We start from the raw sequence: 114469 nt of genomic DNA on the forward strand, positions 1-114469 counted from the left end.
AAGCCATGGAGGGCAGCCAGCATGAAAACCATCCCTGCCCCACCCGCGCAGTCCCAGAGTCGCGAACTCACGGGACGCACTCAAGAAGGTAGGGCGGCATGAAGTCACAACCCCTTGTCGGCGCTGCCGTGTTCACCGCGGTCATGGGGTCGGCCGGTTACCGCTGCCAGTGCGAGGGCGAGTGCGGCAACCCGCACGCCAAGGGCGAGGGCCGGTGCCCGCACGAGCACGACCAGTACACCAGCAAGCACGGGCGCCGGGTGCGGCTGATGGCCGCCCCCGGCGACCCGCTCGCCAGCAACGTGACGGCCGCTCGCCTCCCGGCGAGCGCGCTGCGCGCATGGTGCCCCGACTGCCACGAAGCCGCCGCACGCCAGGCCAGGAAGCAACTCCCCGCGGCCCCTGCGGATCAGTGCGCACTGTTCGACCTGAGCGCCGGAGAGGACCACGCATGACGACCACAACCGAGCCGGTGAAGGCGTTCAGCTTCGGCGGTGGGGTGCAGTCGACAACCGCCCTGGCGCTGGCCGCGCGCGGGGAGCTGGACTACCGCACGTTCATCTTCGCCAACGTCGGTGACGACTCCGAGAAACCCGCCACCCTGCGCTACGTCGAGCAGTACGCGCGCCCCTTCGCCGAAGCCCACGGCCTGGAGCTGGTCACCGTCGGCCGAGTGCGCCGCGACGGCACCTCCGAGACCCTCTACGGGCGGATCACCCGGGAGGGCTCGCGCTCCCTGCCCATCCCCGTGCGGCTCTCGCCGTCCGGGGCGCCGGGCACCCGCGCCTGCACCGGTGACTTCAAAATCAAGGTGATCGGCAAGGAGCTGAAGAGGCGCGGCGCGTCCCGGGACAACCCGGCCACGGTCGGCATCGGCATCAGCCTGGACGAGATCGGCCGGGCCAACACCCGGCGCTGCGAGCCGCACGAGCGGATCGAATACCCGCTGCTCGATTTGGGTCTTCGGCGGGCGGACTGCCCGCGCATCATCCGCAGCGTAGGGCTTCCGGTGCCGCCGAAGTCGGCGTGCTGGTTCTGCCCGTTCCACCGGCCGGAGAACTGGCACGACATGCGCCGGGATGAGCCGGAGCTGTTCACCAAGGCGTGCGACCTCGAAGCGCTGCTCAACCGGCGCCGGGACGCGCTCGGCAAGGACCACGTGTACCTCACCCGCCTGCTCCGGCCGCTGGCCGACGCGATCCCGGACGGGGTCGACACGCTGCCGTTCGACGACACCGACACCGGCTGTGACTCCGGCTGGTGCATGACCTGAGCACACCCCGCACGAGCCCGGCCGCCCACCTTCCACAGCACGCGGCCGGGCCCGGCATCCCTCCCAGAGAGAAGGAACCCTCAGTGAACCACCCCGACGACAACGAACTCTTCAACCGACTCGAAGCCGAGATAGCCGCCGACTCCGGCGCCGAAGTAGTCGACCTCAACAGGGCCCGATCGGCGCGCAGCGAATCGGCCGACTCCGCCCCCGACCCGGCGGCCGACTCCCGGCCGACCGAGTCGGCCGACCCGAACGCCGACCGGTCGCCCGACTCGATCGACGACCCCGACGACCGGTCGACCGTGATGGTCGACGGACCGGCCCCGGCCGGTCCGGGACTGATGGACCGACTCCGGTCGGGTCAGCGGCGGGAGGTGATCCCGGCGTGGGCGAAGTCCAAGCCGGAGTTCGTCACCGCGCTGGGCTGGCTCGGGGGCTACGCCTGGCACACCACCGCCTTCCACGCGGTGCGCCTGCCCTGGTACTCGCTGCGGCTCGCCTTCCAGGCCCCGGCCGGGGCCGCGAAGTTCATCGGCGGCGCGATGCGCTGGGTCGCCGACACCGAGGGCGAGCCGCTGCGGCAGGTCGCCGCGCGGCGCGAGAACGTCGACGAGTACCTGAAGCTGTCCCGGCAGCGCGACAACCGCGTCAAGCTGCGCAGCATCCTCATGCTGCTCGCCCTGGTCGTCGGCCTACCGCTCGCCCTGGTGCTGTTCGTGCTCGCCCCCACCTGGCTGGAAGTGCTGACGCTGGCGCTGCTGACGGCCGGGTTCGGCTTCCTCGGGGCGCCGTCCGACAAGCCCGTCATCTCCCGCGCGGTCGTCACGACCGAAGTCGAGCGGCTCACCTCCGGCATCGTCGAACGGGCCCTGGGAGCGCTCGGCATTGCCGAGATCAACAAGGCGCTCGCCAAGGGCGGGGAGGGCATCAAGTTCCCCGCCCCGATCACTCGCGACGGTCCCGGCTGGCGCGCGGATGTCGACCTGCCCTATGGCGTGACCGTGCCGGACATCCTCGACCGGCGCGAAAAGCTGGCCTCCGGCCTGCGCCGCCCGCTGGGCTGCGTGTGGCCGGAGCCGGTCGCCGACGAACACGCCGGCCGCATGATGCTGTGGGTCGGCGACCGGGCGCTGAACAAGGTGCCCGCCCCGCCGTGGCCGCTGGCCAAGTCGGGTGCGGCGTCGCTGTTCAAGCCGCTGCCGTTCGGCACCGACCAGCGCGGCCGGAACGTCGACCTGACGCTGATGTACGACAACGTCCTGATCGGCGCCATGCCCGGCATGGGCAAGACGTTCAGCCTGCGCACGCCGCTGCTCGCCGCGGCGCTGGATGTGACGGCTGAGCTGCTGATCTGGGAGCTGAAGGGCACCGGTGACCTGGACCCGCTGAAGAAGGTGGCGGCCGACTACGGCTCCGGCCCGGACGATGAGACGTGCGCGGCCACGCTGGATTCGATCCGCTACGTCTACAAGGACTTGGAGCGCCGGGCCAAGGTCATCAGCTCCCTGCCCAAGGACAAGTGCCCGGAGAACAAGGTCATCCCGTCCCTGGCCGCGAACCGCTCCCTGGGCCTGCACCCGCTCATTCTCGCGATTGACGAGTGCCAGGAGCTGTTCAGCCATGACAAGTACGGCAAGGAAGCCGGGGCGCTGTGCACGGCCATCATCAAGCGCGGCCGGGCGCTCGGGGTGATCCTGCTGCTGGCCACGCAGCGCCCGGACAAGGACTCGCTCCCGCCCGCGATCAGCGCGAACGTGGGCACGCGGTTCTGCCTGCGGGTCATGGGCCAGATTGAGAACGACATGATCCTGGGCACGTCGATGTACCGCAACGGCATCCGGGCCACGTCGTTCACCAAGTCCGACAAGGGCATCGGCTACCTGGTCGGCGCCGCCGACGACCCGCAGATCGTGCGCGGCTACTACCTCGACAACCCGGCCGCGGACGCCATCTGCGAGCGGGCCCGCAAGGCGCGCATCGACGCGGGCACGCTGCGCGGCATCGCCGCAGGCCAGACCCCCGAGCGGCGCGAGGCGGTCGATCCCCTGCTTGAGGACATCCTCGCCGTCGTCCCGGCGGATGAGGCCAAGCCGTGGAATGACGTCACCGTCGACCGGCTCGCCGAGCTGCGGCCGGAGAAGTACGGGCCGTGGGGCGAGATGGCCCCGGCGGACAAGGCGCGCCAGCTCACCACCGTGCTCAAGCCGTACGGCGTGAGCACGGGCCAGGTGGCCCGGCGGATCAACGGCAAGACCGTCAACCGGACCGGGTTCGAGCGCGCCCACATCGTCACGGCGATTGCGGAGCGTGACCGAAACCGGGATGCGGGCTGACGCCGAGGGGCCTCTAGCGCTAGGGGTTCAACCCTCTAGCGCTAGAGGTCCCGCTAGCGCCCCATGTGTGCCCTGATCAGCGCGCTAGCCGATAGGGCCCCACCTGCGGAAACCCCTGAAAACCGCCCCGGGAGGGCTGTTGTGACCCCGATCCTGCTCGCTATCGCACTCCTGCTGTCCGTCACGTTCGGTTACGCCTCGGTGTGTGCGGCGAGCCCGTTCGGCAACTGCCGCAAGTGCCGCGGCTTCGGCTTCCAGATGAAGACCGACCGCAAGGGACGACCCAAGCGCGGCAAGAACTGCCGCCGCTGCAAGGGCCACGGCAAGCGGATACGCGTCGGCCGCTGGCTCTACAACCGTGCCACCCGCACCTACCGCGCGGGCACCCGCTGACCCCAACCCCACCCCACGGAAAGGAGGTTGCGGCATGGCCGTGACCATCTCCCTCGCCCTGCTCTTCGGGTTCGTGCTCTTCATGCTGCTGCGCTCCAAGACCCTCGGACCCGGCAGCGCGTTCGTGGCCGTGATGTTCGGCTTCTACCTCGCCTCCACCGGAGCCGCCGACACCGTCAACCAGCTCATGACCGCCGTCGTCAACGCGCTCCCGAACCTGTGAGGAGTACGGCCGTGAATGACCCCATCGTTGCCCGGCACTGGCTCGCCATCACCGCGCCCAAGGCCGCGCCCGCCCTCGCCACCACGACCGTGCTCGCGCTGGCCCGGATCTGGAACGCCAACGGCGCCGAACACTCCGTCGGCAACGCCGTCCTCATGACCGCCCTGTCTCTGGCCGCCGCGGCGGCCGGCGCGTGCGCGAGCATCGGCCGTGCCGGAGACCCCGTGCTCGCCGGGACCGCGTTCGCCGCCTCCGGCGGGCTCGCCCTCGCCGGGGTCGCCGGATACGCCGACGGATGGTCCCTGCCGCTGCTGCTGTGGGCGCTGGCAACCGCCGTCGCCTACGGGCTCGCCGCGCGCTACTGGCGCACCGACCGGCGCGAGCGCGTCGCCTACGAGCGGCACGTGAGCAACCGGCGCGAGGAACGCGCCCACATCGAGCGTGTCGAGACCATCCGCGGCACGACACAGATCGAGGTGGCCCGTACCGGCGCCGCCTACGCCGAACAGCTCGCGCAGGCACTCGTCACCCGCGCCGCGCTGCCCGGCTTCGACCCCGCCGCCCTGGAACGCGCGGGCCTGCCCGAACTCCCCACCGCCGAGAGGAAGTCCGCATGAGCGCGGTCCTGTGGCCCGTCACGGCCAGCATCGCCGACGCCCTGAACGCCGCGAACGGCACCGGCGAGCACGAGAGGGCGATGCGGCTGATGAAGATGACCGAGGAAGCGGGCGAAGCCGCCGCCGCGTACATCGGCGTGACCGGCCAGAACCCCCGTAAGGGCATCACCCACACTCCAGCGGACGTGGCTGACGAACTGTGTGACGTCATCATCGCCGCTGCCGTCGCCCTGCACGCCTTCACCACCGTCCCGCCCGCCGTCCTGGACGCCAAGCTGCATGCCGCCGCCCGGCGGCTCAACGCCCACACCAACACCGAAAGCGAGTGATCCACATGTCCGTGGGAGAGACTCCCATCACCATCGTCGGCAACCTCGCCGCAGACCCCGAGTTGCGGTTCACCCCGAGCGGCGCCGCACTGGTCAAGTTCTCCATAGCGTCCACTCCGCGCCGCTACGACAAGACCTCCGGCCAGTGGCAGGACGGCACCGCGATGTTCCTGCGCTGCAGCGCATGGCGCGACCTCGCCCAGCACATCGCCGAGAGCCTGACCAAGGGCATGCGCGTGGTCGTCACCGGTCGTCTGCGTCAGCACAACTGGCAGAACGACCAGGGTGAAAACCGCTCGATGCTCGGCCTGGAAGTCGACGACATCGGCCCCTCGCTTCAGTTCGCCACGGCCAAGGTCGAACGTGTCCAGCGCAACGGCGCTGCCTCCGGCCCGGCCAACGACGCGTGGAACACCGCCGCCCCGGCCGGAACGGCTCCGGCCTCCGGCGGATGGGGCTCGCCTGCTCCGGCCAGTGACGAGCCGCCATTCTAGATACGCCCGAGGCGGGCGCCGTCTCACCACAAGCCTGCGCCCGCCCCGGTTCTCCTGTCCCTCCAACAGAACAAGGAGACCTTCAGCATGACCCAACACGCGGCATTCGGCGAGGGCCAACCGGCCCCTCCCACCCAAACGAGCCGCGACTACCTGCGCACCGCCCTGGCGCTGGCCGCATCCGGCGTGCCGGTGTTGCCCCTGCGAGAAGGCAAGGTGCCGTTCGGGAACTGCCACGCGTGCGCCCGCGGTGCGTGCGGCGGCCGTCCCCACATGAAGAGGGCGGGCGCTTGCCAATGCCCCGCCCCGTGCCATGCCTGGGCTGCCGCGACCACCGACCCCCGCGTGATCACTTCGCCCGCGTGGGCTGCGGCCTGGCGTGCGGCCGGGGCCGTCGGCTACCACCCGGGGGGATGCGGGCTCACCGTCGTTGACCTGGACAACGCGCGAGCCGTGGCCTGGGCGCGCGAGACCCTGCCGACCACTCGGACCGTGCCCACTACCCGAGGTGAGCACTGGATCTACCTCGGGATCATGCAGTCTGCCAACGGTGTGCGGCCCGGCGTGGACATCAAATCGCGCATGGTCTACGCCCGGTGGCTTGGCTGCGGCACCGGCACCATGACGGCCCTGCCGTCCGCCGTCCGCGCCCTGGTGGTGAAGGAAGAGGCCACCCGCCCGCGCGCGGGGGTGGCCTCTTCCCTTCCGATGCGCGCCACGTGGGAACGGGCCGTGGCCACGGGATGCCGCCACACCGAGCGCTACATCCGTACCGGCCTGGAACGCGGCCTGGCCATGGTGGGCGCCCGGACCGAATCCGGTGCCGGATCACAGGCGTTCGGGGTGGCCCGCTTCCTGGCAGCCCAGCACGCGCACTGTCCCGGACCGTGCGGCTTGGACGCCATCGGAGAACAGATCGTCGCTGCGGCCGTCGCCGTCGGCGTCCCCGAGCCGTACGCGCAACGCGCGGTCGCCAACGGTCTCAGCACCGGCAAGGAGCAAGCAGCATGAGCACCAATCCGCCGGCACCCGCCATCGACGGCGCCGCACTGCTGAACGAGGTGGAAGCCTTCCACCGCCGCTTCAACATCTTCCCCACCGAAGCCGCCTATGTCGCTGTCGCGCTGTGGGACGCGCACGCCCACCTCATCGACTGCTTCGACTCCACACCCCGGATTGCGTTCCTGTCCCCGGAGCCGGGATCGGGCAAGTCCCGAGCGCTGGAAGTGATCGAAACTCTGGTGCCGCGCCCCATGGTTGCCGTGAACGCTTCCGCAGCAGCTTTGTTCCGGTCGGTGTCCAGCCCGGACGGACGGCCCACGATCCTGTTCGACGAGATCGATACCGTCTTCGGCCCCAAGGCAGGTGAGAACGAGGAACTGCGCGGGTTCCTCAACGCCGGACACCGCCGCAAGGGCGTCACCTACCGGTGCGTCGGCGACAGCCAGACCGTGACGCCGTTCCCGTCCTACACCGCAGTGGCGGTCGCCGGACTCGGCTCGCTGCCCGACACGATCCTGACGCGCTCGGTCATCATCCGCATGCGCCGCAGGGCCAGGAACGAGAAGGTCGAACCCTTCCGTGCTCGCCTCCATGAGCATGAGGGCAACGTGCTGCGCGACCGGCTCGCCGACTGGGCCGAACAGGTCCGGGAACGGGTCATCGAGGCGTGGCCGGAGCTGCCGGAGGGTGTGACCGACCGCCCCGGCGACGTGTGGGAACCCCTGCTCGCCGTCGCGGACGCGGTCGGCGGAGACTGGCCCCGGCGGGCCCGCGAAGCTTGCCTGACCCTGGTCAAGGCTTCCCAGGTCAATGACAAGGCCAGTCTGGGTATCCGGCTGCTGACCGATCTGCGCGACCACGTGCTGATCGGCGTAGACCGACTGCCCACCGTAGCCATCCTGGACCGGCTCAATGCCCTCGACGACGCCCCATGGGCTGACCTGAACGGCAGGCCGCTCGACTCCCGTCGGCTGTCGCGGATGCTCAGCGAGTACGTCACTGCCGACGGCGAGCCCATTGCCTCGCGCAATATCCGCACCGCCGGGGGAGTCCTCAAGGGCTACCACAGCGAGGATCTGGCGGACGCCTGGCAGCGCTACTGCCCGCCCCCTCCTGAGAATGCGCTACAGCCGCTTCTGCCGCTACAGCCCAGCTCAGAGGGCACGGCCGCGTAGCGCACCTCACGCGATGTAGCGGCTACGGAGCCATACCTTCCGGGCGCGACCGACCCTGCGTCGGTAGGCCCGGAAGCGTGCCGTAGCCGCTACATCGCATTCCTCCGCTACACGAAAGCCACCGCTGACCTGCGCTGTAGCGCTGAAGCGGATGTAGCGGACTTCAGAGAGCACCCCGAGATGCCCTCCGAGGAGGCACCGCCGCATGACCACGGTTGCTGAACCCGCCGAACAGCTCCTCTACCGCCCCGAAGAGGCGGCCAAGGCTCTCAGGATCGGACGCTCAATGGTCTACGAGGAGATACGCCTCGGACGCCTTCAGACCGTCCGCATCGGCCGTCGCCGACTCGTGCCGCCGGAGTACATCGCGCAGTACGTCGAACTCCTCAAGCGCGAGGCAGAGGCCACCGCCTGAACTCCCCATCACCCCACTTCCACAGGGCCGCGCCCTTCAGGCGCGGCCCTGTCCTATGGAGGCACAACAGAAGATGAGCGAGACCCCGAAGCGCACCCAAAGGGCTGGCCACGGTGCGGACACCATCTATTGGGACCCCGTCAAGAAGAGTTACGTCGGAGCCGTCTCCCTCGGGTACGCCCCGAACGGCAAGCGCCGTCGGCCGAAGGTGTACGGGAAGACGAAGACCGAAGTTCGTAACAAGATCCGGGACTTGAAGAAGGAGATGCAGACCGGCGTCAAAGCGCCGGCCAACTACACCGTGGCCGATGCGGTGAACGACTGGTTGGAGCGCGGCCTGAAGGGACGCGACGAGAAGGGCACCATCGGCAAGAACCGCTCGATGGCGAACAAACACCTGATCCCGTTCATTGGCAAGGCCAAGCTGAAGGAACTCAGCGCGGACGACGTCGACGACTGGTTGGACGACAGGGCCGAGTTCCTCGCGACGCGAAGCCTGCGTGACCTGCTCGCCATCCTGCGCCGCTCCATCGCGCACGCTCAGCGCAGGGACAAGGCCGCGCGGAACGTCGCCCTACTCGTCACCGCACCGGAAGGGCGTCCCGGCCGTCCGAGCAAGGCACTCAACCTTGAGCAGGCAAAGGCCGTGCTCACCGCCGCGCGCCCGTCACGCCTGTACGCCTACCTCGTGCTCTCGCTCCTGAGCGGCGTCCGCACCGAAGAGGCACGACCCCTCACCTGGGATCACGTCTTCCTGGAGACGACGGACGGCATTCCGCCGCACGTCGCCGTGTGGCGCTCGGTGCGAAAGCACGGCGAGACGAAGACCAGGAAGAGCCGCCGGACCATCGCTCTGCCGAAGCAAGTGGTCGAAGTCCTCGAAGAGCACATGCGATGGCAGAAGCAGGAGCGAGCATCGAGAGGGAAGGAGTGGAGCCCCACCGGCCGCGTCTTCACCACCCGGAGCGGCGAGCCGCTTGACGCGGCCAACGTCCGGCGAGACTTCAAGGCCATCGTGAAGAAGGCCGGACTGAAGCCTGAGTGGACGCCGCGGGAGCTCCGGCACAGCTTCGTGTCCCTGCTCTCTGACCACGGCATCCCCTTGGAGCGGATCGCGCTCTTGGTCGGTCACAGCAGTCAGGCGACCACGGAGGCGGTCTACCGCAAGCAGCTCCGGCCCGTGATCACACAGGGTGCCGAAGCGATGGATGACATCTTCGCTGAAGATCAGGAAGGGGAGGAAACGGAGGGCCAGGAAGAGGGCGACGCGGTGGCTTGATCGAATTCGTTTGGCCCCCTGTTTGGCCCCCCGAGCATGACAGAGGGCCAATCGCGATCATGCGATTGGCCCTCTGACCAGCGTCGGGGTGGCGGGATTTGAACCCACGACCTCTTCGTCCCGAACGAAGCGCGCTGCCAAGCTGCGCTACACCCCGGTGTCGCTGCAGTCCTGCTCATCGCGGCGACGTCGTTTACTTTAGCCCACCGGTGGCTAGAGACGAAATCCGGTTTTCGTGCGGTGGCGGACGGGGTTCGGGCGGGCGTGGTCGAGGGCGACGAGGAGGGCGGCGAGGGCGTAGAAGGCGAGGCCGAGGAGAAAGGCGTTGCCGAGGACGCTCTTGTAGCCGTGCAGGTCGACGTCCAGGACGGGGTAGAGGTACCGGCCCCGCGTTCCGGGCAGGATCAGCTCGCCGCGGACGAAGGAGAAGGCCAGGTAGGCCAGGGGGTACAGGAGCCATGACGCCGCCTGGCGCAGGTGCAGGCGGGCCGGGGGAGTGAGGAGCAGCCAGTCCAGGACGGCGGCTGCCGGGATCGCCGTGTGCAGGAGCTGGCCGGTCAGCCACAGCCGGCCGGTCGGCGCCGTCGTACCGCCCGTGATCGTGAACGGGGGTGAGGCGTGGGCCAGGAGCAGGTGGTACACCAGGGCCGTGATCACGACGTAGAGCAGTGCCGCGCCCGTGACGGCGGACGGGAGCGGGCGGCGGGCCGTCCAGGCGCGGCGGGCCGAGAGGGCGAGGACGGCGGCCAGGAACAGGTTGCTCTGGACCGCGAAGTGGCTCAGCACCCGGATGGGGCTGCCGAGCAGCAGGTCGACGGTGACGGCCGTAGCCGCGGTCAGGGCCACCAGCAGGCGGTACACGGCCGCGAGCGGTCGGCGGACCGGGGTGACCACCGCGGTGGCCGGCACGGAGGAGGTCAGCGGCGCGGGTACGCCCGGGATCGCGGGGAGGTCCGGGAGGTCCCTGGGTATGGGGGCGGTCATGCCCCCAAGGTAAGGAGTGTGCACAAAGGGGGCGATTCGGGCGGGCCGTACGGGCTACCGGCCCCAGGCCGTCTGGTCCCGTCCCACCAGCGTCAGCAGTGTCGCCTCCGGCGGGCAGGCGAACCGTACCGGCGTGTAGCGGTTCGTGCCGCAGCCCGCCGAGACGTGCAGGTAGGAGGTACGGCCCTCGGCGCGGTGGGTGGACAGGCCCTTGACCCGGTCGGTGTCCAGGTCGCAGTTGGTGACCAGGGCGCCGTAGAACGGGATGCACAGCTGGCCGCCATGGGTGTGGCCGGCCAGGATCAGGGGGTACGAGTCCGCCGTGAAGGAGTCGAGGACACGCAGGTACGGCGCGTGGACGACGCCCACCGAGAAGTCCGCCGAGGCGGAGGGGCCGCCGGCCACCTGGGCGTAGCGGTCGCGCTTGATGTGCGGGTCGTCCAGGCCCGTCAGCTCGACGGTGACGCCCTCGAGCTTCAGCTGCCCGCGGGTGTTGGTGAGGTTCTGCCAGCCCGCCGCGTCGAACCCGTCCCGCAGGTCCTCCCACGGGTTGTGGATCGCGCCGGTCACCGGCGGGTTGCCGTTCAGGCCGTGCCGGCCCTGGACCTTCTCCAGCAGGTAGCGGGCGGGGTTGCGGGGGCGCGGGCCGTAGTAGTCGTTGGAGCCGAAGACGTAGGCGCCGGGGAACTCCATCAGCGGGCCGAGCGCGTCCAGGACCTCGGGCACGCCCTCCGGGTCGGACAGGTTGTCGCCCGTGTTGATCACGAAGTCGGGGCGCAGGCCCGCGAGGGAGCGCAGCCAGCGCTGCTTCTTGCGCTGGCCGGAGACCATGTGGATGTCGGACACCTGCAGGACGCGCAGGGGACGCATGCCGGAGGGGAGGACGGGGACGGTCACCCGTCGCAGCCGGAAGGAACGGGTCTCGAAACCCGCCGCGTACACCACACCGGCGGCGCCGGCCGCCGCGATCCCCAGAGGTACTCCGTATCGAGCGCGCATACCTCCATCGTGTCAGACCCGGCAGGTCGGGGCGGGCCACGGTGTCCGGAGGCCGTCGGATCCTCACCAGCCGTTAAATGAGCGGGCGTCGGGTCCGGCGCACCTGCGACAATCAGAGGCATGAACAGGCTCAAGTCGAAGCTGCAGGAAGACCTCACGGCCGCGATCAAGGGGCATGACGAGCTCCGCTCCTCGACGCTCCGGCTGACGCTCGCCGCGATCACCAAGGAGGAGGTCGCGGGCAAGGAGAAGCGCGAGCTCTCCGACGACGAGGTGCAGAAGGTGATCAGCCGTGAGGCGAAGAAGCGCCGCGAGGCGGCCGAGGCCTTCGCCCAGGGTGGTCGCGCCGAGTCCGCGGAGCGGGAGAAGGCGGAGGGCGAGGTGCTCGCCGTGTACCTGCCCAAGCAGCTCAGCGACGAGGAGCTGAACAGCATCGTCGCCCAGGCCGTCGAGGAGGCGAAGGCGGCCGGCGCCGAGGGGCCGCGGGCCATGGGCGCCGTGATGAAGATCGTCAACCCGAAGGTCGCGGGCCTGGCGGAGGGCGGCCGGGTCGCCGGTGTGGTGAAGAAGCTGCTCGCCGGCTGAGCGGCAACGGGACAGGACGAGAACGGCCCCTGACCGTCGTCACCGGAGCAGTCCGGTGACGACGGTCAGGGGCCGTCGGTGTTTCTCCTCGGTGACTCGGTGACTCGGTGACTCGGTGACTCGGTCACGGCGTCAGCCGCGTCGGCCGCCGTTCGCGTTGCCGTTGGTCTGGCCCTGGAAGAGGTTGCTCGGGAAGGAGAACGTCGGCGACGGGAAGGTGGTGCCGCCGTTGCCGCCGCCCGTGCCGTTGCCGCCGGTGGTCAGGCCGCCGATGAGGCCGCCGGTGTTGTTGCCGGGACCGTTGTTCCCCTTGCCGTTCCCCTTGCCATTGCCGTTGTCGTTGCCCTTGTTGGGGTCGGGGATGTCGACGAGGTGGAACTCCTCCACCGGCTTGCCGTTCAGCGCGTTGTCCATCATGTCGCGCCAGATCGGTCCGGGGACCTGGCCGCCGTAGACCTTGTCGTTCCAGACGCCGCCGATGCTGATGTTCTTCATCTGGCGCTCGTGGGCCGGGTCGCCGACCCAGACCGCGCCCGCCATGTTCGGCGTGAACCCGACGAACCAGGCCGCGTAGCGGTTGTCCGTGGTACCGGTCTTGCCGGCGCTCGGGCGGCTGTCGAGGCCCGCCGCCTTGCCGGTGCCGTCCTCGACCACGCCCTTCAGCAGCGTGGTCACGGTGTCGGCCGTCTTCTCCGACATCGCGCGCGAGCAGGTCGACTTGGGCACCTCGAGCGACTTCTTCTGGCTGCCCACGGTCTGCGTGATGGACTCGATGGCGACGGGCGTGCAGTACATGCCGCGCGCCGCGAAGGTCGCGTACGCGTTCGCCATCGTCAGCGGCGACATCTCCTGCGTGCCGAGCGCGATGGACGGCGCCTGCTGGATCTTCTTGCCGTCAGCCCGCTCGACGCCCATCTTCTGCGCCATCGTCGTCACCGGGCAGATGCCGATGTCGCTGATCAGCTGCACGTAGTAGGTGTTGACCGACTTGGCGGTCGCTTCCTTCATCGAGTACGGACCGTGTTCGTCCGGGTTCTCGTTGGTGAGGTGGACGCCCTTCTCGTCCCAGGTCCTGCCGTCACAGGCGGAGACCGGAGCCGGGTAGTCCATCTCGTACGGCGAGGAGTACGTCTGCGTCGCCGGCGTGCCGCCCTCGATGGCGGCCGCGGCCACGATCGGCTTGAACGTCGAACCAGGCTGGTAGCCCGCGCCGCCGCCCATGGACTTGTTGACCGACAGGTTGATCGAGGTCTCGTGGTCCTTGGTGTTGATGCCGTACGGCCGCGACTGGCCCATCGCCAGGATCTTGCCGGTGCCGGGCTCCACGATGGTGGCGGCGGTGGCGACCTCGTCGCTCTTGTAGACGTGCTTCTTGATGGAGTCCTGGACGGATTCCTGGGACTGCGGGTCCAGCGTGGTCCGGATCGTCAGACCGCCCTGGTTCCAGACCTTCGCCCGGGCCTCCTGGGTCTTGCCGAAGATCGGGTCGGTCAGGAACACCTGGCGCACGTAGTCGCAGAAGAAGCCGGCGCCCTTGACGGCGGTGATGCAGCCGTTCTTCGGCTTGCTGGGGTTCAGACCCAGCGGGGTCCGCCCGGCCTTCGTGGCCTCCGCCTGCGAGATGTCCCCCATGTCGGCCATGCGCTGCAGCACGACGTTACGGCGTTTGGTGGCCTCCGTGGAGTCGTTGACCGGGTCGTACCGGCTCGGCGACTGGACGATGCCGGCGAGCAGCGCCGCCTGCTGCAGGCTGAGGTCCTTGGCGTGCTTGGAGAAGTAGCGCTGGGAGGCGGCCTCGACGCCGTAGGCCTGCTCGCCGAAGAACGTGATGTTCAGGTAGTTCTCGAGGATCTTCTTCTTGCCGAGCTGCTCCTCGAGCTGGATCGCGTACTTCAGCTCCTTGATCTTGCGGCCGAGGGTCTGCTGGGTGGCCTGCGCGACCTTCGTCGGGTCGTCACCGGCCTCCTCGATGGCGACGTTCTTCACGAGCTGCTGGGTGAGCGTCGAGGCGCCCTGGGCAACCCCGCCGCTCTGCGCGTTCTTGTTGACGGCACGCAGGACGCCCTTCAGGTCGATCGCGCCGTGCTGGTAGAAGCGCGAGTCCTCGATCGCGACGATCGCCTTCTGCATGTACGGCGAGATGTCCTTGAGGGGGACCACCGTGCGGTCGCGCGAGTACACCGTGGCGATCTGGCCGCCGTCGGCGTCGAGGATGGTGGTGCGCTGGCTGAGCGGGGGCGTCTTCAGGTTGGCCGGGAGCTCGTCGAAGCTCTGCACCGACCCCTTGGCGGCCAGACCCAGCGCGCCGACGGCGGGCAGCGCGATGCCGGCCAGGACCGCTCCCGCGAGCACACTGACACCGAGGAACTTGGCGGCCTGCTGCGTTGGGGACAGGCCACCGCCCGAGCGCTTCTTTGGCATGAGGGCAGCCTACGTTCTCAATCGCCGGACACGCGTATATGCCTTGGCCTAAGCTGCTCTCAACTGTCACAGCAGTAGGGCCACGTATCAATACGTCCGGCGACCCCGAATCGTTCCGGAAGTTCCCCGACTTTTTTGGTGGGGGCGTGTCCGAATCCGCCTTGTGTGTCGGGCGGTGTCCGTTGTGACTCCATGGAACCGTCCCGGTTTGCCGGGAAAGTCACGTATGTCACCAGCTCACTCCCCCGGGTGATCTGCCGCTTACCCATAGTCCGTTCGGGCCATTCAAGATTGGGCCCGAAGGGGGTGTTGCGCTGTGCCCACCTTCCGTAACGTCCTCAACTGGCAGCGGTGAATATGCCGCTGCCGCCGTGGGGGAGCCTCGATTCGGGAGAGGACGGCGCCGGTATGGGCTGGGTAACCGACTGGAGTGCGCAGGCCGCCTGCCGCACTACCGATCCGGATGAACTGTTCGTTCAGGGAGCAGCGCAGAACAGGGCCAAGGCGGTGTGCACCGGATGCCCGGTACGCACCGAATGCCTGGCCGACGCGCTGGACAACCGCGTCGAGTTCGGCGTGTGGGGAGGCATGACGGAGCGTGAGCGCCGCGCACTGCTGCGCCGGCGGCCCACCGTGACCTCCTGGCGCCGGCTGCTCGAGACGGCACGGGTGGAGTACGAGCGCGGGGTGGGTATCCTGCCGCTCGACGACGACGAGGTGTACGAGAACTACGCCGCGGTCAGCTGAGGGGACCCCTCGGCTCAGTCCGCGGCCGCCTCGGGCAGCTCCGGCCGGTTGGCCGCGAGCCGGTCACCGATGTCCCTGAGGCCCGCGAGGTCGTGCACATCGCCGGGCAGTGCGGCCACTTCGGCCACCGCCACCTCCGGGTGGCGCGCCGTGAAGCGGTCACGCGTGCGCTGCTCGCGGGCGAGCAGCCGCATGCGCTCGGCGTGCAGCCTCAACAGGCCTGCGGTGAGCCGCTCGACACTGCCCTGGGTGCCCTCGGCGCCCTCGTCCTCCTGATCCGGACCGGGGGAGTTGGTCCTGGACGCGGGAGGCTCGGCCGGCCGGGACGCCTCGGACGCGGCGGGCTCGGATGCGGGAGATTCTGAACTGCCGTACGGGTCGGGAGAGTTACGAAGTCCAGCTTTCCCACCGTCCTGATCGACAATGCGGGACTCCACAAGATTTTCCGCGGCGGCGAGCGCCCGCTCGGCCGACAGCCGGTCGGCGCCGCTGCCGTGGACCCGGTTGAGCACCAGTCCGGCCAGCGGCATCTCCTCGGCCGCCAGCCGCTCCACGAAGTACGCGGCCTCGCGCAGCGCGTCCCGCTCCGGGGCCGCCACCACCAGGAACGCCGTCCCCGGCGCCTGCAGCAGCTTGTACGTGGCGTCCGCGCGCGTGCGGAACCCGCCGAAGGTCGTGTCCATCGCGGCCACGAACGTCTGGACGTCCTTGAGCAGCTGACCGCCCAGCAGCTTGCCCAAGGTGCCGGTCATCATCGACATACCGACGTTCAGGAACTTCATCCCCGCGCGCCCGCCGAGCTTCGCCGGTGCGGTCAGCAGCCGGATCAGCCGGCCGTCCAGGAACGAGCCGAGCCGCTTCGGCGCGTCCAGGAAGTCCAGTGCCGAACGGGAGGGCGGGGTGTCGACGACGATGAGGTCCCACTCGTCCCGGGCCCGCAACTGGCCCAGCTTCTCCATCGCCATGTACTCCTGCGTGCCGGCGAAGCCCGCGGACAGCGACTGGTAGAAGGGGTTCGACAGGATCGCGGCCGCCCGCTCTTGATCCGCGTGCGCCTCCACGATCTCGTCGAAGGTGCGCTTCATGTCGAGCATCATCGCGTGCAGTTCGCCGTCGCCCTCGGAGCCCTTCACGCGGCGTGGCGTGTTGTCGAGCGAGTCGATACCCATGGACTGGGCGAGTCGGCGCGCCGGGTCGATGGTCAGCACGACCACCTTGCGCCCACGCTCGGCGGCCCTGAGGCCGAGCGCCGCCGCGGTCGTGGTCTTGCCGACCCCGCCCGAACCGCAGCACACCACGATCCGCGTCGCCGGGTCGTCGAGCAGCGGGTCGATGTCGAGCACGCGCGCGGGGGTGAGACGGTGCTGGCGGACGCTCTCCTGGTCGCTTGCCGGGTCCGGACTCATGACATCCCCTGCTTCCGATGCTCGCGACTCGTGCTCCGACTCGTGCTCCGGCTCATGACAGGCCCTGCTTCCGCAGCTCCCTGGCGAGCTCGTACAGCCCGGCCAGGTCCATGCCCTCGGCGAGCAGGGGCAGTTCATGCAGCGGCAGGTCCAGTTCGCCCAGGACCGAACGCTGCTCGTGCTCCAGTGCGTAGCGCTCGGCGTACTCCTCGGCCTGCCCGAGCAGCGGGTCGACCAGCTTCTCGGCGTTCCCGCCGCGCCGCGCGCCGCCGAGGCCCGCCGCCGACAGAGCCTTCGCGACGGCGGAACGCGGCACACCGCGGACGAGTTCCAGGTCCCCCCCGTCCAACACCTCGGGGCGCACCATGTTGACGATGATCCGGCCCACCGGCAGGTTCGCCGCGCGCAGTTCGGCGATCCCGTCCGCGGTCTCCTGGACGGGCATCTCCTCCAGCAGCGTCACCAGGTGCACGGCCGTCTCCGGCGACTTCAGCACCCGCATCACGGCCTGCGCCTGATTGTGTATGGGGCCGATCTTCGCCAGCCCCGCCACCTCGTCGTTGACGTTCAGAAAGCGGGTGATGCGGCCGGTGGGCGGCGCGTCCATGACGACGTAGTCGTAGGCGAAGCGGCCGCTCTTCTCCTTGCGCCGCACCGCCTCGCACGCCTTGCCGGTCAGCAGGACGTCCCTGAGGCCGGGCGCGATGGTGGTGGCGAAGTCGATGGCGCCGAGCTTCTTCAGCGCTCTTCCGGCACTCCCGAGCTTGTAGAACATCTGGAGGTAGTCCAGAAGGGCCAGTTCGGGATCGATGGCGAGGGCGTACACCTCCCCGCCCCCTGGAGCGACGGCGATCTTCCGCTCCTCGTAGGGCAGCGCTTCGGTCTCGAAGAGCTGCGCGATGCCCTGGCGGCCCTCGACCTCGACGAGAAGCGTCCGCTTCCCCTCGGTGGCGAGGGCCAGCGCGAGGGCGGCGGCGACCGTGGTCTTTCCGGTCCCGCCCTTGCCGCTGACGACCTGGAGCCTGCTCACGTCTTCGAGCCTAACCAGTCCGTGCGCCAACCACGCCACAGCCTGTGGACAACTCGAGGGCGGACGGCGGGCGACCAGCGGCTAAAGTCGGCCGCATGACCAAGTGGGAATACGCAACTGTGCCGCTGCTCGTCCACGCCACGAAGCAGATTCTGGACACCTGGGGCGAGGACGGCTGGGAGCTCGTCCAGGTCGTTCCCGGGCCGAACAACCCCGAGCAGCTGGTGGCCTACCTGAAGCGGGAGAAGGCGTGATGGGCGCCGTCGAGGCGAGGCTCGCGGAACTGGGCCTGACCCTGCCGGAGGTCGTCCCGCCGCTGGCCGCGTACCAGCCGGCCGTCCAGTCGGGCACGTACGTCCACACGTCCGGCCAGCTGCCGATGGTGGAGGGCAAGCTGCCCGTCACCGGGAAGGTCGGCGCGGAGGTCACCGCCGAGGAGGCCAAGGACCTGGCCCGTGTCTGCGCGCTGAACGCGCTTGCCGCCGTCAAGTCCGTCACCGGCGACCTGGACCGCATCGCGCGCGTGGTGAAGGTCGTGGGCTTCGTCGCCTCGGCGGCGGACTTCACCGGCCAGCCCGGCGTGGTCAACGGCGCGAGCGAACTACTCGGCGAGGTCCTCGGCGACAAGGGCGTGCACGCGCGCAGCGCGGTGGGCGTGGCGGTGCTGCCGCTGGACGCGCCGGTCGAGGTCGAGATCCAGGTCGAGCTGGTCCCGTAGCGAGCCGGCCCGTAGGAGGCGCTGACCTCGGGGACCTCTCGAACATTCGAGCACCACGGGATAGCCTCCGCCCATGGCGAATGGGCAGTGGTTTCCGCAGGACTGGCCGGAGCGCATCCGTGCGCTCGCCGAGGGCACCCTCACTCCGGTCGTCCCCAAGCGCGCGGCCACGGTCATGCTCCTGAAGGACACCGCCGACGGCCCCGCCGTCCACATGCTGCGCAGACGCGCCTCCATGGCCTTCGCCGGAGGCGCGTACGCGTATCCGGGCGGTGGCGTCGACCCCCGTGACGACGAACGCCAGATCCGCTGGGCGGGCCCCACGCGCGCGTGGTGGGCGAAACGTCTCGGCGTCGACGAGGCGGCCGCCCAGGCCATCGTCTGCGCGGCCGTACGGGAGACCTACGAGGAGGCGGGCGTCCTGCTCGCCGGGCCCGCAGCCGACTCGGTCGTCGGCGACACCACGGGCGAGGACTGGGAGGCGGACCGGGCGGCGCTGGTGGCCCGCGACTTCTCCTTCGCCGAGTTCCTGGACCGCCGCGGTCTCGTCCTGCGCTCGGACCTGCTGGGCGCCTGGACCCGCTGGATCACCCCCGAGTTCGAGAACCGCCGCTACGACACCTGGTTCTTCGTCGCCGCCCTCCCGGACGGCCAGCGCACCCGCAACGCCTCCACGGAGGCCGACCGCACGGTGTGGATCCGGCCCGGCGAGGCCGCCGGCGGCTACGACAAGGGTGAGCTGCTGATGATGCCGCCCACCATCGCGACCCTGCGCCAGCTGCTCCCGTACGCAGCGGTCGCCGACGCGCTCGCCGCGGCGCCCGACCGTGACCTGACGCCCGTCCTCGCGCGGGCCCGGCTCGCGGACGGCGAGATCGTGCTGTCCTGGCCGGGACACGACGAGTTCACCAAGCACATCCCCACCCACCTTCCGACCGACCTCCCGACCGGTGGAGCCTGAGCATGACCGACGCGACAGTCCTCCCCGGCCAGCCCCGCGGCGGGGTCCTCTCCGGCCCCGCCACCCCGCGGGCCGTCAACGTCCTGGCGCCCAACGCCTCGGCGATGACCCTGGACGGCACGAACACCTGGATCCTCGCGGAGCCGGACTCCCGGCTCGCGGTGGTCGTCGACCCCGGTCCGCTCGACGAGGCCCATCTGCGCGCCGTCGTGGACACGGCAGAGAAGGCCGGCAAGCGCGTCGCGCTCTCGCTGCTGACCCACGGCCACCCCGACCACGCGGAGGGCGCCGCCCGCTTCGCCGAGCTGACCGGCACGAACGTACGGGCCCTGGATCCCGCGCTAAGGCTCGGCGACGAGGGACTGGGCGCCGGGGACGTGGTCACCGTCGGCGGCCTGGAGCTGAGGGTCGTCCCGACCCCCGGGCACACCTCGGACTCCCTGTGCTTCCATCTGCCGGCCGATCAGGCGGTCCTGACCGGCGACACCGTCCTGGGGCGCGGCACGACGGTCGTGGCGCATCCCGACGGCCGCCTGGGCGACTACCTGGACTCGCTGCGCCGGCTGCGGTCACTGACGGTCGACGACGGCGTCCACACCGTCCTGCCCGGGCACGGTCCCGTCCTGGAGGACGCCCAGGGCGCGGTCGAGTTCTACCTCGCCCACCGCGCCCACCGGCTCGCCCAGGTCGAGACCGCCGTGGAGGACGGCTACCGCACCCCGTCCCAGGTCGTCGCCCACGTCTACGCGGACGTGGACCGCTCCCTGTGGCCGGCGGCGGAACTGTCGGTCCGGGCGCAGCTGGACTACCTGGAGGAGCACGGTCTGATCCAGGCACAGGGGTTCTGAGGCTTTGACTGACCTACGGCCGGGGAGCCTTCACGCCGTGCACGCGCGCGTACTCCTCGGCGAGCCACGGCCCGAGGTCGTCGACGTACGACCGCAGCACGGCCGGGTCCCCGTTCGGCTCGTGGCCGAGGAGGGCCGCCGCGCGCATCTGGTCGGCCCGCTGCGGGTAGTACGCGGCGAACGCCTCCGCCATCTCCGTCAGATCGCTGGTCCAGCCGTTCCAGCGGGGCATGACGAGGGTGAACCCCGTGCGCACCAGATGCCGTGACATGAACCGCACGAGCGGCTGCCTGGCGGCCTCGCTGTCATCGGCCTCGGAGATCCGCCGGCGCCAACGGAGCAGCAGCTCGGCGAGGTCGCCGTTGGTCTCGCGGGCGAGCAGCGAGTCGGGCCGGTAGCGCGGCAGGTACTCGGCGAGGTCCTCGCCGAGCAGCGGAGTGCACAGACAGGCGACGAACCATCCGAGGTCGTACGTCTCGGCAGCGCTCAGCAGCCGTGCCCGCCCGTACAACAGCGCACCGACCCCGTCGATCTGCGGGAACTCCTCGTCGAGCGCCTCACTGAGGGCCCGTACGGCACCGCGGTCCCGGTCGGTCGGCTCCTCCTGCAACGCGACCAGCAGGTCCAGGTCACTGCGCCCCACGCGCGCGGTGCCGCGCGGAATCGACCCGTAGAGGTACGCGCTGTGCAGCCGGGCCCCGAAGGCGACCAGCAGCCGGTCACGGGCCGCGGCGACGACGGGGCGGAAGACGTGCGGCACGCGCGCGAGGGAGCCCTCGCGCTCGATGTAGCCCTGCGGGTCGAGGCCTTTGGGGAGCACGTTCTCGGACATGGCTCAACTACAGCAGCCGGGCTCCCGCAACGACGTCAGCGGGACCGCTTGGCGAGCCGTTCGACGTCCAGGAGGATCACCGCACGCGCCTCCAGGCGCAGCCAGCCGCGCTGGGCGAAGTCCGCCAGCGCCTTGTTGACCGTCTCGCGGGAGGCGCCGACCAGCTGCGCCAGCTCCTCCTGCGTGAGGTCGTGGACGACGTGGATGCCCTCCTCGGACTGCACGCCGAAGCGGCGCGAGAGGTCCAGCAGGGCGCGCGCCACACGGCCGGGGACGTCCGAGAAGACCAGGTCGGACATCTGGTCGTTGGTCTTGCGCAGGCGCCGGGCGACGGCGCGCAGCAGGGCGCCGGCCACCTCGGGCCGTACGTTCAGCCAGGGCTGCAGGTCGCCATGGCCGAGGCCGAGCAGCTTGACCTCGGTCAGCGCGGTGGCCGTGGCGGTGCGCGGGCCCGGGTCGAACAGCGAGAGTTCGCCGATCAGCTCGCCGGGTCCGACGACGGCGAGCATGTTCTCGCGGCCGTCAGGGGAGGTGCGGTGCAGTTTGACCTTGCCCTCGGTGACGACGTACAGCCGGTCGCCGGGGTCGCCCTCGTGGAAGAGCGAGTCACCGCGTGCGAGGGTCACCTCACTCATGGAGGCGCGAAGCTCCGCGGCCTGCTCGTCGTCGAGCGCCGCGAAGAGCGGGTTCCGCCGCAGAACGTCGTCCACGAGTACTCTCCTTGTCGACCTGCTCAGGGGATCTTGCTCCCCCTTGGTACCAGGGGACCGTGTTCCCCATCTTGCCGGACGGTCCAAACAGTGTGATCTGTCACAAGGATGCCGCACAGGTGTCCCGGGGTAAGCGGCAGGGGTCCAATTGGTGGCCGATCTCCGGGGTCCGGGGCAGATGTCGGTGGCGGGCTCTAGGCTGGCCGGGTGTCCAAATCGCCGGTGAGAGCACAGGCCAAGGGGGCTGGGCGGGTGGTTGTACGTCGTGATTCCGCTATGGGCGAACAGAACTCCGGTGGCCGAAAGAAACCGGCAAAAGCGACGAAAAAGGCCGCGGTGAAAGAGCCGGTGGTGAAACAGGTGGCGCCGAAGAAGGCCGTGAAGAAGTCGGCGCCGGTGAAGAAAGCCACCGCAGCCCCCAAGAAGGCCGCGGCCGCCGTCAAGGACGTTCCGGCCGCGAAGACCGTCGCGGCGCCGCCGAAGGGCGAGTCGCGCACCGCTCTCGTGCGCCGTGCCCGACGGATCAACCGCGAACTCGCCGAGGTGTATCCGTACGCCCACCCGGAGCTGGACTTCGAGAACCCCTTCCAGCTGATCGTCGCGACGGTCCTGTCGGCCCAGACCACGGACCTGCGCGTCAACCAGACGACGCCCGGTCTCTTCGCCAAGTACCCCACCCCCGAGGACCTAGCCGCGGCCAACCCGGAGGAGGTCGAGGAGATCCTGCGTCCGACCGGCTTCTTCCGGGCGAAGACCAAGTCGGTGATAGGGCTCTCCAAGGCGCTCGTGGAGCAGTTCGGCGGCGAGGTGCCCGGCCGCCTGGAGGACCTGGTAAAGCTGCCGGGCGTCGGTCGTAAGACCGCGTTCGTCGTGCTCGGCAACGCCTTCGGGCGCCCCGGCATCACCGTCGACACCCACTTCCAGCGGCTGGTGAGGCGCTGGCAGTGGACGGCGGAGAGCGACCCGGACAAGATCGAGGCCGCCGTGGGGGCGCTCTTCCCGAAGAGCGATTGGACCGACCTCTCGCACCACGTCATCTGGCACGGCCGCCGCATCTGCCACGCCCGCAAGCCCGCCTGCGGCGCCTGCCCCATCGCCCCGCTCTGCCCGGCCTATGGCGAGGGCGAGACGGACCCCGACAAGGCGAGGAAACTCCTCAAGTACGAGAAGGGCGGCTTCCCGGGCCAACGCCTGAACCCCCCGCAGTCCTACCTGGACGCCGGCGGCAAGGCGGCACCGCCGCTGGGGGCCGGGTGACGGCCGGGTTGCTGTTCCTGGGCGAGTCGTCGTCGGGGGCCGGGTCGGGGTACTCGTGTGACCCAACGGCGGCCGGGGCGGTTGTGCCGGGTGGGGCGGGCAGGGCTTGGCCGGCGTTTTGGGGCGGGTCGTGTGGTCCTCGCCGCTGGGCCCGCCCCGCGATGCCAGCCGGCTCTCCGGCGACCGCCCCCGGAAGGGATCCGGCAACGCCCTCGGGGCCCCAGGCGACCGACCCGAGCTGCCGACCGGAGCCCTCGTCGCGCCGCCGGACCCGGAGGTCCTGTCAGGGGCGGTCTCGGGGGCGATCTCAGGGGTGGCGGCAGGAACGATCAGCGGGCTGCGGGGCGTTGGAACGGGCAGGACGACGGGGGTGGCGATGACGCGCACGAGCGATACACAGGGCGGGCCGGTGACACTCAGCAAGGAGGGCCTGCCGGACTGGCTGGACCCGGTGGTGCGAGTCGTGGAGACGGTCCAGCCGCTGCAGCTGAGCCGCTTCCTGCCGCCGAAGGACGGGGCCGGCCGGCAGTCGGCGGTGCTGGTTCTGTTCGGCGAGGGGGAGCGCGGCCCCGAGCTGCTGCTCATGGAGCGGGCGAGTTCGCTGCGCTCGCATGCGGGCCAGCCGTCGTTCCCCGGTGGCGCCCTCGACCCCGAGGACGGCGACCCGAAGGCCGACGGGCCGCTGCGGGCCGCCCTCCGCGAGGCCGAGGAGGAGACCGGGCTCGACCCCTCCGGCGTCCAGCTCTTCGGCGTCCTGCCCCGGCTGTACATCCCGGTCAGCGGCTTCGTGGTGACCCCCGTCATGGGCTGGTGGCGCGAGCCGAGCCCGGTCGGCGTGGTCGACCCGAACGAGACGGCGCGGGTCTTCACCGTCCCCGTGGCGGATCTCACGAACCCTGACAACCGCGCGACGACCGTCCACCCCAGTGGCCACCGAGGTCCGGCATTCCTGGTCGAATCGGCCCTGGTGTGGGGATTCACGGCCGGAATCATCGACCGCCTGCTCCACTACTCCGGCTGGGAGCGCCCCTGGGACCGGGGCAGGCAGGTCCCGCTCGACTGGCGGTCATGACAGGGTGTCTGCCGTGAACGTGCTGGACATCCTGCTGCTGGTCGCCGCCGTGTGGTTCGCGATCGTCGGTTACCGCCAGGGCTTCGTCGTCGGCATCCTGTCGGTGATCGGCTTCCTGGGCGGTGGCCTCGTCGCCGTCTACACGCTGCCGGTCATCTGGGACGCCATGACCGGCAACGCCGAGGTGAGCACGACCGCCGCCGTCGTCGCGGTCGTCGTCGTCATCGTCTGCGCCTCCGTCGGCCAGGCCCTGACCACCCACCTCGGCAACAAACTGCGCCGGTACATCACCTGGTCCCCGGCCCGCGCCCTGGACGCCACCGGCGGCGCCCTGGTCAACGTGGTCGCGATGCTCCTGGTCGCCTGGCTGATCGGTTCCGCCCTCGCCGGTACGACGCTGCCGACCCTCGGCAAGGAGGTCCGCGGCTCCAAGGTGCTCCTCGGCGTCTCCCGCGCCCTGCCGGCCCAGGCGAACACCTGGTTCGCGGACTTCTCCTCGGTCCTCGCGCAGAACGGCTTCCCGCAGGTCTTCAGCCCGTTCGCCAACGAACCGATCACCGACGTCCAGCCGCCCGACCCGGCCCTGGCGAACAGCTCTGTCGCCGCCCGCGCCAAGCGGTCCATCGTCAAGGTCGTGGGCACCGCCCAGAGCTGCGGCAAGGTCCTCGAGGGCACCGGCTTCGTCTTCGGCGACCGCCGTGTCATGACCAACGCGCACGTGGTCGGCGGCGTCGACGAGCCCACCGTCCAGATAGGCGGCGAGGGCCGGCGGTACGACGCCAAGGTCGTCCTCTACGACTGGCACCGCGACATCGCCGTACTGGACGTCCCGGACCTCAGGGCGCCCGCGCTGAAGTTCTCCGCCACGGACGCCCGGCGCGACGACGGCGCGATCATCGCCGGCTTCCCGGAGAACGGCTCGTACGACGTCCGCCCCGCACGCGTGCGGGGCCGTATTCCGGCCAACGGCCCGGACATCTACCACCGCGGCACCGTGCACCGTGACGTCTACTCGCTGTACGCGACCGTCCGCCAGGGCAACTCCGGCGGCCCGCTGCTCACCCCCAGGGGGGAGGTGTACGGCGTGGTCTTCGCGAAGTCGCTCGACGACGCCAACACCGGGTACGCGCTCACCGCGAACGAGATCCGTGACGACATCGTCAAGGGACGTACCGCGTACCAGCAGGTGGGCAGCGACAACTGTGCCCTTTGAGGCGTCGCGGGCGGTAAAAGGAGGCGTCAGCCTCGAGGATGACGCAGCCGTACCGAGACCCAGCGGGCCCGGCGGCGCAGGATGCGCGGAATGCCCACCCGGAGATCCGTGCCCGCGAGTTGCGGGGCACCGCCACGTTGGTGGGAGCTCAGGCCATTGGCCGAGCGGCGATTGCGTGCTGCGTCACTGTAGTCGTGCGTCCAGCCCATACCCCGACGTGTGCCCCTGCCCCAAGGTCGATAACCGTCCCCAGAGCCCCCAATTGGCCTATGCGCCGGGCAAGTGGCTGTTCGTAGGACAGATGTTCAGCTCCGGATACCGGGCGCATCGGCGCGGTCACCGATCGGGTTCAGGATCTTTCAGCCAGTTGACGAGCTCCGTCGTGAAGGCGACCGGATCCTCTTCGTGCGGGCTGTGCTTTCCCGGGGGACAACCCCCGGACCCCCGGCCGGGCGGCGCCGACGTCCGTATCACCGGTCGGGCTCCGGGTCCTTCAGCCAGTTCACGAGCTCCGTCGTGAAAGCGACCGGATCCTCTTCGTGCGGGAAGTGCCCCAGCCCGTCGAACAGGCGCCAGCGGTACGGTGCTTCGACGTACTCGCCCGAGCCGGCCGCGCTCCGGGTGCGCATCACCGGGTCGAGGGAGCCGTGCAGATGGAGGGTCGGCACCCGCAGCGGGCGCTTCATGCGGCGGTTGAACTGGATGCCGTCCGGGCGGGCCATCGAGCGCACCATCCACCGGTACGGCTCGATCGCGCAGTGCGCCGTCGACGGGATGCACATCGCGCGGCGGTAGGTGTCCAGCGCCTCGTCGTCCGGCGGGTTCGGCCCGGACCACTCCCGGATCAGCTCGGCGACGAGCGCGCCGTCGTCGGCCGTCAGCTGCCGTTCGGGGATCCACGGCCGCTGGAACCCCCAGATGTAGGACCCCGCGCGGGTCTGCTTGACGTCCGAGAGCATCGCCGAACGCCAGCGCCGCGGATGCGGCATCGAGGCGACGGCGAGCCGCCGCACCAGCTTGGGCCGCATCACGGCAGCCGTCCATGCCAGATATCCGCCCAGGTCGTGGCCGACCAGCGCGGCGTCCGGCTCGCCGAGGGAGCGGATCACACCGGTGATGTCGAGCGCGAGGTTCGCGGGGTCGTACCCGCGCGGGGTGCGGTCGCTGCCGCCGACGCCGCGCAGGTCCATGGCGACGGCCCGGTAGCCCGCGTCGGCGAGTGCGCCCAGCTGGTGCCGCCAGGTCCACCAGTACTGCGGGAAACCGTGCAGCAGCAGCACCAGCGGCCCGTCACCGGCCTCGGCGATGTGGAAGCGCGCGCCGTTGGCGGCCACGTCCCGGTGGGTCAGCCTGGTCCCGTCCGGGAGGACGTCCGGTCGTACGACCGAAGCGGGTTGCGCCGTAGGTGTGGCGGGATCCGTCATGAGGACGAGCGTGCCACAGCCTCGATGGCCGCGGGGGCCCGGTCCTCGATCGCCGGGGTCTCGGGCCGCGGGTGCGGCTTGGCCTTCTGCAGGACGCCCGCCGACTCCTTCACGGACGCGGCGACCTTCTGCGGGCCCTGGCCCTTCTTGGCCTTCTTCGCGAAGACCACGCCGAGCAGGGCGAGGAGGCCGGCGATCAGGACGTTCGCGGCGAAGGACAGCAGGAAGCACCAGCCGAGGCTCCAGCCGCCCTGGCCGTTGTGCCCGCCGGTCCAGGCCTGGATGCCGTAGGCCAGCGCGAAGTTGAGCATCGGCAGGGAGAAGAGCAGGATCGCGGCCGCCACCGTGAACGCGCCGCCACTGGTCGCGCCCCGCTTGACGTCCTGCTTGAGCTGCGCCTTGGCCAGCGCGATCTCGTCGTGCACCAGCGCCGACATCTCGGTCGTCGCCGAGGCGAACAGCTGGCCGATGCTGCGTTCGGTGCCGACCGGGCCGCCGTCGGGTGCGCTCATCGCGGTCTCCCTCTTCTGCCTGACTGCTTGTGAACGGTCCATTTGTACCGTCCCGTCAGATCATGCCGGACGGCCGTGCTCAGCGCCTGCCCCGCCCGGCACTTGGGCAACCGCGCGCCGCTCGGCGGCCTTCTCCTCGGCGATCCGGCGGTGCTCGGCGGCCTTGCCTTCGTAGATCGCCGCCATCCGCAGGTGGTACGCCGGGTCATCCTGCTCGTAGATGTCCGGTATGCCGTCCTTGTCCTCGTCCCGCTCCTCCGCCTCCCACAGCCTGCGGTACTTGGCGTTACGGATCTTCAGCAGCACCGTCGCCAGCAGGGCCGCGATCAGTGACCCGGTGAGCACGGCGGCCTTGACCTCGTCGGTGAGGACGGCGTTCCCGTCGAAGGCCAGTTCGCCGATGAGCAGCGACACGGTGAACCCGATGCCGGCCAGCGTCGCCACCGCGAACACGTCCGCCCAGGCCAGGTCCTCACTGAGCGATGCCCTGGTGAAACGTGCCGTCAGCCAGGTGCCGCAGAAGATCCCGACAGCCTTGCCGACCACCAGCCCGAGGACCACACCCAGCGTCTCCGGCCTGGTGACGACCTGGCCGAGGGTGCCCCCGGACACCGTGACACCGGCGCTGAACAGTGCGAACAGCGGGACGGCGAGGCCTGCCGACAGGGGCCGCACCAGATGCTCGACGCGCTCGCCCGGGGAGCGCTCCTCCCCCTCGCGGCGGTGGCAACGCAGCATCAGGCCCATGGCGACGCCCGCGATGGTGGCGTGGACGCCGCTGTTGTACATCAGCCCCCAGATGACGACGGCGAGCGGCACGTACACGTACCAGCCGCGTACGCCCTTGCGTACCAGCAGCCAGAAGACGACCAGGCCCGCCGCCGCGCCGCCGAGGGCCGCGAAGTTCAGGTGGCTGGTGAAGAAGATCGCGATGATCAGGATCGCGAAGAGGTCGTCGACGACGGCGAGGGTCAGCAGGAAGGCGCGCAGGGTGCTCGGCAGGGACGTCCCGATGACGGCGAGGACCGCCAGCGCGAAGGCGATGTCGGTGGCGGTGGGCACCGCCCAGCCGCCGAGCGATCCGTGGCCGGTGAGGTTGGTCAGGGTGTAGACGAGTGCCGGTACGGCCATACCGCACAGGGCCGCGACGACCGGCAGTGCGGCTGCCCTGGGGTCGCGGAGATCGCCGGCGACGAGTTCGCGCTTGAGCTCGATGCCGGCGACGAAGAAGAAGACGGCGAGGAGGCCGTCGGCGGCCCAGTGCGCGACCGAGAGGTCGAGACCGAGGGTCCGGGGGCCGAAGTGGAAGTGGCTGACGCTCTCGTAGCTGTGGTGGAGCGCGGGTATGTTCGCCCAGACCAGCGCGGTGATCGCGGCCGCGAGGAGCAGCACACCTCCGACCGTCTCGGTGCGCAGCGCGTCCGCGACGATGGTCCGCTCGGGCAGGGACAGCCGCCCGAGGACCTTGCGGGGGGTGCGGGGGTTGGCCACGGGAGACCTCCGGTGGTGGGCAGGGCGGATCGCTCGCCGACCAGACTTCCCGGCACACCTGAGGGGCACGTTGCTTTGTTTAGTTTACCTAAAAGGGGCGCCCGGCGCTCCCGCACGTCGGGTGCCCCTTCACGGTGCGGTGATTCAGTCCTCGCTCGGCGCCACCGGGAGCTTCGCCTGGATGAGGTCCATGACCGTCGAGTCCGTCAGCGTGGTCACGTCACCGAGCTGGCGGTTCTCGGCGACGTCCCGCAGCAGTCGGCGCATGATCTTGCCCGAGCGCGTCTTGGGCAGTTCGGCGACCGGCAGGATGCGCTTCGGCTTGGCGATCGGGCCGAGGGTGGTGCCGACGTGGTTGCGCAGCTCGGCGACCAGGTCCTCGGTCTCGGCGGCCGTACCGCGCAGGATCACGAAGGCGACGATGGCCTGCCCCGTCGTCTCGTCCGTGGCACCGACGACGGCCGCCTCGGCGACGGAAGGGTGCGAGACGAGCGCCGACTCCACTTCGGTGGTGGAGATGTTGTGCCCGGACACCAGCATCACGTCGTCCACCCGGCCCAGCAGCCAGATGTCGCCGTCGTCGTCCTTCTTGGCGCCGTCCCCGGCGAAGTACCTGCCCTCGAAGCGCGACCAGTAGGTGTCGATGAAGCGCTGGTCGTCGCCCCAGATGGTGCGCAGCATGGAGGGCCACGGCTCGGTCAGCACCAGGTAACCGCCGCCGCCGTTCTGGACCTCGTGCGCCTCGTCGTCGACGACGGTCGCGGCGATGCCGGGCAGCGGGGTCTGCGCGGAGCCGGGCTTGGCGGCGGTGACACCGGGCAGCGGGGAGATCATGATCGCGCCGGTCTCGGTCTGCCACCAGGTGTCCACGACCGGCGTCCGGTCCGCGCCGATGTTCTTGCGGTACCAGATCCACGCCTCGGGGTTGATCGGTTCACCGACCGAGCCCAGGACCCGCAGCGAGGACAGGTCGAACTTGGCGGGGATGTCGTCGCCCCACTTCATGAACGTACGGATCGCGGTGGGCGCCGTGTACAGGATCGTCACCCCGTACTTCTGCACGATCTCCCAGAACCGGCCCTGGTGCGGGGTGTCCGGCGTGCCCTCGTACATGACCTGGGTGGCGCCGTTGGCGAGTGGCCCGTAGACGATGTACGAGTGGCCGGTGACCCAGCCGACGTCCGCCGTGCACCAGTACACGTCGGTCTCCGGCTTGAGGTCGAAGACGGCGTGGTGGGTGTAGGCGGTCTGGGTGAGGTAGCCGCCGGAGGTGTGCAGGATGCCCTTGGGCTTACCCGTCGTACCGGACGTGTACAGGATGAACAGCGGGTGCTCGGCCCCGAACGCCTCGGGCGCGTGCTCGGTCGACTGCCGCTCGACGAGGTCGTGCCACCACACGTCCCGGCCCTCGGTCCAGGCGACCTCCTGGCCGGTACGGCGGACCACCAGCACGTGGTTGACGTTGTCCACGCGCGTGACCGCGTCGTCGACCGCCGGCTTGAGCGCCGACGGCTTGCCGCGCCGGTAACCGCCGTCGGAGGTGATGACCACGCGCGCGTCCGCGTCCTGGATGCGGGTGGCGAGGGCGTCCGCGGAGAAACCGCCGAAGACGACCGAGTGCGCGGCGCCGATGCGGGCGCAGGCGAGCATCGCGATCGCCGTCTCGGGGATCATCGGCATGTAGACGGCGACCCGGTCACCCTTGCGCACCCCGAGTTCGAGCAGGGCGTTGGCGGCCTTGGAGACCTCGTCCTTGAGCTCGGCGTAGGTGATCGCCCGGCTGTCGCCGGGTTCCCCCTCGAAGTGGATGGCGACCCGGTCGCCGTGCCCGGCCTCGACGTGCCGGTCGACGCAGTTGTACGCGACGTTGAGCTCGCCGTCCTCGAACCACTTGGCGAACGGCGGGTTGGACCAGTTCAGCGTCTCGCTCGGCTCCTTGGCCCAGCTCAGTCGGCGGGCCTGCTCGGCCCAGAAGCCGAGCCTGTCAGCCTTGGCCTGTTCGTACGCCTCCGCCGTGACGTTGGCATGGGCGGCCAGGTCGGCGGGGGGTGCGAACCTGCGTTCTTCCTTGAGCAGGTTGGCCAGGCTCTCGTTGCTCACGGCATCTGCCTTTCCCAGGGTGTCCGTTGTGTCCCAGGCCACAGCTCATCAGACCCGGGGGTCCGATGACAAGGGCCGACCGATAATTGGTTTAGACCTGTCGTCAGGGTTGCTCGGTCGGGGCGCCCGGGGTGCTGCGGTCCGGTCATCCGTACCCACGAAGTCCGGCCGGAGGGGGTTCAGCGGTGTAACGCCCTTCACACCCGCCCGGCTTGTTCACGCGGACAGATCGCTCACCCCCACATGGTCGAACACCCCTTCCTCGCCCGTTCCGGTCAACAGATACGCCTGTGCCTCACCGACGTGGAAGTACATCCCGTGCAGCTCCAGTGCCCCCTCCCGCAGGGCCCGCGCCACCGACTCGTGCGCGCGCAGATGCTCCAACTGCTGGACCACGTTGGTCAGACACAGTTGCTCGACAGCGCCGGCGGACGCCCGGCCGGCGATCCGCGCCCGGGGCCGGCTGCCGTCGGCCATGCGGTCCAGGCCGGGGAGCCCGTGCCGCAGCCACCGCTGGAGCGGCGTCCGCGCGCCCGAGCGACCGGAATGGAGCAGCGCCTGCATGGCCCCGCACCCGGAGTGCCCGCACACCGTGAGGGACCGCACGCGCAGCACGTCCACCGCGTACTCGATCGCCGCCGCCACCGAGTCGTCGCCGCTCTCCTCGCCGGGGAGCGGAACGAGGTTGCCCACATTGCGCACCACGAACAGGTCACCCGGCCCACTGGAGGTGATCATCGAGGTGACGAGCCGGGAGTCGGAGCAGGTGAGGAAGAGCTGGGAGGGCCGCTGACCTTCCCGGGCCAGTCTGGCCAGTTCGTCCCGCACGAGCGGTGCGGTGTTGCGCTGGAACGCGCTGATGCCGCGCACCAGTCGGTGTTCTGCGGGTGGTGCGGTTCTGGGGCGTTCGCACTGGTGGTTGCGCCAGGGTGTCCAGGGGCGGCACTGGCATCCGACGGGAGCGGTGGGCTCGGCGGCGCTCACCCCGGCGCGGCGGCCGGTCACTTCGGTGGTGCCGCCCTGGGCGGTGTGCGTGTTCTGCCAGTCCTGCAGTGACTCGTACGCCGCGTGGTCCATGAACGAACCGTCCAACTCCACGACGGCGTGGGCGCCTTGGGGTACCTGATGCAGGACGCGACTGAGCCGCGGCACTGCGAGGAACGTCAGCTGGCCCCGGACATGGACGTGATGGACTCCCTCCTTCTCGTCGTGCGTGATCCGGGTGCGGGCGAGGCGGTGCAGAGCGACGGCGACGGCCACGGCGATCCCCAGCGTCACGCCCTCCAGGACGCCGAGGAGCACCACGCCGAGCGTGGTGACGGCGTACACCGGCACTTCTCGGTGGCGGGTCACCGTGCGGATGTGGTGCAGGGACACCATCTGGATGCCGACGGCCATCACCAGGGCGGCGAGCGAGGCGAGCGGGATGAGCTCCAGGAGCGGGACCATCAGCAGCGCGGCGATCACTACGAGAACGCCGTGCAGCATCGTGGAGTTCCGGCTCACGGCGCCGGCTTTCACGTTCGCCGAACTCCGCACGGCCACGCCCGCCACGGGCAGGCCGCCGAGAGCGCCGGAGACGATGTTGGCGGCGCCCTGTGCGAGCAGTTCGCGATCGAGGTCGCAGCGGCCGACGCGGACGGTGAGTCCGGGCCGGGCGGCCGCCAGCTTGTCGACGGCGATCGCGCCGAGCAGCGACTGCACGCTGCACACGAGGGTGGTGGTGAGCACGGCGGCCGTCAGGCCGAGCGCCGGGCCCTCGGGAAGCCGGGCCAGGGCATGGCTGCTCCAGGACGGCAGGTCGACCCGGGGCAGGGTGAGGCCGGCGAGCGAGGCCGCCGCGGTGGCGCCGGCGACGGCGACGAGCGCGGCGGGGACGGCACGCAGCAGGCGTCCGGCCCGGCCGGGGATGCGCGGCCAGAGCAGCAGCAGGGCCAGGGTCAGCGCGCTGACGGTCACGGCGACGGGGTGCAGGCCCGCCAACTGGGCCGGCAGCGCCCGTACGTTGGCGAGGACGGAGCTCTGCGGGGTGCCGCCGAGGACGATGTGCAACTGGGCGACGGCGATGGTGACACCGATGCCCGCCAGCATGCCGTGCACGACGGCGGGGCTGACCGCGAGCGCGGAGCGCGCCACGCGCAGGCAGCCCAGGCCCAGTTGGGTGAGCCCGGCGAGGACGGTGATGGCGCAGGTCGTGCGCCAGCCGTAACGGTGGATGAGGTCCGCGGTGACCACCGTGAGGCCCGCCGCCGGGCCGCTGACCTGGAGCGGGCAGCCGCCGAGCCGTCCGGCGACGAGGCCGCCGACCGCTGCGGCGACCAGACCGGCCTGGAGCGGGGCGCCCGTGGCGAGGGCGATGCCCAGGGACAGGGGGAGGGCGATCAGGAAGACCGCGATCGAGGCGGACACGTCGGCGCCCTCGACGCCGAAGCGGCGGTGCGGGACCGGCGGTGGGCTGTGGGCCTGGTGGGTGGCTCGGGGCTGGTTCGGGTCAGTGGCTCGGGTCGGTGCGCAGGCTGGCATGGTCCCGTCTCCTCCGGCAGCGGGATGCGTCACGCTTGGTAAATGAATCGTAATTCAGAGTAAAGAGCAGGCATAGACTTTCCTGGCAAATAGGGTGATGAGTCACCTGAAGGAGTGAAGCGGATATTTCATCGGCTTGTCGTACTAATTCCTTCTCGGTTCCGTGCGACCTTGGCGGCGCTGTCGGGCCCGCCCGGCACACCACCAGAAAACGCCCTCGACGGCGTCGGCCCGAGAGAAGGAAGAAGGTGGGCGGAAGATGGCCGCCACCCAGAGGATCGCCACGAAAGCGGTGATCGCCGCGACCTGTGCCGCCTCGCTCGCCGGTTGCGCGATCGGCTCCAACGGCTCCAAGGCAGGTGTCCCCGGTCCGCAGAAGGACAGGCCGGCCCAGGCGCCGGGCAGCGCGCTCCGTCTGATCGGCGACGGCTCCACCGCGTACACCGGGGCGCAGCCGCACCTGCCCAGACCCGAGCGGCTCAAGCCCGGTCAGAAGCCCCCGCAGTTCGTCGTCTTCTCCTGGGACGGCGCCGGTGAGGACAGCCAGAAGCTCTTCTCGCACTTCCGCAAGGTCGCCAAGGCCAACAACGCGACGATGACGTTCTTCCTCAGCGGCGTGTACATGCTCCCGGAGGAGAAGCGCGACCTCTACAAGCCGCCGCAGCACTCGCCGGGCCGTTCCGACATCGGCTTCAACGACGAGAAGGGCATCGCCGACACCGTCAAGCAGCTGCGCCTTGCGTGGCTGGAGGGCAATGAGATCGGCACCCACTTCAACGGCCACTTCTGCGGCAAGAACGGCGGGGTCGGCGAGTGGTCGGTCGATGAGTGGAAGGACGAGATCGCCCAGGCGAAACAGTTCGTCAAGTCCTGGAAGACCAACTCCGGCATGAAGAACGCCGCTCCGCTGCCCTTCGACTACGACAAGGAGCTCATCGGCGCCCGCACTCCCTGCCTGGAGGGCCAGCAGAACTTCATGAAGGCCGCGAGCCAGCTCGGCTTCCGCTACGACACCAGCGGCGTGAACGAGCAGGTCTGGCCGAAGAAGAAGGAGAACCTCTGGGACCTGTCGATGCAGCTCGTGCCCTTCCCCGGGCACTCCTACGAGCAGCTGACCATGGACTACAACTTCATGGTCAACCAGTCCGGTACCCGCACCCAGGGCGACCCCGACAAGTTCGACTACTGGGGCGACCAGATGCGCGACGGCCTGCTCAAGGGCTTCGACCGCGCCTACGACGGCAACCGCGCGCCGCTGATCATCGGCAACCACTTCGAGTCCTGGAACGGCGGCACCTACATGCGCGCCCTCGACAAGGTCATCGAGAACGTCTGCAACAAGCCGGAGGTGCGCTGCGTCTCCTTCCACCAACTGGCCGACTGGCTGGACGCCCAGGACCCGCAGGTGCTGGCGAAGCTGCGCACCCTCAACGTCGGCGAGGCGCCGAAGCAGGGCTGGGCGTCCTTCCTGTCGGGCAGCCCGGCCCCGGCCCCGAAGGGCGTGCCCGGGGCGCCGGCCGTCAAGCAGTAGGCGTCAGCAGGAGGTTGTCGTCGTCATACGGCGGTGGTGACGCCCTCACCGAGCACGAACCCGGGGTCGACCTGCGCCGCCAGGTCGGCCCCGGTGCGCGCGTTGCCCCAGGCGGCGGCGTTCTTCAGATGGAAGTGCACCATCTGGCGCGTGTAGCGCTCCCAGTCGCGCAGTTCGTACGTGGCGTCCGCGGCGACCTGGAGGATGCGCAGGGCGCGGCGGTTGACGTCCTCCAGGAGCTCGAACCGCGGCGGCCGGCCCTTCTCCATGGCGCGCACCCAGTCCGAGTGCCCGAAGGTCACCAGCAGGTCGTCCCCGATCTCGGCGCGGAGGAAGTCGAAGTCGTCCTGCCCCTGCACCTTGTTGCCGACGACCTTCAGGACGACGCCGAAGTCGCGGGCGTACTCCATGTACTGGCGATGGACGGAGACCCCCTTCCGGGTCGGCTCGGCCACGAGGAACGTGATGTCGAAACGGGTGAACATGCCGGAGGCGAAGGAGTCGGAGCCCGCAGTCATGTCCACCACGACGTACTCACCCTGCCCGTCCACCAGGTGGTTCAGGCACAGCTCCACCGCCCCCGTCTTGGAGTGGTAGCAGGCGACCCCCAGGTCGGCTTCGGTGAAGGGGCCGGTGACCATCAAACGGGCGGCGCCGCCGTCGAGTTCCACCGGCCGGGCACAGGCGTCGTACACCGGATTGTCCTCGCACACCCGCAGCAGCCGGGAGCCCTCGCCGGGCGGGGTGGTTTTGATCATCGTCTCGGCAGAGCTGATGCGCGGGTTGGAGCCACGCAGATAGTCCTTGATCAGCGGTAGCCGGTCACCCATCGCCGGCAGCGCGGCGGCCTCGGTCTCGTCAAGGCCGAGAGCAGGCCCGAGGTGCTGGTTGATGTCCGCGTCGATGGCGACGACCGGCTTGCCGGCGGCGACGAGGTGGCGGACGAACAGGGAGGACAGGGTCGTCTTGCCGCTGCCGCCCTTCCCCACGAAAGCAATTTTCATGTTCACGAAGCGTAGTCGGGTGATAGCTGTATGTGGCAGACGGGCGTGAAGAAGACCACTCGTTCGTGGAGCACGCGCGCGAGGTGACTACTGTCGTACTCATGAGTACGACAGGCGCGACCGCCGATCCGCTCGCGGCTCTGGGCTCGCTGCCCGGTGTGGCCGAGTCCGTGGAGTCCGTCCGCAAGGCCGTGGACCGGGTCTACGGGCACCGGGTCATGCGGCGCCGCAGCAACGAGATCACCTCCGAGGCTGCCCTGCGCGGCGCCCGCGGTTCCGCCGCGCTGTCCGGCGCCGACTGGGCCCTCGAAGAGGTGCGCCGACGCACCGACTTCAGTGCGGACGACGACGCGCGCGTGGTGGGCGCGGCCCTCCGGCTCACCGCCGAGGCCGGTCAACTGCTGTCCATCTGGCGGCAGTCGCCGCTGCGGGTGCTGGCCCGGCTGCACCTGGTGGCCGCGGCAACCGGCGGGGACGAGGTCGGACGGCCGCGGCAGGCGGACGAGCCGGTCGACGAACCGCTGATCGAGCTGCCGCTGCCGAACGCCGACGAGGTGCACGGCCGGCTGGAGGGTCTGGCGGAGCTGATCATCGCGGGCTCTTCCGCCCCCGCCCTGGTGACGGCCGCCGTCGTGCACGGAGAACTGCTCGCGCTGCGCCCCTTCACCTCCCGCAACGGCCTCGTGGCGCGCACCGCCGAACGCATCGTCCTCGTCGGCAGCGGCCTCGACCCCAAGTCCGTCTGCCCCGCGGAGGTCGGCCACGCCGAACTGGGCCGTGCGGCCTACCTGGCGGCGCTGGGCGGGTATGTCTCCGGAACGCCCGAGGGCATGGCCGCCTGGATCGCGCACTGTGGGCGGGCGGTGGAACTCGGCGCGCGCGAATCGACGGCCGTGTGCGAGGCGCTGCAGCGCGGGGCGGCGTAGCGGGCCGGTCAAAGGGTTGCGGCGGTACGAGAATTCGTACCGCCGCTGGCATGCTCACCGGGTTACCAAGCGTCCTCGATGTGTTGCCCATCAGGTGGGGAACTTTGCCCGTCACCTGGTGTGGCTGGCCCGTAATCGACGGGTCGACGTCGCGTGGGTGCCCGGTGTTCATGCTCGGTCCGTGGGGCCAAATGCGTTATTTAAGGTGATCCTTTCGGATGGCCTTGGTCTCGCGGGCCGTTAACCCCTTTGTACTCCAGGGTCGAAGCAAGCGGAACCCCTGCCCGTGCTTCTTTACTTTTAGTCTCAAATAGGTTGCAAACGGACGACGGGATCACGCAGATGTCGTCCTGCGCCGGTTCGCGTACCAGACCAGGCCCGCGGTGGCGGCCGCGGCACCTATAGCGGCGGCCGCGACGAGGGCCGGGCGGGGCGGTACGGAGAACCGGGGAATCCGCTGCTTGAGCCGGACGGGGCGGTGGAAGTCCAGAATCGGCCACTCGCGCGCGAGTGCCTCGCGGCGCAGTGCGCGGTCCGGGTTGACGGCGTGCGGGTTTCCGACGGCCTGCAGCATCGGCAGATCGGTCGCCGAGTCGCTGTAGGCGTAACAACGCTCGAGGTCGTATCCCTCGGAGGCGGCGAGCTCCTTGATCGCCTCGGCCTTGGTGGGGCCGTACGCGTAGTACTCCACCTCGCCGGTGTAGCAGCCGTCCTCCCCCACGACCATGCGGGTCGCCACCACCCGGTCGGCGCCCAGCAGTTCGCCGATCGGCTCGACCACCTCGGCGCCCGAGGTGGAGACGATGACGACGTCGCGGCCGGCGTGGTGGTGCTCCTCGATGAGGGAGGCCGCCTCGTCGTAGATGATCGGGTCGATGAGGTCGTGCAGGGTCTCGGCGACGATCTCCTTGACCTGCTGGACGTTCCAGCCGCGCACCAACTGGGAGAGGTACTCCCGGGTCCGCTCCATCTGGTCGTGGTCCATGCCTCCGACGAGGAAGACGAACTGGGCGTACGCGGTCCGCAGGGCGGCCCTGCGGTTGATCAGCCCGCCTTGGTAGAACGACTTGCTGAAGGTGAGCGTGCTCGACTTCGCAATGACCGTCTTGTCCAGGTCAAAGAAGGCCGCTGTGCGGGGCAAGGAGTGGTTTTCCACGCCCCAGAGCATAGGCGCAGCCCATTCGGCGTAAGGTTGGCGCGTGGGTTTGCCTGAGAGGGCTCTCGGGTACACCATGGAAGTCACGGATCGTTCGCGACCGTGCTAACCCGGTCCGGCTCCTCCCCCCCCCGAGTCGGCCGTGGAGACGACCCCCGCTCTCCCCCCCGGCGGGGGTCGTCGCATGTCCGGATGGGTTTTTCCTCTCTGTGTGCGGCCGTAGGGCTGCTCTGGGGCGGCTGCGGCCGCCCCTTCTGCATGCTCATGACTGGTTACGATGTGTAGCGATCAGGCTGCTCTGTGGAAGTCGCGCAGGGGCCCGTGCAGGGGTCACCGGTTCGGGTGACGGCGATATTCACAACCGTCGAGTTGTCCACAGTTATCGACCAAGATCCACACGATTTCCGGGATCGCTGCACCGTGATTCCAACGCGCCGCGACCGGGCCGGGTTCATGACGGGTTCCGGTTTGTCGGGCGGGTTGGCCGGTTCGTATCGGCCGTTCATATGGAGGCCGGTCGCCGGTTCTCCACACGTGGGGAATCGCGGGGCCGCGGAGGCCGCGCGGGAGATGCAGCGAAGGGGGATGGAGACCGTGACCGGAGCCGTCACACACGATCCACCGCCCGCCGCCTCGGGGCGGCAGGCCGGACCACTGATCGTCACGGAGGACGTCGACCTGCTCGACGACCTGCTGCGGCTGTGCGCCGCGGCCGGGGCGACACCGGAGGTCCACCACAGTGTGCCGCAGCGCGCCGGCAGCTGGGAGGCCGCACCGCTCGTCCTCGTCGGCGACGACGCGGCGCGCCGGGTGCGCGGGGCCGCGCGCAGACGAGGAGTGGTGCTGGTCGGCCGCGACCAGGACGACTCCGGGGTCTGGCGCCGGGCCGTCGAGATCGGCGCCGACCACGTCCTGATGCTGCCCGACGGCGAGCAGTGGCTCGTGGACCGGATCGCCGACGTCGCCGAGGGCGTGGGCCGGCCCGCCCTCACCGTCGGCGTCATGGGCGGCCGCGGCGGGGCCGGGGCGTCCACGCTCGCGTGCGCCCTCGCCGTCACCTCCGCGCGGGAGGGACTGCGCACTCTGCTGGTGGACGCCGACCCGCTGGGCGGCGGACTCGACGTACTCCTCGGCGGCGAGAGCGCGGAGGGGCTGCGCTGGCCCGCCTTCGCCGCCTCCCGCGGGCGGGTCGGCGGCGGCGCCCTGGAGGAGTCTCTGCCCCAGCTGCACTCGCTACGAGTGCTGAGCTGGGACCGCGGGGACTGCGTCGCCGTCCCGGCCCAGGCCGTGCGGGCGGTGCTCGCCGCGGCCAGACGGCGCGGCGGCACGGTCGTCGTCGACCTGCCCCGCCGGGTGGACGACGGGGTCGCCGAGGCCCTCGCCCAGCTCGACCTCGGCATCCTCGTGGTCCCCGGCGAACTGCGCGCCGTCGCGGCGGCCGGCCGGGTCGCCTCCGCCGCCGGCATGGTCCTGCGCGACCTGCGGGTGGCGGTACGCGGCCCGTACGCACCCGGCCTCGACGACCGCGAGGTGGCCCGGCTGCTCGGCCTGCCCCTGGTCGGGGAGGTGCCGGTGGAAGCCGGGCTGGTGCGCCCCGGGGAGGGCAGGACACCGCCGGGCGCCACCCGGCGCGGGCCCCTGGCGCGCTTCTGCAAGGAGTTCTGGGAGCGGGCGCTGACGGAAGCGAGGGCGGCATGAGTACGCCTTCGGGGCTCCTCGACGGGGTGCGGCAGTGGCTGGTCGAGAGCGGCGCCGAACCCACGCCCGCCCGGGTGGCGCAAGCCCTGCGGGAGCAGGGCCGGGTGCTGGGTGACGCCGAAGTCCTCGGTGCCGCCGAGCAGTTGAGGTCCGAGCTGGTCGGCAGCGGTCCCCTGGAGCCGCTGCTCGCCGATCCGTCGGTGACCGATGTGCTGGTGTCGGCCCCGGACGGGGTGTGGGTGGACCGGGGCGGCGGACTGGAGCTGACCGACGTCCGCTTCCCGGACGCCGTAGCCGTGCGACGCCTCGCGCAGCGCCTGGCCTCGGTGGCCGGACGCCGGCTCGACGACGCCCGGCCCTGGGCCGATGCCCGGCTGCCGGACGGCACCAGGCTGCATGCCGTCCTGCCCCCGGTCGCCGTCGGCTGCACCTGCCTGTCGCTGCGCGTGGTACGCCCCCGGGCGTTCACGCTCGACGAACTGGTCGCGGCCGGCACGGTGCCGCCGGGCGGGGACCGGGTGCTGCGGGCGCTCGTCCAGGCGCGGCTGTCCTTCCTCGTCAGCGGTGGCACCGGCAGCGGCAAGACGACACTGCTGAGCGCGCTGCTCGGACTCGTCGGAGCAGGTGAGCGGATCGTGCTCGCCGAGGACTCCGCGGAGCTCAGGCCGGACCATCCGCACGTCGTGCGGCTGGAGACCAGACCGGCCAACCAGGAGGGCGCGGGACTCGTCACGCTCCAGGACCTGGTGCGGCAGGCCCTGCGGATGCGGCCGGACCGGCTGGTCGTCGGCGAGGTGCGAGGTCCCGAGGTAATGCACCTTCTCGCCGCCTTGAACACCGGCCACGAAGGCGGTTGCGGCACGGTCCACGCGAACGCCGCCGCCGATGTGCCCGCCCGGCTGGAGGCGCTCGGCACGGCGGCCGGGCTCGACCGGGCCGCGCTGCACAGCCAGTTGGCGGCGGCGCTGTCGGTGGTGCTGCACCTCGCACGCGACCGGACGGGACGGCGCCGCATCGCCGAGGTGCACGTACTGGAACGCGACCCGTCGGGGCTGGTGCGGACGGTGCCCGCGCTGCGGTGGGGCGCGGAGGCCTTCGTCGCCGAGCGGGGATGGGGGCGGCTCAGGGAGTTGCTGTGCGGCGGTGCCCGCAGCGGGGGCGCCGCAGGCAGGGAGGACGCGAACATGAGCGGAGGGCCTGGTGACGGGGATGGGTGAGATCGCGACGGGGGCGGCCGTGCTGTGTGTGGGCGCGGCGGCGCTGGAGATGGGCGGGTGGCACTCCGGGGCACGGCGGGCGCAGTTGTTGCTCGCCGGTGGCGGGGTGGTGGCCACCGGTCCGCCGTCCTGGCGGGAGATGTCCGGACAGTTGAGGCGGCTGCGCGGGCGGCTCGGGGCCGAGTGGTGGGTGCTGGTCGCCGGGTTGGTGCTGGCACTGCTGGGTGTGTCGGTGCTGCCGGTCCTCGCGGGGGCGGCCGGGGTGCCGCTCGCACGGCGGGCGCGCAGGGCGGGGGAGGCCCGACGGGCACGGGAGCGTCGCGGAGACGCGGTGATCGCCTTGTGCGGGGCGTTCGCCGGGGAGGTGCGGTCCGGTCGGCAGCCGGGAGAGGCGCTGCTGCGTGCCGCGCATGACTCCGGCGGGCTCGGGGACGCGCAGGCGGCGGTACTGGCGGCGGCGCGGTTCGGCGGCGATGTGCCCGGCGGGCTGTCGGGCGCGGCCCGGCAGCCCGGCGCCGAGGGGCTGCTCGGTCTCGCCGCGTGCTGGCGGGTGGCCGTGGACCAGGGCGCAGGCCTCGCGGCCGGACTCGACCGGCTCGAAGCGGCGTTGCGCGCGGAGCGGGATCAACGTGCCGACCTCCGCGCCCAGTTGGCGGGGGCGCGGTCGACCGCGCTGATGCTCGCGGGACTGCCGGTGCTGGGACTCCTCCTCGGGAGCGCCCTCGGGGCCGATCCGTTGCACGTCCTCCTGCACAGCGGCGCGGGACTGGGGTGCCTGCTGATCGGCGGCCTGCTCGAAGGGCTCGGGATGTGGTGGGCGATGGGGATCGTGCGGCGGGCGGAGGCGGGGTGAGAGCGGGCGGGAGGTGAGGCGGGAGGAACCGGACGTGTGGTGGAGAGGGGTCGGTGTGAACACGGAGGTTGTCCACAGGCTGGGGGTGGCCGTGGGGACCGTGCTCGTCCTCGGGTGGCTGCTGCGGTGGCTGGAGGGGGTACGGCGGGAGCGGAGGGTGCGGCGACGGGTGGCCGGACTGGTGACGTCCGCGGAAGGGACGGCCGAGGGGCCGGGGTTCCCGCTTGGCGAGGCCGCGCGCCGGTGGGCGCCGGTGGCGGGAGTGGTGTGCGCCGGCTGGGTGCTGGTCGGTGGGGTCACCGGGTTCGTGGTGGGGCTGGTGCTCGGGGCGGGTCTGTGGCGCTGGCGCCGTAGGCAGGTGACGGCGGTCGCCGCGGAGGTGGTCGACGCGGCCAAGGCCGCCGGGCAACTCCCGCTCGCCGCCGACCTGTTGGCCGCCTGCATCGCGGCCGGCGCCGGACCGGTGGTCGCCGCGCAGGCGGTGGGCGAGGCCCTGGCCGGCCCGGTCGGGGACGCCCTGGCCCGGGGCGCCGCCGAGGTACGGCTCGGCGGGGAACCGGCCGAGGCCTGGCGGAGGCTTGCCGCGCTGCCGGGAGCGGGGTCTCTGGCGCGGCTGCTGGAACGGGCCGGTGTGTCCGGGCTTCCGGCCGCCGCACCGGTCGCCCGCCTCGCCACCGAGGCCCGCGCCGACTGGGGGCGTGCCGCGACGGCACGGGCGCGGCGGGCGGCGGTCATGGTCACCGTGCCGGTGGGCCTGTGCTTCCTGCCCGCGTTCATCGCGGTCGGCGTACTGCCCGTGGTCATCGGGCTCGCCGGCGGGGTGCTGGGAGGGGGTGGTGGATGACGGCGACGACCGGGAGCAGCGAGGTGAGCAGCGTTGCAACGACAAGTCAACGACAGAAGATCAACGGAACTGAACCTTACGGGGGTTGAGATGTACAAGGCGGTTACGGCACGGCTGTGTGCTCTGGTGTGCGGGATGCGTCAGGGGCGCAGGGACTCGGGAATGGTGACCTCCGAGTACGCGATGGGCATCGTGGCGGCGGTGGCGTTCGCGGTGGTCCTCTACAAGGTGGTGACGAGCGGGGCCGTCAGCGCGGAGTTGCAGGGCATCGTGAAGCGGGCGCTCGATGCAAAGATGTGAACGCCGGGGCGCGGACCGGGGGTTCGTGACGGCGGAGTCGGCCGTGGTGCTGCCCGTGCTCGTCATGTTCACGATGGCACTGGTGTGGGGGCTGCTGGTGGTGGCCGCCCAGATCGAGTGCGTGGACGCGGCGCGTACGGGGGCGCGGGCGGCGGCCCGCCAGGACCCGGCGGACTCGGTCGTGGAGGTGGCCCGCGAGGCCGCGCCGCGCGGTGCGCGCGTGACGGTCCGCCGGGAAGGGGGCCAGGTCCATGTGGTGGTCGTGGCGAAACCGCCGGCGCTGCACGGGTTGCCCTTCGAGGTACGCGAGGAGGCCGTGGCGTCGGCGGAGGACACGGTAGGGGTGAGGGAGCCGTGACGGGTTCCTTCACCGGGCGGTGCCGAGCTCACGCCGCCGTCGCTTCGGTCCGCGCCCCCGACCGCGGCTCCGCCACCGTGTGGAGCGTCGGTGCCATCGCCGTGCTCTGCGTGGTCTTCGGCGTCGTGCTCGCCCTGGGGCAGGCCGTCGTGGTCCGCCACCGTGCGGCCGGGGCCGCGGATCTGGCGGCGCTGGCGGCGGCGGACCACTGGGCGGACGGAGGTACGGCGGCCTGTGCCCGCGCGGACCGGGTGGCCAGCGCGCAGGGCACGCGGCTGGTGCGGTGCGTGGTCGTGGGCGAGATCTCCGACGTGACGGCGGCGGCCGGCGCGGGACCGTTCGCGGCGCAGGTCAGGGCACGCGCGGGCCCCGCCGAGCCGGATCCGGCGTCGGCTCCCGCATCGACCCCGCTGGGTCCGCCACAGCCCCCGCCGCCTCCCCGTCGCCGGGCTTCTCCTCCGGCGCGCCCCGCAACAGCACCGTGAGGAGGCGCACCGCCCCCCGCTTGTGCAGTGGGTCGTTGCCGTTGCCGCACTTGGGTGACTGGATGCAGGAGGGGCAGCCGGCCTCGCACTCGCAGGAGGCGATGGCCTCGCGGGTGGCGGCGAGCCAGTCACGGGCGGTGTGAAAGGCGCGCTCGGCGAAGCCCGCGCCGCCGGGATGGCCGTCGTACACGAAGACGGTGGGGAGCAGCGTGTCGGGGTGCAGGGGGATCGACACGCCGCCGATGTCCCAGCGGTCGCAGGTCGCGAAGAGGGGCAGCATGCCGATCGACGCGTGCTCGGCGGCGTGCAGGGCGCCGCCGAGGATCTCGGGGCAGACGCGGGCCTCGTCCAACTGGTCCTCGGTGACCGTCCACCACACCGCGCGCGTGCGCAGGGTACGAGGAGGGAGGTCGAGCTTCGTCTCGCCGAGCACTTCACCGGTGATGAGCCGACGACGCAGGAAGGAGACGACCTGGTTGGTGACCTCGACGGAGCCGTAGCACAGGCGGCCGTCGCCCCAGGGGATCTCGGTGTCGGTCTCCAGGACGGAGATGGACGTCGTGTCCCGGGCGACCGTGGAGTAGGGCGGGTTCGCCTCCGAGACCAGGGCCACCGAGTCCTCCAGGTCCAGGGAGCGGACCAGGTAGGTGCGGCCCTGGTGGAGGTGGACCGCGCCCTCGTGCACCGTCGTGTGGGCCGCGCCCGCGTCCACGGTGCCCAGCAGGCGGCCCGTGCCCGACTCGACGATCTGGACCGGACGTCCGCCCTCGCCTCGGATGTCGGTGAGGTCGGCGGCCCGTTCCCGGCGGGTCCAGTGCCAGGCCTTCGTCCGGCGGCGCAGGAGCTTCGCGGCCTCCAGCTGGGCCAGCAGGCTCTCCGTCTCGGGACCGAAGAGGTCCATGTCCTCGTCGGTCAGGGGGAGTTCCGCCGCCGCAGCGCACAGGTGCGGGGCGAGGACGTACGGGTTGTCCGGGTCGAGGACGGTGGACTCCACCGGCTGGTCGAAGAGGGCCTCGGGGTGGTGGACGAGGAAGGTGTCCAGCGGGTCGTCGCGGGCGACCAGGACGGCCAGCGCGCCCTGCCCGGCGCGCCCGGCTCGGCCCGCCTGCTGCCACAGGGAGGCGCGCGTGCCCGGGTAGCCGGCGATCACCACGGCGTCCAGGCCGGAGACGTCGATGCCGAGTTCGAGGGCGGTCGTCGCGGCGAGGCCCAGCAGCTCTCCCGAGTGGAGGGCCTGCTCCAGGGCGCGGCGCTCCTCCGGGAGGTAGCCGCCGCGGTACGCCGCGACACGCCGGGCGAGGGAACGGTCGACCTCGGCGAGGCGTTCCTGGGCGATCACCGAGATCAGCTCGGCGCCGCGCCGGGAGCGTACGAAGGCGACCGAGCGCACGCCCTGCACGGCGAGGTCGGTGAGCAGGTCGGCCGTCTCGGCGGTGGCGGTACGGCGGACCGGGGCGCCCTTCTCGCCCTGCAGTTCGGTGAGCGGGGGCTCCCAGAGGGCGAACAGCAGTTCGCCGCGCGGGGAGGCGTCGTCGGCGATCTCGACCACCGGCAGGCCGGTCAGGCGGCGGGCTGCGACGGCGGGCTCGGCGGCGGTGGCTGAGGCGAGGAGGAAGACCGGACAGGCGCCGTAGCGGGCGCAGAGGCGGCGCAGACGCCGCAGTACCTGGGCGACATGGGAGCCGAAGACGCCCCGGTAGGTGTGGCACTCGTCGATGACGACGTACTTCAGCGACTTCAGGAAGGAGGACCAGCGGGGGTGGGAGGGGAGTATCCCGCGGTGCAGCATGTCCGGATTGGTCAGGACGTAGTTGGCGTACTGGCGGATCCACTCGCGTTCCTCGAACGGCGTGTCGCCGTCGTAGACCGCGGGGCGCACCGCGTTTCCCAGAGGTTGTGAAAGTTCCTTCACGGATCGGCACTGGTCGGCCGCGAGCGCCTTGGTGGGGGCCAGGTAGAGGGTGGTGGCCCCGCGCCCGTTCGGGGCCTCGGAGCCGTCCAGCAGGGTCGAGAGGACCGGTACCAGGTACGCCAGGGACTTGCCGGACGCCGTGCCCGTGGCGACGACCACCGAGTCGCCGTCCAGGGCGTGCTCGGCGGCGAGGGCCTGGTGGGCCCAGGGGTGCTCGATGCCGCACGCCTGCACCGCGGCGACGACCTCCGGGCGAATCCGGTCAGGCCAGACGGCATGCCGACCCTCGCGCGGGGGCAAGTGCTCCGTATGAGTGATGCGCGAAGCCCGGCTCGGCCCGGAGGCGAGCCGGTCCAGGACCGCGCCCGGCGAGAGCCGGGAGACGGGTTCCGTCGGGGATCGATCGGATCGGTGATTCTTGGCCATCGGCACCGAGTGTGTCACTGGCGTGACGGACAATGGGACCAAGGCGTCGTGCACGCCTGCCGTAAGTGATTGAATGCCATCGCGGCTGGCGAACCGTTCCGGGGGCTCTGCCGAGGTGTCCCGAGGGGCGACCGCTCGAGTAGCAAGGTGCTGGAGGATCCGTGGACCTGTCCCTGTCGACCCGTACCGTCGGCGATCGTACGGTCGTCGAGGTCGGTGGCGAAATCGACGTATATACCGCGCCCAAGCTGCGCGAGCAGTTGGTCGAGCTGGTGAACGACGGGAGTTTCCACCTCGTCGTAGACATGGAGGGTGTCGACTTCCTCGACTCCACCGGGCTCGGCGTGCTGGTCGGCGGCCTGAAGCGGGTGCGTGCCCATGAGGGCTCGTTGCGCCTGGTCTGCAACCAGGAGCGCATTCTGAAGATCTTCCGCATCACCGGCCTCACCAAGGTGTTCCCGATCCACACCTCGGTCGAGGAAGCTGTGGCGGCGACCGACTGACCGCCACCCCTGGAGCGGGAAGGGTCCGCTCCCCAGGCGGAAGAAGTTCCATCAGGGGGTCCGGGCTTTCGGCGGCCCGGTCCCCCCACAGCACGCCCGTAGTCGCGAGGGGGATGCATGGCCACCGTTGAGCTCCGCTTCAGCGCGCTGCCCGAGCACGTCAGGACCGCCCGACTGGTGGCGGCAGCGGTGGCGCGCAGGGCCGGAGTGGACGAGGCCGTCCTCGACGAGGTCAGACTCGCCGTCGGCGAGGCCTGCTCCCGGGCTGTCGGACTGCACCACAACGCCGGCATCACCACGCCGGTACAGGTGAAGCTGATCGAGGAGGAGAAGCAGTTCTCCATCGAGGTCGGAGACGAGGCCCCGCGCTCGGCGCCCGGCGACCGGGCACCCGGGGCCGCGGGCGACGACGTGGAGACCGAGGAGGACGAGATGGGCCTCGCGGTCATCAGCGGCCTCGTTGACGACGTCGAGGTGACAGCAGGGGAGAACGGCGGGTCGATCCGGATGACCTGGCCGACCACTCCGCCGGCCGCGATGCTCCCCTGACCTCGTCCTCGCGAGACCTGAAGGGCCCTGCTGAGCAGGGCCCTTTCCGCTTTTCCGATCACCTTCGGAATTCGTGAATGAATTCACGATCAATGTTTTCATAATTCGATCAAGTGTCAAAACGGGCGTCAATGCCTTTGAGGCGTTACCTCTTTCGGGTTCCGTGGCGTGGCGTCGATCATTTGCTGAAGAGCACGAGAAGGTTAATTCCGTTTCCCGTGCTCTGTTTTGATCAGGTCGGGGTACCTAGAATCCGTCCACATCTTGAGCTCAGCCCAAGCGTCAAGGAGGACGAATGGCGGGGCTTTCTACCCCTCATCAGTTGGACCACCCCACAGCCCTCGCAGCCGCGGTGCTGACGCACGACAACCGGATCATCGTGATGGTCATCGGGATCGTCGCGCTGGCCGCGCTCGTCGTCGCGGGCATCCTGGTGCGCCAGGTGCTGGCCGCGGGCGAGGGCACCGAGAGCATGAAGAAGATCGCGGAAGCGGTCCAGGAAGGCGCCAAGGCCTATCTCGGGCGCCAGCTGCGCACGCTCGGCGTATTCGCCGTCGTCGTGTTCTTCCTGCTCCTGCTGCTGCCCGCGGACAACTGGAATCAGCGCGCAGGCCGATCGGTGTTCTTCTTGATCGGCGCCGCGTTCTCCGCGGCCACCGGTTATATCGGCATGTGGCTGGCGGTACGCAGCAATGTGCGTGTTGCGGCTGCTGCCCGGGAAGCGACTCCGGCGGAGGGTGAGCCGGAAAAGGATCTCACCACCGTCTCGCACAAAGCCATGAAAATCGCTTTCCGCACGGGCGGCGTCGTCGGCATGTTCACCGTGGGGCTCGGTCTGCTCGGCGCCTCCTGCGTGGTTCTGGTGTACGCGGCCGACGCGCCGAAGGTGCTCGAGGGCTTCGGCCTCGGGGCCGCCCTGATCGCCATGTTCATGCGTGTCGGCGGCGGCATCTTCACCAAGGCCGCCGACGTCGGCGCCGACCTGGTCGGCAAGGTCGAACAGGGCATTCCGGAGGACGACCCGCGCAATGCCGCGACCATCGCCGACAACGTGGGCGACAACGTCGGCGACTGCGCGGGCATGGCGGCCGACCTCTTCGAGTCGTACGCCGTGACCCTGGTCGCCGCGCTGATCCTCGGCAAGGTGGCCTTCGGCGACTCCGGGCTCGCCTTCCCGCTGATCGTGCCCGCGATCGGCGTGATCACCGCCATGATCGGCATCTTCGCGGTCGCCCCCCGCCGGGCCGACCGCAGCGGCATGTCCGCGATCAACCGGGGCTTCTTCATCTCCGCGGTGATCTCGCTCGGTCTGGTCGCCGCGGCCGTCTACATCTACCTCCCGGCCAGGTACAGCGACCTGCACGGCATCGGTGACGCGGCGATCCAGGCCAAGAACGGCGACCCGCGCATCCTCGCGCTCGTCGCGGTGGCGATCGGCATCCTGCTGGCGGCCGTCATCCAGCAGCTGACCGGCTACTTCACCGAGACCAACCGCCGCCCCGTGATGGACATCGGAAAGACCTCGCTGACCGGCCCTGCCACCGTCGTCCTCGCCGGGATCTCCGTGGGCCTGGAGTCGGCCGTCTACACCGCCCTGCTGATCGGCCTCAGCGTCTACGGGGCCTTCCTGCTCGGCGGTACGTCGATCATGCTCGCGCTGTTCGCGGTGGCGCTGGCCGGCACCGGCCTGCTCACCACGGTCGGCGTGATCGTCGCCATGGACACCTTCGGCCCGGTCTCCGACAACGCGCAGGGCATCGCCGAGATGTCCGGCGACGTCGAGGGCGCCGGCGCCCAGGTGCTCACCAACCTGGACGCCGTCGGCAACACGACGAAGGCCATCACCAAGGGCATCGCCATCGCCACCGCCGTCCTGGCGGCCTCGGCGCTCTTCGGGTCGTACCGGGACGCGATCACCACGAACGTGGCGGACGTCGGCGAGAAGCTGACCGGCAAGGGCGCGCCGCTCAGCCTGTCCCTGGACATCTCGCAGCCCAACAACCTCGTCGGTCTCATCGCGGGCGCGGCGGTCGTCTTCCTCTTCTCGGGGCTGGCGATCAACGCGGTCTCGCGGTCGGCGGGCTCGGTGGTCTACGAGGTGCGGCGGCAGTTCCGTGAGAAGCCCGGGATCATGGACTTCACGGAGAAGCCCGAGTACGGCAAGGTCGTCGACATCTGCACCAAGGACGCCCTGCGGGAGTTGGCCACGCCGGGTCTGCTCGCCGTGATGGCGCCCATCTTCATCGGCTTCACGCTCGGCGTCGGCTCCCTCGGCTCCTACCTCGCCGGCGCGATCGGCGCGGGCACGCTGATGGCGGTGTTCCTCGCGAACTCCGGCGGCGCCTGGGACAACGCGAAGAAGCTGGTCGAGGACGGCCACCACGGCGGCAAGGGCAGCGAGGCCCACGCCGCGACGGTGATCGGCGACACGGTCGGCGACCCCTTCAAGGACACCGCGGGTCCCGCGATCAACCCGCTGCTGAAGGTCATGAATCTGGTCTCGCTGCTCATCGCACCCGCGGTGATCAAGTTCTCCTACGGCAACGACAAGAACATCGGGGTACGGATCATGATCGCGATCCTCGCCCTGCTGGTCATCGTCGGGGCGGTCTACATCTCCAAGCGGCGTGGGATCGCCGTGGGCGACGAGGAGGACAAGTCCGAGCCAGTGGCCAAGTCGACGGATCCCGCGGTGGTTTCGTAGGCGGTCCGACCTGGCTCGGCTCCAAGGGGCGGGCGGGAGGCGCGTGTTGACGCGTCGCCCGCCCGTCGCCGTCTGCGCGGCCCTGTGTGCAGCCTCACGGTGAGCCTTCTCTCGCCTGACGCAAAGCGCCTCAAAGGGTTTCTTACTGGACGCTCGGCATGGGGTTGACGCCTGTGTGGCGTGTATGTTCCGGGGCCGAGAGCCATGGAAGGGACCAATCCGGTGAACAAGAAGCTCGCGGCCGCACTGTCCGGCGGTGCGGTACTGGTACTGGCGCTGTCCGGGTGCGGCAGCAGCGGCAAGAACAACGACAAGCTGGACTCCTGGGCCAAGCAGGTCTGCGACGGCGTACAGCCGCAGGCCAAGAAGATCGAGGCCGCCAACGCCGCGATCCAGAAGGAGACCTCGGACAACAGCACGCCGGACCAGGTCCAGAAGACCGACGCCCAGGCCTTCCAAGACATGTCCGACGCTTACAAGGCGATCGGGACCGCGGTCCAGAACGCCGGCGCGCCGAACGTCGACAACGGGGCGAAGAAGCAGCAGGACGCGGTCAAGGAACTGGGCGACATCTCCGCCTCCTACGCCACCCTCAAGACGCAGGTCGACAAGCTCGACACCAAGGACCAGGCCAAGTTCGCCGACGGGCTCAAGAACATCGCGACCTCGCTGGACAAGCTGAGCCAGAGCGGGAACGACGCGCTGAAGACCCTAGAGGAGGGCGAGGTCGGCAAGGCGATGGCCAAGCAGGCCAGCTGCAAGGTGGCGTCCGCGTCCGCCACCGCGTCGGCGAGCTGAGGTAGGGGCAGGGGGCGGCCGGCACCGCCACAATGGGGGCGTGAGTATCTCCAGTCTGCCTGCCCTGCCCGCCCGCCACCGTCCCGATGTCGCCGCCCGGCTGCGGGACGCCCTGCTCGGCGCGTCCTTCACCGCTGACGGGCTGCTCGAGCTGCTCGGCGCCCCCGCGTACGCGGCGCTGGCCCGCAGCGAGACCGTGCCCGCGCTCCGGGCGACGCGCGGAGACACGCCCCTCGAGGTCCTGGTACGGCTGTTCCTGCTGCAGCAGCCCGTGCCGCACGCGCGCGTGGACGGCGTTCTGCCGCTCGAGGCGTGCCTGGAGAGCGGGTGGCTGGTCCCGGCGGGCGGGGACGAGGTCGCCGCGACCGTGGACGTACGGCCGTACGGCGGGCCCGCCGGCGAGGACTGGTTCATCGTGTCCGACCTCGGGTGCGCCGTCGGAGGCGCCGGTGGCATCGGCAGCCGCGAGGAGGGCGTCGTCCTGGGCGTCGGCGGCGCGTCCACGACCCTCGCCGGCATCACCGTCCGTACGCCCGTCGCCGCCGCGCTCGACCTCGGCACCGGCTCCGGCGTCCAGGCACTGCACGCCGCCCGGCACGCCACGCGCGTGACGGCCACCGACGTCAACTCGCGCGCGCTCCACATCACCGCGCTGACGCTGGCCCTGTCCGGCGCGCCCGCCGCCGATCTGCGCGAGGGCTCGCTGTTCGAGCCGGTCCGGGACGAGGAGACGTACGACCTCATCGTGTCGAACCCGCCCTTCGTGATCTCGCCGGGAGCGCGACTGACCTACCGGGACGGGGGGATGGGCGGGGACGATCTGTGCCGCTCGCTCGTTCAGGAGGCGGGGGAGCGGCTGAACGAGGGCGGGTTCGCGCAGTTCCTCGCCAACTGGCAGCACGTGGAAGGGGAGGACTGGCAGGACCGGCTCAGGTCGTGGGTGCCGCGCGGGTGCGACGCGTGGATCGTGCAGCGCGAGGTGCAGGACGTCACGCAGTACGCCGAGCTGTGGCTCCGGGACGCCGGTGACCACCGGGGCGACCCGGCCGAGTACCAGGCGCTGTACGACGCCTGGCTGGACGAGTTCGAGGCACGCAAGGTGAAGGCCGTCGGGTTCGGCTGGATCACCCTGCGCAGGACGGGCACCGCTGTGCCGTCGGTCACGGTGGAGGAGTGGCCGCATCCGGTCGAACAGCCGCTCGGGGAGACGGTCCGCGCGCACTTCGACCGCCTCGACTACCTGCGCACGCACGACGACGCGGCCCTGCTCGCCGGGCACTTCCGGCTCGCCCCCGAGATCGTCCAGGAACAGGTCGGGCTGCCCGGCGCCGAGGACCCGGAGCACGTCGTGCTGCGGCAGAACCGGGGCATGCGCCGGGCCACCAAGGTCGACACGGTCGGCGCGGGCTTCGCGGGCGTGTGCGACGGCTCGCTGAGCGCGGGCCGCATCCTGGACGCCATCGCCCAACTGGTCGGCGAGGACCCGGTGTCGCTGCGCGACCGTACGCCGGCGCAGATCAGGTTGCTGGTGGAGCAGGGGTTCCTCGACCCGGCCGAGTGACGCCGTGCCGGGGGCGGGGAACTCGGGACGCCGAGGAGGGTGCAGCGACAAGTTCCAGTCGACTTGGTCACCGGATCCGGGGTGGACCGGCAAGGGACACCGGTCCACCGCGTAGGGCGTGACCCAGTCCCCTGGGGCAACCGTGGCAGACCGGCCCGGTCGTGTTCACCCCCGGTTCGCCGCCGGGTCCCCCGCCGCTGCGAGCGTCCCGTGCCAGTGCCGCACGGCACGCCCGCACGGGAGGGACCCACCATGGAGCGCGGCCCGGCGATCTTCACCGGAACGGTGTTCGCCCTGTTCGGGGCCGCCCTCCTGGTCTGGGTCGCCGTCCGGCTCCGGCACCGGCGGCCCGTCGCCCACGGTGTGAGCCCGGTCGCATCCGCGACCCTCGCCGCGCTGGCCGGCGCGGCGGCCCTCGCACTCGGCGTGTGGTGCTTCGCAGGCGTCTGACGACGCGATCTCCGACGGCCGCACCTGCTCGGGCCCCGGTAACCGGGAAGTGACCTTCCGCATCCCCCGAAAATGCCGCTGACCACTCCGGGCGGCAGGAATGCCGCGACTCGGGTTACCGTTCGAGTGGCCGTTGCGGGCTTTTCCCGTTTGACACGGGGGCGGGATGTACCGTCACACTCCGCAGCGTCACCATGACACGACCCCGGGAGGAACGCCTGGGGAGATCCCAGCGTCGACCGGAGAGAAGAGCGAAGTTGTCCCCGACCAGCGAGACCGCACACGGCGGCCGCCGACTCGTCATCGTCGAGTCGCCTGCCAAGGCGAAGACGATCAAGGGCTACCTCGGCCCCGGCTACACCGTCGAGGCGAGCGTCGGGCACATCCGCGACCTTCCCAACGGCGCCGCGGAGGTGCCGGAGAAGTACACCGGCGAGGTCCGCCGCCTCGGAGTGGACGTCGAGCACGACTTCGAACCGATCTACGTCGTCAACGCCGACAAGCGGGCCCAGGTCAAGAAGCTCAAGGACCTCCTGAAGGACTCCGACGAGCTCTACCTCGCCACCGACGAGGACCGCGAGGGCGAGGCCATCGCCTGGCACCTCCAGGAAGTGCTCAAGCCCAAGGTCCCGGTCAAGCGGATGGTCTTCCACGAGATCACCAAGTCCGCGATCCAGGCCGCCGTCGCCAACCCGCGCCAGCTCAACCAGAAGCTGGTCGACGCCCAGGAGACCCGCCGCATCCTCGACCGCCTCTACGGCTACGAGGTCTCGCCGGTCCTGTGGAAGAAGGTCATGCCGCGCCTGTCGGCCGGCCGCGTCCAGTCGGTCGCCACCCGTCTCGTGGTCGAGCGGGAACGCGAGCGCATCGCTTTTCGTTCAGCTGAGTACTGGGACCTGACGGGCACCTTCGCGACCGGCCGCGCGGGGGACCCGTCGGACCCGTCGTCGCTGGTCGCCCGCCTGCAGACCGTCGACGGCAGGCGGGTCGCGCAGGGCCGCGACTTCGACTCCCTGGGACAACTCAAGAGCGACAACACCCTCCACCTCGACGAGGCGAACGCCCGCGCCCTGGCCGCCGCCCTGGAGCAGACGCAGTTCGCGGTCCGCTCCGTCGAGTCGAAGCCGTACCGCCGCTCGCCGTACGCCCCCTTCCGTACGACGACGCTCCAGCAGGAGGCCTCGCGCAAGCTCGGCTTCGGTGCGAAGGCGACCATGCAGGTGGCCCAGAAGCTGTACGAGAACGGCTTCATCACCTACATGCGTACGGACTCCACGACCCTCAGCGACACCGCCGTGGCCGCCGCCCGCGCCCAGGTCACGCAGCTGTACGGCGCCGACTACCTGCCGGCGCAGCCGCGTACGTACGCCGGGAAGGTCAAGAACGCGCAGGAGGCGCACGAGGCGATCCGCCCTTCGGGTGATCGTTTCCGCACGCCTGCCGAGACCGGCCTGACCGGCGACCAGTTCAAGCTCTACGAGCTGATCTGGAAGCGGACGGTCGCCTCCCAGATGAAGGACGCGACCGGCAACAGCGTGACCGTGAAGATCGGTGGCACGGCCGCCGACGGCCGGGACGTCGAGTTCAGCGCGTCCGGCAAGACGATCACCTTCCACGGCTTCCTGAAGGCCTACGTCGAGGGCGCCGACGACCCGAACGCCGAGCTGGACGACCGCGAGCGCAGGCTGCCGCAGGTCAGTGAGGGCGACCGGCTCACCGCCGAGGAGATCACGGTCGACGGGCACGCCACCAAGCCCCCGGCCCGCTACACCGAGGCCAGCCTGGTCAAGGAGCTCGAGGAGCGCGAGATCGGCCGCCCGTCGACGTACGCGTCGATCATCGGCACGATCCTCGACCGCGGCTACGTCTTCAAGAAAGGCACCGCGCTCGTCCCGTCCTTCCTGTCCTTCGCCGTGGTCAACCTCCTGGAGAAGCACTTCGGGCGGCTCGTCGACTACGACTTCACCGCGCGGATGGAGGACGACCTCGACCGCATCGCGGCCGGCCAGGCCCAGTCCGTGCCGTGGCTGAGGCGCTTCTACTTCGGCGAGGGCGTAGGTGAGGGCGGCGCGGCCGACGCCGGCAACGGCGACGGGGACCACCTCGGCGGCCTCAAGGAGCTGGTGACCGACCTGGGCGCGATCGACGCGCGTGAGGTGTCGTCGTTCCCGGTGGGCAACGGCATCGTGCTGCGCGTGGGTCGCTACGGCCCGTACATCGAGCGCGGCGAGAAGGACTCCGAGGGCCACCAGCGGGCGGACGTGCCCGAGGACCTGGCCCCGGACGAGCTGTCCGTGGAGCTCGCGGAGGAGCTGCTCGCCAAGCCGAGCGGCGACTTCGAGCTCGGCGCCGACCCGAAGACGGGCCATCAGATCATCGCCCGGGACGGCCGCTACGGCCCCTACGTCACCGAGGTGCTCCCCGAGGGCACCCCGAAGACCGGCAAGAACGCCGTCAAGCCGCGTACCGCCTCGCTGTTCAAGTCGATGTCGCTGGACACGGTCACGCTCGAGGACGCCCTCAAGCTGATGTCCCTGCCGCGCGTCGTCGGCACCGACGCCGAGGGCCAGGAGATCACCGCGCAGAACGGCCGCTACGGTCCTTACCTGAAGAAGGGCACCGACTCGCGCTCGCTGCAGTCCGAGGAGCAGCTCTTCACGATCACCCTCGAAGAGGCGCTGCAGATCTACTCGCAGCCCAAGCAGCGCGGTCGCGCGGCCGCCAAGCCGCCGCTGAAGGAGCTGGGCACCGACCCGGTCAGCGAGAAGCCGGTGGTCGTCAAGGACGGCCGCTTCGGGCCGTACGTCACCGACGGGGAGACCAACGCGACCCTGCGCTCCGGCGACAGCGTCGAGACCATCACCCCGGAGCGCGGCTTCGAGCTGCTCGCCGAGAAGCGGGCGAAGGCCCCCGTCAAGAAGACGGCGAAGAAGGCGCCCGCGAAGAAGGCGACGGCCAAGAAGGCGACGGCGGCCAAGACCGCGGCGAAGAAGACGACGACGGCCGCGAAGAAGACGACCGCGAAGACGGCGGCGAAGAAGGCGACGGCCTCGAAGTCCGCCGACGAGTAAGGGCGTTCGGGACCTGGTCGGCAACGGCCGGGTCCTTCACGCCGTGTTCGCGAAACGAACGCCCCGGTATCGCTTTGGTGTCGGGGCGTGCGCACGTACGGACGCGCGCCCCGGGCTGTCAGTCCGTCCCGATAGGCTGAAAGCATGACGCGAGCCGAGCAGCCAACGGGCCACGACCCGGCCCCCGACGACGCCCTTGTCGCCGACTCCCGCGAGCGTGCCGTCCGCGCCCTGCTGCGCCAGCCGCAGCTGAAACGGCTGTGGAGTGCCCACCTCGTGGGCTCCGTCGGCGACACCCTCGCCCTCCTGGTGCTCGTGCTGCTCGCCCTTCAGGCGGCGATCAGCGAGGGCTCGTTCGGCGGGAACTACCGGGGCGTGGCGTTCGCAGTGGCGACCGTTTTCGGGGTGCGCATCCTGGCGACGCTGCTCTTCGGGGCGGTCCTGCTCGGCCCACTGACCTCGCTCACCTCGCAGGAGGGACCGCTCGACCGCCGCTGGACGATGGTCGGCGCCGACGGTGTCCGGGTCCTCGCGCTCATCGTGGCGCCCCTGTGGATCGACTGGATGCCGGGCGACGCGTTGGCGATCCTCCTCGTCACGGCCTTCGTGACCGGTGTCGCCGAGCGGTTCTGGACCGTCGCGCGGGAGAGCGCCGGGCCGGCCCTGCTGCCGGCCCCGCCACTGGAGGGCGCGACGGTACGGCCGTTGCCGGACCACATGGACGCCCTGCGCCGCCTGTCGCTGCGGACGACCTTCGTGGCGATCCCCCTCGCCGCTCTCGCGCTCGTCGGCGCCGGGCTGCTCAACAACCTGCTGGGCGCCGGGATCGCCTGGTTCGCCCAGCACCACGCGGCCCTCGCCTCGTATGTTGCGGCCGGCCTGTTCGCCGCGTCCCTGTCCGTGCTGACCTACCTGGAACTGCCCGCCACGCGCACCCCACGCGCGCGTTCCCCGCTCGAGGGACTGCGCCGCCCGCGCACGGGCGACGGCGTCGACACGGGCCGCACGGGCGCGATCCCGTTGCTGGTGCTCGCCTGCGCCGCCGTCGCCGCGGCGGTCTCCGCCGCGGTCGCCGTCGCGGTGCTGCACGCCAAGGACCTGCGCGGCGGCCCGGTGCTGTTCGGGCTGCTGGTGCTGGCGCTGACCGGCGGAGTCGTCGTCGGCATCCGTACGGCGCCCGGGCTGCTGGTGTCGCTCTCGCGCCGCCGGCTGCTCGCGCTGGCGATCGCCTTCACCGGCGTGGCGCTGCTGGCCGCCGGGCTCGTACCGGACGTCACCACGGTCCTGCTGATCCTCGCGCTGGCCGGCGTCGGCGCGGGCGTGGCCGCCAACACCGGGCACACCCTCCTCGACCAGGAGGCCGAGGACCACCGGCGCACGCGCACGACCGAGCACCTGCACGCGGTCGTCCGGGTCTGCGTGGCCCTCGGCGCGGTGATCGCCCCGGTCGTGGCCGCGGGGATCGGACCGCACCGCCTGGAGAGCGGCAGGTTCGTCTTCGCGCACGGCGGCGCCGCCTTCACCCTCATGCTGGTCGGCGCCCTGCTGCTGCCGGTCGCCGCGCTGGTGCTGGCCAAGGTCGACGACCGCTCCGGGGTGCCGCTGCGGCACGACCTGCGGGACGCGCTGCGCGGCGGCGACGACCCGGCGGTGGCGCCCGCCGCCAATGGCTTCTTCATCGCCCTGGAGGGCGGTGACGGCGCCGGCAAGTCCACCCAGGCCGAGGCGCTCGCCGAGTGGATCAGGGCCAAGGGCCACGAGGTCGTGGTGACCCGCGAGCCGGGCGCGACACCGGTCGGCAAGCGGCTGCGCTCGATCCTGCTGGACGTCTCCAGCGCCGGGCTGTCGCACCGGGCGGAGGCGCTGCTGTACGCGGCGGACCGCGCGGAGCACGTGGACACCGTCGTGCGCCCCGCGCTGGAGCGCGGCGCGGTCGTCATCTCGGACCGCTACATCGACTCCTCGGTGGCCTATCAGGGCGCGGGCCGCGATCTGTCCCCGACGGAGATCGCCCGCATCAACCGCTGGGCGACCAACGGCCTCGTACCGCACCTGACCGTCCTGCTGGACGTCTCCCCGGAGATCGCCCGCGAGCGGTTCACCGAGGCGCCGGACCGGTTGGAGTCGGAGCCCGCCGAGTTCCACGCGCGCGTGCGCTCCGGGTTCCTGACCCTGGCCGCGGCCGACCCCGGGCGGTACCTGGTGGTGGACGCGGGCCAGGAGCCCGAGGCGGTCACCACCGTCGTACGGCACCGCCTCGACCACATGCTGCCGCTGTCCGAACAGGAGATCCGGGAGCAGGAGGAGGCGCGCAGGAAGGCTGAGGAGGAGGCCCGCCGCAAGGCCGAGGAGGAGGCCGCCCGCAAGGCAGAGGAGGAGCGGCTGGAGCGGGAGCGCCAGGAGCAGCTCGCCAAGCTGCGCGCCGAGGAGGAGGAGCGCAAGCGGCGCGAGCTGGAGGAGGCGCAGCGGCGCGAGGCCGAACGGCAGGCCGAGGAGGCCCGGCAGCGGGCCGAGGAGGCCGCCCGGCGCGCGGAGGAGGAGCGGCAGCGACTGCTCGCGGAGGAGAAGGCGCGCGCTGAGGAGGAGGCCCGCCGCAAGGCCGAGGAGGAGCGGCGGCGCAAGCAGGCCGAGGAGGAGGCGCGGCTGCGGGCCGAGGCGGAGGCGCTTCGGCTGGAGAAGCAGCGCAAGGCCGAGGAGGCCTTGCTGCGCGCCGAGGAGGCGAGGCGCCTCGCCGAACAGGCCACGGCCGCCGCGGAGGCGGGCCCGAAACCGCCGACCGGACCGGCGGCGCGGCCGGAGGCGTCGACCGTGCCGACGCCGGTGGTGACGCCGACGAACGCGTCGGGCGGCCCGCTGGAGGAGACGGCCGTGCTGCGGCCGGTGCGGGACGGCGGCGCCGACGACGCCGAGGGCGCGCCCGAGGGCCGCGAGCGCCCGTCGGGCGGGTCCGACTCCGAGGTGACGACGAAGCTGCCGCAGCCGCCCGCGGGTTCGGCGGACGAGACGGCCGTCCTGCCCCCCGTGGTGCCGGGCGCGGCCGATGAGACGGCGGTGCTGCCGCCGGTGGCTCCCGGGCCCGAGGACGAGACGGCCGTGCTGCCCCCGGTGCGGGGGGACGGGCCCGCGAACCGGGTGCCGCCCGGGTTCTTCCGGGACGACGAGCCGGCGAAGGGGGCCCGGCCGGCGGGCGCCGAGGACCGTACGCGGGAGATCCCCCAGGTCGACGCGGAGGGCCGGCCTCGCCGGCGGGCCCGCTCGGACTGGGCCGAGGAGACGCCGCTCGACGACCTTCCCTCGCTGGCCGACGAATTGCTCGGACCGCACGGGGACGAGTACGACGACGACGGGCGGGGCCGCCGCCGGGGCGGCCGGGGACGCTGAGCACCCGGCCAGGGGGCGTCGCCCCCGCCGCACGGCCGTACGGCTCCCGCTCCTGCCCTCGTTGTCAGTGCCACCCCGCACAATGGAACCCGCGACACGAACCGTGGTGAAAGGGGGGTGAGGCATGACCGTCTGGGACGACCTCGTCGGGCAGGAGAAGGTGGCCGAGCAGCTGGACGCCGCCGCTCGGGACGCCGACGCCCTGGTCACCGCGGTCGCCGCCGACGCACCTGAGCCCGAGGCGTCGAAGATGACCCACGCCTGGTTGTTCACCGGGCCGCCCGGCGCCGGGCGGAACCAGGCGGCCCGGGCGTTCGCGGCCGCGTTGCAGTGCGTGTCGCCGGACCGCGCGCTCGGCGGCTCGCCCGGCTGCGGGTTCTGCGACGGCTGCCACACCGCCCTCGTGGGTACGCACGCCGACGTCACCACCGTCGCCGCCGTCGGCGCGCAGATCCTCGCCGACGACATGCGCGACACCGTACGGAAGTCGTACACCTCGCCGGCGAACGGCCGCTGGCAGGTCATCCTCGTCGAGGACGCCGAGCGGCTGAACGAGAAGTCGGCCAACGCCGTGCTGAAGGCGGTGGAGGAGCCCGCCCCCCGCACGGTCTGGCTGCTGTGCGCGCCCTCCATCGAGGACGTCCTGCCCACCATCCGCTCCCGCTGCCGGCACCTGAACCTGCTGACGCCGTCGGTCGACGCCGTCGCCGACATGCTCGTACGACGGGAGGGCGTCGAACCGGCCGTCGCGGCGGCCGCGGCCCGCGCGACCCAGGGGCACGTCGACCGGGCCCGCCGGCTGGCCACCGACCCGGCGGCCCGGGAGCGCCGCGCCGCCGTGCTGAAGCTGCCGCTGCGCGTCGAGGAGATCGGCGGCGCGCTGAAAGCCGCCCAGGAACTCGTCGACGCGGCCGCCGAGGACGCCAGACAGCTCGCCGAGGAGATGGACGGCAAGGAGACCGAGGAGCTGAAGGCGGCGATGGGCGCCTCCCAGGGCGGCCGGATGCCCCGCGGCACGGCGGGCGTGATGAAGGACCTGGAGGACAAGCAGAAGCGGCGCCGGACGAGAACGCAGCGCGACAGCCTCGACCTCGCGCTGACCGACCTCACCGGTTTCTACCGCGACGTCCTCGCCCTCCAGCTCGGTACCCGGGTGGCCTTGGCCAACGCGGACGCCGAGGACGCCCTGGAACGCCTGGCCCGCGGCAGCTCCCCCGAATCCACTCTCCGCCGTATCGAGGCGATCGCCGCGTGCCGCGACGCCCTCGACCAGAACGTGGCCCCGCTGCTCGCCGTCGAGGCGATGACGATGGCTCTCAGAGGGGGCTGAGCGACGATCAACGGGAGGTTGACCAGGTAACTCGTACGAGCCACGGTGGCGACGGACGGCATTCGATCCACCGCACAGAGTTACGCTCGCCAGATGTACATCAGGCGCAGCTCCCGTACCCGCCGGTCCCGAACCGCCGCCACCCTTCTCGCCACCGCCTCCCTCCTCGTGTCCGCCTGCTCCGCCACCGGCCCGACGAGCTCCGCCGGTGGTACGGCCCACGTGGAGCTGGCCGCGCTGCCGCAGTCGACGCCGTCCGCGCTGGCGCCGTACTACGAGCAGAAGCTGAGCTGGCGCAGCTGTGGAGTCCCCGGCTTCCAGTGCGCCACCATGAAGGCGCCGCTCGATTACGCCCGGCCTGGCGCCGGGGACGTACGGCTCGCCGTCGCCCGCAAGAAGGCCACCGGCAAGGGCAGGCCGCTCGGATCGCTGCTGGTGAACCCGGGCGGGCCGGGCGGCTCGGCGGTCGGCTACCTCGAGCAGTACGCGGGGATCGGCTACCCGGCTCAGGTGCGTGCCCGCTACGACATGGTCGCGGTCGACCCGCGCGGGGTCGCCCGCAGCGAGCCCGTCGAATGCCTGAGCGGGCGCCAGATGGACAGCTTCACGGAGACCGACACGACACCGGACGACCCCAAGGAGACCGACCGACTCGTCGCCGCCTACAAGCAGTTCGCTCAGGGCTGCGGCGCGCACTCGGCGCGGCTGCTGCGGCATGTGTCCACGGTGGAGGCGGCCCGTGACATGGACATCCTGCGGGCGGTCCTCGGCGACCGGAAGCTGACGTATGTGGGGGCGTCGTACGGGACATTCCTCGGCGCGACGTACGCCGGGCTGTTCCCGGCGCGGGTGGGCCGGCTGGTCCTCGACGGCGCGATGGACCCCTCCCTGCCCGCCCGCCGGATGAACCTGGACCAGACCGCCGGGTTCGAGACGGCGTTCCAGTCCTTCGCGAAGGACTGCGTACGGCAGTCCGACTGCCCGCTCGGCGGCCGGGGCACCACCCCGGCCCAGGTCGGCGAGCACCTCAGCGCCTTCTTCAGGAAACTGGACGCGCACCCCGTCCCCACCGGCGACCCCGACGGCCGCAAGCTCGGCGAGGCCCTCGCCACCACCGGCGTGATCGCCGCGATGTACGACGAGAGTTCCTGGGGGCAGCTGCGCGAGGCACTGACCTCGGCGATGAAGGAGAACGACGGCTCGGGCCTGCTGGTGCTCTCCGACAGCTACTACGAGCGGGACACCGACGGCCGCTACTCGAACCTGATGTTCGCCAACGCGGCCGTGAACTGCCTCGACCTGCCGCCCGCCTTCTCCTCCCCCGACCACGTGGAGAAGGCGCTGCCCGCCTTCGAGAAGGCGTCGCCGGTCTTCGGTGAGGGCCTTGCCTGGGCCTCACTGAACTGCGCCTACTGGCCGGTCAGGTCGACGGGCGAGCCGCACCGCATCGAGGCGAAGGGCGCGGCGCCGATCGTCGTGGTCGGCACCACCCGCGACCCGGCGACCCCCTACCGCTGGGCCCAGTCCCTCTCCCGTCAGCTCTCCTCGGCCCGCCTCCTCACCTACGTCGGCGACGGCCACACCGCCTACGGCCGCGGCAGCGACTGCATCGACTCCGCGATCGACACCTACCTCCTCCACGGCACCCCGCCGGCGGAGGGAAAGCGCTGCTCATAGGCCGTCCGCCCGCCCCCGGCCCCCACCTCCCGGGGCGTGTACGGAGCACCCCCGGAAACTGTGTAGACTTACCGACGTTGCTGATCGCACCATGGTGCGGACGGCGCGCCGCCTTAGCTCAGATGGCCAGAGCAACGCACTCGTAATGCGTAGGTCTCGGGTTCGAATCCCGAAGGCGGCTCTGTGGTGAACCCCAGGTCAAGCCTTTGACCTGGGGTTTCTTTGTTTCGTTGACCTTGGGACTCGGGTCAATCGGACACTCATGATCAACGCATCGTAATGCGTAGGTCTAAGGTTGACGTTCGGTAGTGATTCTGCTCTGAAGGGCTGTGAACTGGCCTTTTGTCGCCCGCTGTCGATCTGCCTTGGCCCGTTCGGGATGATGTGGTGGCCATTTGGTGGCCAAGCGTGCAGCCACCGTGCAGACCGGCTCCTACTCAGCCGCGCAATTGGGGGCAGGCAGGGGAACGACTGTTGTGCCAACCCGGCAATCGCGCGTTCCATCTGCCCCTCGCTTGGGCGATTGCCGGGCACTGGCCGGCTGTTGAATAGGATCTCTGGATTCGGGTCTGGGCTACTCGTCGCTCCACTTGGGCTCGCTCTCGCTCCCCACTCGCTTGAGTGGCGAAATCCGTGAGTCCGGGCGCCGCCCCCGTGGCCGGCGCGATGGCCACCAACTCCACTTCGGTCACTCGGACCCCCTTCGGTTGTGCGAGTTGTGCGACATGCTGAACAGGCCCTGAACCTGGCCCGCGACCACGGCTTCCGCGTAGCGGAGGGCCAGGCCCTGACCGTCCTGTGCGGCACAGCCGAGGCCGAGTCGACGTACGACGAAGCCGTCACCCTCGGCCAAAAGGCACTGGCCATCCACCGCGAGACCGGCCACCGCCTCGGCGAAGCCCGCACCCTCGTGGCACTCGCTCGCGCCCTCCAGAAGACCGACGGCGCTGCCGCTGAACTCATGAGACAGCAGGCGCTGGACATCTTCTCGGACGTGGGCGTGCCGGCGGAGGGTCTGTCCATTGGCTGGACAGACCCATGTCGCTCCTGATTCAGGGGGCGTGGTCCGGTCAGTGAGAGATCGTCACGCCGGAGTACCAGTCGATCGCTGTCCAGGCCACGGAGCGGGCGCCCGCGGTGGTTCAGAAGTACGACGGAACGTACTTGTAGCAGTAGTTGGTGCCGCCGTAGTAGGAGTCACCGTCGAGCAGCAGCCAGCCTCCCGTTCCCTTGCCCACGATGCCGTCCTTGGTGAGGCCGTGGCCGGAGTGGCTCTGATACCACTCGACCCAGCTGTAGGTGTTCGAACCGAACGATCCGTCCTCCGCCAGCGGGCGTCCGTGGCCCTTGGCCTGCGCGACGTCGTTGACGAGATGCTGCACGCACCACACGCCGTGGCTGTTGTTGGCGTAGCCGTAGCCGATGGTACCGGCGGACGGTGACGCCTGCGCCTGAGCAACGGCGCCGATCGCGAGGAGTGTGGTGGCGGCGGTGACTCCCGCCGCCCTGCCCATGGCAGTCAGTCGCATGGAAAAGGTCCCTTCGGTGATGTGGAGCCCTGCCGATGGAAACGGCGGCTTCCGACGGACGTCAGCATCGGTAGGTAAGCTTCGGCGAACCTGCAGTGGACCTGGAATCGGCTGGTCGGGACCGGTGTTGAGCGTATTTCGTTCCGCTGGTGTGTGACCCGGCCGCGTCGTTGGCGGTGTCGATCTGAGGTCTGTGGTCCGCGCGGGCCTGTCGTCCTTGGTGAGCGGCGCCGGCGTGCTCATGTCCGGTCATGAGTACGGCCCTCCCGGATCTCTTGGGCGAGCGGTCGGGAGGGCCGCTGCCGCGCGCGGAGGCGCTGTGGTCGCGGTAGAGGCTGATCCGCCCCGGGTCGAGAAGCGGTTGGTGGATGGCGAGGTGTGCCGTCCCGGGGTGCGGGGGCGGGTTCGTGGTGCCGTGGGGCTGGGCGAGTGACGGGGGCTGGGTGGACAGAGCCGTTCTCGGGTGAGGGCGCGCTGCGTTTCGTCGCTGCTCAGAAGCACCTGACGCCGGTGTCCCTCTGTCCCGACCGGTGGTCACGTCAGAGACGCTGGCCGAGCTGTCGGCCGAGACGCCCCGACACACAACGGACGGGTCCGCGTCGCCGCACCTTCACCCCGTCGGACATCGAAGGATGGTGGGGGCTTCCTGGATCTCGTCAGTGATGCTCTTCCTCGTCACTTGGTCGTATCTTCAAGCGCGTGGTGGGGACGACGAGCAAGACCGTGCGCAAGGGCCTGCCGACCGGCAGGTCGGCATACCCCGGCGGAGGCGGTGAGGATGCCCCCGGCCTGTCTCACACCGTTTCGCCTGGCGGGTTTCCGGTGGTGATGCGCCGGTGTTCGTCATCGGCCAGTTCGGACAGGGCGATCGCTCCGCAGCCGATGGACAGGGATTTGACCTGCTCCAGTTGCGCGAGTCCTTCTGCCCGGTGCCCGGAGGAGGACAGTGCGAGACCGGCCGTGAGCCGGGCCATCGCCTCGTGAAGAGGTGTTCGGGCCGCGCTGAACTCGGCGGCGGCCCGGCACGCAGTGGGGCCCGCCGCCGGATCTCGCTGGGCGAGTTGTACCTCGGCGCGAGCCAGCAGCGCGAAGCCGCGCCGACCGGGCGGCCCGTCAGGGTCCGCGGCGGCGGCCGCGCGATCGGCCCAGGTCTGGGCAGCAGCACCGTCGCCCAGGGCCAGCTCCGCGACAGCAAGCAGCCTGAACCACAGCGGGCGCACCGGTGCCTCGAACCCCAGGAGTTCGGGACCTCCTCCCGCCTCGAGTACCTTGTTGACGCAGCCGGCCGGATCGCCGTTGAGCAGGAGCGTGTTGCCGAGCATCCCGACCATCGCCGACCGACGCGCGCCCGGTGTCGCACCGGCCCGAGAGAGTGACTCTTCACAGATCTTCAGTGCCCCGCCGAAGTCCCCCCGCCACATCGAGACCGCTGCGCTCACCACTTCGGCCAGCGATCGCGGCTCGCCGCTGCCGACGAGTGATGCCGCTTCCAGAGCGTCGTCAGCGAACGTCGATGCCTCGTCCAGACGTCCCAGCCACATGAGGGCGTAGGCGGACGCGGCGAACAGGTCGGCGAGTACGCGGCTCTGGCCGGTGCGGCGCGACACCTCGAGTCCGCGGCCCAGAAGGCGCAGGGCGGTGTCGTAGCGTTCGTGGAGCATCGCCGTCCAACCGGCCGCGACAACGGCATCCATATTCTGGGCCAGTTCCCGGTCATCGGCATCGTCGAGCACGTCGAGCACCTGGCCGAGGAGGTGGGCCGACCGCATGTTGTCACCGCCGCCGGTATAGGCCAGTGCCAGCAGAGCGCGCACCGCGGTGATCTGCTGCAGGCCACCGACATGGCGCACCGATCGCAGCGCACGTTCGCTCCATTCGACGGCCGTGTGGAAGTCGTTCGTACGAAGCGCCACGACGGCGACCCCCACCTCCAGGGCCGCGGTTTCGCCTTCCGCCCGTTCGTCGTGGCCGGCCAGTTCCTGGAGCAGCAGGGCCATGGCCTCTTCGTACCGGCCGAGCATCCATTCCATCGTGGCCCAGGTGGCCGTCACGCGGGCCCGCTGGTCCGGGGCCTGCGTATGGAGCAGGGACGCCGCTGTGCGCAGGATGTCGCGGCTCTCGCGCAGACGCCCGGCCATGCCGAGCGCGTCGGCCTGCTGGAGCCACAGTTCGGGCCGCTGCCGGCTGCGCTCGCCGAGCAGCCGCAGGGCCTCCCCGGTCCAGTGGGCGGCGGCCGCGGGTGCGATCGTCGTCACCTGCCCGGCGGCCCGGACCAGGATGTCGGCGGCATGTTCATCTCCCATCCGCGCCGACCGCTGGACATGCAGGGCCTGGGCGGTCAGCGATGCGCCGCGTCGCGCCAGGGCGTCCGCTGCCCGGGCATGGGCCTCGATCCGCCAGCCGGCACCCGCCTCCTGATACACCGCCGACCGCACCAGCGGGTGGCGGAACCGGAATTGGCGTGTGGAACCGATCTGGCGTACGAGGTCCCGCTCCGCGACCTCGTCCAGAGCCACAAGTGCCTGCGCCTCACCGATCTGGGCCACGACCGCCACCATCTCGGCCTCGAAGGAGTCGCCGAGCACCGCGGCCGCCTTCGCACAGGCCCTCGCGGTGGCCGAGAGACCTCCCAGCTCCTCCAGGAGGGCGGCACTCACCGATTGGGGAAGATCGCCGGCCTCGACGGCCGAGTCGGCCGGGACCGCCGCAGGGCCCTCGTGGCCGGCCCTGCGGGCCAGCGCCTCCAGGTAGAACGGGTTGCCGCCGCTGGCCTCGTAACGCCACTGGAAGCCCCAATGATCCATCCTGGTATCGCACAACTGCGCCCCCTCGGCCGGGGACAGCGCACCGAGCTCGACTCTGGCCACCCGTCCCTTCGCACCCGCCCGGGCCATCGCCGCGGCAAGCCGCGGCGGCGCCTGCCGCGGACGGTAGGAGAGCGCGAGTAGCAACGGGGTGCGCGGCGGGTGCCGTACCAGATGGTCGATCAGCTCGGCTGTAGCGTCGTCCGCCCACTGCAGATCGTCCAGGCCGAGCACGAGCCCGCCGTCGGCGCTCAGCGCCTCCAGGAGCGCCCGTACGGCCCGGTGGAACCAGTACCGCTCGACGGCCACCGGTCCCGAACCGTTGGGAAACCGGTCGGCGAGCGCCGGGAAGACGGTACTCAGCACGTCGAACACGCCGGGCGACGACGCTCCTTCCTGGCCGGGCCGGAGAGTGTCCACATTGCCGAGGTGATCGTCCAGTGCGTCCACGAACACGCCGTACGGAGCACGGTCGAACTCCAGGCTCCGCCCGTCCAGGGTCACGAAACCGTGCCGCCGCGCACGCTCGCCCAGTTCGCCGAGCAGCCGCGTCTTTCCGATGCCCGGTTCCCCGACGATCTCGACCACTCCTGGCGCCCCGGCCATGGTGTCCTCGATCGCCCGGTCCAGGACCTCCAGCTCGGCCGCCCGCCCGATGAAACGGCTTCCCGTCCGGGCCTGCCGCTGCCTCGGCGCGGAGGCAGCGGGTAACGGGGCCGGTACGAGGGTGGGTCCCGGCTCGCGACGGACGGCGGGTGCGTTCAGCGAGGGGTCGGCGGTGAGGATGCGCTGGTGCAGCTGCCGCAGTGGGAGGCCGGGGTCGCAGCCGAGTTCCTCGGCCAGCAGCGATCGGGTCCGCTGGTAGTGGCCGAGGGCGTCGGCCGGGCGGCCACAGCGGTACAGGGCGAGGATGAACTGGCCGGCCAGCCGTTCATCCAGCGGATGTGCCCCGGTCCGGGCCGACAGGTTGGCCAGCAACTCGGCGTGGTGACCGAGGCGAAGCCGGACGTCGGTCTGGTCGAGTTCGACCGCGGCTCGCTGCTGGTTCACGACATCGCGCAGGGCGTTGATCCAGGGGGTGTCCAGACCGGCGAAGGCATCTCCCCGCCAGAGGCCGAGTGCCTGACCGAACAAGGTCGCGGCTGCCTCTTCCCGGCCGCTCTGCCCGGCCGTCCGGGCCCGTAGCGCAAGGTCGTGGAAACGGTGCAGGTCCACTGCCGCCGCCTCGACGTCGAGTACGTAACCTCCAGAGCGCCGGACGATGGCCGCCCCCTCAGCGTGGGCCAACGCCTGGCGGAGACGGGAGACGTAGCCGTAGAGCGTGTTACGGGCCCGCTGCGGAAGACGGTCGGACCAGACGCGGTCGGCGAGTTGGTCGATCGACACCACGCGGTTGGCTTCCACCAGCAGTACGGCCAGCACGCACCGCTGCCGAGCGTGGCCCAGTCCGACGATTCGGCCTTCGACACGCGCCTCGATACCGCCGAGCAGTGTGAACTCCGCCGACACGACGTCACCCCCCTGAGGTCGGACTCTATTCCCGGGGCACGTGGTCTGAACAGGTGATTCAAGGTTTGTCCCAGGTTTACGGCAAACCCGCCGAGCACGGTGGTCACACGGGGCGAACTTCCCCAGGGCGCGGAAAAGGGCCGTGTTCATGGCGGTGGCTGCGGCTGGAACGCGCCAGAAGATTCTCGATCTAGGAAGAGGTAATGATGAAGATCAACCTGAAGCGTGCTGTGGTAAGCGGGTTGGCAGCGGTTTCACTTGCCGCTGGCGGCCTGGTCGCCACCGCCGGATCCGCCTCCGCGGCCCCCACCTGCACTTCCTGGCAGGACAAGAACACCTACGGCGTCAAGTGCGAAACCTCTGCCGCCTACTACGCCAGCGTGAAGTGCTCCAACGGCAAGCACGCCACCGGTGTCACGACCAACAGCAACCGATGGTCGTATGCGTATTGCACCTCGTACGGCAGGTCCGTCCACATCCTTCCGGGGGCATACGGTAAGCCCGTCTTTCCGTGACAATCACGTCTGCAGCGGCCCGGACAGGGCGCGTGTAGACGGTCAGAGCCCCTACCCCCGAGGAGCGGGGTAGGGCCTCTTTGCGTCGCAAGGTCTCTGCGCTGGACGCCACTTTGGCGCCCGGCCGTCAACGGCCCCTTCACGTACACCGCTACGGCCAATGCCAACCAGTCCCCCTGGACGGACTGGACGCAGGACGACAACCCCGGCGAGAGCAAGCCGACCCTGTTGACCCTGCCCGATCTGAACGCGTACCGCATCAAGACCGCCCAGTCGCACAACTACGCGCTCCTGGCGTACGGGACATGGCGCCACATCCGGACCGACACCGCCTCCGACAGCCAGGGCCGGGTTTCCACCGACGACGCGCACGGTGACGTGAGCGTGGCCGCGCAGGAGAAGTGCGTTACCACCACCTACGCGGCGCCGTCGGCCGGCAACACCGTGACCCTGTCCCACCCGGACCAGGTCACCTCCGTCAGCGGGCCGTGTGGCACCGCGGCCTCAGCGAGCACACTGCTGGCGGACAAGAAGATCTACTACGACGGCGACGGCATCGTCACCAACCTGGGCACCTTCGGACAGCTCGACCAGAACAGCAGTACTGCCATCGGCCAGGTGAGCGCCGTGCGCACCGCCACCGACTACACCGGCAGCACCGAGAACTGGCAGACCAACTCGGCGATGAAGTACGACGGCGCCGGGCGCATCACCGACTCCGTCGAAGCCACGGGGCAGAGCACCCACACCGCGTTCAGCCCCCCGTGGTCCCTCCTCGGCGGCAACACCAACCCGACCAGCATCACGACCACCAACTGCCAGAGCTGGAAGGTCACTTCCACCCTCGACGCACGGCGCGGTCTGCCCACCGAGAACGTCGACGCCAACAACCGCAAGACCGATATCACCTACCACCCGCTCGGGCGGCGCACGGCCGTCTGGCTGCCGGGTCGCGACAAGGCCGAGGAGGACCCCGACCCCGCGGCACCGCCGACCACCGTCGAGGGCGCCTGCTGGACCAAGATCGAGCAGGGCCGGCATCTGCTGCTCGACGTCGACCTCCCCCCAAGGGCTTCTCGCCCGAGCCCGAGGTTGGCCCGGGCCTCGCCCACTCGGTATCGGTCGGTACCGAGCGGGACGGCGGCAAGGAAACCTGTTGGCACTGATCCGGAGATCGATGCATCAGGGGGCAGGTAGCCTGCCGCGCCGCCACCGTGCCAGGGTGAGCGGGCAGCGGGCAGCGGGCAGCGGGCAGCGGGTTCAGGTGAGAGTGGTCAAGGCGTGGCTCACCGTCGTCCTCGTCGACGGCACACGGCGCACGAAGCTGTGGTGCCTGCTGACCAATCTCCTGGATGCCGACAGCCGGGCGCTGTGGGAGATCCACAACCCGGACAACCTCGCACCTTGTCGTCAGTGGTGACCCCGTCGGTGGCCAGCCGGTGGCCGGACGCCTTTGGACGACGTAACACGAGGCAGCGCAGACCAACCAGCCGCACGTGCTCTGATCAGGCAGAACGTCACTCGGTAGCATGGCCAGACACTACGCAACACGAACGCTCACGGTCTCGTAATGCGTAGGTCTCGGGTTCGAATCCCGAAGGCGGCTCTTCTTGAACCCCAGGTCAGGGCCCTGGCCTGGGGTTTTGTGTTGTTTGTGACGACGTCAGGGTTTATGCGCCCGACGCTCTGCGGAGGTGGCGCAGGGCGCGTGCGGCCGCGTGGGCTCCGCACATTCCGTGCGCGCCGGGGCCGGGCGGGGTGGCGGCGGAGCACAGGTAGTGGCCGGGCAGCCCGATGTCGTAGGGGTGCAGGGTGGGGCGTGGACCGAAGAGCAGTTGGGGGATGTCCTTGGCACCGGTCATGATGTTGCCGCCGACGTAGTTCGGGTTGTGGTCGGTGAATCCGGGGGTGGTGCGGATGGCGGTGCCGACGATCCGGTCCCTGAAGCCCGGGGCGAACCGTTCGATCTGAGCGGTGATCGCTTCGGTGGCGTCGCCGGGGTAGCCGTTCGGGACGTGGGCGTAGGTCCACACCGGGTGCACGTTGCCCACCGACCGCCGCGGGTCGGCGAGGTACTGCTGTCCGACCAGGACGAACGGGCGGTCCGGCATCCGGCCGGCGTGGATCTCGCGTTCGGTGGCGGCGATCTCGGCGAAGTTGCCTCCCACGTGCACCGTGCCGGCCCGGCGCGCCGCTTCGGCGGTCCAGGGGACTCCGCCCTCGACGGCGAAGTCGACCTTGAACGCCCCGGGGCCGTAGCGGAACCGGCGGTAGGCCCGGGCGACGCGCGGCGGCAGCAGCTCGCCCATGATGTCCGCCAGGGCGGTGGGCGTCACGTCCCAGAGGGTCACGTCCGTGGGCGGCAGCTCCCGGGCCGACCGCACGCGGACGCCCGTCTCGATTTTCCCGCCGAGGTCGAGCAGCAGCGCCGCCATGGCGTCGGTGATACGGCGTGATCCTCCTTCGGCGACGGCCCAGCCGTGCCGGTGTCCCGCGGTGAGGATGCCGAGTCCGATGCTGGCGCTGAGGGGTCGGTGGAGGGGGCGGTAGGCGTGTGCCGCGACCCCGCCGAAGAGAGCCCTGGCCTCCTCGGTCGCGAAGAGCTTCGCCAGCAGCGACGCGGGGGCGAGCGCGGGCGCGCCGAAGCGGGCGAGACGGACGGGGTGCCGTGGCAGGCGCATGAGCGGGCCGAGGATGTCGTCGCTCCAGGTGTCGTAGGCCGCCGAGGGGCCGTCGAGCAGCCTCCGCCAGCGCCGTCCGTCGGTGCCGAGACCGGTGGCGGTCTCGGCGACCGAGCGGTGCAGCACTCCGGCCGTGCCGCCGTCGAGCGGATGCACGCAGTCGATCTCCGGCCGTGCCCACCTCAGCCCGTACCGGCCGAGGTCGAGGGAGTGCAGGAACGGTGAGCCGACGGCCATCGGGTGGACGGCCGAGCAGTGGTCGTGCAGCATCCCGGGCAGGATCGCCTCGCTAGAGCGTGTGCCGCCGCCGATCTCGTCGGCCGCCTCCAGCACGGTGACCGCCACGCCCTCGTGGGCGAGGGCGACGGCGGCGGCGAGCCCGTTGGGGCCCGCGCCGACCACGATCGCCGTGCTCACGCCGCCGAGTCTTCCACGGCGACCCGCGCCGGGGCCGGGGACGACGGTTCGCGGGTCCAGGTCACGTCGAGCGGGATCGGGCCGTTCGGCAGCCACGGCTGCTCCTCGACCGCGTCGGCGACCTTCCACGTTCCGCGCTCGATCACTCCGAGCGCGGCGTCGATCACCTGGTAGTGCTGGATCCCGCGGTGGATGGGCTGCGACTCCACCCAGACGACGATCCACTCCCCGGGGGCGAATCCGATCCGGGACTGTACGGCGTTGATCAGGTCGATGTTGTGCAGGTGGCCGTCTCCGAAGTTGAACCCGATCAACGAGTTGCACGCGAACTCGGCTTCGCGCACGGTGCGTTGGCCGAGATCCGGGAGGTTCTTCAGCAGGACCGAGAACAGGCCGCGGCCCTGGCTGTGCATCGACCGCCAGGCGATGGTCTGCTGCATGGTGATCTCGGCGACCGCCGGTGGGTAGCCCATTGCCTGGAGTTGGTCCACCTGGTTCTGTGTCGGCCGGTGCGGCAGGGAGTTGAGCTTCTCCTCCGCGCCCGGTGCGAAGACCCACAGCGCGGAGGCCCAGTTGCCCGCGTACTGGCGCATCGAGGGCAGGAACGACACCAGGTCGGGGCGCAGGTTGCCCAGGATCGGGAAGAACAGCAGCGCTGCGGCGATCCCGGCGGTCAGCCACGGTGACGACATGTCGCCCACGCCGTAGCCGGCCTGGGCCGGGAAGCCGAGGAAGAGGAAGACCGACAGGTAGGCGAAGAGGATGTTCCACTCCAGCGGCACCGCCAGCGGGAACGTGGACGTGATGAACAGGTGGAAGACGACCATCAGCAGGACGCCGGCCAGGGTGAGCCAGTGGCTCGTGGAGAACAGCAGCACCAACGGGGTGACGACCTCGACGGTCGTACCGCCGACATGGGCCATGAACGACGAGACCTTCGACGGGCGGATGTCCCGGGGGAAGTCACGGTAGTGCAGCCGCTTGATCCGCTTCGACGGGACGCAGGGGCTGTTGGAGACCATGGGCGCGACCACGTTGGTGAAGTGCAGCCCGAACTTGGACACCCCGGCACCCACCCACACCACCACGATCAGCAGCTTCGCCGCGATGATCATGTCGGTGAACGGCAGGACCGCGAAGAACACCAGCGCGGGCAGGTACTGCTCGCCGCGGGCGGCCAGGAAGATCGTCTTGTCCCGCAGACCACACACGACGTACAGCACGATGGGCGCGACCAGCAGGGCCGGGCGCACGAGACCGTCGGCGGGTACCGCGACCGCTACCAGCAGGGAGGTCAGGAAGGCCAGGTAGAGCAGTACGTCGGCCACGGTGCGGCGGTCGCCGTCGGCGAACGGGACTCGCTTCCAGGGGCGCAGCCGGATGGTGCCCGGCCGGGCCCAGAACAGGATCCCGCCGGTCATCGGCTTGAACTTGCCGGCGATCGGTCCCCAGGAACCGCCCACGCCGAGCGTCTCCAGGAAGACTGTCCACAGCACCAGCTTCTGGTAGACGACCGGTCGGTTCCACCAGTGCGTGACGTCCCAGAACGGGCCGGCGTCCGAGGTCCACGTCGCCAGCGCCGTCCCGGCGAGGACGTAGAGGAAAAAGACCTTGAGCACGTAGGTGGTGTGGATCATTTTCGGCGTACCGAAACCGTGTTCCACCCAGTGCAGGGCCAGTGCTTTCGTGCGTTCCATAAGTGGTTTCTGCAGGAATGTTTCCTGGTCGACCTGTGGGAAGTCGCCTGTTTTGAACCCCATGCTGCTCGCCTTTTCTGTGGGTGTTTTCGGGTGTGACGATCCGCGCCCGGGAGTCTCGCGGAAAAGGACTCCGGGCGAATTCTTCGCCTGGATCTCTTATGCGTTGACGGATGAGTTGCGCAGCCGCGGCTTGTCGATCTTTCCGACGGGGTTCTTCGGCAACGACTCGGTGACGTGGACCGACACCGGCACCTTGATACGGGCCAGCGACTCGCGGCAGTGCTCGATGAGCTCGGCGGCGGTGGCCTCCGCGTCGGGAAACAGCGCGACGTGGGCGACGGGAACCTCGCCGAGCACCGGGTCGGGGGCACCGACCACGGCGGCCTCCAGCACCGCCGGGTGGGTGTGCAGGACGATCTCGATCTCCTTGGGATAGATGTTCTCCCCACCGCGGATGATCATGTCCTTGATCCGGTCGACCAGGACGAGATAGCCGTCCGCGTCGAACCGGCCCACGTCGCCGGTGTGCAGCCAGCCGTCGACGACGGTGGCGGCCGTCTCCCGAGGCAGGCCGAGGTAGCCGCGCATGACGTTCGGGCCCCGGACGACCACCTCGCCCGCGGACCCGTCGTCGAGGAGATTGCCCTCGGCGTCCATCACGGCGACGGTCTGTCCTGGCAGCGGGAGCCCCACCGTGCCGGGCTTGCGTGGCCCGGCGGGAGGGTTCAGCGTCGAGGCGCAGGTGCCCTCGGACAGCCCGTACCCCTCGACGACCGGCACCGCGAACCTGTCCTCGAACCGGGCGATCAACTCGGCGGGCATCGGCGCGGCGCCGCAGATCACCCGGCGCAGCGACGTGGTGTCCGGACGGACCTCGTCCGGCAGTGACACGAGCATCGCGTAGATCGCCGGGACGGCCGAGAAGTAGGACGGTCGGACATGTTCGACCGTGGCAAAGAACGTCGACGGCCGGAAGCGGTCGGCGATCGTCGTATGTCCACCCGCCAGCAGCGGCGACAGTACGCTCACAACGATCCCGTTGACGTGGAACAACGGCAGGATCAGCAGACTGTGATCGGTTTCGTCCAGACCCATGCCGTCGATGATCATCCGGCACATGGCCGCGATATTGGCGTGGTCGAGCATGACGCCCTTCGGGCGCCCCGTGGTCCCGCTCGTGTAGATGATCAGGGCGAGGGAGTCGAGGGCGAGGGCGACGGTGTCCGGGGCCGTGACCTGGTCCGTGATCGAGGTGGGCGCCACCGCGGTCACATCGAGCGTCCCGATCGTGCCGGTGCGGCCGTCGGTGATCACGATCCTGGCCGCGGAGTCCTCGATCTGATGGCGGACCTCGGCGTCGGTGAGCTCGGGGTTCACGGGCGTGACCGCGGCGCCGAGACGCCATGCCGCGAACATGATGACGACCAGTTCCAGACGATTCGGAAGAACCACCGCCACCACGTCTCCGGCACGTATTCCGGCAGCGTGAAGAACTGCCGCCGCGCCCCGGACGTGTTTCAGGAAATCCTGATTTCTCAGCTGTTCATGGTCATCCGCGATACAGGGGCCCGCGGGGTTCCGTGCGGCCCGGACGTCCGGCAATTCAGCGATGTGCTGCACGATTCGATTCCTCACCATTGAGTCGCACCGTGACGAAGGTGGTGAGGAAAAGGTAGGCAGCGAGCACGTGGCCGACCATGGGCCTGCGTCCCAGCCCGCGCCCTTTCCTTTGTGCCGCCGTCACAAAGCGGGAGGCTCGGTCACCGGGTCGCCGCCGTGCTCTGTCCCGGCGCAGGCCGTCACGTTACCTTCCGGGTATGAGCGTCCAAGTCGACGGTGCCGTGCACGACGTCGCCCAGCACATCCAGGCCGACCTGGAGAACCTCACGGCGGAGATGACCACGATGTTCATCGACGTCATCCCCGAATTCCGCCACGACGACGCCGTGCGGCGGCTCATGGTCGCCAGCACCTCGTCGAATCTGACGGCCATCGTCGACATGCTGGCGCTGGGCATCTCCCTCGACGACATCGCCGTGCCGCCCGCCGCGGCCGAGTACGCCCGTCGCTTCGCCCAGCACGGCCTGTCCCTGGAAGGACTGCTGCGCGCCTACCGCCTCGGCGAGCACATGTTCGTGCAGTGGGCCATGACCGTCCTCGGACGCCTCGACCTGTCGACGGAGGAGGCGCTGGCGACGACGAGCAGGATCGCGCTCCTGACGAACAGTTACATCGACCAGGTCATCGAGGGCATCATCGACATCTACGAGGATGAGCGCAGACGATGGGACGCCCGCTCCGACGCGGCCCGCGCCGCCCAGGTCCGGGCCGTGCTCGACACCGAGGGACTCGACCTGGCGTCGGCCGAGCAGATGCTTTCGACGTCCCTTCGCGGATGGCACCTCGCCGCGATCATCTGGACGCGACCCGGATCGTCCGCCCCCGCCGGGGCGGAACTCCGCGCCGGGGCGGCGATGCTGGCCGCGGCCACCGGCAAGTCCCCGCTGACGATCTCCGCCGACGAGCAGACGCACTGGGCGTGGATCTCCTCCGCAGGCAAACCGGTCCTCGACGTACCTCGGCTCAAGGAGGAGCTCTCCAGACACCCCGAGCTCTGTATCGCCCTCGGCGACCCGTCTTCCGGGCTCGACGGATTCCGTCAGACGTTCCGGGACGCGCAGCGGGCCCGCGATGTCGCCGTCACCGGAGCTGACCCCGACCGCTCGCTCATCCTCCACTCCCACGTCGCGTTGGCCGGTCTCCTCGTCGACCACCTCCCCGACGTCAGAGTCTGGGCCGAACGCGCCCTGGGCGACCTCATGGGCGATGACGACGCCACGATCCGCCTGCGTGAGACCGTGCGGGTCTTCCTGGACGCGCGAGGCAGCTTCACCGACGCCGCCGCACGCCTGCACGTCCACAAGAACACCGTGCACTACCGCGTCCGCAAGGCCGAGGAGATCCTGGGCCACTCGCTCGCCGAGAACCGGCTGGCCATCGAGGTGGCCCTGCTGGCCTGCGCACAACTGGGACTCCGGTCCGCTGAGGGTGCGCGGAGGTCATCGTGACCGACGATCAGGTCCAGGGCGTCCGGATATCCGAAGGGCTCGCACCGTGCTTGCTGCGCGCAGGTCCCCCTGCCTGGGCAAGCCTCCGTGACCGGCCACGTCGAGCTCGACCTGTCAGCGGGCGTCCGCTTCCGGCTCCGGTACGGGGAGTTCGTCGAGATCGAGGGTGAAGGTGCGGCCGTCGGCCAGCGGGACGGGGAGCTTGCCCGTACCGTATGCGCGGGTGTGGGCGGTGCTGCAGCCGCTCGCGGTGGGTTCGGTGTGCAGGACGACTTCCCGGGCGTAGGGGTCCACGACCAGGTAGACGGGGATGCCGTAACGGCCGTACTTGGCGGTGCAGTCGTCGTAGTCCTTGCGGGCGGAGAAGGTCGAGACGACCTCGGAGATCAGCAGGACGTCCTCGAAGCTGTATCGCTTGCCTTCCTTGCGTGCGTCTTCGCGCAGGATGGCCAGGTCGGGGGCGGAGTTCTCGTCGGCGGGGAAGTAGATGTAGACGTCGGAGGCGGTCTTCGCATGGCGTCCGAGGGACACGATCGTGTCGTGGTGCAGCGACTTGATCGTGCTGGAATGCTCGAAGCTCCGCGGGGTCATGATCACCTTTCCGTCGGACCCGAACAGGACGGTGTAACCCTTGGGGAACTCGGTGTGCACGATCGCGTCGACACTCATGGGCGGTACTCCCTCCCTGTGCCGTCACGATACGGCGCGAGCGCCATGTCACCGGGCTGAGCAGTATGTAGGCGGCCCCACCGCTGCGGGGTACGGATCTGCTGTGATCTCCAAGCGAGGGACCTTGATCATTTGCTCTGGCCTACGGAGACTGGATCTGATGCAATCGCGTGGCCCAGCTCGTCACCCCAGGTCAGGTATCGGCTGACCTGGGGTTCCTTGTTCTGGTCAGGAAGCCGGTGGCCGAGCGGGCAGAGCGGCCGGGGTCACCCCGTCACTGGATGGTCCAGGTCTGGTTGGTCTGGTTCAGTGCCATCCACTGGTCGATGCCGGCACCCGCCGTGGTCGATCCTCCGCCGACCTCGACGGCCTGCTTGCTCTCGAAGTTGCGGATCACCCATCCGCCGTTGAGCGGTTCGAAGTACCAGAGCTGGTTGTTGCCGCCGTTCCAGGTCCGCTGCTCCAGCGTCGTGCCCCTGGAGTGGGACCCGCTGTTGATGTCGAGGACCTTGCCGCTGTTTCGGTTGACGATCTTGTAGAGCTGGCCGGTGACCGGCACGATGTTCCACTGCTGGTTGGTGCCGGTGTTGCTCTGCCACTGGATGACGCTCGCGCCGTCGGAGGTGGAGGCACCGGACACGTCGGCCACCAACCCGCTGTTGACGTTCTTGATCGTGTAGTACGTCGACGGGCTGACGTTCGGTACGGAGGTGGCGTCCTCCAGCGCGCCGTCGCCCTGCTGGACGCTGAAGTCGGCGATGAAGAAGTAGCCGCCGTCGGTCTTGGCGACCCGCACGTAGCGGAACTTCTGGCGTACGTCGATGGTGCCGGTGAGCGTCGAGCCGAACGGCAGCGTGGTGGCGCCCTGGCGTCCCACCACGGTGTAGGTGGCGAAGGTCGGGTCGTTCGAGGCCCGGATCTCGAAGTTGTCGCGGGTCGCGGGCTGGTCGATGTCCTGGCGGGTGGTGAACGAGTACTGCCCGAGCTGGTAGGCCTGGCCCAGGTCGACCTGCCACCAGGCGGAGGTGTCGGTGCCGGTGGGCGACCAGCCGGTCGAGGCGTTGTTGTCGTCGGCCTTGTCCGGTGTCCAGCTGGAGCTGGCGACGGAGGAGGCGGAGGCGGGCTGGTTGTAGGCGAGGTTGATCTTCGCCAGGAGCGCCTGGTAGGCGGGCTCCAGGCCCGATGCTTCCATGATCGAGGTGCCGGTGGTGGAGTTGCCGGACAGCGTGACGTTGGTGCCGTTGCGGTTCTGGTTGATGTAGTTGGCGGTGTTCGACAGGACGTTGTTGGAGACGGTCATGTTGTTCGACCCCTCGTCCAGGTAGATTCCGGCGACCGCCGAGTTGCACGCCGCGGGCGAGCGCACCGCTTCGTGGATGTAGTTGTTGTTGATCACCGTGCCGGGGTCGTTGGACAGGTGGTAGATGCCGGCGGTGTCGCACAGCCGGTTCACCACGTCGCCGATCCGGTTGTAGCTGATCGAGTTGTTGCCCTCCGCGTTGGCCGCGGACTGCCAGCCCCAGCCGAGCGAGATGCCGGCCCACGGTGAGTCGGAGATGTCGTTGTGGTTGATCGTGGTGCTGTTGACGAAGCCCGCGTTGATGCCGGCCGTGCCGAGGTAGTCCTCACCGGTGTGGGTGATCAGGTTGTCGGTGACGGTGATGTTCTTGACGACCTCGCGCGCGTCCTCACCGGCCGGCGAGGTCGGCGGGTTGTAGATGGTGTGCATCTCCACGGTGGGGTCGGAGAACTTGCCCACCATGATCCCGTTGCCGGACACGTCGTGGATGATGTTGCCGGTCACGGTGCTGTTGTGCACGCCGTGGTGCAGGTCGAGGGCGGTGGCACCCATCTGGGTGAACGTGTCGCCGGTGAAGGAGACGCTGTCGGTGTCGGCGACCTGGACTCCGGCCGGAGGGCGGCCGACGTACTGGTTGTTGGCGGCGTCGGCGGAGATGTTGTAGTTGCCGCCCTGGCCATTGAGCACGCCGTTGTCGGTGCCCTCCATCCAGGTGGTCTGGGCGAAGGTGATCCCGGAGAACCGCAGGTTGTGGGCCGGGCTGCCCAGACTGCTGCCGTGAACGTCGAAGAGCGTCTGGAGGGTCGGTGCCTGCACGGTGGCCGTCGACATGTCCTCGCCGGAGCGGGGCTTGTAGTAGACCTTCTGCGCGGTGGTGTCGACGTAGAACTCGCCGGGCTCGTTGAGGAACTCGTGGGCGTTCTCGAAGTGCAGCGGGGAACCGTTGGACAGCAGCGGGTAGGGGCGCGGGAAGAGGATCCCCGCCTCATGGTCCTGGAGCGAGACGTTCGCCAAGCCGTTGCCGGTCGTGAACGACTTCAGCCGCAGATAGTTCTCCGCCCACTGCAGTTCCAGCTTCATCTCCACCTGGCTGAGGTTGCCCCAGTTGGAGACCTGGGAGCTGAGGACCTTGAGCAACTGGTTGGTCTTGTCACTGCCCTGCAACTGGAAGTCCGACCCGAGGTCGGGATAGCGGGCACGGGTGGCGCGGACCCCGTTGACGTACATCTGCCGGAAGGTGAAGGTGCCCACCGGCGCCTGGTACTCGCCGTTGCCGACCGCGGTCCACCCGCTGATGGTCTTGGCGCTGGTCACGACGGGGGTCTCACCGTTGTACGCCTGGTAGACCACGGTGTGGCCGTTGGTACCGGAGTCGCTGGTGCCGAACGTGACCGGGCTGGTCAGGGGGTAGGTGCCTCCACGTAGGTTCACGACGATGTCGTCGGACATGTTCGAGTCGATGGCGCGGACCGCGGACTGGGCCGCCTGGATCGTCTTGAAAGCCGCAGCGGTGCTGGTGCCCGCGTTGCTGTCGCTGCCGTTGACGGGGTCGACGTAGAAGTTCATCGTTGCCGCTTGGGCGGTCTGGGCGGGCAGCACGGTCGCCCAGACGACGACCAGCGCCGCGAACGCTTTGCTCAGCCCCGCACCGCTGCGTAGGGGTCTCATATGTGGCGTCCCTTCCTGGAGCCCCCGCTGTTCCATGAGTTGCATTTATCCGGGTGGAAGGACGACGGCGTCAAGACGCTGAACACCGGGATCTTTGTCATCAATCGCCTGTAACTGCTGTTTAGGTACAGCGAAAACGAGTTCACTCGGCTGAGACGGGCTCGCTCGCCATTCGTCTTACGGCAACCTCAGCAACCCTGCCGGGCCCGCACGTTCCTGAAATGAGTCGTATTCATTTTGGGGAGGCTCGCGCCCGTCTCAACGACGCGCTGGTGCGGTTCCGTTCGCTGTCCGGTGGCGGCGACGCCTACGACGAGGGCCGCGTCTACATGAGCCTGGGCGAGGCGCACCTGGACGCGGGGAACACGGACCTCGCGCAGGTGTGCCTGGACAAGGCCGTCGCGTCCATGGAAAGAGCGGGCGCTGGGCTGCAACTCGCCGACGCCTTCGAGTCGCGGCGCGCTGCCATCGTCTCGCGGACCGTCCGGATCGGGCGGCGGAGGATCTCCGCACCGCCGCCGCGTACTACGAGGAGAACGGTGGCCGGGTCGGTGCCGAGCGAATCCGGACGGCGCTCGCCGAACTGGAGGCGTGAGACCCGGACTGCGGGAGTGGTTCGACGGTGACGTGATGTGCCGCGGCGCCGGTGCGCACGGTGATCGCGGGGACTGCTTCGCCCAGCGGCTGCCCGTTCGCGAGCCAGGCGTAGAGCGCCGAGGCGTAGACGGCGGGATCGCACAGGTCGGGCCGCCCGTCGGGTTGCGTCGCCGCGGACAGTCGTACGAGGTCTCCCGCGCGGGTGCGTAGGACACAGCGGTCCGGGCCGTCGACATAGGCGGCCAACCCGCAGTACGGATGGCGCTCGAGCGCCTCCGCCGCCCAGACGGCCGGTGGACCGAGCCGAGGATCGGCCGTGGCGGCATGCCGTACGACGATGTCGGCGACGCTCAGTCGGCCGGATTCCCGGGTCTCCTCGTCGACCACCGAGTGCACGGTGTCCACCTGCGCCGCCGGGTCCGGTGACGGGTCGGGCTCGTCGCCGATGACGGCGTGCCGGACGAGGGCGAGTTCCGGCGGATCGGTGCTGATCTGCCGTACGAGGACGCGGATCGGCGTGGTGACGCGGGCGGGGGTGTACGGCGGCAGGGGCAGCGGGTCGAGCAGCGCCGGGTGCCCTTCGGGTTCGGGGAGGTCCATGAGGCCGTAGAAGAGGCGGCGCAGCAGGGCGGCCGACTCGCCGGGTGCCGAACTGGTCTGCTCCGCCAGTTCCTTGTAGCGGCCGGGATCGTGCGAGGTGATGGCCCGGTCGATCTGGGTGCGGAGGCTGCCGCGGCGGCTGAGGCGGGGAGCCGTGCGGCCGAGGGCGGCCACCGGGGAGTCGGGGTCGAGGTCCTCCTCCGGGAACGCTCCGAGGAGGACGGGGACGCCTATGGACGCCGCGTAGTAGGTGACGCTGGAGTGGTCCCCGAGGACGCAGTCGGCGGCGATCAGGGCCTGTCTCCACCCGTCGAGCGGCGGTATCGCCTCGAGGCCGGCTCGCCGCGCGTTGTCCAGCCACGCACGGACCTGGCCGGGACCATGGCCGTACCAGATGTTCGGATGCAGCACGGCGGTCGTCCGGTACTCGTCGGTCGGCAGGTCCGCCGCCAGACGTGACAGCAGCCAGGGCAGCAGATCATCCGCACCCGGCTCGCCGGGTCCGAACAGTGAGCGTGGTGCCCAGGTCGAGCTGACGACGATCAGCCGCCGGCCGGGCCCCACTCCCAGGGCACGGCGGAAACGGTCGCGTTGGGGGAGTGCGGCGAGGATGCGGTCTAGCAAGGATCCCCGGCCAGGACCGCGGTGGGCACGGCCTCGGGACAGGACGAGCGAAGCCTCTCCAGCTGTTCGGGGTGGGACAGCACCGTGGCGGACGCGAGCGGACGCCCGTCCTCCAGGAGCCAGTCCGGCGCCATGCCGAAGACCGGTGCCGGCGCCGGTGTCCTTGACGTCCGGTGTCCGGTCGCCAGCCTCTTGTTGTAGCCCGTCCCATGGGACAGGATGGCCAACTTGCCCCGTATCGAGGCGAGTTCGCCGCCGTAGCTCGCGGCCACCGCCAGGTCGAACGCCGTGTCCTGGGCCTGGTCCCAAGGCAGGACGGGCAGCCCCGCCCGGGCCAGCAACTCGGGTACTCCGGCAAGGAAGGGAGAGGAACCCGTGCAGGTGGCGAACATCTGCACGCGCACATCGCTGTTGAACAGCGGAAGGACGTCCAGCAGGCGGGTCGCGGACGTCACGTTGTGCACGATGAGCAGGACACGACGACAGCCCACCCGTGTGACCCACCGCTCCGCGTCCTCACCCACCGGTACGCGCAACCCCATCTGTTCCACCTGTTGCACTGCGGAGCTCAGCGCAGGCCCGCGAAGAGGTCGTCCTCGGGCAGGGGCGCGCCGGTGGTGTCGTGGACGCGGACGAACGTCTCCACGCCCATGAGCTGGGTGAACCTCTCCTTGCCCATCCGCAGGAAGAAGATGTTCTCGGCCTGGCTGGCGTGCGCGGCGAGCGCGTCGAACTTCTGGCCGCCGAACCCGGTGGTGTCCACCCACGTGGTGATCTCCTCGTCGGGCAGACCGATGTCGGGCACCGCCGCGGCCTCGGACGGATCCGGCTCCTCCCAGTCCGCGCCGAACTCCCGCATGACCTTCCCGAACTCCTCCATCATCGAGCGCGGCGCCGTCGTCCAGTACACCTTCGACGCCACCCCCGTCAGGGCCAGCGCCGCCATCGTGATCCGGTTGGCCTGGATGTGGTCGGGGTGGCCGTAGAAACCGTTCTCGTCATAGGTAACTACGACATCGGGCCGGTGACGCAGCATCAGCTCGGCCAGCCGGGCGGCCGCCTCCTTTACGGGCGTACTCCAGAACGATCCGGGCGCCGTGTTCGCCGGCCAGCCCATCATCCCGGAGTCGGCGTACCCGAGCAGCTCGAGATGACCGACCCCCAGGACGTCACAGCTCGCTTCGAGCTCGCCCCGACGCATCGCGGCAACAGCTGCCGGATCGTGCTCGGGGTCGCCCGGCTTGACGCCCCCCGGACCGTCACCGCAGCTGCCGTCCGTACAGGTGACGAGCACCGTGCGGATGCCCTCCGCCGCACAACGCGCCAGGACACCCCCCGTGCCCGTGGCCTCGTCGTCCGGGTGGGCGTGCACTGCCATCAACGTCAAAGGCCGGTCAGCCATGAGATATCCGTCCCCTGGTCGGTCACGCGATCGGCGCCGGTCCGCGGCACGGGGAATGTGTCCGCCCGCGGTCGCCGTACTCCGTCCGGGATTCCCAGGATCGACCGGCCTGGGGCACCCGCTGCTGTCCTTCACCTGATCATGTCAGAACACCCCCGGGTCTTGAGGACCGTGATGTGCCGGGCACGCCGCGGTCAGCCCCAGCCGCCGAGCAGCCCGGAACTCAGTTGTGCGTCGCAGATGTTGTAGCCGCCCGATGCGTGACCCTTCTTCGTCTTGCCGTCGATGGTGACCGAGCAGTCGATGTCGCCGGACCCCTGCAGCTGCGCCGACACGGTGTAGTACATCGCGTTCTTGTTCAGGGGCAGCGTCGCTTCGAACGTGCCGTTGTCGAAGGTGCCCTTGCGGTTGTCGGTGTCCGAGCCGTACGTGATGTCCAGGGGACCGAGCGCGCCGGCGGGGGCGGTTCCCCACACCTTGAAGACGACGGTCTTCTGCGCCGCCTGCTTGGTGGGGCTCGTCGACGGGGAGGCGGCGGGCCGGACGGCGTTCGAACTGCTGGGCTTCTTCGAGCCGGAGCCGCTGCTGACGAGGGCACCGGCGATGGCGATGAGCACGAAGAGGCCGATGATCCCGAGGCAACCGATACCGATGATCTTCCCGGCGCCGGACTTCTTCGGGGGCTGCGGGAACGGGGGCTGCCCGTAGGGCTGCTGGCCCCAGCCGGGCGGAGGCTGCTGTGGGTACTGGTTGCTCATGGTTCCCCCTGAGAGACGTGTCGTGCTCTGCAGGTGTGGGACCAGGGGAGGCGGTGTGCGGTTGTCACTTACCAGCTGTCTTCACCTGATCGTGTGAAATGGCCGTCCGGGCCCGCCGGTGGTCCAAGAGTTGGCATACGAAACGGCGTACTCAGGAAGTCCGCACCATGAACGGCTAGCATCGCGGCCGACGTTGCCGACGGCATGATGGAGTGAGCGCATGGGGGACAGGGACGCGCCGAGGGTCGCCGTCGCCGTGGTGACCATGGGGAACCGCCCCGCCGAGATGGACGCGCTGCTGGAGTCCGTGGCCAAGCAGGACCTCGCCCCGACCCGGATCGTGATCGTCGGCAACGGCTGCCCGCTGCCCGACTACGCCGCCCGGCTCGCCCTGCCCGGCGAGATCACCCTCCTCGAACTCGACGAGAACCTCGGCTGCCCCGGCGGTCGCAACGTGGCGCTGGCCCGGCTGCGGGAGTTCGGCGACGTGGACCTCGTGGTCGAACTGGACGACGACGGCCTCCTGGTGGACGCCGACGTGCTGAGCCGCGTCGCCGACCTGTTCGCCGCCGACGCCCGGCTCGGCATCGTCGGGTTCCGCATCGCGGACGAGCACGGCGAGACCCAGCAGCGGCACGTGCCGAGGATCGGCGGCGCCGACCCGCTGCGCGGCGGATACGTCACCGGTTTCCTCGGCGGCGGGCACGCCTTCCGTACGGTCATGCTGGACGAGATCGGCGACTGGCCCGCGGAGTTCTTCTTCGCGCACGAGGAGATCGACCTGGCCTGGCGGGCCGCCGACGCGGGCTGGCGCATCCTCTACGCGCCCCAACTGCTGCTCCAGCACCCGAAGACCTCACCGGCCCGGCACGCCATCTACTACCGCGTCAACGCCCGTAACCGCGTCTGGCTGGTCCGCCGCCGTCTGCCGCTGCCGCTCATCCCGCTCCACCTGGGCGTGTGGACGCTGCTGACGGTCCTGCGCAACCGCTCCCGTCCCGCCGCCCTGCGCGCCTGGTTCGGCGGTTTCGTCGAAGGCCTGCGGGAGCCGGCGGGCGAACGGCGTCCCATGAGCTGGCGGACGGTGTGGCGACTGACCCGCCTGGGCCGCCCGCCGGTCATCTGACGCGGCGGCAGTCGACCGACCCGCGCACGGCCAGCCCTATTTCGCGTCCGCATAGCACTCCACCACCGCCGTGGTGAACGGAAACCGTACCGGCGTCCGGCCGAACGTCAGTCGTCCCGCCAGCCCCGACGCCTCCCGGATCGCTGCGACGACCGCCTCGGCCTCCTCCTCGGGACAGTGCACGATCACCTCGTCGTGCTGGAAGAAGACCAGCTCGGCCGCCATCCCCGCGCAGGACTGCCGCAGAGCGGCGAGTAACAGCAGCGCCCAGTCCGCCGCGCTGCCCTGGACGACGAAGTTGCGGGCGAACCGGCCGCGCGCACGGGCGTTGGTGGAGGCGTGGCCCGGCACCCACTCGCCCGCCCCGGCGCCCGCCTCGGCCGGTTCGTCCTGCGGGATGCCCGCCTCCTCCGCGCCCTCACCCGCGCCGGCCGCGGGCGGGCAGGTCCGCCCCAGCCAGGTGCGCACCAGGCGTCCCTCCTCGCCCGCGCGCGCCGCGTCGTCGACGTACGCCACCGCCTTGGGGAAGCGGCGTCTGAGCGCGGCGAGGTTCTTCAGCCCGTCGCCGGAGGTCTGCCCGTACACCGCGCCGAGCACGGCGAGTTTGGCCTGTGCGCGGTCGCCGGAGAAGGCCCGGTCGGAGACGGACTGGTACAGGTCGGTGTCCCGCCCGGCCACCTCCATCAGGCCGGGGTCGCGGGATATGGCCGCCAGGACCCGCGGCTCCATCTGGTCGGCGTCGGCGACCACCAGCCGCCAGCCGGGGTCGGCGACGACGGCCCGCCGGATCACCTTGGGGATCTGCAGGGCGCCGCCCCCGTTGGTGACCCACCGTCCGGTGACCGTCCCGCCCGCCAGGAACTCCGGCCGGAAGCGGCCCTCCCGCACCCAGTCCTGCAGCCAGGACCAGCCGTGGGCGACCCAGATCCGGTACAGCTTCTTGTACTCGATCAGCGGCTTCACCGCCGGATGGTCGACCGACTCGATCTCCCAGCGGCGTGTGGAGCGCACCTTGATGCCGGCCTGTGCGAAGGCCTTGACGACGTCGGCCGGCAGATCGGGCCGCACCCGGCGCCCGAAGGCCGCCGAGACCCCGTCGGCGAGTTCGGCCAGGCGCCGGGGCTGGCCCCCGCCCGCGTACCGCTCGCCGAGCAGTTCGTGCAGCACCCGGCGGTGCACGTCCGCGCTCCACGGCAGCCCCGCGCGGTTCATCTCGGCGGCGACCAGCATCCCCGCCGACTCGGCCGCCGTGAGCAGCCGCATCCGCTCCGGGTGGGCGGTCGCGTCGTGCCGGCGCTGCTGCTCGGCGTACACCTCGGCCAGGTCGGCGAGCGGCACGTGCTCGGCGCGGGGTTCGAAGAGGGAGGACTGCGCGCCCGGTTCGGCGGACCGCTGGGGCGGGTCGGGGGGTACGGGGCGGCCACGCAGCCGGGCCAGGGCTGCGGCCGCCGAGCGGGGTTCGCCGTACCGGCCCTCGTGGCCGAGCAGCAGGGTCTCGGCGTCCTCGATGTCGTAGCACCGCTCCGCTCGCACCCCCGCGGCGAGCAGGCGCGGATACACCTCGGCCGTGGACCGCCACACCCACCGCGCGACCTCCGGGCGCTCCCGCACGGCCGCGGCGAGATCCGGCTCCCGCCGCGCCGGCCCGGCGAGCAGCCCGTCCGGACCGAGGGGGGCGAGCTCGGCGCCACCGTCCTCGGCCGGAGCGAGTGCCCAGCGGTCGGTCATGGGTGCGAGTGTGGCACCCACCACTGACAACGTCCCGGCACCGGCCCGCCCCGACCGGCACGGCAGCCCGGCTCAGTCCTGCTGCCCCGCCTTCCCTTGCATTTTCAGATAGCCCTCCAGCGCCTTGGCCAGCTCGGCCTCCACGGGTTCCTTCTCGATGCCGAGGCCTGCCAGGATCCCCGTGCCGTGCTCGAACTCCAGCAGCGCCAGCAGGATGTGTTCGGTGCCGATGTAGTTGTGGCCGAGGCGCAGAGCCTCGCGAAAGGTGAGTTCCAGGACCTTCTTGGCCTCCGGGTTGTACGGCACGAGCTCGGGGCCGGACTCGGCGGCGGGCGGGAGCGCAGCGGACGCGGCCTGCTGTACGGCATCGAGGGAGACGCCCTGCGCGACGATCGCCTTGGCGGCCAGCCCCTCCGGCTCGGCGAGCAGCCCGAGGACCAGATGGGCGGGCGCCACCTCGGTGTAGGGCCCCGCCTTGGCCTCGTTGTGCGAGGTGATCACCACGTTGCGCGCGCGCAACGTGTAGCGCTCGAACCCCTGGTTGGGGTCCGGACCGGCCGACTCCTTGGGCACGAACCGCTTCTGCGCGGCCTGCCGGGTGACCCCCATGCTCTGCCCGATGTCGGTCCAGGACGCGCCCGAGCGGCGGGCCTGGTCCACGAAGTGGCCGATCAGGTGGTCGGCCACCTCGCCGAGGTGATCGGCGGCGATCACCGCGTCCTGGAGCTGCTCCAGGGGCTCCGAGTGCACCTTCTTGATCGCCGCGATGAGGTCGTCGAGACGTACGGATGACGTGATGGTCGGTTTCGTCGACATGTGTCAACCATAGGTTGACAGGAGGAGGGTGTCAACCTTGAGTTGACAGTCACGGGGGCTCTGTCTCCGCCCGGCGGGCCGCGCTGTCAGCGCCCCGTGTCACGATCGAAGAATGAGCACCGCGTCCAGCAGCACCGTCGAGCGAGCCTTCCGGGCCGCCCTCTACGCCGAGACGGACACCGCCCTCGACGCCGGCGCCTCGATGCTGGCCGCCGATCCGGCGACGGACGGGGAACTGGCCGAGCGGGGGCGGGAGTTCGTCGCGTCGGCATGGCGGCGCGGCTGGCAGCCGGCGGACCTCGTCCGGATCGTGCGGCGCGAGCTGGACGAGGCGCACACCCGCCTGGTGTCGGCGCTGATCCGCTCCCAGGTGCCCTACGACCGCCCGCGCGGCCCCCGCTGGACCGCGCAGCTCGACGAACTCACCCAGGACGACCCCGCCCGGACCGACCGCTTCTCCTACGCCACCTGCGTCCTGGAGCTGTACCGCCTGCTGCTGCGCCTGCCGTCCCTCGAACTCCTCGACGAGCACGAGCCCACCGCCCGGACGTCCGGAGGTCACCAACCCCGCACCCTCGGCCGCATCCGCGCGCTGCTCGCCAAGGCGGAGGCGACGAACTTCCCGGAGGAGGCGGAGGCGCTCACCGCCAAGGCGCAGGAGCTCACCGCCCGTTACAGCATCGACGAGGCGCTGCTGGCGGCCGAGGCGCCCGCGAAGGACGCGCCGGGCGCCTGGCGGATCGGGGTCGAGCCGCCGTACGAGCAGGCGAAGGCGGTCCTGCTGGACGCGGTGGCGACCGCCAACCACTGCCGGGCGGTGTGGAACGAACCGTTCGGGTTCTCCACCGTCGTCGGCTTCGCGGCCGACCTGGAGGTGGTCGAACTGCTCTACACCTCGCTGCTCGTGCAGGCCACGCACGCGATGACGCAGGCCGAGACGGCCCAGCGGGCCGGCGGCCGCAAGCGCACCAAGACCTTCCGCCAGTCCTTCCTCGCCGCCTACGCGCACCGCATAGGCACCCGCCTGGCCACGGCCGCCGAGACCCAGGTCACCGACGAGCTGCTCCCTGTGCTGGCCTCCCGGGAGGTCGCCGTCACCAGCGAGACGGACCGCATGTTCCCGCGCACGACCACGACCCGGCTGCGCGGGGTGAGCGACGAGGCGGGCTGGTCGGAGGGGGCGCGGGCCGCTGACCGGGCGCAGGTGGGGGCCCGGCCGCGGCTGCCGTGAGCGGGTCGGTCAGTCACCCGCCTGAGTGAGGGCCGTGACGGAGGCGTTCGGCCCGCCACCGGCACCCTGGAGGGCGACCTCGCCGTAGGACCAGGAGAAGCTGTGGGCCGAGGTCGAGCCGGGCAGGGTGAACTTCACACTCTTCACCGGCAGGCTGGTCTTGGCGCCCGCCGCGCCGCGGGTGTACGTGATCGTGAAGGAGGCCGTGGCGTCCTTCGCCAGCGTCAGCTTCTGGGGCTTCGCGGTCTTGTCGGCGGGAACCGACTTCGAGGTGGCACCGGCGACGAGCTCGACGCCCGGGAAGCCGCTCAGGACGCACGGGGCGTCGTGGTTGGTGACCGTGACGGTGACGTTGCCCGTGTCCCCGGTCGAGGGGGCCGCGCTGGCGGCGACGGCCACGCCGATCTTGCACCCGGACGCCGACGTGTTCGCGGGCGCGCTCGCAGTCGGGGTCTCGGTCGCGGTCTGGTGCTTGCCGTCGGCACCGCCCCCGCCGCCGCTGTTGCTGGAGCAGGCGGTCAGAAGCAGGGCCGAGGCGAGGGCGGCGACGGCGAGCGGGGTGGTGCGCATGTGGATCCTCTGCTGCTCAGGAGCGTGACGCCGCTGAACCTACTGCCCGAGGCCGGTGGTCGGCAGCCCGGACGGCAGCTTGCCACCCTCCGCCTTCCTGTACGTCTCCTCGCCGATGTGTCCCGACCAGGTGATCTTCAGGGCACTCCCGGAGGCCGAGTCGACCATGCCGGACACCCGGTCCTTGTTGCCGTTGGTGCAGGTCAGATGGATCATCTCCATGCCCGCCTCCTTGCCGGCCCGCCCGCTGCACACGGTTCCGCCGGTCGAGAAGAGCCCGGCCTGCCTGCCGGTGATCACCAGCGCCACGGCCTTGCCGCCGGTCGTGGCCAGCCAGTTGCCCTGCAGACGGTCGGACGGGGCGGCCGAGGCGCCGGTGGGGCCGCCGGTGGCCGCACCGGAGGACGATGCCGCGAGGGACGGGGTGGGGGAGGCCGCATGCTGCGAGCCGCCGCCGCTGCACGCGGTCAGCGCGAGCGCGCCGGCCAGAACCGCGGCGGCCGCGGCGATCCGCACCGGCCGGCGCGCCACCGTACGAGAGGGACGCGGGAAGGTCGCCGTAGTCACTGGTAGCTCCCAAGCTGTAGCAGGCCGTGGGCGGTCGCGCGGGCCGACTGACCGGGCGACCGCAGCAAGCTACCAGCCCTGCCCGTCCGCCCCGTGGGCAGCGCCTGTGAGACTTGCCGGGAGGACTTGCGTACCTCTGGCGGACATCCCACGGCGCGGGCGTCGGTCCGGTGCACTGACCGATGCGAAGTCGCTGGAACAGGAGAGCCGCGGTCTGCGTCTCTTCCTGGGACGGCTCCGTAAAAGGGGCGTCAAAGCTGTAACCGGGGGACCACCCCGCGTGCACGTGCATCTGCTCATGCATCTGCACATGAACAGAGTTATGATCCGGGTCAGTTGACCACTGCATCACTGGCCCCAAGGCCACCGCACCACACCGGGAGCGACCTGTGGACCACGACGTGTACAACGACGTGTACAACGGCATGGCGGCCACGGAGCTGGACGGCGTGGCCTGGCAGAAGAGCCGGCACAGCAACTCGCAGGGCTCCTGCGTGGAGTTCGCCCGGCTGCCCGGCGGTGACGTGGCGGTACGCAACTCCCGCTTCCCCGACGGTCCCGCGCTCGTCTACACGCGCGCGGAGATCGAGGCGATGCTGCTGGGCGTCAAGGACGGCGAGTTCGACCACCTGGTCGCGAGCTGAATATCCGCGCCCGCGCACGCGCTCTGACATCGATGCCGTAACGCGCGTAGAACCGCGGCGTCACAAGACGCCGCGGTGGCTCACTCGGTGGGCTGCTGATGCGTCTGCGGCAGGTGGAACAGCGCCCAGACGACCTTGCCGCCGAGCATGCCCGCCAGCGGGTGCCAGCCCCAGCCGTCGGCGAAGGAGTCGACCAGGAACAGGCCGCGGCCCGACTCCGCCGAGAAGTCCTCGGTCTCGCGCTCGACGGGAGAATCCTGGCTGGGGTCGCGCACCGCGCACACCAGCCGCTCGGTCCACCGCATCAAGTGCAGCCGCACGGGCGGCACTTGATGCGCCCCGAGCACCGTGCCGGCCGGCAGCGCGTGCCGCAGGGCGTTGGTGACGAGTTCGGAGACCACCAGGCAGACGTCGTCGAAGCGCTCGCCTATGTCCCACTGGTCCAGCGTTCTGCGGGTGAAGAGTCTCGCCTCGCGCACCGCCTCGAACCGGGCGGGCAGCGCACAGGAGGCGGCGTTGGACACGGCCGCGGGATCGAGCGGCGGAAGGCCCTGCCGTAACGGCTCGAGCATGGTCGATCCATTCGTCCCCATGCGAGGCACTCCCGGGATTCGCGGTCGTTGCGATGCAGCGGATGCGCGAGACCATGCTTTCGGATGCGCGGTGCAGATGCAAGGTGCAGATGCACGTGCACGCGACCGAATTGGGCGTTCCCGTACCGCTTCTTGGTCATTTTTTCCGCCAACTTCTCTCCCGCTACTTGCCAACTCCTTCCCTCAACCTGTGCGGAATCAATGACTTCTTTCCATCTCTGTAATCGGACGAGTACTGCTCGGAGTGTTTTAGTGGCAGACTTCGGCCCTTGAAGGCGGTTGGGGAGGCTGGCGAACGTGAGCGTGGGAGAGCCCGGATCGGTGGTGCGGCGCATGCTGCTCGGCTCGCAACTGAGGCGACTGCGCGAGGCGCGCGGAATCACGCGCGAGGCGGCGGGTTACTCGATCCGCGCCTCGGAGTCGAAGATCAGCCGGATGGAGTTGGGCCGGGTGAGCTTCAAGACGCGTGACGTGGAAGACCTGTTGACGTTGTACGGCATCACCGACGAGGCGGAGCGCACCTCGCTCCTTTCTCTCGCACGGGAGGCCAACGTGGCGGGCTGGTGGCACAGTTACTCGGACGTCCTGCCGACCTGGTTCCCCACCTATGTGGGCCTCGAGGGCGCGGCGTCCCTGATCCGGGCGTACGAGGTGCAGTTCGTGCACGGGCTGCTGCAGACCGAGGCGTATGCACGTGCGGTCGTCAAACGCGGCATGAAGGGCGCGAGCACGGCCGAGATCGAGAAGCGGGTGGCGGTACGCCTGGAGCGGCAGAAGTACCTCGTCGCCGAGAACGCCCCGGACTTCCACATCGTCCTGGACGAGGCCGCGCTGCGCCGCCCGTACGGCGACCGTGAGGTGATGCGCGGTCAGCTCCAGCACCTGATCGAGGTCTCCGAGCATCCGAACGTGCGGCTGCAGATCATGCCGTTCAGCTTCGGCGGTCACTCGGGCGAGAGCGGCGCGTTCACGATCCTCTCCTTCACGGAGTCGGACCTGACCGACGTCGTCTACCTGGAACAGCTCACCAGCGCCCTCTATCTGGACAAGCGCGAGGACGTCATCCAGTACGAGAAGGCGCTCAAGGAGCTCCAGCAGGACAGTCCCGGCCCGGACGAGAGCCGCGACCTTCTGCGCGGTCTCCTCCAGCTCTCCTAGGGTTCTCCCCAGAAGTTCGCTCTGCGTCCCCAACTCTCCGGGGGCGCAAGTACGATGACGTGTGATCAGACCGTGATGTTGGTCGTGTGTCTGCTAGCGATTTGGGGATCACATGTCGTCGTACTTCACCGACCTGGCTCAGCAGTACATCGACGGTGAGTGGCGCCAGGGCACCGGTTCCTGGGACATCATCGACTTCAACCCGTACGACGGCGAGAAGCTGGCGTCGATCACCATAGCCACGGTCGACGAGGTCGACGAGGCGTACAAGGCGGCGGCCCGCGCGCAGAAGCAGTGGGCGAAGACCAACCCGTACGCCCGCCGCGCCGTCTTCGAGAGGGCCCTGCGGCTGATCGAGGAGCGCGAGCAGGAGATCACCGAGGTGATCATCGCCGAGCTCGGCGGCACGCATCTGAAGGCCGGCTTCGAACTCCACCTGGCCAAGGAGTTCCTGCGCGAGTCGATCCAGTGGGCGCTGCGTCCCGAGGGCAGGATCCTCCCCTCGCCGGTCGACGGCAAGGAGAACCGCCTCTACCGTGTCCCGGTCGGCGTCGTGGGCGTGATCAGCCCCTTCAACTTCCCCTTCCTCCTGTCGGTCAAGTCGGTCGCCCCGGCCCTCGCGCTCGGCAACGGCGTGGTCCTGAAGCCCCACCAGAGCACGCCGATCACCGGCGGCTCCCTGGTGGCGAAGATCTTCGAGGACGCGGGCCTGCCGGGCGGCCTCCTGAACGTCGTCATCACCGACATCGCGGAGATCGGTGACGCCTTCATCGAGCACCCGATCCCCAAGGTCATCTCCTTCACCGGCTCCGACAAGGTCGGCCGGCACGTGGCCACCGTCTGCGCCGCGAACTTCAAGCGCTCGGTCCTCGAACTCGGCGGCAACAGCGCCATCGTGGTCCTCGACGACGCCGACATCGACTACGCGGTCGACGCGGCGGTCTTCAGCCGGTACGTCCACCAGGGCCAGGTCTGCATGGCCGCGAACCGGGTGCTCGTGGACCGCTCGATCGCCGAGGAGTTCACCGAGAAGTTCGTCGCCAAGGTCCGCACCCTCAAGGTCGGCGACCCGAGCGACCCGCAGACGGTCATCGGCCCGGTGATCAGCTCCTCGCAGGCCGAGGCGCTCGCGGGCACGGTCCAGCAGGCGATCAGCGAGGGCGCGACCGCCCTGGTGCACGGCGCCACCAAGGACAACCTGGTCGAGCCCTCCGTCCTGACCGGCGTCCCCGCCGACTCGGCCCTGTTGCGCCAGGAGGTCTTCGGCCCCGTCGCCTTCCTCATCCCCTTCGACGGCGAGGAGGAGGCCGTGCGCATCGTCAACGACACGCCCTACGGCCTCAGTGGCGCCGTCCACACGGGCGACATCGAGCGGGGCGTCGACTTCGCCAAGCAGATCGACACCGGCATGTTCCACGTGAACGACGGCACGGTCCACGACGAGCCCCTCGTCCCCTTCGGCGGCGAGAAGAGCTCCGGTCTGGGCCGCCTGAACGGCGAGACGACCATCGACACGTTCACCACCCTGAAGTGGATCTCGGTCCAGCACGGCCGCAGCGGGTTCCCGTTCTAGGCGTTCTGAGGTCTTCCACGGACATGTGCGCGCCGGGCGCCATCGAGGACAGGATCTGACCTAAAGGGCCCGTAGCTTCGTCGGTGTCAGGGGGAAACCCCAGGATCCGACGAAAGGCGGCCGGTCATGGTCACCCACGTTCCCGCAGAGGCCCAGGGAGACGAGCGCGGAGCGCTGCTCGCGTTCATCGAGGAGCAGCGCGGCGGCATCCGGCGCGCCCTGCTCGGACTGACCGCGGAGCAGGCCGCGAGCACGCCCAGCGCGAGCGAGCTGTCCCTGTCCGGCCTGCTCAAGCACGTCGTCGAGGTCGAGCAGAGCTGGATCGCGCGGGCGAAGCAGGAGCCGCCCGCCGTCCAGCGCGACGAGTCCAACTGGGGCGAGACCTTCCGGCTCGTCGGCGACGAGAGCGTCGAGTCCCAGCTCGCCTACTGGGACAAGGTCGCCGCCGAGACCGAGGCGTACGTCCGCTCGGTGCCGAGCCTCGACGACACCTTCCCGCTGCCGCCGGACCCGTGGTTCCCGCCGGAGGGCCGCGTCTCGGTGCGCTGGGTCTGTCTGCACCTGATCCGCGAGCTCGCCCGGCACGCCGGCCACGCCGACATCATCCGCGAGTCCCTGGACGGCGCCACCGCCTTCCAGCTCGTGAACAAGGAGCAGGGCACGAACTGGGGCTGACCTCCCCTGGTCCTACGCTGGCCCCATGTCAGCGATCCGTCTCCTCGTGCTCGGTGCGGTGCGGCGGCACGGGCGCGCCCACGGCTATCAGGTGCGGGGCGACCTCGAGTACTGGGGCGCTCACGAGTGGTCCAACACCAAGCCGGGGTCGATCTACCACGCGCTCAAGCAGATGGCCCGGCAAGGGCTCCTGCACGCGCACGAGATCGCCCCGTCCACGGCCGGCGGCCCGCCCCGCACGGAGTACGAACTCACCGACCGGGGCACGGAGGAGTACTTCCGGCTGCTGCGCGAGGCGCTGACCTCCTACGACCAGAAGATGGACGTCAAGTCGAGCGGGATCGGCTTCATGGTGGACCTGCCGCGCGCCGAGGCGGTGTCCCTCCTGAAGGAGCGGATCCGGCGGATCGAGGCGTGGCGCTCCTCCGTCACCGAGCACTACGTCCCCGAGGACGGCCTCGAACAGCTCGGCCACATCGGCGAGATCATGCACCTCTGGATCCACACGGCCGACGCCGACATCGAGTGGATCCAGGGGCTGATCGAGCGGATCGCGGGCGGGGCGTACGCGTTCGCCGGGGAGGGCGAGCCGGTCGTCGGCGTCCTCGCCGAGGGCCGGGAGAACCCGTACGCGACGGGGGAGTGGCATCCGGAGGACGACCGCTGAAGCCGCCGGGGGGCCGACTAGTGGTGGAAGCCGGTTGCCGCCTCCTTGTCCCTGGTCCAGGGACGCGGCTGCCTGCGCAGTTCCGGCAGCAGACGAGTCAGGTCCTCCACGAACAGGTCCGCGAGGTCCGTCGAGAAGCCGTTGCGGCACACGACCCGCAGCACGGACAGGTCCTCGCGGTGCGGCGGGAAGGTGTACGCGGGGACCAGCCAGCCGCGCTCCCGCAGCCGCCGGGACACGTCGAAGACGTCGTACGCGTCGACGCCCGGCGCCGTCGTGAAGGCGAAGACCGGCAGTTCGTCGCCCCGGGTCAGCAGCCGGAAGTCGTCGAGCTGCTCGACCCGGTCGGCGATGGACCGGGCCACGTCCCGCGTCGCCTGCTGCACCGCCCGGTAGCCCTCGCGGCCCAGCCGCAGGAAGGTGTAGTACTGCGCGACGACCTGCGCGCCGGGGCGGGAGAAGTTGAGCGCGAAGGTCGGCATGTCGCCGCCCAGGTAGTTGACGCGGAAGACGAGTTCCTCCGGGAGGGCCTCCTTGTCCCGCCACAGCGCCCAGCCGACGCCCGGGTAGACCAGCCCGTACTTGTGCCCCGAGGTGTTGATGGACGCCACGCGCGGGAGGCGGAAGTCCCACACCAGGTCCTCGTCGAGGAACGGCGCGATCATCCCGCCGGACGCGCCGTCCACGTGCACCGGGATGTCCCATCCCGTGCGCTCCTGGAGGGCGTCCAGGGCCGCGCACAGGTCAGCGATGGGCTCGTAGGAGCCGTCGAAGGTGGAGCCGAGGATGCCGACGACGCCGATGGTGTTCTCGTCGCACAGCTCGGCTGCGGCCTGCGGGTCGAGGTGGAACCGGTCGCCCTCCATTGGCACCTGACGGGTCTCCACCTCCCAGAAGTTGCAGAACTTGTCCCAGCACACCTGGACGTTGACACCCATCACCAGGTTGGGGCGGGCGCCCGGGGCCGGGTTCCGCCTGCTCCAGCGCCGCTTCAGCGCCATCCCCGCGAGCATGCACGCCTCGCTGGAACCGGTCGTCGAACAGCCGACCGCCGTCGCCGGATCCGGCGCGTTCCACAGATCGGCGAGCATCGCCACGCAGCGCCGCTCCAGCTCGGCGGTGCGCGGGTACTCGTCCTTGTCGATCATGTTCTTGTCACGGCACTCCGCCATCAGGACACCGGCCTGCGGCTCCATCCAGGTGGTGACGAACGTGGCCAGGTTCAGCCGGGAGTTGCCGTCCAGCATCAGCTCGTCGTGCACCACCTGGTACGCCGTCGACGGCGGCAGCGGAGTGTCCGGCAGCCGGTGCTTGGGCGGCGCCTCGGTCATGCCGCCGACCGGGTTGGCCTCCCCGAAGAACGGGTTGACCGAGAGCGGGCTCTCGTCGGACTGGTCGGAACCTTTGTGGAGCGGCATGGATGTCTCCTCGTGTCTTCTGAAGAACGGGTGTCGCCGGAGGGGGGTTCCGAGGACACCTTCCTGAGTGAACCGGCTTGCACCTCACGCGACGTGAGGACGCACCGTGGACTTGGACCACGTACCCGAGAAAGGAGCGGAGAAGTGAGCCCATCCGCAGGACAGGTCGGCTACTCCGTGGGACAGGTCGCGGGCTTCGCCGGCGTCACGGTGCGCACCCTGCACCACTACGACGCCATCGGCCTGCTCGTCCCGAGCGAGCGCAGCCACGCGGGCCACCGGCGCTACGGCGACGGCGACCTCGACCGGCTGCAGCAGATCCTGTTCTACCGGGAGCTCGGCTTCCCGCTCGACGAGGTCGCGGCCCTGCTCGACGACCCGGACACGGACCCGCGCGTGCACCTGCGCCGCCAGCACGAGCTGCTGACCGCCCGGATCGAGAAGCTGCAGAAGATGGCCGAGGCCGTGGAGCACGCCATGGAGGCACGCAAAATGGGAATCAACCTCACCCCCGAGGAGCGGTTCGAGGTCTTCGGGGACAAGGACCCCGACCAGTACGCCGAGGAGACTCACGCGCGCTGGGGCAACACGGAGGCGTACGCCGAGTCGCAGCGCCGCGCCGCCACCTACGGCAAGGAGGACTGGAAGCGCATCCAGGCAGAGGTCGACGACTGGCAGGAGCGGTACACCGCCCTGGTGGCCGCCGGCCAGGAGCCGTCCGGCGAGGCGGCGATGGACCTGGCCGAGGAACACCGGCAGCACGTCAGCAGGTGGTTCTTCGAGGTGTCGTACGAGATGCACCGATGCTTCGCGGAGATGTACATCGCCGACGAGCGCTTCAAGGCCTACTACGACGCCATGCGCCCCGGTCTCGCCGAGCACCTGCGCGAGGCGATCCTCGCCAACGCCGACCGGCACACCTCCTGACCGGTCCCGGCCCGGGAGTGCACGGGATTCACTCCCGGGCCAGGACCACGGCGGTCCCGTACGCGCACACCTCGGTGCCGACGTCGGCCGCCTCGGTCACGTCGAACCGGAACATCAGCACCGCGTTGGCGCCACGCGCGCGTGCCTGCTCGACGAGCCGCTCCATGGCCTGGTTCCGGGTCTGCACGAGCGTCTTGGTCAGGCCCCTGAGCTCACCGCCGATCATCGACTTCAGTCCCGCGCCGATCTGGCTGCCCAGATGACGGGAGCGCACGGTCAGCCCGAACACCTCTCCGAGGACCTCCTGAACCCGGTGTCCGGGAACGTCGTTCGTGGTGACCACCAGCACGTCCGGGCGGGGCTCCTGGCCGCCGCCGTACTCATCGATGCCCATAACCCCACAGCTTCGTCCGAGTCGACCCACAGTGCATCCCGGAGACACCGGTGGAACCTGGGGCGGACACCTTGCGTTGATAGCTTTGTGCGCCCACGGAAGGACGCCGCTCCTTCCCCCACTCCATCAGGGAGCCCGGAACCGTGACGACGCTTGCCCTCGGCCCGAGCTGGCTCGATCCGAACCACCTGCTCAACTCGTTCGGCATCTGGGGCCTGCTCCTGATCGTCTTCGCGGAGTCGGGGCTGCTCATCGGCTTCTTCCTGCCGGGCGACTCGCTCCTGTTCACCACCGGCCTGCTGATCACGTCCCACAAGATGAGCTTCCCGCTGTGGGGCGCGATCGCCCTGATCTGCGTCGCAGCGGTCCTGGGCGACCAGGCGGGTTACATGTTCGGTAAGAAGGTCGGCCCGTCGCTCTTCAACCGCCCCGACTCCCGCCTCTTCAAGCAGGAGAACGTGGTCAAGGCGCACGAGTTCTTCGAGAAGTACGGCCCGAAGTCGCTGGTCCTGGCCCGTTTCGTGCCCGTCGTGCGCACGTTCACGCCGATCATCGCGGGCGTCAGCGGCATGAAGTACCGCTCGTTCCTGGTCTTCAACGTCATCGGCGGCGTCCTGTGGGGGGCCGGGGTCACCCTCCTGGGCTCCTGGCTCGGCAAGATCGACTTCGTCAAGAACAACATCGAGGCGATCCTCATCCTGATCGTCCTCGTCTCGGTCGTCCCGATCATCATCGAGTTCCTGCGCGCCCGGTCGAAGTCGAGGAAGAACCCCGAACCGGCCGCCGACCCGACCCCGGCCCAGGAGCAGACGCAGCCGTTCCCGGTCATCATGGACGACTCCACCACCCAGCTCCGCCGCGTCCCGCAGGCGGCCGACGACCAGGACTACGGCGGGTACCAGCAGCAGTACCAGCAGTCCTACGACCCCAACCAGCACTACCAGCAGCCGTACGACCCGAACCAGCAGCCGTACGACCCCAACCAGCAGTACGCCCAGCAGCCGTACCCGCAGCAGCACTACGACGGTCGGCACAACGAGCAGTACCCCTACAACCAGGGCTACTAGAAACCCCTGGTCCGCTTGGCGGCCCGGCGCTTGTCGGCGGAGCCGATCCGCAGGAACAGGCGCGAGATCTCCGAGCCCAGGTTGACCCCGATGGCGATGGCCATGGCGAGCGAGGCCGCCGTGGCCAGCGACACCAGCCCCTTGTCGACGTTGTTCTGCGCGATCGACAGCAGCCCGAAGTAGGTCGAGGAACCCGGCAGCAGCGGCCCGATCGCCGCCGTCGTGTACGGCAGCGCGGAGGCGAACCGGTACCGCGACAGCAACTGCCCGAACAGCCCCACCAGGCCGGCCGCGACGGCCGTGGAGGCGACCGGCGACAACTTGCCGGGGTAGTGCAGCGCGCCGTACACGCACCACGCGACGCCGCCGTTCAGCGTCACCCACAGCACGGTCGACCGCTCCTGTTGCAGCAGCACGGCGAACGTCAGCGACAGCAGCATGGAGGCGGCGATCTGCCACAGCGGCCGCTCGGCGATCTGCAGGGCCGCGTCCGGGTTGAGCTTGGCACCCAGGGTCACGCCGAAGTACAGGACCACGAGCACGCCCACGACGATCCCGACGAACAGGTAGATGACCTCCAGAAGGCGCGCCGACGCGGTGATGTAGAACCCGGTCAGTCCGTCCTGCACGCCCGCCACCAGCGCCCGCCCCGGCAGCAGCGCGAACAGGCCACCGGTGATGACGGCGGACGCGTTCACGTCGACGTGGGCGACGGTCAGCGCCACCCCGATCGCGGCCGGCGGCATCGCGGCCACCGTGAACTGGTAGAACTCCGGCAGCCCGCGCCCCGCGCACAGCCACGCCAGCCGGTCGCCGAGCATCGCGCCCACCATCGCCGCGAGGAACACCACCACGTCACCGCCGACGAGTACGGAGGCCGCCCCGGCCAGCAGCCCGCTCGCCCCGGTCAGCACCCAGGTGGGGTACGGGTGCCGGTTGCGCCGTATCTCCGCGAGCCGCCCGTAGGACTCCTCCAGGGAGATGGTGGTCTCCGGGTCGCTGAGGTCGTCCACGAGCCGGTAGACCGCCGCCAGGCGCGTGTAGTCGGTGGCCCGCCGCCGCACGGTCCGCGAGGCCGTCACCGGGTCGTCCACGAGGGAGGGCTGGTACGAGATCGACAGCAGGGTGAAGGTGACGTTCGGCTCGCAGCGGTCCAGGCCGTAGGAGCGGCACACCGCGAACATCGCGGCCTCCACGTCCTCCGCGCCCTCACCGCCGGCCAGCAGCAGCTCGCCGATGCGCAGGGTCAGGTCGAGCACGCGCGGGACGGCGGGGCCGCCCTCCTCCGCCTTCGGCCCCGGCTCCGGCGCGGGCCGTTCGGCCACCGGCATCCGCAGCATCGTGCGCATCCGGTCCTGCCAGGGCGCGTCCTTGGTGAGGCTGACCACGGGCACACCGGCGGCCGGCGTGAAGGCGGCCGGGGCCTGCCGCGCGCTGTAGGTGCTCGGCGTGCTGAACGCCGACCCCTCCGGCTCGGCGGCCGGCGACTGCGGGACGTCCAGCCCGTCCGGGACGGCGAACTCGGACGTCGTCTCCGATTCGACGACCGCTCTGGGAGCGGCGAGTCCGGCCGGAATGGCGAACTCCGATGTGATCTCGGGATCGAACGAGCCCCTCGCCTCGTCCGACTGCGGTTTGCGGTACTCCGCTTCCGTCACGTGCGCAACGCTCCCTGTACGACACCTCCTGCCGCCCTCAGTATGCGCACAGGCACAAGAAGGGGCCGCACGCGCACGCGTACGGCCCCTTCACAGGCGTTCGGCTCTCAGTGGCCGCCCTGCTCCTTGAACCGCTTGTAGGAGCGCTCGATCTCGGCCTCGGCGTCCGTGCGGCCGACCCAGTTGGCGCCCTCGACGGACTTGCCGGGCTCCAGGTCCTTGTAGACCTCGAAGAAGTGCTGGATCTCCAGGCGGTCGAACTCGGAGACGTGGTGGATGTCGCGCAGGTGCTCGACGCGCGGGTCCGTCGACGGGACGCACAGCAGCTTGTCGTCGCCGCCGGCCTCGTCCGTCATCCGGAACATGCCGATGGCGCGGCAGCGGATCAGGCAGCCCGGGAAGGTCGGCTCGTCCAGGATGACGAGCGCGTCCAGCGGGTCGCCGTCCTCGCCGAGGGTGTTCTCGACGAAGCCGTAGTCGGTCGGGTAGGCGGTCGAGGTGAAGAGTCGACGGTCCAGGCGGATCCGACCGGTCTCGTGGTCCACCTCGTACTTGTTCCGCGAACCCTTCGGGATCTCGATCGTGACGTCGAACTCCACCGGTGGCTCCTCCATGATCAACACATAGTTCTGGTGGTTAAGTGTCCCTCACGCAGGTGTGTGATCGCGAAAGGGGCTGGTGGTCGTGCCTGAACTGAGGCCTTGGCGTGCCGCGGGACCGCACGTGGTGCGGGCCGCGAACGCCGTGCGACCCCGGCTGGCACGGGCCGCCCGGGCCGCGAAGCCGCAGCTCGAACGAGTCGCGAACGCCGCGCGTCCGCGCCTGGAACAGGCCGTGGCCGCCGCGAGGCCGCAGCTCGCGCGGGTCCTGTCGGCGAGGCCGAAGACCTCCGGGACCTGGCAGTACACCGCGGGCGCCGCCACCGCCGGCGTGGCGCTGGCCGTCACCGTGGCGGCCGCCGCCGGCCCCTGGGACTCCACGGGTCAGCGTACGGCCGAGGTGGAGCGGGCGGTCGCCCGGGACCGCACGGGTGGCGCAGATCACGGTCCCCGTGCCGATACGTCCGACAAGGCCGGCTCGCCCCGGCCTGCCCCGAGTGCCCCGTCGGTCCTCGTCGGCCTCGGCGGCTCCACGAACGCGGTGAAGTCGGCCCCCACCGGACCGGCCCTCGCCGACGTCCTGGGGCCCCTCCTGGGCGTCCCGGCGCTCGGCACCCAGCACACCGCCGTGGTCGTGGACGTGGCCACCGGCAGGCGCCTGTACGGCACCGGGGCCGACGACCCGCTGACCCCCGCCTCGACCACGAAGATCGCCACCGCCGTGGCCGCCCTCTCTGCCTTGGGCGCCGAGCACCGCCTCACCACGCGGACGGTGCTGGAGGCCGACACCAAGGAAGTCGTCCTGGTCGGCGGCGGCGACCCCACACTCACCGCGCACCAGGAGTCCGACGGCTGGGCGAGCCTGCGCGACCTCGCCGACCGGACGGCGGCCGCTCTGAAGAAGCGCTCCGTCCACGAGGTCACGCTCTCCTACGACACCACCCTCTACACCGGCCCCGCGCTGCACCCCATCGGCGTCAACGACAACCTCGCGCCGGTCAGCGCCCTGATGGCCGACGAGGGGCGCACCGACGACTCCAGCAGCGGCCCGGCCCCGCGCGTGGCCGACCCCGCGGCGGACGCGGCCACCAGGTTCGCCCGCTTCCTTGCAGCGGACGGCATCAAGACGACGTCCCCCGGCCCGTCCAGGGGGACGACCCGCGCGCAGGCGTTGGCCTCCGTCTCCTCGCCCCCGCTGTCGGCACTGGTCGAACGCATGCTGACCAACTCCGACAACGACATCGCGGAGGCCCTGGCCCGACAGACCGCCCTCGCGACGGGTGCCCCGGCCGGCTTCGCCGGCGGTGCGAGCGCGATCGCCGCCCAGCTGAAGAAGCTGCAACTGCCCGTGCAGGGCGCCCGGTTCACCGACGGAAGCGGCCTGAACCGGGACGACAGACTGACTGCGGACCTGCTCACGGCCCTCCTGGTGAAGGCCGGCGCCCCCGCGCACCCCGAACTCCGCCCGGTCCTCACCGGTCTCCCCGTGGCCGGCTTCACCGGCACCCTGACCAGCCGCTACACCGATGGCGCGGCCGGAGTCGTACGCGCCAAGACCGGCACCCTGACCGGCGTGAACACCCTGGCAGGCACGGTGGTGGACCAGGACGGCCGCCTCCTGGCCTTCGCGTTCCTGGCATCGCAGACGTCGAACCCGATGTCCGCCCAGGCGGCCCTGGACCGCACAGCCACAGCCTTGGCAGCCTGCGGCTGCCGCTGACCCGACCCGCGCTTCCGCTGCAGCTGCCGGGGCCGCCCGTCTCGTCCCCGTTCCGCCGTGGGCAGTCGTTCCGCTGGGGCGGAACGGGTGGGCACGGCCTGCAGTGCCGGGTGCGGCGCGAACCGACCCCAGCCGCCGCACGCCCGCAGCAGCGAAGGTCGCCCGACAAGCACAGGCCCACCTCGCCAACCCGCGCCCTGCCCCAAGCGGCAGCGCTCACGTACCGTTGACGCATGACGAGCATCGGTGGTGCCGAGATGGTCGACTGGAATCTCGCGGTCGCGACCGCGACGCGGCTCGTACGGCCGGGCCCCGACGTGAGCCGCGACGAGGCCCGAGCGGTCGTCGCGGAACTGCGCCGGCATGCCAAGGCCTCGGAGGAACACGTCCGCGGCTTCACCCGGATGGGTACCGAGGAGACCCACGACACCCCGATCCTCGTGGTCGACCGCCCCGGCTGGGTGCGGGCGAACGTGGCGGGCTTCCGGGAGATCCTCAAGCCGCTGCTCGACAAGATGCAGGAGCGGCGCGGCAACACCCCCGGCGGCGCGGTCCTCGGCGCGGTCGGCGGCAAGGTCACCGGCGTCGAACTGGGCATGCTGCTGTCCTTCCTGTCCTCCCGCGTCCTGGGCCAGTACGAGACCTTCGCCCCGGCCACGCGCGACCTGCCGGCAGGAGAGAACGGCGGCGGACGGCTGCTGCTCGTCGCCCCCAACATCGTGCACGTGGAGCGCGAACTCGACGTCCAGCCCCACGACTTCCGTCTCTGGGTCTGTCTGCACGAGGAGACGCACCGCACCCAGTTCAGCGCGGTGCCGTGGTTGCGCGACCACCTGGAGGGCGAAATCCAGTCGTTCCTGGGGGAGACCGACGTCGACCCCATGACCGTGCTGGAGCGCATCCGGGAGGCCGCCCAGTCCCTCGCGGGCGGGCGTCCCGAGGGCGAGGAGGACGACGGCGGGCGCTCCCTCGTGGAGCTCGTGCAGACCCCGGCCCAGCGCGAGATCCTCGGCCGGCTCACCGCCGTGATGTCGCTTCTGGAGGGCCACGCCGACTTCGTGATGGACGGGGTGGGCCCCGAGGTCGTGCCGACGGTCGCCGAGATCCGCGAGAAGTTTCAGCAGCGGCGCGCCAAGGGCGCCTCCCGGCTGGACATGGCGCTGCGCAAGCTGCTCGGTCTGGACGCCAAGCTGAGGCAGTACCGGGACGGCGAGCGGTTTGTGCGGGCCGTCGTCGACCAGGTCGGCATGGACGGCTTCAACCGGGTGTGGACGTCCCCGAACACCCTGCCGACCAAGTCGGAGATCGCCAAACCGGCGGACTGGGTCACGCGGGTGCACCGCAAGAGCGAGTCGTGAACGCCGTCGCGGGGTCGTGAACCGAATCCGGCCGACGGCAGGCGAACGCCCCTTCAATCACCCGTCCGAGGGACCGTGGTGCATGGGTAGGCGTGCAATGCTCGGGGAACGGCTCGGTTCTGTCACCATCTACACACTCTGAGTGACCGAACTCGGGCTCACCCCCCGAAACTTCATGAAGGGAACCGGACATGGGTCCCCATCCTGCGGTCGCGGCGATACGCCTGGCGGTCCGCCGCGTCCTTAACGACATCCTCAACGACCACGAGCCCCCCGCCCGGCAGACCGTGCACGAGCCCCCGTCCGCGCCGGTCGTGCTCGTGGCGTGCTCCGGCGGCGCCGACTCCATGGCCCTCGCCTCCGCCCTCGCCTTCGAGGCCCCCAAGCTCGGCATCCGGGCCGGCGGTGTCACCGTCGACCACGGCCTGCAGCCCGGTTCCGGCGTGCGCGCCGAGGAGGTCGCCCTGCGCCTGCGCGCGATGGGCCTCGACCCCGTCGACTCCGTCGCCGTGACCGTGGGCCGCGAGGGCGGTCCCGAAGCCGCCGCCCGCGACGCCCGGTACGCCGCCCTCGACGAAGCCTCCGCCCGGCACGGCGCCACCGCGATCCTGCTCGGCCACACCCGCGACGACCAGGCCGAGACCGTCCTGCTGGGCCTCGCCCGAGGCTCCGGCATCCGTTCCCTGTCCGGAATGGCCGCGGTCTCGGGGGCCGACGGCCGTTACCGCCGCCCCTTCCTCCAGCTCGACCGGCAGACCGCCCGCAAGGCCTGCATGGTGCAGTCCCTGCCCGTCTGGGACGACCCGCACAACGCCGACCCCGCGTACACCCGCTCCCGGCTGCGCCACGAGGGCCTGCCCGCCCTGGAGAAGGCGCTCGGCAAGGGCGTCGTGGAGGCACTCGCGCGTACGGCGCAGCTCTCCCGTGACGACGCCGACGCCCTCGACGCCTGGGCCCGCCAGGCCGAGGCCTCCGTGCGCGACGCCGCCGGCCTCCTGGAGTGCGCCAAGCTCTACGCCCTGCCGCCCGCGGTACGCCGCCGCGTCCTGCGCCGGGCCGCCATCGAGGCCGGTGCCCCCGCGGGCTCGCTGTTCGCCCGCCACATCGAGGAAGTCGACCGGCTGATCACCGGCTGGCGCGGCCAGGGGGTCATCAATCTCCCGGGCAAGGTCGTCGCCCAGCGCCAGGGTGGCAGACTGGTGATTCGGCAAGGCTGAATCTCATCCCCGGTGCGGGGACCCGGACCTTCCCGAAGGTCCGGGCAGCCGGTGGGACGACCGAAAGTGATGCGGGTGGACGCGAAAGACATGGGTGCCGACCTCAAGCAGGTGCTCATCACCAAGGAAGAGATCGACGCGAAGCTCGTGGAGCTGGCCGCGAAGATCGACGCGGAGTACACGGGCAAGGACCTGCTCATCGTCGGTGTCCTCAAGGGCGCGGTGATGGTCATGGCCGACCTGGCCCGGGCGCTGTCCACCCCCGTCACCATGGACTGGATGGCCGTGTCCTCGTACGGCGCGGGCACCCAGTCCTCCGGTGTGGTGCGGATCCTCAAGGACCTCGACACCGACATCAAGGGCCGGCACGTCCTGATCGTCGAGGACATCATCGACTCCGGCCTGACGCTGTCCTGGCTGCTGTCCAACCTGGGCTCGCGCGAGCCGGAGTCGCTCAAGGTGTGCACCCTGCTGCGCAAGCCGGACGCCGCCAAGGTGGCCATCGACGTGGAGTGGGTCGGCTTCGACATCCCGAACGAGTTCGTCGTGGGTTACGGTCTCGACTATGCCGAGAAGTACCGGAATCTCCCGTTCGTGGGTACGCTCGCCCCCCACGTCTACGGCGGCTGAGCCGGCCTTGGGGCCAAGCGAGCCGTCTTTGTAGGACGATCGGGAACCCCGGCGGGTTTCGCGCCGTTGGAGCATGCAGAGGCGGGATTGCCGGCCGCCGGAGCAGCCGAGTGCGGCTTCGGGCCACAATGCTGGGGTACCGTCAGAAGAACTGTCTTATCAAACTCACTATGGCAGGAGGGACGGGGCGACACCGCTCCGTATGGATGGACGTGAAGCGATACTTCCGTGGGCCGGTCATGTGGATCGTGCTGGCCGTCCTTGCCGTGGTCGTTTTGATGCAGGTCGTCGGCTCGTCCGGCGGCTACAAGACGGTGGACACCGGCCAGGTCGTGGCGGCGATCAACGACAACAAGGTGCAGCAGGTCAAGCTGACCACCGGCGATGAACAGACCGTCAAGGCCCAGCTCAAAGATGGTTTCAAGGTAGACGGCAGCTCGAAGATCCAGGCGAGCTACATCGGCGACCAGGGGGTGACCCTGGCCAACACCCTGCAGACCAAGTACCAGGACAAGCAGATCCCGGACGGCTACACCGTGTCGCCGTCCAAGCAGAACCCGTTCCTCGGCATCCTGCTCTCCCTGCTCCCCTTCGTCCTGATCGTGGTCGTCTTCCTGTTCCTGATGAACCAGATGCAGGGCGGCGGCTCCCGGGTCATGAACTTCGGGAAGTCCAAGGCCAAGCTCATCACCAAGGACACCCCGAAGACGACGTTCGCCGACGTCGCGGGCTGTGACGAGGCCGTCGAGGAGCTCCACGAGATCAAGGAGTTCCTGCAGGAGCCGGCCAAGTTCCAGGCCGTCGGCGCCAAGATCCCCAAGGGCGTGCTGCTCTACGGCCGCCCCGGTACCGGCAAGACGCTGCTCGCGCGTGCCGTCGCCGGTGAGGCGGGGGTCCCGTTCTACTCGATCTCCGGGTCCGACTTCGTCGAGATGTTCGTCGGTGTCGGTGCCTCCCGGGTCCGTGACCTGTTCGAGCAGGCCAAGGCGAACGCCCCGGCGATCGTCTTCGTCGACGAGATCGACGCGGTCGGCCGCCACCGCGGCGCCGGCCTCGGCGGTGGACACGACGAGCGCGAGCAGACACTGAACCAGCTGCTCGTCGAGATGGACGGGTTCGACGTCAAGGGTGGTGTGATTCTCATCGCAGCCACCAACCGTCCCGACATCCTCGACCCGGCACTGCTGCGCCCGGGCCGCTTCGACCGCCAGATCGCGGTCGATCCGCCGGACCTGCAGGGCCGCCTGGAGATCCTCAAGGTCCACCAGAAGGGCAAGCCGGTCGCCCCGGACGTCGACCTCGCGGCCGTCGCCCGCCGTACCCCCGGCTTCACCGGCGCCGACCTGAGCAACGTGCTCAACGAGGCCGCCCTGCTCACGGCCCGCAGCGACCGCAAGCTGATCGACAACTCCATGCTGGACGAGGCGATCGACCGCGTGGTGGCGGGCCCGCAGAAGCGGACCCGGATCATGTCGGACAAGGAGAAGAAGATCACCGCGTACCACGAGGGCGGTCACGCCCTGGTCGCGGCGGCTTCCCCGAACTCCGACCCGGTCCACAAGATCACGATCCTGAGTCGCGGCCGTGCGCTGGGCTACACGATGGTGCTCCCGGACGAGGACAAGTACTCGACCACCCGCAACGAGATGCTCGACCAGCTCGCCTACATGCTGGGCGGCCGCGCGGCCGAGGAACTGGTCTTCCACGACCCGACCACGGGCGCCGCGAACGACATCGAGAAGGCCACCGCCACGGCCCGTGCGATGGTCACCCAGTACGGCATGACCGAGCGGCTCGGCGCCATCAAGTTCGGCGGCGACAACACCGAGCCGTTCCTCGGACGTGAGATGGCTCACCAGCGCGACTACTCGGAAGAGGTCGCCGCGCTGGTGGACGAGGAAGTCAAGAAGCTCATCGAGAACGCGCACAACGAAGCCTGGGAGATCCTGGTCGAGAACCGCGACGTGCTCGACAACCTCGTTCTGAAGCTGCTGGAGAAGGAGACGCTGGGCAAGGAGGAGATCGCCGAGATCTTCTCCGCGATCGTCAAGCGCCCGGCCAGGCCCGCCTGGACCGGCTCCTCCCGCCGCACGCCGTCCACCCGTCCGCCGGTGCTCTCCCCGAAGGAGCTCGCCCTGACGAACGGCGCCAACGGCGCGACCCCGGCGATCAGCACCGTCAAGTCGACGGCGACGGAGCACTCTCCGGTCACCGAGACGGCCCCTGAGGACCGCCCCGAGAGCTGACGCTCCCCGGCGGCCCCACCAGGCCGGAATGGATTGCCGCGCCCCCCAGGTTCTAGCCTGGGGGGCGCGGCATTTTCAGCCATGCCGCGGATGAGGCGCGTGGTCCCCACGCGAGACCCGCACAGGAACGAGGCTCCACATGACCGACCCGGTGACGCTGGACGGCGAGGGCAGGATCGGCGAGTTCGACGAGAAGCGGGCCGAGAACGCCGTGCGCGAACTCCTGATCGCGGTCGGCGAGGACCCGGACCGGGAGGGGCTCCGGGAGACGCCCGCCCGGGTGGCGCGGGCGTACAAGGAGATCTTCGCGGGGCTGTGGCAGAAGCCCGAGGACGTGCTGACGACGACGTTCGACCTGGGGCACGACGAGATGGTCCTGGTGAAGGACATCGAGGTGCTGAGCTCGTGCGAGCACCATCTGGTGCCGTTCGTCGGGGTCGCCCACGTCGGCTACATCCCGTCGACCGACGGCAAGATCACGGGACTGTCGAAGCTTGCCCGCCTCGTGGACGTCTACGCCCGCCGTCCGCAGGTGCAGGAACGACTCACCACGCAGGTCGCGGACTCGTTGATGAAGATCCTGGAGCCGCGCGGGGTGATCGTCGTCGTGGAGTGCGAGCACATGTGCATGTCCATGCGGGGGGTGCGTAAGCCGGGGGCGAAGACCATAACGTCGGCGGTGCGCGGGCAGCTGCGCGATCCAGCCACCCGCAACGAGGCCATGAGCCTGATCATGGCCAAGTAGGGCCCGGACGCGCCCGCTTCAGGCCGTCGAGGCCGCGCCGTTGTCGTGCTCGTCGTCGTCCGGGAGCTTGCAGACCCGCTCCAGGAAGATGGCCGCCGCTATGACCGCGATGCCCGCCACCACCGAGAAGCCGGCGTAGATCGCCTGGTCGCGGCGGGCCGGAATGTCGAGGAGCTCCAGCAGGAAGACGCCCGCGCCGCCGTACATCCCGGCGACCAGTGCGGCGACCAGGGCGCTGGACTGGCCGAAGACGACCGCGCGGGCCGCCATCAGGGGGTCCACGCCCTTCGCGTCGGGATCACGCTCGCGCTGGGCCTTGAGCCGGCCGCGGATCGAGAGCGCCGTGGCCGTGAGAACCACGGCGATCAGCGCGAGCACGATGGGGGCGGCCAGCGGGACGCTCGGCAGGGTACCGATCGAGTTCCACAGGCGGGCGCCCGCCCAGGACAGGACTCCGGCCACGAAAAACACTCCGGCCAGCACCCTGATGCGCAGCTCTCTCACGGTGTCCCTTCAGCTCCCCCGGGTCGCGGGATGGTCCCGCCGACGGTGGTCGTGGTGACCTCTCGCCCTGACCTTAACGACTACGCGGGCAGGTGGAGTTCCAGGTCCTTGCGGGGCGTCACCCCGTCGCGGGTGACGGCGTCGAGGAGGTCGGCGACCGCGCCCCGGCCCGGCAACTGCGCCTCGGGCTCCAGGTCGTGCCAGGGAGCGAGGACGAAGGCCCGTTCGTGGGCGCGCGGGTGGGGGAGGGTGAGCTGCGGGTCGTCGTCGACGACGTCGGCGTACGCGACGATGTCGACGTCGAGGGTGCGGGCGCCCCAGCGCTCGTCCCGGATCCGGTGGAAGGCCTCCTCGACCGCGTGCGCCCGCTCAAGGAGGGAGGACGGGGGCAGGGTGGTCTTCAGCAGGATCACCGCGTTGAAGTACGCCGGCTGGCTGCCGGGCTCCACGCCCCACGGCTCCGTCTCGTACACCGGCGACACGGCCTTCACGCGGACGCCGGGGGTGTCCTCGAGGGCGTCGATGGCGCCCTGGAGGGTCTCCAGGCGGTTGCCGAGGTTGGCGCCCAGGGAGATCACGGCCCGTTTGGGGTTGTGCAGGGTCGTGTCGGCGGCGTCCACCTGCCGCACCACGGAGGCGGGTACCGGCTGTACGGTCGGGTCGCTGGGACCCTCGGTGAAGAACGCGGTCATGCTCGGCTCCGGGTGATGGTGACGGTCACGTCGTCGAAGGGGACGGTGATCGGCGCGGCCGGCTTGTGGACGCGGACCTCGACCTCCTGGACCCCCTCGTGCTTCAGACAGGCCTGGGCGATGCGCTCGGCGAGCGTCTCGATGAGGTTGACGGGCTCGCCCTCGACGACGGCCACGACCTCCTCCGCCACGATGCCGTAGTGCACGGTCTTCGCCAGGTCGTCGTCGGCCGCGGCCGGACGGGTGTCGAGGCCGAGGACGAGGTCCACGACGAAGGTCTGGCCCTCCTCGCGCTCCTCGGGGAACACACCGTGGTGCCCACGGGCCCTCAGGCCGCGCAGCGCGACACGATCCACGCGAATCACTCCTGCAATCGTCGGTGACGGCCGGTCACTGCCGTGTGCGGGCGGCACACCGGCCATGAACGAATCTACCCGCGGGCACTGACAGGGCCGGGCCACGGGCCCGGGGGCCCGTGCCGGGGCCGGCAGGTTTCACCGTCTGTTTCCCCTGGGGAACCCGCCGGCTCACGGGCTGGTAGCCGCCCCTACCCGGGCCGTCGTGATTCCAACCACTTCTTGGTGCCGGCGGGTGATCCCGGATGGACGCCTACCCCGTCAGGACGGGGTGTCCTCGTCCTCGGCCTCGTCGTTTTCGGCCAGAACCGGGGAGGCGTGGTGGGACCACAGCCGCCAGCCGCCGGGGGTGCGCCGGAACACGTTCGTGGCGACCACGAGCTGGCCGACCAGCGGGCCGAGTTCCTCGCCGCCCTCGGGGGCGGGACCGCCGCTGAGGATGTTCTCGGTGCAGGTGACCAGGGCGGTGTCTCCGGTGACGGACACGTGCACGTCGGTGAGGAAGAACTGGATGTAGTCGGTGTTCGCCATGATCAGCGCGTACGAGCGAAGGACCTCGCCGCGTCCGGTCAGTACGGGCCAGCCGGGGTGCACACAGGAGATCACTCCGGCGTCCGCTGGGTCGTGGTACTGCTCGTCGACGCCCAGGTCGGAGGGGGTGAGCCAGAGCGAGGACAGGTGCTCGAAGTCGCCGCTCTCCAAGGCCTCGTAGAAGGCGGCGTTCGCGGCCTCCACCTGCTCGACGTCGGTGTGGGGGGCGCTCACCGGGCTCCCTCTGCGCCGTGGGGGCCCTCCGTGCGCTGCGCGTTCTCCGTGCCGCGCGCCCCTTCTATGGCGCGCGCGACGCGAACAGCGTCCGCGGTGGCGCGCACCTCGTGCACCCGCACCGCCCACGCGCCGGCGTGCGCCGCGAGCGCGGAGACGGCGGCCGTGGCGGCGTCACGCTCGCGCGCGGGCGGCGGCGCGCCCGCCGGACCGGCGAGCACACGGCCCAGGAAGCGTTTGCGGGAGGCGGCGACGAGCAGCGGGTGGCCGAGGGCCAGCACCCGGTCGAGGTGGGCGAGCAGGACGAGGTCGTGTTCGGCGTCCTTGGAGAAGCCGAGCCCGGGGTCGACGACCACGCGATCGGGTGCGATGCCGCCGGCGAGGACGGCCTCCACGCGCCGGTGCAGTTCGTCGACGACCTCGGCGACGACGTCGTCGTACACGCCCTTGACGTTGCCGCCCGCCAGGAAGCCGCGCCAGTGCATGACGACGAAGGGGGCGCCCGAGGCGGCGACGACGGGGATCATCGCGGGGTCCGCGAGGCCGCCGCTGACGTCGTTGACGAGGGCGGCGCCGGCGGCGAGGGCCTGTTCGGCGACCGAGGCGCGCATGGTGTCGACGGAGACCGTGACGCCCTCGGAGGCGAGGCCGCGGACGACGGGGACGACGCGCCTGAGTTCCTCGGCCTCGTCGACCCGGGTGGCGCCGGGGCGGGTGGACTCGCCGCCCACGTCCACCAGGTCCGCGCCCTCGGCGACGAGTTCCAGGCCGTGTTTCACGGCGGCCGTGGTGTCGAAGAAGCGGCCGCCGTCGGAGAAGGAATCGGGGGTGACGTTCACGACTCCCATGACCGCGCAGCGGTCCCACTCCGGAAGACCCGCGACGCGCCCGCGTCCGCTCTGCTTGCTCATACGTTCAGCGTAGGCCCCGGACCCGTCCGGAAGTCTCCGCGGCCCGGGCGGAAGCCCGGGTGACGGCGTCGTTCCGTCCGGGTCCGCACCGGGCCGCGAGCGGCGGGCGTCAGGCGACCCGGGCCCGGGCTTCGCTCTCGTTCACCGTGTGGGCGCACGCGGGTGCGGGCTTCTGGCGGCGGCGCAGGAAGCGCGGCAGCGGAAGGGCCAGGGTGACGAAGCCCTCGGCCTGCATGGCGGCGAAACCGATGCGCGGCAGGTCGGCGGAGGCCCGGTAGACCACGAAGCGCGGCTCCCAGCGGGGCTGGAACTTGGCGTTGAACTTGTACAGCGACTCGATCTGGAACCAGCGGGAGAGGAACACCAGCAGTCCGCGCCAGGCGCGCAGCACGGGCCCCGCGCCGATCTTCTCGCCGCGGGCGAGGGCGGAGCGGAACATCGCGAAGTTGAGCGAGACGCGCGTGATGCCGAGTTTCGGGGCCGCCTGCAGGGCCGCGACGATCAGGAGTTCGTTCATGCCGGGGTCGGCCGAGCGGTCGCGGCGCATCAGGTCCAGCGACATGCCGTCCGTGCCCCACGGCACGAAGTGCAGGATCGCCTTGAGGTCGCCGTACTCGCCCGGCTCCTCGTCCTGCTTGTGCGCGGTCGCGATGAAGCAGTCGCCGTCGGCGGGGTCGCCGATGCGGCCCAGGGCCATGGAGAAGCCGCGCTCGGTGTCGGTGCCGCGCCAGTCCTCGGCGGCCTGCCGGATCCGCGCCAGCTCGGTGTCGCCGAGGTCACGTACGCGTCGTACCCGGGTCTCGTAACCGGCCCGTTCGATGCGCTTGACCATCTGGCGCACGTTGCGCATCGCGCGGCCGGCCAGGGAGAAATCCGCCACGTCCACCACCGCCTCGTCGCCCAGTTCCAGGGCGTCCAGGCCGGTCTCGCGGGTCCACACCTCGCCGCCCGTCTCCGAGCAGCCCATGACGGCGGGGGTCCAGGAGTGCGCCTTGGCCTCGTCCATGAAGCGCTCGATGGCGCCCGGCCAGGCCTCGACGTCGCCGATGGGGTCGCCGCTGGCGAGCATCACGCCGGACACGACGCGGTAGGTCACGGCCGCCTTGCCGCTGGGCGAGAAGACGACGGCCTTGTCGCGGCGCAGGGCGAAGTGGCCGAGGGAGTCGCGGCGGCCGTGCCTGTCCAGCAGCTCACGCAGCCGGGTCTCGTCCTCCTCGGTCAGGCGTGCCGCCGGGTGCTCGGGGCGGAAGGCCAGGTAAATGGTGGTGACCGCGGTCAGCAGGCCGAGGGCGCCGAGGGAGAAGCCCACGGTCCAGGAGGTGTTGCCCGAGTAATTGACCGGGCCCTCGAAGCCGAACAGGCCGTACACCACGTGGGTGAGGCGGTCGGCCAGACTCGGGTCGCCGACCATGCGGTGCGGATGGACGCTGACGATGACCAGGCCGAGGGCGAGGGAACCGGCGCTCATGAGGACGAAGTTGGCGAGCGCGCGCCACCGGCTGCGGGGGTCGGGCAGCGCGGCGAACTGGTCGCGGTGGATCAGCAGCGGCGCGAGCAGGGCCAGCGAGATGAGCACGCCGATCACGGAGTGGCGGTACATGTACTGCGCCACGGCGCCCGCCGGCAGCAGCGCCACCGCGGCCCGCCAGGCACGCCGCTTGCCGCGCCTGAGACCATGGGCGAGCAGCAGGAGGAGGATGCCGGCGCTCAGCGAGAGAGCGGCCGCGAACGGACCGAAGGACCCCGGCAGCACCTCGGCGATCGAGTGCATACGGCTGTGCCGGAAGCGCGGGAAGACGCCCGCGGCGACGTCCAGCACACCCACGAGCGCGCACGCTCTGCCGACGAGGACGGGCACGACCTCGGGCCGTGGACCACGCAGTACGCGCCACGCCTTGTGGGAACGGGAGGGAACCCCGTCCGACATTTCCTCATCTGTCCTGACAGACATCGCATCCCGTAGTTCTGCG

Annotated in this window: 101 protein-coding genes, 2 tRNA genes and 1 pseudogene; 61 read left to right on the plus strand and 43 right to left on the minus strand. The window is 70.4% G+C overall.

Annotated elements, in window-relative coordinates; genetic code table 11:
• Positions 1-98 precede the first annotated feature (98 nt).
• From ACIRVK_RS23210 to xerC, 12 genes are all read left to right on the plus strand, one after another.
• Positions 99-455 (plus strand): hypothetical protein, encoded by a 357-nt coding sequence (locus ACIRVK_RS23210; protein ID WP_404249944.1) that lies wholly within the window; start codon positions 99-101, stop codon positions 453-455.
• On the plus strand, positions 452-1273 hold the full coding sequence (locus ACIRVK_RS23215) for a phosphoadenosine phosphosulfate reductase (protein WP_404249946.1): 822 nt from the start codon (positions 452-454) through the stop codon (positions 1271-1273). The genes ACIRVK_RS23210 and ACIRVK_RS23215 overlap by 4 nt, the downstream gene beginning before the upstream one ends.
• 83 nt (positions 1274-1356) lie before the next feature.
• Positions 1357-3609: a cell division protein FtsK gene (locus ACIRVK_RS23220; protein ID WP_404249948.1), complete on the plus strand. Its 2253-nt coding sequence runs from the start codon at positions 1357-1359 to the stop codon at positions 3607-3609.
• A 141-nt stretch (positions 3610-3750) separates the two neighbouring features.
• The gene (locus ACIRVK_RS23225) at positions 3751-4002 is read left to right on the plus strand and encodes a hypothetical protein (protein WP_404249950.1); all 252 of its coding nucleotides are present in this window, start codon (positions 3751-3753) and stop codon (positions 4000-4002) included.
• A gap of 34 nt (positions 4003-4036) precedes the next feature.
• Positions 4037-4225 carry a hypothetical protein gene (locus ACIRVK_RS23230; protein WP_386416167.1) on the plus strand — a complete coding sequence of 63 codons (189 nt, stop codon included), beginning with the start codon at positions 4037-4039 and terminating at the stop codon, positions 4223-4225.
• 11 nt (positions 4226-4236) lie between these two features.
• A complete protein-coding gene (locus ACIRVK_RS23235) occupies positions 4237-4842 on the plus strand; it encodes a hypothetical protein (protein WP_404249952.1) in 606 nt (201 codons plus the stop codon).
• A complete protein-coding gene (locus ACIRVK_RS23240; RefSeq protein ID WP_404249954.1) occupies positions 4839-5171 on the plus strand; it encodes a hypothetical protein in 333 nt (110 codons plus the stop codon). Before ACIRVK_RS23235 ends, ACIRVK_RS23240 begins: the two co-directional genes overlap by 4 nt.
• A 5-nt stretch (positions 5172-5176) precedes the next feature.
• Complete coding sequence (locus tag ACIRVK_RS23245) at positions 5177-5665, plus strand: single-stranded DNA-binding protein (RefSeq protein WP_404249956.1); 489 nt, start codon at positions 5177-5179, stop codon at positions 5663-5665.
• 87 nt (positions 5666-5752) lie between these two features.
• Entirely contained in the window at positions 5753-6676 is a 924-nt protein-coding gene (locus ACIRVK_RS23250) for a bifunctional DNA primase/polymerase (protein ID WP_404249958.1), read from the plus strand.
• Positions 6673-7842: a DUF3631 domain-containing protein gene (locus tag ACIRVK_RS23255; protein ID WP_404249960.1), complete on the plus strand. Its 1170-nt coding sequence runs from the start codon at positions 6673-6675 to the stop codon at positions 7840-7842. The genes ACIRVK_RS23250 and ACIRVK_RS23255 overlap by 4 nt, the downstream gene beginning before the upstream one ends.
• A 205-nt stretch (positions 7843-8047) precedes the next feature.
• Entirely contained in the window at positions 8048-8257 is a 210-nt protein-coding gene (locus ACIRVK_RS23260; RefSeq protein ID WP_108906899.1) for a helix-turn-helix domain-containing protein, read from the plus strand.
• A gap of 73 nt (positions 8258-8330) precedes the next feature.
• Positions 8331-9536 carry a tyrosine recombinase XerC gene (xerC, locus tag ACIRVK_RS23265; RefSeq protein WP_404249962.1) on the plus strand — a complete coding sequence of 402 codons (1206 nt, stop codon included), beginning with the start codon at positions 8331-8333 and terminating at the stop codon, positions 9534-9536.
• An 83-nt stretch (positions 9537-9619) separates the two neighbouring features.
• Here the strand turns inward: xerC and ACIRVK_RS23270 are convergent.
• From ACIRVK_RS23270 to ACIRVK_RS23280, 3 genes are all read right to left on the minus strand, one after another.
• Positions 9620-9693: transfer RNA gene (locus ACIRVK_RS23270), tRNA-Pro, on the minus strand.
• A gap of 56 nt (positions 9694-9749) precedes the next feature.
• Entirely contained in the window at positions 9750-10520 is a 771-nt protein-coding gene (locus ACIRVK_RS23275) for a Pr6Pr family membrane protein (protein ID WP_404249964.1), read from the minus strand.
• 54 nt (positions 10521-10574) lie between these two features.
• A complete protein-coding gene (locus ACIRVK_RS23280) occupies positions 10575-11519 on the minus strand; it encodes a metallophosphoesterase (protein WP_404249966.1) in 945 nt (314 codons plus the stop codon).
• A 120-nt stretch (positions 11520-11639) separates the two neighbouring features.
• On the opposite strand from ACIRVK_RS23280, the gene ACIRVK_RS23285 reads away from it, so the two are divergent.
• The gene (locus ACIRVK_RS23285) at positions 11640-12104 is read left to right on the plus strand and encodes a GatB/YqeY domain-containing protein (protein ID WP_404249968.1); all 465 of its coding nucleotides are present in this window, start codon (positions 11640-11642) and stop codon (positions 12102-12104) included.
• Between the two features lie 132 nt (positions 12105-12236).
• Here ACIRVK_RS23285 and ACIRVK_RS23290 read toward each other — a convergent pair whose 3' ends face one another.
• Positions 12237-14525: a transglycosylase domain-containing protein gene (locus ACIRVK_RS23290; RefSeq protein ID WP_404249970.1), complete on the minus strand. Its 2289-nt coding sequence runs from the start codon at positions 14523-14525 to the stop codon at positions 12237-12239.
• A 408-nt stretch (positions 14526-14933) separates the two neighbouring features.
• Between ACIRVK_RS23290 and wblA the strand changes: the two genes are divergently transcribed.
• Positions 14934-15272 (plus strand): transcriptional regulator WblA, encoded by a 339-nt coding sequence (gene wblA, locus ACIRVK_RS23295; protein WP_058924101.1) that lies wholly within the window; start codon positions 14934-14936, stop codon positions 15270-15272.
• A 14-nt stretch (positions 15273-15286) separates the two neighbouring features.
• Here the strand turns inward: wblA and ACIRVK_RS23300 are convergent, their stop codons facing one another.
• Entirely contained in the window at positions 15287-16678 is a 1392-nt protein-coding gene (locus ACIRVK_RS23300; RefSeq protein ID WP_404249972.1) for an ArsA family ATPase, read from the minus strand.
• A 52-nt stretch (positions 16679-16730) separates the two neighbouring features.
• A complete protein-coding gene (locus ACIRVK_RS23305; RefSeq protein WP_404249974.1) occupies positions 16731-17708 on the minus strand; it encodes an ArsA family ATPase in 978 nt (325 codons plus the stop codon).
• A gap of 95 nt (positions 17709-17803) precedes the next feature.
• Between ACIRVK_RS23305 and ACIRVK_RS23310 the strand changes: the two genes are divergently transcribed.
• From ACIRVK_RS23310 to ACIRVK_RS23325, 4 genes are all read left to right on the plus strand, one after another.
• Entirely contained in the window at positions 17804-17962 is a 159-nt protein-coding gene (locus tag ACIRVK_RS23310; RefSeq protein WP_003967454.1) for a DUF4177 domain-containing protein, read from the plus strand.
• Positions 17962-18426 (plus strand): RidA family protein, encoded by a 465-nt coding sequence (locus tag ACIRVK_RS23315; RefSeq protein ID WP_404249976.1) that lies wholly within the window; start codon positions 17962-17964, stop codon positions 18424-18426. Before ACIRVK_RS23310 ends, ACIRVK_RS23315 begins: the two co-directional genes overlap by 1 nt.
• Before the next feature lie 73 nt (positions 18427-18499).
• A complete protein-coding gene (locus tag ACIRVK_RS23320) occupies positions 18500-19387 on the plus strand; it encodes an NUDIX hydrolase (RefSeq protein ID WP_404249978.1) in 888 nt (295 codons plus the stop codon).
• Positions 19388-19389: 2 nt separating this feature from the next.
• Complete coding sequence (locus tag ACIRVK_RS23325; RefSeq protein ID WP_404249980.1) at positions 19390-20235, plus strand: MBL fold metallo-hydrolase; 846 nt, start codon at positions 19390-19392, stop codon at positions 20233-20235.
• A gap of 13 nt (positions 20236-20248) precedes the next feature.
• Here the strand turns inward: ACIRVK_RS23325 and ACIRVK_RS23330 are convergent, their stop codons facing one another.
• Together ACIRVK_RS23330 and ACIRVK_RS23335 are read right to left on the minus strand one after the other, a co-directional pair.
• Entirely contained in the window at positions 20249-21067 is an 819-nt protein-coding gene (locus ACIRVK_RS23330) for a nucleotidyltransferase domain-containing protein (protein ID WP_404249982.1), read from the minus strand.
• Positions 21068-21102: 35 nt separating this feature from the next.
• A complete protein-coding gene (locus tag ACIRVK_RS23335; RefSeq protein ID WP_058924095.1) occupies positions 21103-21777 on the minus strand; it encodes a Crp/Fnr family transcriptional regulator in 675 nt (224 codons plus the stop codon).
• Positions 21778-22053: 276 nt separating this feature from the next.
• Between ACIRVK_RS23335 and nth the strand changes: the two genes are divergently transcribed.
• The 3 genes from nth (at position 22054) to ACIRVK_RS23350 (ending at position 25319) form a co-directional block, all read left to right on the plus strand.
• Positions 22054-23034, plus strand: a complete 981-nt coding sequence (gene nth, locus ACIRVK_RS23340) for an endonuclease III (protein WP_404249984.1) — start codon at positions 22054-22056, stop codon at positions 23032-23034.
• A gap of 376 nt (positions 23035-23410) precedes the next feature.
• Positions 23411-24106 (plus strand): NUDIX hydrolase, encoded by a 696-nt coding sequence (locus ACIRVK_RS23345; protein ID WP_404249986.1) that lies wholly within the window; start codon positions 23411-23413, stop codon positions 24104-24106.
• A gap of 13 nt (positions 24107-24119) precedes the next feature.
• Positions 24120-25319 carry a MarP family serine protease gene (locus tag ACIRVK_RS23350; protein ID WP_404249988.1) on the plus strand — a complete coding sequence of 400 codons (1200 nt, stop codon included), beginning with the start codon at positions 24120-24122 and terminating at the stop codon, positions 25317-25319.
• A gap of 26 nt (positions 25320-25345) precedes the next feature.
• Here ACIRVK_RS23350 and ACIRVK_RS23355 read toward each other — a convergent pair whose 3' ends face one another.
• The 6 genes from ACIRVK_RS23355 to ACIRVK_RS23380 all read right to left on the minus strand — a co-directional run bounded on the left by ACIRVK_RS23355 (position 25346) and on the right by ACIRVK_RS23380 (position 33369).
• Positions 25346-25528, minus strand: a complete 183-nt coding sequence (locus ACIRVK_RS23355; protein WP_404249990.1) for a hypothetical protein — start codon at positions 25526-25528, stop codon at positions 25346-25348.
• A gap of 261 nt (positions 25529-25789) precedes the next feature.
• Complete coding sequence (locus ACIRVK_RS23360; protein WP_404249992.1) at positions 25790-26743, minus strand: alpha/beta fold hydrolase; 954 nt, start codon at positions 26741-26743, stop codon at positions 25790-25792.
• On the minus strand, positions 26740-27255 hold the full coding sequence (locus ACIRVK_RS23365) for a phage holin family protein (protein WP_404249994.1): 516 nt from the start codon (positions 27253-27255) through the stop codon (positions 26740-26742). Before ACIRVK_RS23365 ends, ACIRVK_RS23360 begins: the two co-directional genes overlap by 4 nt.
• A 60-nt stretch (positions 27256-27315) precedes the next feature.
• The gene (gene nhaA, locus ACIRVK_RS23370) at positions 27316-28746 is read right to left on the minus strand and encodes a Na+/H+ antiporter NhaA (protein ID WP_404249996.1); all 1431 of its coding nucleotides are present in this window, start codon (positions 28744-28746) and stop codon (positions 27316-27318) included.
• A gap of 144 nt (positions 28747-28890) precedes the next feature.
• Entirely contained in the window at positions 28891-30846 is a 1956-nt protein-coding gene (gene acs, locus ACIRVK_RS23375; protein WP_404249998.1) for an acetate--CoA ligase, read from the minus strand.
• A gap of 216 nt (positions 30847-31062) precedes the next feature.
• On the minus strand, positions 31063-33369 hold the full coding sequence (locus ACIRVK_RS23380; protein ID WP_404250000.1) for a SulP family inorganic anion transporter: 2307 nt from the start codon (positions 33367-33369) through the stop codon (positions 31063-31065).
• Between the two features lie 259 nt (positions 33370-33628).
• On the opposite strand from ACIRVK_RS23380, the gene ACIRVK_RS23385 reads away from it, so the two are divergent.
• Positions 33629-34900: a hypothetical protein gene (locus ACIRVK_RS23385; protein WP_404250002.1), complete on the plus strand. Its 1272-nt coding sequence runs from the start codon at positions 33629-33631 to the stop codon at positions 34898-34900.
• A 23-nt stretch (positions 34901-34923) separates the two neighbouring features.
• Here the strand turns inward: ACIRVK_RS23385 and ACIRVK_RS23390 are convergent, their stop codons facing one another.
• Complete coding sequence (locus ACIRVK_RS23390) at positions 34924-35904, minus strand: ATP-binding protein (protein WP_404250004.1); 981 nt, start codon at positions 35902-35904, stop codon at positions 34924-34926.
• 101 nt (positions 35905-36005) lie between these two features.
• Between ACIRVK_RS23390 and ACIRVK_RS23395 the strand changes: the two genes are divergently transcribed.
• The gene (locus ACIRVK_RS23395; protein ID WP_404250006.1) at positions 36006-36830 is read left to right on the plus strand and encodes an oxidoreductase; all 825 of its coding nucleotides are present in this window, start codon (positions 36006-36008) and stop codon (positions 36828-36830) included.
• Between the two features lie 334 nt (positions 36831-37164).
• Here ACIRVK_RS23395 and ACIRVK_RS23400 read toward each other — a convergent pair whose 3' ends face one another.
• Positions 37165-37998 carry an HAD family hydrolase gene (locus tag ACIRVK_RS23400; RefSeq protein WP_404250008.1) on the minus strand — a complete coding sequence of 278 codons (834 nt, stop codon included), beginning with the start codon at positions 37996-37998 and terminating at the stop codon, positions 37165-37167.
• Between the two features lie 573 nt (positions 37999-38571).
• Here ACIRVK_RS23400 and ssd point away from each other — a divergent pair.
• The 7 genes and pseudogenes from ssd to ACIRVK_RS23435 all read left to right on the plus strand — a co-directional run.
• Entirely contained in the window at positions 38572-39684 is a 1113-nt protein-coding gene (gene ssd / locus ACIRVK_RS23405) for a septum site-determining protein Ssd (RefSeq protein WP_404250010.1), read from the plus strand.
• On the plus strand, positions 39681-40901 hold the full coding sequence (locus ACIRVK_RS23410) for a TadA family conjugal transfer-associated ATPase (protein ID WP_404250012.1): 1221 nt from the start codon (positions 39681-39683) through the stop codon (positions 40899-40901). The genes ssd and ACIRVK_RS23410 overlap by 4 nt, the downstream gene beginning before the upstream one ends.
• Positions 40894-41754 carry a type II secretion system F family protein gene (locus ACIRVK_RS23415; protein ID WP_404250014.1) on the plus strand — a complete coding sequence of 287 codons (861 nt, stop codon included), beginning with the start codon at positions 40894-40896 and terminating at the stop codon, positions 41752-41754. Before ACIRVK_RS23410 ends, ACIRVK_RS23415 begins: the two co-directional genes overlap by 8 nt.
• A 55-nt stretch (positions 41755-41809) precedes the next feature.
• The gene (locus ACIRVK_RS23420) at positions 41810-42598 is read left to right on the plus strand and encodes a type II secretion system F family protein (protein WP_404250016.1); all 789 of its coding nucleotides are present in this window, start codon (positions 41810-41812) and stop codon (positions 42596-42598) included.
• A 90-nt stretch (positions 42599-42688) separates the two neighbouring features.
• A complete protein-coding gene (locus tag ACIRVK_RS23425; RefSeq protein ID WP_404250018.1) occupies positions 42689-42898 on the plus strand; it encodes a DUF4244 domain-containing protein in 210 nt (69 codons plus the stop codon).
• A complete protein-coding gene (locus tag ACIRVK_RS23430) occupies positions 42885-43256 on the plus strand; it encodes a TadE family type IV pilus minor pilin (protein WP_404250020.1) in 372 nt (123 codons plus the stop codon). The genes ACIRVK_RS23425 and ACIRVK_RS23430 overlap by 14 nt, the downstream gene beginning before the upstream one ends.
• A gap of 110 nt (positions 43257-43366) precedes the next feature.
• Positions 43367-43567: pseudogene (locus ACIRVK_RS23435) on the plus strand (Rv3654c family TadE-like protein); the annotation flags it as partial.
• 40 nt (positions 43568-43607) lie between these two features.
• Here ACIRVK_RS23435 and ACIRVK_RS23440 read toward each other — a convergent pair.
• Positions 43608-46079, minus strand: a complete 2472-nt coding sequence (locus tag ACIRVK_RS23440) for a DEAD/DEAH box helicase (RefSeq protein WP_404250022.1) — start codon at positions 46077-46079, stop codon at positions 43608-43610.
• Between the two features lie 161 nt (positions 46080-46240).
• Here ACIRVK_RS23440 and bldG point away from each other — a divergent pair, with 161 nt between their 5' ends.
• The 12 genes from bldG (at position 46241) to ACIRVK_RS23500 (ending at position 63154) form a co-directional block, all read left to right on the plus strand.
• Positions 46241-46582 carry an anti-sigma factor antagonist BldG gene (gene bldG, locus ACIRVK_RS23445; RefSeq protein ID WP_003975386.1) on the plus strand — a complete coding sequence of 114 codons (342 nt, stop codon included), beginning with the start codon at positions 46241-46243 and terminating at the stop codon, positions 46580-46582.
• 117 nt (positions 46583-46699) lie between these two features.
• Complete coding sequence (locus tag ACIRVK_RS23450; RefSeq protein ID WP_404250024.1) at positions 46700-47131, plus strand: ATP-binding protein; 432 nt, start codon at positions 46700-46702, stop codon at positions 47129-47131.
• A gap of 295 nt (positions 47132-47426) precedes the next feature.
• Positions 47427-49835: a sodium-translocating pyrophosphatase gene (locus ACIRVK_RS23455; protein ID WP_404250026.1), complete on the plus strand. Its 2409-nt coding sequence runs from the start codon at positions 47427-47429 to the stop codon at positions 49833-49835.
• A 204-nt stretch (positions 49836-50039) separates the two neighbouring features.
• Positions 50040-50633, plus strand: a complete 594-nt coding sequence (locus ACIRVK_RS23460) for a small secreted protein (RefSeq protein ID WP_404250028.1) — start codon at positions 50040-50042, stop codon at positions 50631-50633.
• Positions 50634-50673: 40 nt separating this feature from the next.
• The gene (locus ACIRVK_RS23465) at positions 50674-52194 is read left to right on the plus strand and encodes a methyltransferase (RefSeq protein WP_404250030.1); all 1521 of its coding nucleotides are present in this window, start codon (positions 50674-50676) and stop codon (positions 52192-52194) included.
• Positions 52195-52446: 252 nt separating this feature from the next.
• A complete protein-coding gene (locus tag ACIRVK_RS23470; RefSeq protein WP_404250031.1) occupies positions 52447-52644 on the plus strand; it encodes a hypothetical protein in 198 nt (65 codons plus the stop codon).
• A gap of 257 nt (positions 52645-52901) precedes the next feature.
• Positions 52902-55715, plus strand: coding sequence for a type I DNA topoisomerase (gene topA, locus ACIRVK_RS23475; RefSeq protein ID WP_404250033.1), 2814 nt, complete (start codon positions 52902-52904; stop codon positions 55713-55715).
• Between the two features lie 144 nt (positions 55716-55859).
• Positions 55860-59096 (plus strand): dTMP kinase, encoded by a 3237-nt coding sequence (gene tmk / locus ACIRVK_RS23480; RefSeq protein ID WP_404250035.1) that lies wholly within the window; start codon positions 55860-55862, stop codon positions 59094-59096.
• Positions 59097-59220: 124 nt separating this feature from the next.
• Positions 59221-60426, plus strand: a complete 1206-nt coding sequence (locus ACIRVK_RS23485) for a DNA polymerase III subunit delta' (RefSeq protein WP_404250037.1) — start codon at positions 59221-59223, stop codon at positions 60424-60426.
• 93 nt (positions 60427-60519) lie between these two features.
• Positions 60520-62103, plus strand: coding sequence for an alpha/beta hydrolase (locus ACIRVK_RS23490; RefSeq protein ID WP_404250039.1), 1584 nt, complete (start codon positions 60520-60522; stop codon positions 62101-62103).
• Between the two features lie 107 nt (positions 62104-62210).
• Positions 62211-62284 (plus strand) — tRNA-Thr (locus tag ACIRVK_RS23495).
• Positions 62285-62821: 537 nt separating this feature from the next.
• The gene (locus tag ACIRVK_RS23500; RefSeq protein ID WP_404250041.1) at positions 62822-63154 is read left to right on the plus strand and encodes a tetratricopeptide repeat protein; all 333 of its coding nucleotides are present in this window, start codon (positions 62822-62824) and stop codon (positions 63152-63154) included.
• Positions 63155-63245: 91 nt separating this feature from the next.
• Here ACIRVK_RS23500 and ACIRVK_RS23505 read toward each other — a convergent pair whose 3' ends face one another.
• Both ACIRVK_RS23505 and ACIRVK_RS23510 read right to left on the minus strand, forming a co-directional pair.
• On the minus strand, positions 63246-63632 hold the full coding sequence (locus tag ACIRVK_RS23505) for a peptidoglycan-binding protein (protein WP_404250042.1): 387 nt from the start codon (positions 63630-63632) through the stop codon (positions 63246-63248).
• A gap of 794 nt (positions 63633-64426) precedes the next feature.
• Positions 64427-67945, minus strand: a complete 3519-nt coding sequence (locus ACIRVK_RS23510) for a BTAD domain-containing putative transcriptional regulator (protein ID WP_404250044.1) — start codon at positions 67943-67945, stop codon at positions 64427-64429.
• 203 nt (positions 67946-68148) lie between these two features.
• Here ACIRVK_RS23510 and ACIRVK_RS23515 point away from each other — a divergent pair, with 203 nt between their 5' ends.
• From ACIRVK_RS23515 to ACIRVK_RS23525, 3 genes are all read left to right on the plus strand, one after another.
• The gene (locus ACIRVK_RS23515) at positions 68149-68460 is read left to right on the plus strand and encodes a hypothetical protein (protein WP_404250046.1); all 312 of its coding nucleotides are present in this window, start codon (positions 68149-68151) and stop codon (positions 68458-68460) included.
• A 228-nt stretch (positions 68461-68688) separates the two neighbouring features.
• Positions 68689-69657: a hypothetical protein gene (locus ACIRVK_RS23520; RefSeq protein WP_404250048.1), complete on the plus strand. Its 969-nt coding sequence runs from the start codon at positions 68689-68691 to the stop codon at positions 69655-69657.
• Positions 69658-69682: 25 nt separating this feature from the next.
• Entirely contained in the window at positions 69683-69880 is a 198-nt protein-coding gene (locus ACIRVK_RS23525) for a hypothetical protein (RefSeq protein ID WP_404250050.1), read from the plus strand.
• A gap of 250 nt (positions 69881-70130) precedes the next feature.
• Here ACIRVK_RS23525 and ACIRVK_RS23530 read toward each other — a convergent pair whose 3' ends face one another.
• From ACIRVK_RS23530 to ACIRVK_RS23540, 3 genes are all read right to left on the minus strand, one after another.
• On the minus strand, positions 70131-71558 hold the full coding sequence (locus ACIRVK_RS23530; RefSeq protein WP_404250052.1) for a phytoene desaturase family protein: 1428 nt from the start codon (positions 71556-71558) through the stop codon (positions 70131-70133).
• Positions 71555-73318, minus strand: coding sequence for a DUF3556 domain-containing protein (locus ACIRVK_RS23535; protein ID WP_404250054.1), 1764 nt, complete (start codon positions 73316-73318; stop codon positions 71555-71557). Before ACIRVK_RS23535 ends, ACIRVK_RS23530 begins: the two co-directional genes overlap by 4 nt.
• 96 nt (positions 73319-73414) lie before the next feature.
• Positions 73415-74896 (minus strand): class I adenylate-forming enzyme family protein, encoded by a 1482-nt coding sequence (locus ACIRVK_RS23540; protein ID WP_404250056.1) that lies wholly within the window; start codon positions 74894-74896, stop codon positions 73415-73417.
• A gap of 179 nt (positions 74897-75075) precedes the next feature.
• On the opposite strand from ACIRVK_RS23540, the gene ACIRVK_RS23545 reads away from it, so the two are divergent.
• The gene (locus ACIRVK_RS23545; protein ID WP_404250058.1) at positions 75076-76326 is read left to right on the plus strand and encodes a helix-turn-helix domain-containing protein; all 1251 of its coding nucleotides are present in this window, start codon (positions 75076-75078) and stop codon (positions 76324-76326) included.
• Positions 76327-76440: 114 nt separating this feature from the next.
• On the opposite strand, the gene ACIRVK_RS23550 is transcribed toward ACIRVK_RS23545, so the two are convergent.
• The 6 genes from ACIRVK_RS23550 to ACIRVK_RS23575 all read right to left on the minus strand — a co-directional run bounded on the left by ACIRVK_RS23550 (position 76441) and on the right by ACIRVK_RS23575 (position 83944).
• Positions 76441-76995, minus strand: coding sequence for a Uma2 family endonuclease (locus ACIRVK_RS23550; RefSeq protein ID WP_404250060.1), 555 nt, complete (start codon positions 76993-76995; stop codon positions 76441-76443).
• A gap of 274 nt (positions 76996-77269) precedes the next feature.
• The gene (locus ACIRVK_RS23555) at positions 77270-79963 is read right to left on the minus strand and encodes an RICIN domain-containing protein (RefSeq protein ID WP_404250062.1); all 2694 of its coding nucleotides are present in this window, start codon (positions 79961-79963) and stop codon (positions 77270-77272) included.
• Positions 79964-80488: 525 nt separating this feature from the next.
• Positions 80489-81784 carry a hypothetical protein gene (locus ACIRVK_RS23560; RefSeq protein ID WP_404250064.1) on the minus strand — a complete coding sequence of 432 codons (1296 nt, stop codon included), beginning with the start codon at positions 81782-81784 and terminating at the stop codon, positions 80489-80491.
• Entirely contained in the window at positions 81778-82326 is a 549-nt protein-coding gene (locus tag ACIRVK_RS23565) for a hypothetical protein (protein WP_404250066.1), read from the minus strand. The genes ACIRVK_RS23560 and ACIRVK_RS23565 overlap by 7 nt, the downstream gene beginning before the upstream one ends.
• 26 nt (positions 82327-82352) lie before the next feature.
• Positions 82353-83186, minus strand: a complete 834-nt coding sequence (locus ACIRVK_RS23570) for a PIG-L family deacetylase (RefSeq protein WP_404250068.1) — start codon at positions 83184-83186, stop codon at positions 82353-82355.
• 194 nt (positions 83187-83380) lie between these two features.
• Positions 83381-83944, minus strand: coding sequence for a hypothetical protein (locus ACIRVK_RS23575; RefSeq protein WP_404250070.1), 564 nt, complete (start codon positions 83942-83944; stop codon positions 83381-83383).
• 220 nt (positions 83945-84164) lie between these two features.
• On the opposite strand from ACIRVK_RS23575, the gene ACIRVK_RS23580 reads away from it, so the two are divergent.
• Positions 84165-85070 carry a glycosyltransferase family 2 protein gene (locus tag ACIRVK_RS23580; RefSeq protein ID WP_404250072.1) on the plus strand — a complete coding sequence of 302 codons (906 nt, stop codon included), beginning with the start codon at positions 84165-84167 and terminating at the stop codon, positions 85068-85070.
• A gap of 36 nt (positions 85071-85106) precedes the next feature.
• Here the strand turns inward: ACIRVK_RS23580 and ACIRVK_RS23585 are convergent, their stop codons facing one another.
• Positions 85107-86798: a bifunctional 3'-5' exonuclease/DNA polymerase gene (locus tag ACIRVK_RS23585; protein ID WP_404250074.1), complete on the minus strand. Its 1692-nt coding sequence runs from the start codon at positions 86796-86798 to the stop codon at positions 85107-85109.
• A 72-nt stretch (positions 86799-86870) separates the two neighbouring features.
• Positions 86871-87614, minus strand: coding sequence for a Clp protease N-terminal domain-containing protein (locus ACIRVK_RS23590; RefSeq protein ID WP_404250076.1), 744 nt, complete (start codon positions 87612-87614; stop codon positions 86871-86873).
• Positions 87615-87726: 112 nt separating this feature from the next.
• On the opposite strand from ACIRVK_RS23590, the gene ACIRVK_RS23595 reads away from it, so the two are divergent.
• Positions 87727-88845, plus strand: a complete 1119-nt coding sequence (locus ACIRVK_RS23595) for a DUF2786 domain-containing protein (protein ID WP_404250078.1) — start codon at positions 87727-87729, stop codon at positions 88843-88845.
• A 9-nt stretch (positions 88846-88854) separates the two neighbouring features.
• Here the strand turns inward: ACIRVK_RS23595 and ACIRVK_RS23600 are convergent, their stop codons facing one another.
• Both ACIRVK_RS23600 and ACIRVK_RS23605 read right to left on the minus strand, forming a co-directional pair.
• Positions 88855-89415, minus strand: coding sequence for a DUF4232 domain-containing protein (locus tag ACIRVK_RS23600; RefSeq protein WP_404250080.1), 561 nt, complete (start codon positions 89413-89415; stop codon positions 88855-88857).
• A 39-nt stretch (positions 89416-89454) separates the two neighbouring features.
• Complete coding sequence (locus ACIRVK_RS23605) at positions 89455-89982, minus strand: hypothetical protein (protein ID WP_404250082.1); 528 nt, start codon at positions 89980-89982, stop codon at positions 89455-89457.
• Positions 89983-90371: 389 nt separating this feature from the next.
• On the opposite strand from ACIRVK_RS23605, the gene ACIRVK_RS23610 reads away from it, so the two are divergent.
• Positions 90372-90626, plus strand: coding sequence for a DUF397 domain-containing protein (locus ACIRVK_RS23610; protein ID WP_404250084.1), 255 nt, complete (start codon positions 90372-90374; stop codon positions 90624-90626).
• A gap of 80 nt (positions 90627-90706) precedes the next feature.
• On the opposite strand, the gene ACIRVK_RS23615 is transcribed toward ACIRVK_RS23610, so the two are convergent.
• Positions 90707-91219 (minus strand): ATP-binding protein, encoded by a 513-nt coding sequence (locus tag ACIRVK_RS23615; protein WP_404250085.1) that lies wholly within the window; start codon positions 91217-91219, stop codon positions 90707-90709.
• Positions 91220-91552: 333 nt separating this feature from the next.
• Here ACIRVK_RS23615 and ACIRVK_RS23620 point away from each other — a divergent pair, with 333 nt between their 5' ends.
• The 4 genes from ACIRVK_RS23620 to ACIRVK_RS23635 all read left to right on the plus strand — a co-directional run bounded on the left by ACIRVK_RS23620 (position 91553) and on the right by ACIRVK_RS23635 (position 95292).
• Positions 91553-92377: a helix-turn-helix domain-containing protein gene (locus ACIRVK_RS23620; protein WP_404250196.1), complete on the plus strand. Its 825-nt coding sequence runs from the start codon at positions 91553-91555 to the stop codon at positions 92375-92377.
• A 112-nt stretch (positions 92378-92489) separates the two neighbouring features.
• Positions 92490-93950 carry an aldehyde dehydrogenase family protein gene (locus tag ACIRVK_RS23625; RefSeq protein WP_404250087.1) on the plus strand — a complete coding sequence of 487 codons (1461 nt, stop codon included), beginning with the start codon at positions 92490-92492 and terminating at the stop codon, positions 93948-93950.
• Between the two features lie 126 nt (positions 93951-94076).
• Positions 94077-94625: a DinB family protein gene (locus ACIRVK_RS23630; protein ID WP_404250089.1), complete on the plus strand. Its 549-nt coding sequence runs from the start codon at positions 94077-94079 to the stop codon at positions 94623-94625.
• A gap of 25 nt (positions 94626-94650) precedes the next feature.
• A complete protein-coding gene (locus ACIRVK_RS23635; protein WP_404250091.1) occupies positions 94651-95292 on the plus strand; it encodes a PadR family transcriptional regulator in 642 nt (213 codons plus the stop codon).
• A gap of 17 nt (positions 95293-95309) precedes the next feature.
• On the opposite strand, the gene ACIRVK_RS23640 is transcribed toward ACIRVK_RS23635, so the two are convergent.
• On the minus strand, positions 95310-96710 hold the full coding sequence (locus ACIRVK_RS23640) for a glutamate decarboxylase (RefSeq protein WP_404250093.1): 1401 nt from the start codon (positions 96708-96710) through the stop codon (positions 95310-95312).
• Between the two features lie 144 nt (positions 96711-96854).
• On the opposite strand from ACIRVK_RS23640, the gene ACIRVK_RS23645 reads away from it, so the two are divergent.
• Positions 96855-97637: a MerR family transcriptional regulator gene (locus ACIRVK_RS23645; protein ID WP_404250095.1), complete on the plus strand. Its 783-nt coding sequence runs from the start codon at positions 96855-96857 to the stop codon at positions 97635-97637.
• A 28-nt stretch (positions 97638-97665) separates the two neighbouring features.
• Here the strand turns inward: ACIRVK_RS23645 and ACIRVK_RS23650 are convergent, their stop codons facing one another.
• Positions 97666-98031 carry a YbjQ family protein gene (locus tag ACIRVK_RS23650; protein WP_399137575.1) on the minus strand — a complete coding sequence of 122 codons (366 nt, stop codon included), beginning with the start codon at positions 98029-98031 and terminating at the stop codon, positions 97666-97668.
• A 143-nt stretch (positions 98032-98174) separates the two neighbouring features.
• Between ACIRVK_RS23650 and ACIRVK_RS23655 the strand changes: the two genes are divergently transcribed.
• Positions 98175-99098, plus strand: coding sequence for a DedA family protein (locus tag ACIRVK_RS23655; RefSeq protein ID WP_404250097.1), 924 nt, complete (start codon positions 98175-98177; stop codon positions 99096-99098).
• Here the strand turns inward: ACIRVK_RS23655 and ACIRVK_RS23660 are convergent.
• Both ACIRVK_RS23660 and ACIRVK_RS23665 read right to left on the minus strand, forming a co-directional pair.
• The gene (locus ACIRVK_RS23660; RefSeq protein ID WP_404250099.1) at positions 99095-100756 is read right to left on the minus strand and encodes a threonine/serine exporter ThrE family protein; all 1662 of its coding nucleotides are present in this window, start codon (positions 100754-100756) and stop codon (positions 99095-99097) included. The two genes, ACIRVK_RS23655 and ACIRVK_RS23660, sit on opposite strands and share 4 nt — an antisense overlap.
• Before the next feature lie 107 nt (positions 100757-100863).
• Positions 100864-101355 (minus strand): inorganic diphosphatase, encoded by a 492-nt coding sequence (locus ACIRVK_RS23665; RefSeq protein ID WP_029394330.1) that lies wholly within the window; start codon positions 101353-101355, stop codon positions 100864-100866.
• Positions 101356-101434: 79 nt separating this feature from the next.
• Here ACIRVK_RS23665 and dacB point away from each other — a divergent pair, with 79 nt between their 5' ends.
• The 6 genes from dacB (at position 101435) to folE (ending at position 109271) form a co-directional block, all read left to right on the plus strand.
• Positions 101435-103075 (plus strand): D-alanyl-D-alanine carboxypeptidase/D-alanyl-D-alanine-endopeptidase, encoded by a 1641-nt coding sequence (dacB, locus tag ACIRVK_RS23670; protein ID WP_404250101.1) that lies wholly within the window; start codon positions 101435-101437, stop codon positions 103073-103075.
• Between the two features lie 233 nt (positions 103076-103308).
• Positions 103309-104433 (plus strand): zinc-dependent metalloprotease, encoded by a 1125-nt coding sequence (locus ACIRVK_RS23675; protein ID WP_404250103.1) that lies wholly within the window; start codon positions 103309-103311, stop codon positions 104431-104433.
• A 191-nt stretch (positions 104434-104624) separates the two neighbouring features.
• Positions 104625-105650 carry a tRNA lysidine(34) synthetase TilS gene (gene tilS / locus ACIRVK_RS23680; RefSeq protein ID WP_404250105.1) on the plus strand — a complete coding sequence of 342 codons (1026 nt, stop codon included), beginning with the start codon at positions 104625-104627 and terminating at the stop codon, positions 105648-105650.
• Between the two features lie 69 nt (positions 105651-105719).
• Positions 105720-106280: a hypoxanthine phosphoribosyltransferase gene (gene hpt / locus ACIRVK_RS23685; protein WP_404250198.1), complete on the plus strand. Its 561-nt coding sequence runs from the start codon at positions 105720-105722 to the stop codon at positions 106278-106280.
• Between the two features lie 206 nt (positions 106281-106486).
• Positions 106487-108526 carry an ATP-dependent zinc metalloprotease FtsH gene (ftsH, locus tag ACIRVK_RS23690; RefSeq protein WP_404250107.1) on the plus strand — a complete coding sequence of 680 codons (2040 nt, stop codon included), beginning with the start codon at positions 106487-106489 and terminating at the stop codon, positions 108524-108526.
• 139 nt (positions 108527-108665) lie between these two features.
• Positions 108666-109271: a GTP cyclohydrolase I FolE gene (gene folE, locus ACIRVK_RS23695; RefSeq protein ID WP_404250109.1), complete on the plus strand. Its 606-nt coding sequence runs from the start codon at positions 108666-108668 to the stop codon at positions 109269-109271.
• Between the two features lie 18 nt (positions 109272-109289).
• Here the strand turns inward: folE and ACIRVK_RS23700 are convergent, their stop codons facing one another.
• From ACIRVK_RS23700 to ACIRVK_RS23725, 6 genes are all read right to left on the minus strand, one after another.
• Positions 109290-109775, minus strand: coding sequence for a DUF3180 domain-containing protein (locus ACIRVK_RS23700; protein WP_404250111.1), 486 nt, complete (start codon positions 109773-109775; stop codon positions 109290-109292).
• Between the two features lie 80 nt (positions 109776-109855).
• The gene (folK, locus tag ACIRVK_RS23705) at positions 109856-110467 is read right to left on the minus strand and encodes a 2-amino-4-hydroxy-6-hydroxymethyldihydropteridine diphosphokinase (protein ID WP_404250113.1); all 612 of its coding nucleotides are present in this window, start codon (positions 110465-110467) and stop codon (positions 109856-109858) included.
• A complete protein-coding gene (gene folB, locus ACIRVK_RS23710; protein ID WP_404250115.1) occupies positions 110464-110823 on the minus strand; it encodes a dihydroneopterin aldolase in 360 nt (119 codons plus the stop codon). Before folB ends, folK begins: the two co-directional genes overlap by 4 nt.
• Positions 110824-111084: 261 nt before the next feature.
• The gene (locus tag ACIRVK_RS23715) at positions 111085-111588 is read right to left on the minus strand and encodes a nuclear transport factor 2 family protein (protein WP_404250117.1); all 504 of its coding nucleotides are present in this window, start codon (positions 111586-111588) and stop codon (positions 111085-111087) included.
• The gene (folP, locus tag ACIRVK_RS23720) at positions 111585-112499 is read right to left on the minus strand and encodes a dihydropteroate synthase (protein ID WP_404250119.1); all 915 of its coding nucleotides are present in this window, start codon (positions 112497-112499) and stop codon (positions 111585-111587) included. The genes ACIRVK_RS23715 and folP overlap by 4 nt, the downstream gene beginning before the upstream one ends.
• A gap of 109 nt (positions 112500-112608) precedes the next feature.
• On the minus strand, positions 112609-114426 hold the full coding sequence (locus ACIRVK_RS23725) for a phosphatidylglycerol lysyltransferase domain-containing protein (protein WP_404250121.1): 1818 nt from the start codon (positions 114424-114426) through the stop codon (positions 112609-112611).
• Between the last annotated feature and the right edge of the window lie 43 nt (positions 114427-114469).

This window comes from Streptomyces sp. NPDC101152, from assembly GCF_044768275.1.
Taxonomy (GTDB): domain Bacteria; phylum Actinomycetota; class Actinomycetes; order Streptomycetales; family Streptomycetaceae; genus Streptomyces.

Coding starts and splice junctions, on each gene's coding strand:
- ACIRVK_RS23210 (WP_404249944.1), top strand. CDS start 99: ATGAAGTCACAACCCCTTGTCGGCGCTGCCGTGTTCACCGCGGTCATG.
- ACIRVK_RS23215 (WP_404249946.1), top strand. CDS start 452: ATGACGACCACAACCGAGCCGGTGAAGGCGTTCAGCTTCGGCGGTGGG.
- ACIRVK_RS23230 (WP_386416167.1), top strand. CDS start 4,037: ATGGCCGTGACCATCTCCCTCGCCCTGCTCTTCGGGTTCGTGCTCTTC.
- ACIRVK_RS23240 (WP_404249954.1), top strand. CDS start 4,839: ATGAGCGCGGTCCTGTGGCCCGTCACGGCCAGCATCGCCGACGCCCTG.
- ACIRVK_RS23245 (WP_404249956.1), top strand. CDS start 5,177: ATGTCCGTGGGAGAGACTCCCATCACCATCGTCGGCAACCTCGCCGCA.
- ACIRVK_RS23250 (WP_404249958.1), top strand. CDS start 5,753: ATGACCCAACACGCGGCATTCGGCGAGGGCCAACCGGCCCCTCCCACC.
- ACIRVK_RS23255 (WP_404249960.1), top strand. CDS start 6,673: ATGAGCACCAATCCGCCGGCACCCGCCATCGACGGCGCCGCACTGCTG.
- ACIRVK_RS23260 (WP_108906899.1), top strand. CDS start 8,048: ATGACCACGGTTGCTGAACCCGCCGAACAGCTCCTCTACCGCCCCGAA.
- xerC (WP_404249962.1), top strand. CDS start 8,331: ATGAGCGAGACCCCGAAGCGCACCCAAAGGGCTGGCCACGGTGCGGAC.
- ACIRVK_RS23275 (WP_404249964.1), bottom strand. CDS start 10,520: ATGACCGCCCCCATACCCAGGGACCTCCCGGACCTCCCCGCGATCCCG.
- ACIRVK_RS23280 (WP_404249966.1), bottom strand. CDS start 11,519: ATGCGCGCTCGATACGGAGTACCTCTGGGGATCGCGGCGGCCGGCGCC.
- ACIRVK_RS23285 (WP_404249968.1), top strand. CDS start 11,640: ATGAACAGGCTCAAGTCGAAGCTGCAGGAAGACCTCACGGCCGCGATC.
- ACIRVK_RS23290 (WP_404249970.1), bottom strand. CDS start 14,525: ATGCCAAAGAAGCGCTCGGGCGGTGGCCTGTCCCCAACGCAGCAGGCC.
- wblA (WP_058924101.1), top strand. CDS start 14,934: ATGGGCTGGGTAACCGACTGGAGTGCGCAGGCCGCCTGCCGCACTACC.
- ACIRVK_RS23300 (WP_404249972.1), bottom strand. CDS start 16,678: ATGAGTCCGGACCCGGCAAGCGACCAGGAGAGCGTCCGCCAGCACCGT.
- ACIRVK_RS23310 (WP_003967454.1), top strand. CDS start 17,804: ATGACCAAGTGGGAATACGCAACTGTGCCGCTGCTCGTCCACGCCACG.
- ACIRVK_RS23315 (WP_404249976.1), top strand. CDS start 17,962: ATGGGCGCCGTCGAGGCGAGGCTCGCGGAACTGGGCCTGACCCTGCCG.
- ACIRVK_RS23320 (WP_404249978.1), top strand. CDS start 18,500: ATGGCGAATGGGCAGTGGTTTCCGCAGGACTGGCCGGAGCGCATCCGT.
- ACIRVK_RS23325 (WP_404249980.1), top strand. CDS start 19,390: ATGACCGACGCGACAGTCCTCCCCGGCCAGCCCCGCGGCGGGGTCCTC.
- ACIRVK_RS23330 (WP_404249982.1), bottom strand. CDS start 21,067: ATGTCCGAGAACGTGCTCCCCAAAGGCCTCGACCCGCAGGGCTACATC.
- nth (WP_404249984.1), top strand. CDS start 22,054: ATGGGCGAACAGAACTCCGGTGGCCGAAAGAAACCGGCAAAAGCGACG.
- ACIRVK_RS23345 (WP_404249986.1), top strand. CDS start 23,411: ATGACGCGCACGAGCGATACACAGGGCGGGCCGGTGACACTCAGCAAG.
- ACIRVK_RS23355 (WP_404249990.1), bottom strand. CDS start 25,528: ATGGGCTGGACGCACGACTACAGTGACGCAGCACGCAATCGCCGCTCG.
- ACIRVK_RS23360 (WP_404249992.1), bottom strand. CDS start 26,743: ATGACGGATCCCGCCACACCTACGGCGCAACCCGCTTCGGTCGTACGA.
- ACIRVK_RS23365 (WP_404249994.1), bottom strand. CDS start 27,255: ATGAGCGCACCCGACGGCGGCCCGGTCGGCACCGAACGCAGCATCGGC.
- ACIRVK_RS23380 (WP_404250000.1), bottom strand. CDS start 33,369: ATGCCAGCCTGCGCACCGACCCGAGCCACTGACCCGAACCAGCCCCGA.
- ACIRVK_RS23385 (WP_404250002.1), top strand. CDS start 33,629: ATGGCCGCCACCCAGAGGATCGCCACGAAAGCGGTGATCGCCGCGACC.
- ACIRVK_RS23390 (WP_404250004.1), bottom strand. CDS start 35,904: ATGAAAATTGCTTTCGTGGGGAAGGGCGGCAGCGGCAAGACGACCCTG.
- ACIRVK_RS23395 (WP_404250006.1), top strand. CDS start 36,006: ATGAGTACGACAGGCGCGACCGCCGATCCGCTCGCGGCTCTGGGCTCG.
- ACIRVK_RS23400 (WP_404250008.1), bottom strand. CDS start 37,998: ATGCTCTGGGGCGTGGAAAACCACTCCTTGCCCCGCACAGCGGCCTTC.
- ssd (WP_404250010.1), top strand. CDS start 38,572: ATGGAGACCGTGACCGGAGCCGTCACACACGATCCACCGCCCGCCGCC.
- ACIRVK_RS23410 (WP_404250012.1), top strand. CDS start 39,681: ATGAGTACGCCTTCGGGGCTCCTCGACGGGGTGCGGCAGTGGCTGGTC.
- ACIRVK_RS23415 (WP_404250014.1), top strand. CDS start 40,894: ATGGGTGAGATCGCGACGGGGGCGGCCGTGCTGTGTGTGGGCGCGGCG.
- ACIRVK_RS23425 (WP_404250018.1), top strand. CDS start 42,689: ATGTACAAGGCGGTTACGGCACGGCTGTGTGCTCTGGTGTGCGGGATG.
- ACIRVK_RS23430 (WP_404250020.1), top strand. CDS start 42,885: ATGCAAAGATGTGAACGCCGGGGCGCGGACCGGGGGTTCGTGACGGCG.
- ACIRVK_RS23440 (WP_404250022.1), bottom strand. CDS start 46,079: ATGGCCAAGAATCACCGATCCGATCGATCCCCGACGGAACCCGTCTCC.
- ACIRVK_RS23450 (WP_404250024.1), top strand. CDS start 46,700: ATGGCCACCGTTGAGCTCCGCTTCAGCGCGCTGCCCGAGCACGTCAGG.
- ACIRVK_RS23455 (WP_404250026.1), top strand. CDS start 47,427: ATGGCGGGGCTTTCTACCCCTCATCAGTTGGACCACCCCACAGCCCTC.
- ACIRVK_RS23460 (WP_404250028.1), top strand. CDS start 50,040: ATGGAAGGGACCAATCCGGTGAACAAGAAGCTCGCGGCCGCACTGTCC.
- ACIRVK_RS23470 (WP_404250031.1), top strand. CDS start 52,447: ATGGAGCGCGGCCCGGCGATCTTCACCGGAACGGTGTTCGCCCTGTTC.
- tmk (WP_404250035.1), top strand. CDS start 55,860: ATGACGCGAGCCGAGCAGCCAACGGGCCACGACCCGGCCCCCGACGAC.
- ACIRVK_RS23485 (WP_404250037.1), top strand. CDS start 59,221: ATGACCGTCTGGGACGACCTCGTCGGGCAGGAGAAGGTGGCCGAGCAG.
- ACIRVK_RS23490 (WP_404250039.1), top strand. CDS start 60,520: ATGTACATCAGGCGCAGCTCCCGTACCCGCCGGTCCCGAACCGCCGCC.
- ACIRVK_RS23505 (WP_404250042.1), bottom strand. CDS start 63,632: ATGCGACTGACTGCCATGGGCAGGGCGGCGGGAGTCACCGCCGCCACC.
- ACIRVK_RS23515 (WP_404250046.1), top strand. CDS start 68,149: ATGATGAAGATCAACCTGAAGCGTGCTGTGGTAAGCGGGTTGGCAGCG.
- ACIRVK_RS23535 (WP_404250054.1), bottom strand. CDS start 73,318: ATGGGGTTCAAAACAGGCGACTTCCCACAGGTCGACCAGGAAACATTC.
- ACIRVK_RS23540 (WP_404250056.1), bottom strand. CDS start 74,896: ATGGTGAGGAATCGAATCGTGCAGCACATCGCTGAATTGCCGGACGTC.
- ACIRVK_RS23545 (WP_404250058.1), top strand. CDS start 75,076: ATGAGCGTCCAAGTCGACGGTGCCGTGCACGACGTCGCCCAGCACATC.
- ACIRVK_RS23550 (WP_404250060.1), bottom strand. CDS start 76,995: ATGAGTGTCGACGCGATCGTGCACACCGAGTTCCCCAAGGGTTACACC.
- ACIRVK_RS23555 (WP_404250062.1), bottom strand. CDS start 79,963: ATGAGACCCCTACGCAGCGGTGCGGGGCTGAGCAAAGCGTTCGCGGCG.
- ACIRVK_RS23565 (WP_404250066.1), bottom strand. CDS start 82,326: ATGGGGTTGCGCGTACCGGTGGGTGAGGACGCGGAGCGGTGGGTCACA.
- ACIRVK_RS23570 (WP_404250068.1), bottom strand. CDS start 83,186: ATGGCTGACCGGCCTTTGACGTTGATGGCAGTGCACGCCCACCCGGAC.
- ACIRVK_RS23575 (WP_404250070.1), bottom strand. CDS start 83,944: ATGAGCAACCAGTACCCACAGCAGCCTCCGCCCGGCTGGGGCCAGCAG.
- ACIRVK_RS23580 (WP_404250072.1), top strand. CDS start 84,165: ATGGGGGACAGGGACGCGCCGAGGGTCGCCGTCGCCGTGGTGACCATG.
- ACIRVK_RS23585 (WP_404250074.1), bottom strand. CDS start 86,798: ATGACCGACCGCTGGGCACTCGCTCCGGCCGAGGACGGTGGCGCCGAG.
- ACIRVK_RS23590 (WP_404250076.1), bottom strand. CDS start 87,614: ATGTCGACGAAACCGACCATCACGTCATCCGTACGTCTCGACGACCTC.
- ACIRVK_RS23595 (WP_404250078.1), top strand. CDS start 87,727: ATGAGCACCGCGTCCAGCAGCACCGTCGAGCGAGCCTTCCGGGCCGCC.
- ACIRVK_RS23600 (WP_404250080.1), bottom strand. CDS start 89,415: ATGCGCACCACCCCGCTCGCCGTCGCCGCCCTCGCCTCGGCCCTGCTT.
- ACIRVK_RS23615 (WP_404250085.1), bottom strand. CDS start 91,219: ATGGGGACGAATGGATCGACCATGCTCGAGCCGTTACGGCAGGGCCTT.
- ACIRVK_RS23620 (WP_404250196.1), top strand. CDS start 91,553: ATGCTGCTCGGCTCGCAACTGAGGCGACTGCGCGAGGCGCGCGGAATC.
- ACIRVK_RS23625 (WP_404250087.1), top strand. CDS start 92,490: ATGTCGTCGTACTTCACCGACCTGGCTCAGCAGTACATCGACGGTGAG.
- ACIRVK_RS23630 (WP_404250089.1), top strand. CDS start 94,077: ATGGTCACCCACGTTCCCGCAGAGGCCCAGGGAGACGAGCGCGGAGCG.
- ACIRVK_RS23635 (WP_404250091.1), top strand. CDS start 94,651: ATGTCAGCGATCCGTCTCCTCGTGCTCGGTGCGGTGCGGCGGCACGGG.
- ACIRVK_RS23640 (WP_404250093.1), bottom strand. CDS start 96,710: ATGCCGCTCCACAAAGGTTCCGACCAGTCCGACGAGAGCCCGCTCTCG.
- ACIRVK_RS23650 (WP_399137575.1), bottom strand. CDS start 98,031: ATGGGCATCGATGAGTACGGCGGCGGCCAGGAGCCCCGCCCGGACGTG.
- ACIRVK_RS23675 (WP_404250103.1), top strand. CDS start 103,309: ATGACGAGCATCGGTGGTGCCGAGATGGTCGACTGGAATCTCGCGGTC.
- tilS (WP_404250105.1), top strand. CDS start 104,625: ATGGGTCCCCATCCTGCGGTCGCGGCGATACGCCTGGCGGTCCGCCGC.
- hpt (WP_404250198.1), top strand. CDS start 105,720: ATGCGGGTGGACGCGAAAGACATGGGTGCCGACCTCAAGCAGGTGCTC.
- ftsH (WP_404250107.1), top strand. CDS start 106,487: ATGGACGTGAAGCGATACTTCCGTGGGCCGGTCATGTGGATCGTGCTG.
- folE (WP_404250109.1), top strand. CDS start 108,666: ATGACCGACCCGGTGACGCTGGACGGCGAGGGCAGGATCGGCGAGTTC.
- folK (WP_404250113.1), bottom strand. CDS start 110,467: ATGACCGCGTTCTTCACCGAGGGTCCCAGCGACCCGACCGTACAGCCG.
- folP (WP_404250119.1), bottom strand. CDS start 112,499: ATGAGCAAGCAGAGCGGACGCGGGCGCGTCGCGGGTCTTCCGGAGTGG.
- ACIRVK_RS23725 (WP_404250121.1), bottom strand. CDS start 114,426: ATGTCGGACGGGGTTCCCTCCCGTTCCCACAAGGCGTGGCGCGTACTG.